This is a genomic window from Kitasatospora sp. NPDC022785 (genome assembly GCF_055561295.1).
Genome location: NZ_JBVHHB010000013.1, coordinates 115,344 through 217,334 on the forward strand (window position 1 = coordinate 115,344; position 101,991 = coordinate 217,334).

59 protein-coding genes and 2 pseudogenes (1 of these 61 cut by a window edge) are annotated in these 101,991 nt (G+C 74.8%); 37 read left to right on the plus strand and 24 right to left on the minus strand.

Annotation, left to right across the window (positions count from 1 at the left end):
* Positions 1-398: the 3' end of a cytochrome P450 gene (locus ACZ3YO_RS21680; RefSeq protein ID WP_465571609.1), read on the plus strand. The gene continues 2,734 nt to the left of window position 1, outside the view; only the last 398 of its 3,132 coding nucleotides appear in the window; its start codon lies beyond the left edge, outside the window; the stop codon is at positions 396-398.
* A 103-nt stretch (positions 399-501) separates the two neighbouring features.
* On the opposite strand, the gene ACZ3YO_RS21685 is transcribed toward ACZ3YO_RS21680, so the two are convergent.
* Positions 502-1,113, minus strand: a complete 612-nt coding sequence (locus tag ACZ3YO_RS21685) for a TetR/AcrR family transcriptional regulator (RefSeq protein ID WP_465571611.1) — start codon at positions 1,111-1,113, stop codon at positions 502-504.
* Complete coding sequence (locus tag ACZ3YO_RS21690) at positions 1,110-2,618, minus strand: MFS transporter (protein WP_465571614.1); 1,509 nt, start codon at positions 2,616-2,618, stop codon at positions 1,110-1,112. The genes ACZ3YO_RS21685 and ACZ3YO_RS21690 overlap by 4 nt, the downstream gene beginning before the upstream one ends.
* A gap of 408 nt (positions 2,619-3,026) precedes the next feature.
* Between ACZ3YO_RS21690 and ACZ3YO_RS21695 the strand changes: the two genes are divergently transcribed.
* Complete coding sequence (locus ACZ3YO_RS21695) at positions 3,027-3,893, plus strand: AfsR/SARP family transcriptional regulator (RefSeq protein ID WP_396321157.1); 867 nt, start codon at positions 3,027-3,029, stop codon at positions 3,891-3,893.
* Between the two features lie 64 nt (positions 3,894-3,957).
* Here the strand turns inward: ACZ3YO_RS21695 and ACZ3YO_RS21700 are convergent, their stop codons facing one another.
* The 8 genes from ACZ3YO_RS21700 to ACZ3YO_RS21735 form a co-directional block, all read right to left on the minus strand.
* Positions 3,958-4,482, minus strand: coding sequence for a MauE/DoxX family redox-associated membrane protein (locus tag ACZ3YO_RS21700; RefSeq protein ID WP_465571617.1), 525 nt, complete (start codon positions 4,480-4,482; stop codon positions 3,958-3,960).
* Positions 4,479-4,961: a signal peptidase I gene (gene lepB, locus ACZ3YO_RS21705; protein WP_465571620.1), complete on the minus strand. Its 483-nt coding sequence runs from the start codon at positions 4,959-4,961 to the stop codon at positions 4,479-4,481. The genes ACZ3YO_RS21700 and lepB overlap by 4 nt, the downstream gene beginning before the upstream one ends.
* Positions 4,958-6,889 (minus strand): ABC transporter ATP-binding protein, encoded by a 1,932-nt coding sequence (locus tag ACZ3YO_RS21710; protein ID WP_465571623.1) that lies wholly within the window; start codon positions 6,887-6,889, stop codon positions 4,958-4,960. The genes lepB and ACZ3YO_RS21710 overlap by 4 nt, the downstream gene beginning before the upstream one ends.
* A complete protein-coding gene (locus tag ACZ3YO_RS21715; protein ID WP_465571625.1) occupies positions 6,886-7,458 on the minus strand; it encodes a hypothetical protein in 573 nt (190 codons plus the stop codon). The genes ACZ3YO_RS21710 and ACZ3YO_RS21715 overlap by 4 nt, the downstream gene beginning before the upstream one ends.
* Positions 7,459-7,535: 77 nt before the next feature.
* A complete protein-coding gene (locus ACZ3YO_RS21720; protein WP_396321152.1) occupies positions 7,536-7,775 on the minus strand; it encodes a hypothetical protein in 240 nt (79 codons plus the stop codon).
* Positions 7,776-7,950: 175 nt separating this feature from the next.
* Complete coding sequence (locus ACZ3YO_RS21725; protein WP_465571628.1) at positions 7,951-10,098, minus strand: xanthine dehydrogenase family protein molybdopterin-binding subunit; 2,148 nt, start codon at positions 10,096-10,098, stop codon at positions 7,951-7,953.
* Between the two features lie 229 nt (positions 10,099-10,327).
* Positions 10,328-14,608 (minus strand): molybdopterin-dependent oxidoreductase, encoded by a 4,281-nt coding sequence (locus ACZ3YO_RS21730; protein ID WP_465571631.1) that lies wholly within the window; start codon positions 14,606-14,608, stop codon positions 10,328-10,330.
* Positions 14,609-14,887: 279 nt separating this feature from the next.
* Entirely contained in the window at positions 14,888-17,254 is a 2,367-nt protein-coding gene (locus ACZ3YO_RS21735; RefSeq protein ID WP_465571634.1) for a glycosyl hydrolase family 28-related protein, read from the minus strand.
* A gap of 485 nt (positions 17,255-17,739) precedes the next feature.
* Between ACZ3YO_RS21735 and ACZ3YO_RS21740 the strand changes: the two genes are divergently transcribed.
* From ACZ3YO_RS21740 to ACZ3YO_RS21845, 22 genes and pseudogenes are all read left to right on the plus strand, one after another.
* Complete coding sequence (locus ACZ3YO_RS21740; protein WP_465571637.1) at positions 17,740-18,819, plus strand: DUF3048 domain-containing protein; 1,080 nt, start codon at positions 17,740-17,742, stop codon at positions 18,817-18,819.
* Between the two features lie 493 nt (positions 18,820-19,312).
* The gene (locus ACZ3YO_RS21745; protein WP_396321149.1) at positions 19,313-20,050 is read left to right on the plus strand and encodes a Crp/Fnr family transcriptional regulator; all 738 of its coding nucleotides are present in this window, start codon (positions 19,313-19,315) and stop codon (positions 20,048-20,050) included.
* Between the two features lie 76 nt (positions 20,051-20,126).
* Entirely contained in the window at positions 20,127-20,987 is an 861-nt protein-coding gene (locus ACZ3YO_RS21750) for a nucleotidyl cyclase domain-containing protein (RefSeq protein WP_465571641.1), read from the plus strand.
* Positions 20,980-23,913: a hypothetical protein gene (locus ACZ3YO_RS21755; RefSeq protein ID WP_465571643.1), complete on the plus strand. Its 2,934-nt coding sequence runs from the start codon at positions 20,980-20,982 to the stop codon at positions 23,911-23,913. The genes ACZ3YO_RS21750 and ACZ3YO_RS21755 overlap by 8 nt, the downstream gene beginning before the upstream one ends.
* Positions 23,910-25,340 carry a hypothetical protein gene (locus tag ACZ3YO_RS21760; protein ID WP_465571646.1) on the plus strand — a complete coding sequence of 477 codons (1,431 nt, stop codon included), beginning with the start codon at positions 23,910-23,912 and terminating at the stop codon, positions 25,338-25,340. The genes ACZ3YO_RS21755 and ACZ3YO_RS21760 overlap by 4 nt, the downstream gene beginning before the upstream one ends.
* A gap of 6 nt (positions 25,341-25,346) precedes the next feature.
* Entirely contained in the window at positions 25,347-25,880 is a 534-nt protein-coding gene (locus ACZ3YO_RS21765) for a Pycsar system effector family protein (protein ID WP_465571649.1), read from the plus strand.
* 77 nt (positions 25,881-25,957) lie between these two features.
* Positions 25,958-28,306: a VWA domain-containing protein gene (locus ACZ3YO_RS21770; protein WP_465571651.1), complete on the plus strand. Its 2,349-nt coding sequence runs from the start codon at positions 25,958-25,960 to the stop codon at positions 28,304-28,306.
* Between the two features lie 145 nt (positions 28,307-28,451).
* Positions 28,452-32,009, plus strand: a complete 3,558-nt coding sequence (locus ACZ3YO_RS21775; RefSeq protein ID WP_465571653.1) for a tubulin-like doman-containing protein — start codon at positions 28,452-28,454, stop codon at positions 32,007-32,009.
* Positions 32,006-34,558, plus strand: coding sequence for a hypothetical protein (locus tag ACZ3YO_RS21780; protein WP_465571656.1), 2,553 nt, complete (start codon positions 32,006-32,008; stop codon positions 34,556-34,558). Before ACZ3YO_RS21775 ends, ACZ3YO_RS21780 begins: the two co-directional genes overlap by 4 nt.
* Positions 34,555-36,633 (plus strand): protein kinase family protein, encoded by a 2,079-nt coding sequence (locus tag ACZ3YO_RS21785; protein ID WP_465571659.1) that lies wholly within the window; start codon positions 34,555-34,557, stop codon positions 36,631-36,633. Before ACZ3YO_RS21780 ends, ACZ3YO_RS21785 begins: the two co-directional genes overlap by 4 nt.
* Positions 36,630-38,816, plus strand: a complete 2,187-nt coding sequence (locus tag ACZ3YO_RS21790) for a hypothetical protein (RefSeq protein WP_465571662.1) — start codon at positions 36,630-36,632, stop codon at positions 38,814-38,816. The genes ACZ3YO_RS21785 and ACZ3YO_RS21790 overlap by 4 nt, the downstream gene beginning before the upstream one ends.
* Positions 38,817-39,262: 446 nt before the next feature.
* Positions 39,263-40,879 (plus strand): annotated as a pseudogene (locus tag ACZ3YO_RS21795) (AMP-binding protein); the annotation flags it as partial.
* A gap of 87 nt (positions 40,880-40,966) precedes the next feature.
* A pseudogene (locus tag ACZ3YO_RS21800) lies at positions 40,967-41,290 on the plus strand (acyl-CoA thioesterase); the annotation flags it as partial.
* The gene (locus tag ACZ3YO_RS21805) at positions 41,287-43,848 is read left to right on the plus strand and encodes an oxidoreductase (RefSeq protein WP_465571665.1); all 2,562 of its coding nucleotides are present in this window, start codon (positions 41,287-41,289) and stop codon (positions 43,846-43,848) included. The pseudogene ACZ3YO_RS21800 and the gene ACZ3YO_RS21805, both read left to right, overlap by 4 nt.
* A gap of 11 nt (positions 43,849-43,859) precedes the next feature.
* Positions 43,860-44,873, plus strand: a complete 1,014-nt coding sequence (locus ACZ3YO_RS21810; RefSeq protein ID WP_465571667.1) for a carbon-nitrogen hydrolase family protein — start codon at positions 43,860-43,862, stop codon at positions 44,871-44,873.
* Positions 44,870-45,982, plus strand: coding sequence for a cupin domain-containing protein (locus ACZ3YO_RS21815; protein WP_465571670.1), 1,113 nt, complete (start codon positions 44,870-44,872; stop codon positions 45,980-45,982). Before ACZ3YO_RS21810 ends, ACZ3YO_RS21815 begins: the two co-directional genes overlap by 4 nt.
* Positions 45,983-45,992: 10 nt before the next feature.
* A complete protein-coding gene (locus ACZ3YO_RS21820) occupies positions 45,993-46,973 on the plus strand; it encodes a fumarylacetoacetate hydrolase family protein (RefSeq protein WP_465571672.1) in 981 nt (326 codons plus the stop codon).
* Complete coding sequence (locus ACZ3YO_RS21825; RefSeq protein ID WP_465571675.1) at positions 46,970-47,839, plus strand: maleate cis-trans isomerase family protein; 870 nt, start codon at positions 46,970-46,972, stop codon at positions 47,837-47,839. The genes ACZ3YO_RS21820 and ACZ3YO_RS21825 overlap by 4 nt, the downstream gene beginning before the upstream one ends.
* A gap of 69 nt (positions 47,840-47,908) precedes the next feature.
* Entirely contained in the window at positions 47,909-48,751 is an 843-nt protein-coding gene (locus ACZ3YO_RS21830) for a PaaX family transcriptional regulator (RefSeq protein ID WP_465571678.1), read from the plus strand.
* An 86-nt stretch (positions 48,752-48,837) separates the two neighbouring features.
* A complete protein-coding gene (locus ACZ3YO_RS21835) occupies positions 48,838-50,451 on the plus strand; it encodes an amidohydrolase (RefSeq protein WP_465571680.1) in 1,614 nt (537 codons plus the stop codon).
* A 309-nt stretch (positions 50,452-50,760) separates the two neighbouring features.
* Positions 50,761-54,657 (plus strand): amino acid adenylation domain-containing protein, encoded by a 3,897-nt coding sequence (locus ACZ3YO_RS21840; RefSeq protein ID WP_465571683.1) that lies wholly within the window; start codon positions 50,761-50,763, stop codon positions 54,655-54,657.
* 227 nt (positions 54,658-54,884) lie between these two features.
* Entirely contained in the window at positions 54,885-56,225 is a 1,341-nt protein-coding gene (locus tag ACZ3YO_RS21845) for a serine hydrolase domain-containing protein (RefSeq protein WP_465571686.1), read from the plus strand.
* 122 nt (positions 56,226-56,347) lie between these two features.
* Here ACZ3YO_RS21845 and ACZ3YO_RS21850 read toward each other — a convergent pair whose 3' ends face one another.
* Positions 56,348-57,025: a macro domain-containing protein gene (locus ACZ3YO_RS21850; protein ID WP_465571688.1), complete on the minus strand. Its 678-nt coding sequence runs from the start codon at positions 57,023-57,025 to the stop codon at positions 56,348-56,350.
* Positions 57,026-57,313: 288 nt separating this feature from the next.
* On the opposite strand from ACZ3YO_RS21850, the gene ACZ3YO_RS21855 reads away from it, so the two are divergent.
* Complete coding sequence (locus tag ACZ3YO_RS21855) at positions 57,314-58,930, plus strand: ADP-ribosyltransferase domain-containing protein (RefSeq protein WP_465571691.1); 1,617 nt, start codon at positions 57,314-57,316, stop codon at positions 58,928-58,930.
* On the opposite strand, the gene ACZ3YO_RS21860 is transcribed toward ACZ3YO_RS21855, so the two are convergent.
* Positions 58,912-60,156, minus strand: a complete 1,245-nt coding sequence (locus tag ACZ3YO_RS21860; RefSeq protein ID WP_465571694.1) for an RNA polymerase sigma factor — start codon at positions 60,154-60,156, stop codon at positions 58,912-58,914. The two genes, ACZ3YO_RS21855 and ACZ3YO_RS21860, sit on opposite strands and share 19 nt — an antisense overlap.
* Positions 60,153-60,524, minus strand: coding sequence for a YciI family protein (locus tag ACZ3YO_RS21865; protein WP_465571697.1), 372 nt, complete (start codon positions 60,522-60,524; stop codon positions 60,153-60,155). The genes ACZ3YO_RS21860 and ACZ3YO_RS21865 overlap by 4 nt, the downstream gene beginning before the upstream one ends.
* A 289-nt stretch (positions 60,525-60,813) precedes the next feature.
* Here ACZ3YO_RS21865 and ACZ3YO_RS21870 point away from each other — a divergent pair, with 289 nt between their 5' ends.
* Positions 60,814-62,307, plus strand: a complete 1,494-nt coding sequence (locus ACZ3YO_RS21870) for an MFS transporter (RefSeq protein ID WP_465571699.1) — start codon at positions 60,814-60,816, stop codon at positions 62,305-62,307.
* Positions 62,308-62,459: 152 nt separating this feature from the next.
* Here ACZ3YO_RS21870 and ACZ3YO_RS21875 read toward each other — a convergent pair whose 3' ends face one another.
* Positions 62,460-64,901, minus strand: coding sequence for a tetratricopeptide repeat protein (locus tag ACZ3YO_RS21875; RefSeq protein ID WP_465571702.1), 2,442 nt, complete (start codon positions 64,899-64,901; stop codon positions 62,460-62,462).
* Positions 64,902-65,148: 247 nt separating this feature from the next.
* The gene (locus tag ACZ3YO_RS21880) at positions 65,149-67,908 is read right to left on the minus strand and encodes an AfsR/SARP family transcriptional regulator (protein WP_465571705.1); all 2,760 of its coding nucleotides are present in this window, start codon (positions 67,906-67,908) and stop codon (positions 65,149-65,151) included.
* Positions 67,909-68,242: 334 nt separating this feature from the next.
* Between ACZ3YO_RS21880 and ACZ3YO_RS21885 the strand changes: the two genes are divergently transcribed.
* A complete protein-coding gene (locus ACZ3YO_RS21885) occupies positions 68,243-71,122 on the plus strand; it encodes an AfsR/SARP family transcriptional regulator (RefSeq protein WP_465571707.1) in 2,880 nt (959 codons plus the stop codon).
* Between the two features lie 28 nt (positions 71,123-71,150).
* On the opposite strand, the gene ACZ3YO_RS21890 is transcribed toward ACZ3YO_RS21885, so the two are convergent.
* The 3 genes from ACZ3YO_RS21890 to ACZ3YO_RS21900 all read right to left on the minus strand — a co-directional run bounded on the left by ACZ3YO_RS21890 (position 71,151) and on the right by ACZ3YO_RS21900 (position 73,081).
* Entirely contained in the window at positions 71,151-71,978 is an 828-nt protein-coding gene (locus ACZ3YO_RS21890; protein ID WP_465571710.1) for a sigma-70 family RNA polymerase sigma factor, read from the minus strand.
* A 134-nt stretch (positions 71,979-72,112) separates the two neighbouring features.
* Positions 72,113-72,463 (minus strand): hypothetical protein, encoded by a 351-nt coding sequence (locus ACZ3YO_RS21895; protein WP_465571713.1) that lies wholly within the window; start codon positions 72,461-72,463, stop codon positions 72,113-72,115.
* A gap of 213 nt (positions 72,464-72,676) precedes the next feature.
* Positions 72,677-73,081, minus strand: coding sequence for a hypothetical protein (locus ACZ3YO_RS21900; RefSeq protein ID WP_465550596.1), 405 nt, complete (start codon positions 73,079-73,081; stop codon positions 72,677-72,679).
* A gap of 255 nt (positions 73,082-73,336) precedes the next feature.
* On the opposite strand from ACZ3YO_RS21900, the gene ACZ3YO_RS21905 reads away from it, so the two are divergent.
* Positions 73,337-74,566, plus strand: coding sequence for a hypothetical protein (locus ACZ3YO_RS21905; protein WP_465571715.1), 1,230 nt, complete (start codon positions 73,337-73,339; stop codon positions 74,564-74,566).
* Positions 74,567-74,656: 90 nt separating this feature from the next.
* Here ACZ3YO_RS21905 and ACZ3YO_RS21910 read toward each other — a convergent pair whose 3' ends face one another.
* The 6 genes from ACZ3YO_RS21910 to eccCa form a co-directional block, all read right to left on the minus strand.
* On the minus strand, positions 74,657-76,000 hold the full coding sequence (locus ACZ3YO_RS21910) for a S8 family serine peptidase (RefSeq protein ID WP_465571717.1): 1,344 nt from the start codon (positions 75,998-76,000) through the stop codon (positions 74,657-74,659).
* Positions 76,001-76,005: 5 nt separating this feature from the next.
* A complete protein-coding gene (locus ACZ3YO_RS21915) occupies positions 76,006-79,380 on the minus strand; it encodes a right-handed parallel beta-helix repeat-containing protein (protein WP_465571720.1) in 3,375 nt (1,124 codons plus the stop codon).
* Positions 79,381-79,478: 98 nt separating this feature from the next.
* Positions 79,479-80,846 carry a hypothetical protein gene (locus ACZ3YO_RS21920; protein ID WP_465571722.1) on the minus strand — a complete coding sequence of 456 codons (1,368 nt, stop codon included), beginning with the start codon at positions 80,844-80,846 and terminating at the stop codon, positions 79,479-79,481.
* A gap of 127 nt (positions 80,847-80,973) precedes the next feature.
* Positions 80,974-81,417, minus strand: a complete 444-nt coding sequence (locus ACZ3YO_RS21925; RefSeq protein ID WP_465571725.1) for a hypothetical protein — start codon at positions 81,415-81,417, stop codon at positions 80,974-80,976.
* 11 nt (positions 81,418-81,428) lie between these two features.
* Positions 81,429-84,128 (minus strand): hypothetical protein, encoded by a 2,700-nt coding sequence (locus ACZ3YO_RS21930; RefSeq protein ID WP_465571728.1) that lies wholly within the window; start codon positions 84,126-84,128, stop codon positions 81,429-81,431.
* A 133-nt stretch (positions 84,129-84,261) separates the two neighbouring features.
* Positions 84,262-88,197, minus strand: a complete 3,936-nt coding sequence (gene eccCa / locus ACZ3YO_RS21935) for a type VII secretion protein EccCa (protein ID WP_465571754.1) — start codon at positions 88,195-88,197, stop codon at positions 84,262-84,264.
* Positions 88,198-88,396: 199 nt separating this feature from the next.
* Between eccCa and eccD the strand changes: the two genes are divergently transcribed.
* From eccD to ACZ3YO_RS21980, 9 genes are all read left to right on the plus strand, one after another.
* A complete protein-coding gene (gene eccD / locus ACZ3YO_RS21940; protein WP_465571731.1) occupies positions 88,397-89,782 on the plus strand; it encodes a type VII secretion integral membrane protein EccD in 1,386 nt (461 codons plus the stop codon).
* A gap of 47 nt (positions 89,783-89,829) precedes the next feature.
* Positions 89,830-91,281, plus strand: coding sequence for a type VII secretion protein EccB (gene eccB / locus ACZ3YO_RS21945; protein ID WP_465550580.1), 1,452 nt, complete (start codon positions 89,830-89,832; stop codon positions 91,279-91,281).
* Positions 91,282-91,336: 55 nt separating this feature from the next.
* Complete coding sequence (locus ACZ3YO_RS21950; RefSeq protein ID WP_465550578.1) at positions 91,337-91,684, plus strand: hypothetical protein; 348 nt, start codon at positions 91,337-91,339, stop codon at positions 91,682-91,684.
* A 31-nt stretch (positions 91,685-91,715) separates the two neighbouring features.
* Positions 91,716-92,006 carry a WXG100 family type VII secretion target gene (locus ACZ3YO_RS21955; protein ID WP_465550576.1) on the plus strand — a complete coding sequence of 97 codons (291 nt, stop codon included), beginning with the start codon at positions 91,716-91,718 and terminating at the stop codon, positions 92,004-92,006.
* A gap of 11 nt (positions 92,007-92,017) precedes the next feature.
* Positions 92,018-92,509, plus strand: coding sequence for a hypothetical protein (locus tag ACZ3YO_RS21960; protein ID WP_465550574.1), 492 nt, complete (start codon positions 92,018-92,020; stop codon positions 92,507-92,509).
* A gap of 79 nt (positions 92,510-92,588) precedes the next feature.
* Complete coding sequence (locus ACZ3YO_RS21965; RefSeq protein ID WP_465571737.1) at positions 92,589-94,739, plus strand: hypothetical protein; 2,151 nt, start codon at positions 92,589-92,591, stop codon at positions 94,737-94,739.
* 130 nt (positions 94,740-94,869) lie between these two features.
* The gene (locus ACZ3YO_RS21970) at positions 94,870-95,307 is read left to right on the plus strand and encodes a YbaB/EbfC family nucleoid-associated protein (protein WP_465550570.1); all 438 of its coding nucleotides are present in this window, start codon (positions 94,870-94,872) and stop codon (positions 95,305-95,307) included.
* Positions 95,300-95,596: a hypothetical protein gene (locus tag ACZ3YO_RS21975; RefSeq protein WP_465550568.1), complete on the plus strand. Its 297-nt coding sequence runs from the start codon at positions 95,300-95,302 to the stop codon at positions 95,594-95,596. The genes ACZ3YO_RS21970 and ACZ3YO_RS21975 overlap by 8 nt, the downstream gene beginning before the upstream one ends.
* Positions 95,597-95,701: 105 nt before the next feature.
* Positions 95,702-101,991: WXG100-like domain-containing protein (locus ACZ3YO_RS21980; RefSeq protein WP_465571740.1), on the plus strand; the 6,290-nt coding region annotated here is incomplete at its 3' end.

Consider the following 101,991-nt stretch of genomic DNA (forward strand, 5'->3'; position numbering starts at 1 on the left):
GCGCGCTGCTCACCGAGGGAGCCGACCTCGCCCCGGCGCTGCTGTACTTCGGTTGCGACGCCCCGGACGCCGACTACCTGCACCGGGACGAGCTGGAGGCGGCCGACCGGGCCGGCGCCGTCTCGATGCGGCCCGCCTTCAGCGAGCGGCCGGTCGACGGGCAGCGCTTCGTCCAGGACCGCATCGCGGCCGAGGCGGCGGAGGTGTGGGAGTTGCTCGCCGCCGACGCGGAGGTGTACGTGTGCGGCGACGGCGCCCGGATGGCCCCGGGCGTCAGGGCGGCGTTCCGGGAGCTGTACCGGCGCCGGACGCCGGGGGCCGATGAGCAGCAGGCCCGGGCCTGGCTCCAGCACCTGGTCGAGGCGGGGCGTTACGTCGAGGACGTCTACGCGGGCTGAGGCGCACCGGGCCGACGTCCACACGGGCTGACGTCCACGCGGGCGCGGCGGCCACCCGGGCGCCGCCGCGCCGAGGGCCGGCTCCTCCGGCCACCCGACGGTCTCAGTCGCCGTCGATGAGCCGCTGCAGCGCGGGGGCGTAGAGGTCCGCCAGCCGCGCGGGCGTCGCGCGGTTGCCCGCGCCCGGGCGGTGCAGGCTCAGTGTCGCTCCGAGGCCGAGCAGCAGGCCGGCGATCAGCTCGGCACGCAGCTCGGCGTCCGGTCCCGGCAGCGAGGCGGCGAGGCGGTCCGTCACCTGGTGGCGGAAGCGCTCGCGCAGCAACGTCCGCTCGTCCTCGTTGCCGAGCGAGAACACCACGCGCAACAGCGGGTCGCCGCGCAGTTCCCGGCGCAGCCGGACCATGGTCAGCACCAGGTGGCGGCCCAGCCCGGCAGGCTCGGCGGCGAGCAGCTCGTCCGCCGCGGGCCGGAAGTCGGCGACGGTGTTGAACAGTTGCTCCTTGCTGCCGAAGCGCTTCACGATCAGCGAAGGGCTGACGCCCGCGTCGGCCGCTATCCCCCGCATGGTGACGTCGGCGTAGGGGCGCAGCGTGAAGGCCCGGCGGGCGGCGCGCAGGATCGCGTCGCGCCCGGTCCCCTGCTCGGGGCCGGGGCCGGCGTCGGCCTCCGCGTCGGCGTTCGGCTCGGCCGCGCCGGTCTCGTCGGCGGTGGTCATGTGCTCTCCTGGGCCGGGGCCGCGCGGGTCGTCACCTCGACCGTACCGGGTGCGGCGGAGCCGGGGCGCGCCGTCCGGCCCGGGGGCAGGAAGAGCGTCGCGACCAGTGCGGCGGCGGCCATGGCGGCCGCGATCAGGAAGATCAGCAGATAGGCGTGCAGGGTGGGGGCGGTGTGCCCGTCGACGGTGAAGGTGACGTGGGCGAGCACGGCGGTGACCACCGCGCTGCAGCAGGCCTGCCCGACCGAGCGCATCAGCGTGTTCAGCCCGTTCGCCGCGCCGGTCTCGCCGACCGGCACGGCGCGCATCACCAGCGCGGGCAGCGCCGAGTACGCGATGGCGGTGCCGGAGGAGACGACCGTGGCGCCGGCCACGATCAGCCAGAGGCTGTGGCTGGTGAAGAAGCGCACCAGGTAGCCGACCACCATGACGGCCGCCGCGAGGGCGAGCGTCGTCCTCGGTCCGTACTTCGCGGAGGTCTTGGCGGAGACCGGGGACAGCGCCACCATCGCCAGGCCGCCCGGCAGCAGGCAGAGCCCGCCCACCACGATCGAGGCGCCGAGTCCGTAGCCGGTCGACCTGGGCTCCTGCACCATCTGGGCGGTGACGAGGGAGTTCGCGTAGAACGCGAAGCCGATGAGCATCGCGGCGACGTTGGTCAGCAGTACGGCGGGCCGGGCCGAGACCCTCAGGTCGACCATCGGCGAGGAGGTGCGGAGTTCGTAGCGGCCCCAGCCCAGCCCGAGCAGCACCGATCCGCCGAGCAGGCCGAGGGTGCGCGGCGAGGTCCAGCCCCAGCCGGCGCCCTGGGTGATCGCGAGCAGCAGGCCGACGAGCACGGCGCCGAGGCCGAGGGTGCCGAGGAGGTCGAAGCGCCCGCGTGAGCGCAGGGGCGACTCCGGGACGATCCGGAGCACCAGCGCGATGTCCGCCAGGCCGAGCGCCGCGGAGGCCCAGAACATGGTGTGCCAGTCGAAGTTCTCGACGACCAGCGCCGCCACGGGCAGGCCCACGGCGGCGCCGATGCCGAGGGTGGAGCTCATCAGGGCGATGGACGGCAGCACGCGCTCGGGCGGCAGTTCGTCGCGGATGATGCTGATTCCGAGCGGGATGACGGCGAGGGCCGCGCCCTGGAGCGCCCGGCCGGCGATCAGCACGCCGATCTGCGAGCTCACGGCGCACAGGACGGAGCCGGCGGTGAGCACGCCCAGCGAGGCGAGCAGCACGCGGCGCTTGCCGTACATGTCACCGACCCGGCCGAGCACGGGGGTGAAGACCGCGCCGGTCAGCAGGGTGACGGTGACCAGCCAGCCGGCCGCGCCCGGCGAGCTGCCGGTCAGGGCGGGCACGTGCGGGAGCAGCGGGACGACCAGGGTCTGCATGACGGCGACGACGACACCGCAGAAGGCGAGGACCGGCACGATCAAACGGGCCCGCGACGCCCGCGCGGACGGGGGAAGGGCCGGGGAGGGCTGGCCTGGCTCGGCCGTCACCGGGGTCGTCATGCTGCTCCAGACACTGCTCCGCCAAGGGGTGCACACGTGTTCACCCGCCCCAGGGTAAACGCTTGTGCACCCCCCTGTCCCACCCTTCGCCTCCCCCCGGCGGCGGGCCGCGGCGCGAGCGGCGGCGCGGGCGGACCTGGCCGCGCACAGGACGGGTGCGCCCGGCCCCGGCCGCCGGAGGAGTCCTCGCTCCCCCGGACCGTTCGACCCCGTCCAGGCCGCTCCCTCCGGCCGCGGGCCACCCGCCCGGACCACGGGCGCGGACCACCGGCGCGGGTTTTCGGCAGCGCGGTTCCCATAGCCGGGACGACGGCTTATGATCGCGCGCATCGCGACGAGCCGCCGACTCCCGTTCGACCAACGGGAGTTCGTTTGAGCTGCCCACAAGGTCCGTAGCTCGGGGGAAACATGCGCTACACGGTTCTTGGACCGCTGGAAGTCTTCGACCACGGCACCCAGGTGCCCATCGAACGGCCGCGCCGGCGTGCGGTGCTGACGTTCCTGCTGTTGAACGCGAACCACCAGGTCTGCATCGAGCAGTTGGTGGACGCGCTCTGGGGCGAGCGTCCGCCGCGCAGCGCCCGCGGCCAGGTGCACACCGCCGTCTCGGCCCTGCGCAAGCTCCTCCCCGGGGCTGCCGCCGGGGCCGGGGCGGGGGACGACGCCGGGCCGCTCGCCTCGCTGGCGGGCGGCTACCGCCTGTCGGTCGGGCGGCACGACCTCGATACCATGGACTTCTGCCGGGAGGTCGCGGAGGCGCGGCGGCTCACGGCGCTGGGCGAGCACACGCGGGCCGTCCGGCATTTACGGACCGGGCTCGGCCTGTGGCGCGGCGCCGCGCTCGTCGGGATCGATGCGCCGTTCGTGGAACCGTTCCGGGCCCATCTGGAGGAGGAACGTTTCGCCGCCTTTGAACTGCTGGCGGACATCGAACTCGGCGCGGGGCGGCACCACGAGCTGGTCCCCGAGCTGACGGCCCTGGTGGACCGCTACCCCGCCCGCGAGCGCCTCGTGGAGCAGCTGGTCCTCGCCCTGTACCGCAGCGGGCGGCAGACCGACGCGCTGGCCGTGGCCCGCCGGCTGCGGGCCCTGCTCGCGGACGAGTTCGGGCTGGACCCCGGGCCCGCCCTGGTGGAGCTGGAGCACGCCGTACTGCGCGGCGACCCGGCCCTGCTGGGCCCGCGCCGGCACACGCGCGCGGGCCTCCCCCGGCTCCGCCGGCTCTGCTGCCATCCGGCGCACACCCGTCCGTACCACCCGCGGACGGGCCGCTGACCGGCGCGGCCGCCCCCGCGGTCCACCCGCCGGGAAGGCCGACCCGTCCGGAACAGCAGGGCCGTCAGGAGCGCCGGGGCGCGGCGGGCCCCTGGAACAGGTAGGCGATGTCGTCCCACCGCACGACCAGGGCGCCCGCGGCCACGCCCACGGCGAGGGCGGCAACCGCCAGGGCGGGGGCCACGTCACCGCCGGGGGCCAGCGCCGCGGTGAGCGCGCCGGCGGCGAGCAGCGAGTTGCGCAGGACGAAGCCCCCGGCGCTGCCGCGGGCGGCGGGCTTCGCCGGGCCGAAGCACCGGCAGTCCGCCGCCCGCCCGGCCCGCAGGGTCGCGACGGTGAACCCGGTCAGCAGCACGAGCGTGGCCACCGCGCCGGCCTGTCGTACCGTCACGAGCAGCACCACGGTCGCCAGTTCGGCGGCGATCACGCCGACGGCGGTCGGCCGCCGCAGGGCGGCCGGCAGCCAGCGGAAGCCCGCCAGGTCGGCGGTGAACGCGGCCAGGGCCGCGCGGCTGCGCGCCTTGCCGGTCAGGGCGGCGCCGAAGACCACCACCAGCAGGGCGCGGGCGGCCAGTTGCAGCATCGTCATGCGGTCCTCCTCGAACCGTGGGTCGTACGGTGCCCCGATCGCTTCAGGGACTGCGCGGGCCGCCCGTCGCGGGACATCCGGCGTACGGCGACGCCCAGGGCGGTGCGGCTGGGGACGGTGCCGAAGGTCCGGGAGTCCAGGCTGCGCGGGCTGTCGCCGAGGACGGCGAGGTGCCCGGGCGGCACCGCGGGGCAGCCGTCCGCGGCCTGGTCCCCCGGCAGGCCGCTGACCCGCTTCACCAGCCAGGGCGTGTCCCCCGGGGCGCGCGGTCCGTCCGGGACGGGGATGACCACGACGTCGCCGCGGTGGAACACCGTGGTGCGGCGCACCAGCACCCGGTCGCCGTCCCGCAGGGTGGGCTCCATGCTGCCGCCGTGCACGACGACCAGCTCGAAGGAACGGCGCAGCAGCAGCACCACCGCGGCCCCGGCCAGTGCCCCGGCGGCGACGGCCGCCGCGGTCGGGGAGAGCGCGTTCACCGCACCGCCTCGGGCCGGTCCGCGTCGACGCGCGGCACGTCGTCCTGCACGTCGTCCTGCGCGGGCCGCCGGCCGGCCGGCCGGCGGCCCGCGGCGGGGCCGGCGGCGGGCGGACCGTCCGCGCGGTACCCCTCCGCCTGGGCGGCGAACATCTCCGCGTACCGGCCGTCGAGCGCCACCAGTTCGTCGTGGCTGCCGCGTTCCACGACCCGCCCCTCGAAGAGCACCACGATCATGTCGGCCTCGCGCAGCGCGGCGAGCCGGTGCGAGATCAGCAGGCTGGTGCGCCCGGTGCGGTGGCGGCGCAGCGCCTGGTGGACCTGCCGCTCGGCGAGCGCGTCGAGGCCGGAGCTGGGCTCGTCCAGGATGAGCAGCTCGCCGTCCTCGCGCATGAGCGACCGGGCGAGGGCGACGCGCTGCCACTGGCCGCCCGAGAGCGTGACACCGTCCTGCTCGTCCTCGTCGGTGAACGTGCGGCTGAGCAGGGTCCGGTAGCCGCGGGGCAGCCGCTCCAAGGTCCCGTCGATGCCGGCGCGGCCGGCCGCGGCGCGGATCCGGCCGAGGTCCTCGCGGTGTTCGGGGGCGCCCAGGCCGATGTTCTCGGCGGCGGTCAGGTCGTAGGTCATGAAGTCCTGGAAGGTCGCGCCGATCCGGCGCCGCAGCTCGTCGACCGGCATGGTGCGGATGTCGACGCCGTCCCAGAGGATGCGCCCGCGTTCGGGGTCGTAGAACCGGCAGAGCAGCTTGACCAGCGTGCTCTTGCCCGCGCCGTTCACTCCGGCGAGCCCGACGGCGCGGCCGTGCGGCAGGTGCAGACCGACGCCGCGCAGCGCCCAGGGGCCGTCGGGGGTGTAGCGGAACCACACGTCCTCGAAGGTGATGCCGTCCCGCAGCGGGGCCGGTACGACCGTGCCCTCCGTCAGGTCCACGGGCGAGCCGAGCAGCGCCAGGTAGTGCCCGAAGAGCCGCAACGCCTCCTCCGCGCGCCCGAGTTGCATCACGATGGACGACAGTGCGCCCTGGACGGCGGCGACCGCGGCGGTGAACAGGGTCATGTCGCCGAGGGTGATCCGGCCGACGAGCACCTGCCGCGCGACGACGACGGCCGCCGTGCCCGCGGCGGCCGCGGTGAGCAGGGCGAGCCCCGACTGGACGAGGACGCTGCGGCGCAGGGCGGCCAGGCCGGCGCCGGTCGTCTCGCGGAGCCCGTCGAGCGCGCGCCGGCGGAAGAGCGGCCCGGTGCCGAAGAGGCGGATCTCCTTGGCGGCCCGGGGGTCGATGAGCAGCGTCCGGTAGAAGTAGTACCGCCGGGTGGCGGGGACGATGGCGGCGGCGGTGTCGGCGAGGCCCCGGGAGGTCCGCACGTGGCCGACGACGGAGACCGCGACGCAGAGGACGAGGAGCGCGCCCATCGGCGGCCAGAACACCAGCACCGTGCCGAGGAACCCGGCGATCGTCGCGCCGCTGCGGACCGAGTCGAGCAGGAAGTCGAGGACGTCGTGCGGTGCGCCCTGGGCCGCGGTCTCGGCGAGCCGGATCCGGTCCTGGGTGGCCGGGTCCTCGAACGGGCGCAGCCCGCGGTAGGCGTTGACCCGTTCGTAGAGCCGGTCCTGCACCTCCAGGTTGACGGCCCGGCCGACCACGGCGCCGGTCAGCGCCGTGACGTGGTTGAACACGGCGATCGCCCCGGCGAGGACGGCGCCGGCCGCCGCGAGCCACGCCACCCGGGTGCCGTCGGCCGCGCCGGGGCCGCCCGCGCCGGCGAGGGCGTCGACGAGCAGCTTGGTGACGTAGGCCGTCACGGCGGGGAGCACCCCGGTGAGCAGGGCGAGCAGGAGCTGGAGCAGGATCCCCCCGGGCGAGGCCCGCCAGCCCAGCCGCAGAGCGGCGGCCGCGGTCCGTGCCCGCCCGGCGACCGCCGTGATCACACCGTTTCCCGGACCGGAGCCGGGCGGTCGGCCTGCGCGCGGTGGGCCGGCGCGGGCACGACGTCGGCCAGCTCGTGACCGGCGGCGGTGATGACGCCGTCCTTGAGCCGGAGCAGCGTCGGGAAGGCGCCGACCTGGCCGAAGGCGGCGGTGGCCGAGGACTTCTCGGCGACGACGGCCACCCGGCCGACGGCGCCGAGGGCGGCGGTCATCCGGCGGGTCTCCGGGCTCTCCGAATCGCCGACGACGAAGAACAGCGGGTCGTCGGCCCCGGTGGCGGCGCCGCCGGCCAGGGAGTCGATCAGCGTGCCGCAGGGCGTGCAGCCGACCATGACGAACCCGGCGAAGGCGTCACCGGAGGCCACGTCGGCCACGGTGAGCTCCTCCCCGAAGGTCGTGACGGCGCTGAACTCGCCGACGGCGGTGCCGACCGCCGGCAGGGCGTCGGGGGCACCCGTGCCGCCCTCCTCCAGCGTCCGCAGCCTGCGGATGACGGCGAAGGTGAGCACGAGGTTGGCCGCGGTGGCGATGCCGAGCACGACGGCGAGGGCGATGAGGGCGGTGAGCATGTCGGTTCCTCTCTGGGCCGTTCCGGGGGCGACAGAGGGCGGGGGCCGCCGGAACGGGGCCCCCGCCCATCCGGTCGTCAGCAGCCGTACGCGACCTTCTTGTTGTACTGGAGGCCGCCGGTGCCCTTGCAGGTGCCGGTGCAGTTGTAGTAGCCGTTACACATCGGCTGCCACCACCAGCCGCCCGAGCAGTAGCCGCTCCTCGAGGTACAGGCGACGACACCGCAGTAGTCCGGCGGCACACAGGCGCCGGCCTTCTTCTGCTTCAGCACCGCGCCCAGCATCCGGTCGCCGAGTGACGTGAGGGTCCTGGTCATGAGACCTCCTTGTGGGGTTCGACCCGTCCGTTCGGGTCGCCCCCCATGCTGTCCGGGCGCTCTCTCCATCGGCTCCTCATCGGCTCTGCGCCCGGCAGCGGCGGCGCACGGGTGCCCGGCCGGCTCGCCGGACCGGCGGTCCGGCGGTCCGGCGGTCCGGCGAGGGCCGGGCCGGTCAGCCGCTCGGCGTGCCCGTCGCCGCGCGGTGCTCGGCGATGGCCTGCCAGACCTTGTCGCGGAGGAAGGGCGCCTCGGTGAAGCGGATGCCGGTGGCGTCGCGCAGGGCGTTGGCGAAGGCGGGCGGGACCGGGTTGAAGGGGCTCTCGCTCATCGACTTGGCACCGAGCGGCCCGATGGCGTCCGAGGTCTCCGTGAAGTGGACCTCGGTGCGCGGCACGTCGGCGTAGGCCGGCAGCCGGTAGCGGCGGAAGGCGGCGGTGGTGACCTCGCCGCGTTCGTCCACGAGGACTCGTTCGAAGAGGGTCGCGCCGAGGGCCTGGACGACGCCGCCCTCGACCTGGCCGCGGCACTGCAGGGGGTTCATGACCTTGCCGGCGTCGGCGCCGTGGACGCTGCGCAGGATCCGGATCTCCCCGGTGCCGGGGTCGACGGCGATGCGGAACCACTGCGAGTTGAAGGCCACCGAGCGCGGGGAGCCGCCCCAGTGACCGTCGGCCGCGAGGTCGACACCCTTGCCGCGGGCCGCCTCGAAGACCTCCTTGAGGGAGACCTGCCGCCCGTCGCACTCGACCGCCTCGGCGGCGAGCCGCAGCAGGCTGCGCGGCGTGCGGGCGTATTCGGCGGTGAAGGAGAGGATCCGCTCGGCGAGCGCGTTGGCGGCCCTCATCACGGCCTTGCCGGCGACCACCGTGCCCGCCGAGCCGAAGGCCCCGGTGTCATGCCGGACGACGTCGGTGTCGGACTGCCGGATGGCGATGCGGTCCACCGTGGTGCCGAGCGCGCCGGCGGTGATCTGCTTGTGCACGGTGGTGGTGCCGTTGCCGAACTCGGCCGTGCCGACGGCGATGTCGTAGGTGCCGTCCTCCAGGAGCTTCACCGTCGCGTCGGCGAAGTGGCCGCCGGGCGGGCCGGTCGCGATGGCGGCCATCGCGAAGCCCTGGCCGACCAGCCAGCCCTCGGGTGCCTGTTCGGCGCTGCGGTCGTCGGCGATGGCGTTGCGCACCACCTGGAGGCACTGGTCGAGGCCGTAGCTGGCGATGTGCAGGTCCTCCTCCTCGCCGCAGGGGCCCTCCATGTGGTCGCCGGGACCGATGACGTTCTTCTCGCGCAGGACCAGCGGGTCGATGCCGAGGCGTCGGGCCGGCTCGTCCATCGCCGACTCCAGGGCGAAGGTCACCTGGCCGAGGCCGTAGCCGCGGAACGCCCCGGCGGGCACGCAGTTGGTGTAGACGGAGTAGGCGTTCACCTTCTTGTTCGGCGCCCGGTAGACGCCCATCGACTCGCCGACGCTGTGGAACATCACGGCCGGCCCGTGGTTGCCGTAGGCGCCGGTGTTGGCCACCACCCGGAACTGGAGCGCCGTCAGGGTGCCGTCCCTCCGGGCGCCGACCTTGACGGTGATCTTGAACGGGTGGCGGGTGGTCGCGCCGTGGAACTGCTCGGCGCGGGTGAACTCCAGCTTCACCGGACGGTGCAGCCTCAACGCGGCCAGCACGACGATGTCCTCGGTCAGCATCTCCTGCTTGCCGCCGAACCCGCCGCCGACCCGGCCCGCGACCACCCGGACCTTCTCCTGCGGCAGGTCGTAGAGCGCGCAGAGCGCACGCCGGGTCAGGAAGGGCACCTGGGTGGACGAGCGGACCGCGATCCGCTCCTCGCCGGTCGGCTCCCCGGCCTCGTCGAGCCGGTCCTCGAACCAGGCGACGCAGCCGTGCGTCTCCAGGCTGGCGTGCTGCACCCGCTGGGTCTGGAACGTCTCCTCGTAGACGACGTCGGCCTCGGCGAAACCCTGTTCGACGCTGCCCATCTCGCCGTGCACCTCGCCGCAGACGTTGTCCTCGGCACGGAAGATGCGCGACTCGGGACCCTTCGGGTGGATCACCGGCGCGCCGGGCAGCATCGCCAGCTCCGGGTCGACCACGTACGGGAGTTCCTCGTACTCGACGACGATCCGTCGGCAGCCCTCCTCGGCCGCCCCCTCGCTGTCGGCCACCACGGCCGCCACCCGCTGCCCGACGAAGCGGACCACGTCGTCCAGCACCCGGGTGTCGTCCGGGTCCTCGGCGGGGTGCTCGTGCCGGGCGGAGGAGTACAACTTGTCCGGCGCGTCGTGGTGGGTGAACACCGCGTGCACCCCGGGCACACCGGCGATTCAGCTGCGGACTGGACGATCGACCAAAGCGGAATGCCATCATCGGCTTGCATCTACCAGGATATTGCGCTTCGTAGCCTCGCATATGCAGGGAGCTGCGGGTGACTGCGAGCGCGGGCAGACCCGGGGAAACGGGCACGCGCCGCGTCCGGCCGGCACCGGGCCCCAGAGGCCGCCGCGGCGCGCGCCCGGCCGGATCACCCCCGGGCAAGGGGCGTCCTCAGTAGACGTCACGGACGTAGCGCTTGTCGGTGGCGAGCTGCCGGACGTGGGCGCCGGCTTCGTCGTCGTCCAGGCCGCCGTGCGCGGAGACGATGTCGCGCAGAGCCCGGTCGACGTCCTTGGCCATCCGGCCGGCGTCGCCGCAGACGTAGAGGTGGGCGCCGTTCTGCAGCCACTCCCACAGGCGGGGGCCGTGCTCGCGCATCCGGTCCTGCACGTAGACCTTGGCGCGCTGGTCGCGGGAGAAGGCGAGGTCGAGACGGTCCAGGTGGCCCGACGCCCGGAACGCCGCCAGTTCCTCGCGGTAGTAGAAGTCGGTCGCCTCGCGCTGCTCGCCGAAGAAGAGCCAGTTCGGGCCGGTGTGGCCGCGAGCCCGCCGCTCCTCCAGGAAGCCGATGAACGGTGCCACCCCGGTACCCGGGCCGATCATGATCATGGGGGTGGCGGGGTCGCCGGGCGGGCGGAAGTGCGGGGAGCGCTGGACGAAGACGGGCACCGGGCCGTCGTCGGCGGCGTCGGCGAGGAAGCTGGAGCAGACGCCGTTGCGGGCCCTGCCGAGGTCGTTGGCGTAACGGACGACGGACACCGTGAGACGGACCTCGCCGGGGTGCGCCAGCGGGCTGGACGATATCGAGTACAGCCTGGGCTGCAGACGCCTGAGGACGCCGGCCCACTCCCGCGCGGTGGCCCGGACGGGGAACGCGCCGACGACGTCGACGGCCTGCCGGCCCCAGCTCCACTTCGCCAGCTCGCCCTTGTTGTCCGCCCGCAGCAGCCGCCGCAGGCCGCCGTCGCCCGTGCGCTCGGCGACGAAGCGCAGCAGGTCGGGGGTGATCCTCGCGATCTCCAGCCTGGTCCGCAGGGCCTCGCCGAGCGGGATGTCCCCCGCGTCGGCGACCGGCACGGTGTCGGCGGGGTCGAGGCCGGTGACGGCGAGCCACTCCGCCACGAGCTCCGAGTCGTTGGCCGGCCAGACGCCGAGCGCGTCACCCGCCTCGTAGGCGAGGTCGCCGTGGTCGCCGCCGCGGGTGTCGAAGGCGTACTGCCGGACCTCCTTGGCCGAACCCGGGAGGCTGAGGAGCCGGTTGCCGATCAGCAGCGTGGCGAAGGGTGAGGTCCTGGAGTAGCCGGACCGCTCCGGCGCAGCCGGTGCGGCTCCGGGCCCGGCGGGCTCCGTCACCGCCGTGGCGGGCGCGGGCCGGGCCGCGGGCCCGGCCGGGGCGGATGTCGCCCGGGCGGGCTCCGACCGGCGCTCCGCCAGCGCCCCGAGGACTTCGTCGAGCCACTTCCCGGCGGCCTCGGCGTAGTCCGGTTCGCAGTCGGTGCGGGCGGCGAGCCGGGTGGCGCCCAGCTCGCCGAGGCGCTGGTCCAGGCGGCGGCCGTGGCCGCAGAAGTCGTCGTAGCTGGAGTCGCCGAGGGCCAGCACCGAGTAGCCGAGGTCGGCGGCGAGGGCCTCGCCCCCGGCGCAGAGGGCCGCCCAGAAGCCGGAGCCGTTGTCCGGTGCGTCGCCGTCGCCGAAGGTGCTGGTGACGAAAAGGACCGGGGCGCCGGCCGGCAGGGAGGCCGGGCTGACGTCGTCCATGCCGAGGAGCCTCGCCCGCCAGCCGGCCTCGGTGAGGCGGCCGACGGTCATGGCGGCGGCCTCCTCCGCGTTGCCGGTCTGCGAGGCCCACAGGACGAGGACCTCCCGCGCGGGCCCGTCGGCCGCCGGCGGCGGCTGATCGCCGGTACGCGGCGCGGGGGGCGGCAGCACGGCCGGCGACGGGGCGCCGGCGGTGGTGCGGGAGAACCTGCCAGCCAGCACGCCGTTGACCCACAGGGCCCGCTCCGGGTCGATGGGGGCCCGCGCGGGCAGGACCGGCACCGTGGCGCCCTGCGGCGGGGCCGCCTCCAGGCCGGCGAGGAAGCCGGCCAGGAAGTGCCGCTCGCCGGTGACGAAGGCCGGCGGGGCGAGGTCCGCGATGCCGAAGAGGCTGCTCAGCGCGGCGGTGCCCGCACCCTGCGGCGCGAGGGGTGCCGGGTGCGGCCGGGGCTCCCCCGGGGCGGGCCCGACGACGGCGGGCACGGGAGCGGCCGCCGTGCGTTCCGGCGCCGGCACCGATCTCAGCGAGACGGCGCAGACCTTGAACTCGGGCTGGAAGGAGAGCGGGTCCACGGCGTCGTTGGTGACGGCGTTGATGCTGAGGTACTCGCCGAAGAGGTCGTTCCAGTGGAACGGCGCGAAGCAGTTGCCCGGTCGTACCCGGTCGGTGACGACCGCCGGCAGCACGGCCCTGCCACGCCGGGACGCGATCTCCAGGTGCTCTCCCCCGGCGATGCCGAGCGCCTCGGCGTCCTGCGGGTGGACCTCGACGAAGGGCCCGGGGTCGAGCCTGTTGAGCTTGGCGACCTTCCCCGTCTTGGTCAGGGTGTGCCACTGGTGCTGCAGGCGGCCGGTGTTGAGGACGAACGGGAAGTCGTCGTCGGGCAGCTCGGCGGCCGGCAGGTGCGGGCGGGGGAAGAACGAGGCGCGGCCGCTCGCCGTGGGGAACGCCAGCCGGGGGCGGGCGCCGTCGGGCCGCTCCAGCAGGGTCTGGCTGACGCCGTCGTTGACGTACCGGACCGGGTTGCGGTCCGGCCCGTCCACGGAGGCGCTGGGCCACTGCACCGGGGTCTCCCGCAGCCGCTCGTAGGTCACGCCCCGCAGGTCGTAGCCGGTCTTCGGGTTCCACGCCCGCTTGATCTCCTCGAAGACCTCCTCGGCGCCGTCGTACGTGAAGCCCTCGGCGAAGCCCATCGCGCAGGCGACGCGGGCGATGATCTGCCAGTCCGGCAGGGCCTGGCCCACGGGGTCGGCGGCCGGCCGGGCGAGGGTGAGGTTGCGCTCGGAGTTGACCATCACGCCCTCGGCCTCGGCCCACATCGCGGCGGGCAGCACCACGTCGGCGTAGGCGTTGGTCTCGGTGTCGGCGAAGACGTCCTGGGTGATGACCAACTCGGCCGCCTCCAGGCCGGCGATGACGGTCTTCCGGTTGGCGACCGTCGCGGCCGGGTTGGTGCAGATGATCCAGCAGGCCTTGATCCCGCCCTCCGCCATCCGCGAGAACAGCTCGACGGTGCCCTGGCCGGCCTCCGCGCGCAGCGTGCCCGGGGCGAGGCCCCACAGCCCCTCGGTGAACTCGCGGTCGGCCGGCACCAGGACGGAGCGCTGGCCCGGCAGACCCGGGCCCATGTAGCCCATCTCGCGCCCGCCCATGGCGTTCGGCTGGCCGGTCAGCGAGAAGGGGCCGCTGCCGGGGCGGCAGATGGCACCGGTCGCCAGGTGCAGGTTGACCAGCGCGTTGGTGTTCCAGGTGCCGTGGGTGGACTGGTTGAGCCCCATCGTCCAGCAGCTCATCCACTCCCCGGCCTCGCCGATGAGCCGCGCCGCCTCCCGGATGTCGGCCTCCGGGATGCCGGTGATCCCGGCGACCGTCGCGGGTGTGTAGTCCGCGAGGAAGCCGGGCATCGCCTCCCAGCCCTCGGTGAACTCCTCGATGAAGGCCGGGTCGGTGTGCCCGTTCTCCACCAGCAGGTGCAGCAGGCCGTTGAGCAGCGCCAGGTCCGTTCCCGGCCTGATCTGCAGGTAGAGGTCGGCCTTGTCGGCGGTCGCGTTGCGGCGTGGGTCGACGACGACGAGCTTGGCGCCCGCCTTGACGCGGTCCATCAGGCGGAGGAAGAGGACCGGGTGGCAGTCCGCCATGTTGGCGCCGATGACGAAGAAGACGTCCGCGTGCTCGAAGTCCCGGTACGAGCCCGGCGGCCCGTCGGCGCCCAGTGACAGCTTGTAGCCGGTGCCCGCGCTGGCCATGCAGAGACGGGAGTTGGACTCGATCTGGTTGGTGCCCACGAAGCCCTTGGCCAGCTTGTTCGCCAGGTACTGCGCTTCGAGGCTCATCTGGCCGGACACGTAGAACGCCAGCGCGTCCGGGCCGTGCTCGTCCAGGATCTCCCGCAGCCGCCGCGCGGTCGCGGCGATCGCCTCGTCCACGTCCGTCGCGGCCGGCTCGGCGCCGCGCTCCGCCCGGACCAGCGCCGTGCCCAGCCGGCCGGCGGCGGCGAGCATGTCCGCGCTGGTGGCGCCCTTGGTGCAGAGCCGGCCGAGGTTGGCGGGGTGGCCCTTGTCGCCGGACGCCTTGACCACCGTGCGCCGCCCGGTGGCGGCGTCCGTCGTGACGTCGAGCAGCACCCCGCAGCCGACACCGCAGTACGAGCAGACGGTCTTCACGGTGCTGGTGGCCTTCGGGCCCGACGCCGTCACAGGGGCTCCCCCTCGGTAGGACTCCTCCTCGCCGCCCGCCGGACCGTGCGGTTCCTGCGGGCGACCGTGGGGGCATCCCCACCGTCAGCACCGTAGGAAGCCCGGGTTACCACCGCATCACGCCGACTGATCATCGATGGTTAACGCTGCCGCACGCCGGTCGCGGCCGGGTGTGAGCGAACCGGCCGCCGCGGGCCCGCCGACGGCCGCGGACCGAACTCCGCTACGAGCCCTCCGCCTCACCCGACGAGACCGGGCACTCCTCGATCGAGCAGTGCCTCATTCCAAGAGGTTCGCCCTTCTCATCCTGGCAAGAAGTGCGTTGAAGTCTGCCTTCAGGCCGGCCAGGTCCACCGCTTGCGAGTCCGCCTGGCTTTCCGCGCGCCGAGGAAGCGGTTCAATGACCCATGCATGTTCGGGAGCGTCCATGTCATAGATCGTCTGCCATTCCAGGTCCTTGTCGGGAGTCACGCCGCCGACGATCGGGTTCCACTTCGGTTCCTGGTCGCCGGAGTGATTGTCCAGCGGGTAGGCCTGGCCGCCGGGGTAGGCGGTCAACCGGTACAGGTGGCCGCGCCCGTTGGGATTCGCCGGCCTGATGACGTCCCCTATGCGGTAGTGCTTTTGCTGCGCCCAGGCGGCGTCTGCAGCGGCGGGCCGCCTTCCGCACAGCGCCTTCACCGCCCACCCGATATCGGGTTGACGCTTCCCCTTCTCCGCCGGGACCGGGGTGGCATTGAGCATCAGATCACCCGGGCTGTAGAAATCGACGCTGCTGCTGCCGTGCGGCACCGTGAAGGGAGATCCGGTGTAGACGACCCCGATCCGCCGCTCACCGAAGGCGTAGCTGCCGATCCAGGCATTGGGAAGCATCAGCCCGCCGGGAACCGGGCCGTTCTCGTACGAGTTCTGGTCGTACGTGGGGCAGGCCACCCCGGAGGTGAGAGATGTTCGAATCCTGCCCTTGATCTGCGGAGTACGCGAGTCCACCTGGGCACGGAAGAAGGGGGTCTGGCTTCCTGTGTTCGGCTTGTCATAGCCGTAGTCCTGAATGATCGTGGAGTCCGTATCACTTCCGAGGCAATTGAACGCCGAGACGTTGGGCCGGTACTCGCCCTCGCACAACCACAGCAGGCCGTTACGCTCCTCCAGCTCCGCGTCCGCCACCTTCGGGAATTCGGGGACACCCTTCCTCTCGGGGGGCAATCCATTCGACCCGAAAGTACGCCCGGCGCGAACTGCTCGATACACAAAGTTATTCCCCGGCGTCTGCCGCTCACCCACCTCGACATCGATCCCGTCGTCGGAGACCCAGTACTTGTGCACGTCGGAATGATTGTTCACAATGCGAAGGAAAGTAGATCCTTTCCCGAGCGGACTGAAACCCCAGAATACCGAGTCGGAGGTATTGTCTATATCCCCTCCGACGACAGCGATATTTCTGCCCTGGAAAACCGATGGCGCATCGATCTCACCGTAGCAGCCGACGTACACAGAGGCCCTCGGAGTACCCTCGCAGTTGAAGTTTCGACGTCGGTTCGCTGCCGTGTGGCACGAGACAAAGGTGGAACACAGGAACGAGTGGTCATAGATTCCGTCACGCCCGTTCGACGTGGCATCAACGTTCACAACCAGCATGGCACTGGCATTGACATTGTCCAGGCCGCCGATGTCCAGACCATTTCGACCGTTGCTGGTGAGGCGGCAGTCGCGTATCTGCACGAGGCCGACACTGACCACCGGTCTGACCTCGCTGGAGGATATCGCTATTCCGTTGCGCCGGAAACTCACAACACTCATTCTCTCGATGCACACGCCGGTCGCCATGACGCGTATGCCATCCATCTGTGGAGCCTGGTGGGTGGCGCCGGGATCCCCCTGGGCGGGGACCGAATGGAGGGCCAGCTGGCGAAGCACCGCATAGTCCGAACGACCGCGAGGGGGCGTCATGGCCAATCCGGGCTCGAAGCCCACCAAGGCAATTGCGCAATAAACGGTCTCCCCGCCGACCTCGCCGATGTGGGTGCTGGCGGAGAGGTTGAAATTTCCGGATTCGACGTCCGCAATGATTCGACTGGTTTCGTCATGATAAGCCAGGCCGGCCCCCTCCAGAATGCAACCGTTCGAGACGACGAGAGGCCTCTTGATCCGGTAATCCCCCGGAGGCAGGTAGACGACACTTCCGTCAGTACTGTCGAGGCGCATCGCGCAGTCCAGGGCGCTCTGAATCGCATCCGTGTCGTCGGCATTCTTGTCGGCAATGCCGTCCCCCACCGCTCCGAAGTCGAGCACATTCAGGCGCATGTCACAGCGGGGGCGTATTGTCACCGTCCCCGAGGAATCGCAGTCACCGATCCAGTTCGGAGCACTCACGCATTTGTCATTGACGTCCGCAGCGCGGACAAGCTTTCCCGCACTGTTGACGCCGACCGCGCCGGGCCTGCCGGGGCCGATGCGGCCGGTGAAAGCACCGCTGATTTGAACCCTGACGTTCCCGGTGGTCACCGAGTCCAGCGCCACCCCGAAGAACGGACTGGTGTGCAGGTTTCCCTTCTCAACGGCAGGGACGACGGCGCGTGATCCTGCAGTGCAGACCGCCTGGCCGGCCGCGACGGGCCGTGCGGCTCTCATGATTTCGATGTCCATCGAAACGCTCCTTCCGTCGAGGCTTCACCGGTCGGACCGGTCGGTGTCAGCACGGCCGAAGCGCGCGAGCATCGGGCAACGATTCGACATATTTCAGACGTGCACGAATCACACTGTTACCTGGAGGCCTCTTGCACTGTCCCTCTTTCCACGCTAGGCACGACCATCGGCTTGCGCACCTCGCCACGGGCGAGCAGGACCACGACGTGGTGGCGGGCGACCACCCGGCCGGCCCGCGCCGGCCGTTCCCGGCCCGCCCGGACGAGTTCCGCCGGCCGGCGACCACCCGCCACCGGCGGGCCCGGCGCAGGTGCGGGCGGAATCCGGAGGGCGGCCAGCACCGGCACACCGGCTTCCGGCCCCGCCGCCGCCAACCCGGTAAACGCTCCCGGTCAGAGCACTAGGCACGGAACCGGGCGCGTCGGCGGCCGCGTCTTCACAGGTGACCGAGTCCCTGATGACCGGGTGCACGGAGGTGAGCCCGGATGAAGACCTTCGAGCGTGCGGCGGCCCGGTGGAGATCCCTGACCGTCGGGCACCGGCTCGTCGCCCTCGGCGTCGGCGGCGGCGCCGTGCTCCTAGCGATCCTGCTGGCGGTCGTGCTCACCGTCGGCGGCGGGGGCGGCCCCGGGCACACGGCGGCCGGTCTACCGCCCGCCCCGTCGGCTTCCCCGCCGGCCGGCCCCTCCGGTCCCGGCGGCGCGAGTGCCGCGTCGCCGCTCACCGGGCTGCCGGGTGGAGCGGGCAGGATCATCGCCGTCAAGATCGACAATGCCGCCGCGGCCAGGCCCCAGACCGGCGTGAACGCGGCCGACGTGGTGTACGCGATCGAGGTCGAGGGCGGCCTCTCGCGGTTCCTGGCGGTCTACGACTCGAACCACCTGCCCGCCGGCGACCGGATCGGCCCGGTGCGCAGCGCCCGGGAGAGCGATCTGCCCATCCTGCAGCAGTACGGGCGGGTGGACTTCGCGTACTCCGGGGCGCAGACCGCGTTCCTGCCGGTGCTCGCCGCGGCGGACGTGTTCAACAGCTCGCCGGTGCAGGACAGTTCGTTCTTCCGCGGGCAGTGGAACGTGCCGCCGTTCAACCAGTACGTGGTGCCGTCCGGGATTCTCGGCCACTTCCCGGACGCGGCGGTGGCCCGCGACGTCGGCTTCCGCTTCGGCGACGCGCCGGCCGGCGGCGTCCCGGCCGCCTCGTTCACCGCGCGGATGCCGGCGGCCTCGTTCACCTTCACCTGGTCCGCCGCGGAGGGCAGGTACCTGGTGGCGGTCGACGGCAGGCCGGCCGCCACCACGGACGCCGGGCAGATGGGGGCGCCGACGATCGTGGTGCAGAAGGTCGCCGAGACCACGTCGCCCCGAGGGCTGGTCGACTCGTTCGGACACCTCGTGCCCTACGCGCCGACCGTCGGCGGCGGTGAGGCGGTCTTCCTGCGGGACGGCGCGGCGTACCGGGGCACCTGGTCGCGGTCCGACGCCTCCGCCGGCACGGAGTTCAGCTACGCGGGGCAGCCGATGACCTTCCACCCCGGACAGGTCTGGATCGTCCTCGAACCCGCGTGAGGTTCACCGGACCGCCCGGCCGGGTGCGGGCTCAGGCCGTTCGCCGGCGCCCCGCCGGTGACGCCGTGCCGGGGCCGGCCCGGGCAGCCGGCAGAGCACCGGTACCGTCCTCGCCCGTGGCCCGGCACGGCCTGACCTGGACCTCCCACGCCCCGGGGGCCGCCGCCGCCGTGCCCGGCCGGCCGCGGGCACCGGCGCCGGTGCCCGCGCGAAAAGGCGAACGGAGCGTGTACACCGAGCTGTTGCCAATCGATGTCCGAATTGTTTCAAAGTCTGCACAGATACCTCCCCGGCACCCGCCCCGACCTGCGGTTTCACCATCGTTCGCGGAGCGCGTCAGGCCCTCGCCGGAGTGCCTCACCAGCCTCCTGAGTCACACGCCCACCACCTTGACCCCGTTGTGAGAAATCTGGCCTGAATCCGCATCCGACGGGTCTACGATCTCCCAACGTCGGACCGGATCATGGCAGTTCACGATCATCGGGGGGGTGGCATGGGTCTGCTCGGCGGCGATCTGCCCTTCGCCCGTACCCTCACCGCCCACGACCATGAAGCACTCGTCTCGCTCGGAACCCCGAAGACCTTCGCGGCGGGGCAGCACCTGCTGTCCGAGGGGGACCGCTCCACCCACGTCCTGCTGGTCCTGGCCGGCTGGGCCATGGTCTTCGTGGCCACCGACCGCGGAGCCACGCGGCTGGTCCTCGGCCTGCGCGGACCGGGCGAACTCATCGGCGAACTGGCCGCGTTGGACCAGCGGCCGCGCAGCGCGACCGTCCAGGCGCTCGGGCCGGTCGAGGCGCTCGTGATACCCGGGGACGGCTTCCGGCGCTTCCTGGCCACGAGCCCGCGGGTCGGCAGCCAGGTGATGGCCCAGCTCGCCTCCCGGCTGCGGGACTCCGACCGGGAACGCTCGGCACTCGCCTCGCTCACCGTCGTCCAGCGCCTCGCCAGCCGGCTCGTCGAGCTCTCCACCACCGACGCCACCGCCGGGCCCGCCCGCACCCGTTCCGCCGAGGGCGGTTCGGCGTCCGTCGTCCACCTGGCACAGGACGACCTCGCCGCCACCGTCGGCGCCACCCGCGAGGCGGTGGCCAAAGCACTCAAGCTGCTCCGAGACCAGGGGCTGGTGCGGACCGGCACCCGGATGGTCGAGATCCTCGCCCCCGCCCCGCTCCTCCTGCTCGCGCAGGGGCCGCACGACCAACGGCCGGAGGCCAGACCGCGCCTCTGAGCGCAGAGAGCGGGGGATCGCCGGCGCATGTAAAGCGTCACAGACAACCCGGCGCCCGGCGCCGGATTCTGACGGTGTGCCGAAGACAAGCGTGGGGGTGAACGTGCACGACCAAGCAGTCGACGCGGTGTACGAGTTGGTGGTCAGCGTGGACGTCCGGAAGTCCGGCGCCTACAACGACGCGGGAAAGACCCGGATGCGGCGGCAGCTGTACGCCATCCTCGACGGGGCGTTCGCCGAGGCCGGGGTACCGGCCCGCGCCGTCCACCGCGAGGACCGGGGCGACGGCATCCTGGCGGCGGTGGGCCCCACCGTCCCGCCCGCCCGCATCCTCGGCGTCTGGGTCACCGAGGTGCACGAGCAGCTGCGCCGGGAGAACCCCGACCTGCGGATGCCGCTCGGGCTCCGCGTCGGCCTCCACGTCGGCCCGGTCACCCACGACGCCCAGGGCATCAGCGGCCACGCCGTCGACCTCGCCTGCCGGCTCACCGACTCGGCCGCCGCCCGCCTGCTGCTCGAACGCGACCGGGCCGACCTGGTCGTGGTCGTCTCCGACTCGCTCTACCGCGAGGTCGTCCGCCACGGCGGCCGCTTCGTCGACCCCGACGACTACGCGCCGGTCGACCTGCGGACCAAGGACGGCGCCACGCCCGCGTGGGTCCGGCTCCCCGGCCGGCCCCGGCCTGCGCAGGTGCCGGACGGCGGGGAGCGGGACGGCGGGGAGCGGGACGGCGGCGGGCAGGACGCGCCGGGCCGGCGGGAACCGGCGGAGTACACCCTGGTGGCCCCGCTCGTGCCGGAGGTGCGGGAACCACAGGACGTCCAGGAGATCCCGGAGCAGACGATCGTGCACGGCGACGTGTCGGTGCACCGCGACAACACCTACCAGGGGCCGGTGCACATCGGCCGCACCACCGGAGGGGCGCACCGTGGCTGAGCCGAGGAACGCCCCCGCCGCCCCGGCCGCGCGCCGGGCGGACGAGCCGCGCGACCGGGCCGACCGGCGCGCCGGCGAGGACCGCCCCCGGCGCGAACCGTCCGAAGGCGACGGCCCTGAGCGTGACCGGCCCGAGCGCGCGCGCCCGGCGTCCGGGCCCGGCGACCGGGACGGCCGCGAGCGGCCCCGGGCCGACCCGGGCCGGGCCGACGAGGAGCCCCCGGCCCCGGGCGGCGCCGAACCCGGGGCCACGGACGGGGAGCACCCCGCCGGCGGCCGGGCGGCCCAGGACCCGGAGGACCAGGAGCGCGCCGAACGCGAGCGCGCCGCCGGCCGGTTCCGCGAGCGCAGCCGCGACCGGCTGCTCGACGAGCAGGAGGAGGAGGGCGGGGCGGCGGTCGGCATGGGCGCGACCTCCCGCGCGCACCGCCAGGCCCGTGGCTCGTACCAGGTCGGCGGCGACCACAACCTGTTCGACCGCACGGTGTTCCACCAGGCCCACATCGGCGACGTCCACCTGCGGCTGGACAGCCGGCAGGCGGTCGGCGCGGTCAGCGGCCCGGTGCCCGAGTCGGAGCTGCGGCGGGTCCGCCGGATCTACCTGGAGCCGGAGGGTTACGTCGACCTGCAGCAGGCGCTGCGCCGGCAGCGGGTCCTGGTGCTCGCCGCGGCCCCCGGCGCCGGGCGGACCTGCACCGCGCTGGCTCTGCTCGACGAGCTGACGCAGGACCGGCCGCCGGCCGCGGACGGCCCGCAGGACGGCGTGCGGGCCGGCGGCCCCGCGGAACCACCGGCCCGGGTCTCCCGGGTCTCCCCGGAGACGGCCGTGCCGCAGCTGACCGTCACCGTCGAGGGGAACGGCGGGCAGCGGCACGGCTACCTGCTCGAACTCCCCTCCGGCCACGGCAACCCCGGCCTGCCGCCGGGCGAGCTGGAGCTGGACGCGCTCGCCGCCGCGCTCGCCGGTGTCGGCTCCTACGCGGTGCTGGTGGTGGCCGCCGGCCCCACGGCCACGCCCCTGCTGTCTGGGCGGTACGGCCGGATCTGCCCGCCGGCTCCGACCGAGCAGCTGCTGCGCGCCAGGCTGGCCGCGCATCTGGCCGGCCCGGACGCGGAGAGCACCGAAGCCGCCGGGGCCGCCGAGCCCGCCGGCGCCGGGGCCGCCGGAGCCAGGGCCGCGGCGGAGTCCGCGCCCGCCGGGGGTGCGGACGCGGACACCGGGCAGCCGGGCGACGCGCGCACCGACGGGCCGGGCGACGGGCCCGGTGACCCGTCCGGCTCCGGTCACGCGTCCGGTGACGCGTCCGGTTCCGGTGACGGGCCCGGTGACAGCGCCCGTGGGACCGGCGACGAGGCGGCCGCCCGGGCCGCCTGGGCGGCCGAGCTGGCCGACGACCCCGAGCTGCGGGCCGGCGTCGGGCTGGAGGACCTCCGCCCCGCCGAGGCCGAACTGCTCGCCGACCTGATCGCCGCCCACGTCTTCGGCAGGCTGACCCGCGAGGAACTCCTCGGCGGCTGCCGGAGCCTGGCCCCGCAGCAGGCCCAGGAGTGGTTCGCCGGCGCGGACCGCGAGATCGCCGGCGCGGCCGAGGAGACCGGCCGCTCGGCCGCCACCGTGCTGCACCCGACCGCCTCCCGGATCGCGCTGGCCGTCCTCAACGGCGCCGTGCACAGCACCGTGGCGGAGGCGGCCCACCTGCTCACCTGGGAGCTGGCGGTGGCCCGCGACCCCGGCAACACCCCGGCCCGGCCGTTGTTCTGCGACGATCCGGTCTCCGATCTCGCCTACCTCCGGGCCGAGTTGACCGAGGGCGAGGTGGAGACGGCGGGCATCAGCGCGCCCGCCCGGATCGTCCGCTACCGGGGCTCGGCCCTGCCCGCCGCCGTGCTCGCGGAGGTCTGGGACCGCCACCACCCGGCCCGCGAGCCGATGGTCCGGTGGATGCGGCTGCTGGCCGACGACCCTCGGCCCGAGATCTGGGTGCGCGCCGCCCTCGCCTCCGGAGAGCTCTGCGCCCGGGACTTCGCCAACGGCTACGAGAAGCTGGTCCGTCCGATGGCCACCGCCCGCACCACCCAGCGCCGGGCCTTCGCGGCCACCGTGCTCGACCAGACGGCCCGGCACGAGAGCCACCGGCCGGCCGTGCGGGCCCTCGTCCGCGACTGGACCAAGTCGGACTCCCCGCGCCTGCGCTGGACCGCCGCCCTGACCCTCGGCTTCGGCCACGCCGCCCCGGTGGAGGCCGCACTCGACGGACTGGCCCGGATCGGCACCGACGAGGAGGACGACCAGGCTCCGCTCGCCTCGCACAGCGTCGTCCGCCTGCTCTCCGGCCCGGACGACCGGGCGGTGCTGCGCCGGCTCGCCGACTGGACCGGCGACCAGCGGGTGCCCTACCAGGACCTCGGCCTGCTGACCGTCGTGCGGCTCGCGCTGACCACGGTCGGTGAGGTCTGGGACGGCGAGGCCTCGCCGGACCTCGGCGACTACCTGGACTGGCCGCTGCCGCTCGCCCTCGCCGTCACCCGCCCCGACCGGACCGGCCCACTGGCCGACCTGATGTGGACGGCGCTGCGCACACCGCGCTCCCACGAAGCCGCCACCGACTGCCTGGAGTTCTGGCTTCGCGGTGCCGTCGACGACGACGGCCCGGACACCCGGGCCGGGCTGGCCGCGCTGCTGCCGGCCCTGCTGAGCACCGACAGTGAACGACGGCTGCTGGACTGGCTGTTGCGCCGCATGATGAACGACCCGGACGATCCCCTGCCGAACACCCGGGGCCGCGAGCTCTGGCACCTCGCCACCGGCGGCCGCCCCGGCGGAGACCACGGCGGGGGCCGGGAGGGGCGGGGCGGGCGCCGCGGCCGCGACGGTGAGGACGGACGGTCCGCCGACGCTGTCGGGACATCGGAGGAGGAACGATGACGGACAACCCGCGGGCCGCCGCAAGGCCCGCAGGCCGGGGCAGGTCCGGCACGCCCGAGCAGCCGGCCGGTCCGCTGCTGAGGGAGTACCCGCGCCCGGACGCCGGCGCCCGCCACCCGAGCGCCGAGGTCGCCCTGGTGCTCTTCTATCGCAACGGCGGCCACAGCGTGGTCACCGCGATGGGCACCGAGCACTTCGGGCGGCCCCTGATGGCACGCCCGGTGACGGTCTGCGAGGTGGCCAGGGGCACCCATGTCACCCGGCTGACCCTTCAGGTCCCCGCGGCCGGCAGCGCCACCTTCTTCGAGGTGGAGGCGGACGTGCAGTGGTCGGTCACCGACTACCGCAAGGTGGTGGACGAGCAGGTCAAGAACGTGGCCGTGCGCCTGCGGGCACCGCTGGTGGAGCGCCTGCGCGGGATCTGCTCGAACTACCCCGTGTCGGCCGCCGCGGAGGCCGACCGCGCGGTCAAGTCCGCCTGCCGCAACGGGCAGTGGGACGACCTGGGATACGACCTCGGACTGCGGGCGGAGCTCTACGTGCGCTTCGCGGTGGACAAGAAGACCATCCAGCACGTCGACGCGGAACGGAACTTCGACCACGACGACCGCACGGCGGCACGCAGCCACGACCGCGCGCTGGCCGAGGAGCACCGGCGCACCGAGCTCCTGCAGATGCGCATGCGCAAGTTCCGGACGATGCTCGAGGGCGGCGAGTGGAGCCAGATCTGCTTCATGCTCGCCGACAACCAGGACGAGGCGCGCGCGTTCATGGAGATGCTGCGCCAGGAGTCCCGCGCCGACAAGCGTGAACTGCTCGACCACACCCTGCGACTGGTCGAGAAGGGGGTGATCCAGTCGGCCGAACTGGAGTCGCAGGTCCGGGAGTTGCTCGGGACCACCGCCTACCGCGTCGAGGGCAGCTTCGGCCGGCCACCGCTCCGGGAGCCGGCTCGGAGGGCCGAGCTGTCGCCGGGCGGGCGCCGGGGTCGCGGTCAGGACGACGAGGACGACACCCGGTGGGAGGACCGGCACCGGGAGGACCGTGGCGACGCCCGCGACGCCCGCAACGCCCGCGACGACCACGACGACCGCCGTCGGACCGGCCGCACCGCCGGCCGGAACGACGACCGGAGAGACGACCGGAGAGACCACGTGGGGAGCGACCGGCCCCCCTTCACCCCGCTGTGGGTGGATGCCGAGCCCGCCGCCCCGCACCGGACCCCCGCGGCCCGGACCGGCCGCCGGCCCAGCGAGGCCTTCGACGACTGGGAGTACCCCGGGTCCGACGCCGCCGGCGGAGACCGTCGTACCGAGGACCGCCGCCCGGACGGACGCCGCACCGACGAGCGCCACACCGACGGACGCCACACCGACGACGACCGGGAGCGCGACGACCGCCCGTGGTCCCCCGGCGAATGGAGCTGACGACCCGTGACCGACACCGACGCCGAGACCGGCCCGGCCCCGCACCCCGCCGCCGCCCCCTGCCCGGACGAGGCCCGCTTCGTCGCCGACCGCCTCCTGGCGGCGGCGCGCGAGGACATCGGCCGGGCCGACACCAAGTCCTCGATCCTGCTCACCGCCGCCCTCGGCCTGCCCGCCCTCCTGCTGGGCCGCAGCTGGGCCGCCGACCGGCCCGGACCGCTCGCCGCCGTACTGCTCGCGCTCGGCGGCGCGCTCTGGGCCGCCGGAGCCGTGGCGCTGGTACGGGCGATCCTGCCCCGGACCGGCACCCTGCGCGACCGCGACGGCGTCACCTTCTTCGGCGACCTCGTCGCCGCGGAGGGCCGGTCCGCACTCGCCGGCCGGGTGGCCGCGGCCGGCCGCGACCCGCTCGACTGGCTGCTGGTCCAGGCCGTCGACGTCAGCACCATCCTCGCCGCCAAGTACCGCTGGATCCGCTGGGGAGTCGCCTGCCTGGCGCCCGGCTCGGTCCTCGCCACCGCCGGGCTCCTGCTCGCCTGAGCGCCCGGCCCGCCCCCCTTCGGACGGCCCTCCACCGGGCGGCCGGCCGAACGCCCCCTGATCCAGAGGAGACGACGGTGCAACACCTGCCCTTCGCGCCCTTCCGCCGGCGCGGCACGACCGGCGCACGGGCCCGCGGGCCCCGGCGCGCCGCCGGCGGCCTCGGGCGGGCCGCAGCGCTCACCGCGGCGGCCCTGCTCACCGCCGGCCTGCCGCCCGGCCCGGCCGCGGCCGACGAGCCCGGCACCGGCACGGCCGCCCCGGCGGCCATCGGCCCGGTCAACTACGCGGTGGCCGTGGACGAGTCGGGCAGCCTCAAGGCCGCCGACCTCGACCGCGAGCGGGCCGCCGCCGTCCGCATCGCCCTCGGGGAGGTCCACCCCGCCTCGACCATCGGCGTGTTCGGCTTCGCCAGCGCGGACAACGACTCCCAGCACCCGGTGGACGAGGTCTGCCCGCCCACCGTCCTGGACGCCGCGGGCCGCGACCAGATCGGCGCGTGCATCGGCAAGCTGCACAGCCGCGCCCCGGGTGAGGGCCAGGGCACCGACTTCCCGAACGCCGTGCTGCAGGGGGTCAGCCGGCTCAGCACCGGGACCGACCCGGCCACGCCCCGGGTCCTGTTCGTCCTCACCGACGGCAAGCTCGACGTCAGCGACAGCCCGGCCTACGGGGATCCGGCCCACCGCGCCGCCGCCGGCGACGAGGCCCTGAGCCGCGCCCTCGCCGCGGCCAAGGCCGCCGGCATCCAGGTCTGGCCGCTCGGCTTCGGCTCCGACATCGACCGGGGCGCCCTGGACCGGATGGCGGCCGGCGGCTTCCAGGACGGCTGCGTCAACCTCCCCGACGCCAAGCCCCGCGCCTCGGTGGTGCCGGACTCCGCCACCGTCGGCAGCGCGCTGGAGACCGCCTTCGCCGCCGCGCACTGCCTGCGCACCACCCCCGGGGACAGCGGCCGCCCGCCGATCGACCTCCAGGTGCGGATCTCTCCGCTCACCACCGTGGGCAGCATCGTCGTCGACAAGGGCGACCCGGCGGTGACGGCCACCTACTTCGACCCCTCCGGCCGCGAGATCACCGGCACCACCACCGACCCGGTCTCGCAGTTCGAACTCTCCGGCCGCCGGCAGTCGGTCGAGTCGCTGCGCATCACGGACCCGCTGCCGGGCCAGTGGCGGATTCACCTGGACGCCCCCGAGGACCACCGGGCGCAGCTGGCCTCCGTCAGCGTCCTGTGGCGCGGTGCGCTGCGCAGCTCCATCACCATGGCCCCGCCCTCGCCGCGGGCCGGCGAGCAGGCGGTGGTGACGCTCAAGCTGCAGACCCGCAAGGGGTTCCAGATCACCGACCCGCAGGACCTGAAGGACCTGGGCGTCAGTGCCGGCCTGACCGGTGAGGGCTTCGCCCCCGTCCCGATCAGACTGGCCGACGACGGCGTCGCCCCGGACCCGAAGGGCGGCGACGCCACCTTCACCGGGACGGTCACCGTGCCCGCCGGCGCGACCGGCCGGATCAAGGCCTCCGGCACCCTCACCGCCCCCGGGCTGATCGCCGACGAGGACCGCTCGGCGGGCACCCTGGTCGCCCCGGCGGTGCCCCTGGTGACGGCCTCCCTCACGCTCGACGGCGGCGCCGACCGGCGCATCCACCCCGGGGACGAGGTCGCCGGCACCGTCGCCCTGCACAACGGGGACGGCGTCGCGCACACCCTGCGGCTGGCCGTCACGGACAGCTCCGAGGGCCTGCTGAAGCTGGAGCCGGGGCAGATCACCCTGGCGCCCGGGGAGTCCCGGCGGGTCGACGTCACGCTGACCGCCGGCGGGTCGAAGGCGTTCCGAGGGCTGCTCGACCGGGGCGATCTGCGGCTCGGCGGCAAGGTCACCGTGATCGACACCTCCGACCGGGACCGGGTCCTCGTCGACAGCCCGCTGTCGCTGACCGTCACCCCGCCGCCGACCTTCTGGGAGCGGTGGTGGTGGGCCTGCCTGATCACCGGCATCGTGCTGGTGGTCGCCGTGGTGCTGCGGCTGACCCTGCGCCGGCTGCGGTGGGCGCGGACCAGTCCGGCGGGGCTCTCGCTGCTCCTGCTCGACGCGGACGGCCGGAAGGTCGGCCAGCTCACCGCGACCGCCGGCACGGGCGGCTGGTACGAGTTCGACGTGGTCGGAGTGGGCGGCCCGAACCCCCGGATCGTGCGACGGCCCGGCGGCCCGTACCGGGTGCAGCGCAACCAGGACGGTGGGGCGGTGCTCGAAACCCGCCGGCAGGCGAGGTCCCGCCTCGACCCGGGCCACCCGGTGCCGCTGGCGGAGGGGCTGAGCCTGGACATCGCGCCGGGGCGGGGCGCGACGGCCGACCCGCGACGGCCGGCCGGCGGCGGGCGACCACCGGCCGCCGACCAGCCGCCGGTCTCCCCTTACCTGTGACCCTGCCCGACCGCCGGTGCCCCGGGGCGCCCGCCCGGCGCCCCGGCCCGCCCCGGACCGTCCCACTCCCTCCACCGTCCCAGCCACACCCGTCCCAGCCACACCCGAGCCGGCCGCCCCGCGCGGCCGGATGAAGGCGGACCTCATGAAGATCTTCCAGCCGATGCTCTTCGTCGGCCTGGGCGGCACCGGCGGCCTCGTCGGCGCCGAACTGGAGCGGCGACTGCGCGCCGAACTGTGCGGCCCCGACGGCACCGCCCTGGGCCACCTCGGCGACCTGGCGCCCTACCAGCTGCCGGACTGTCTGCAGTTCGTCTACGCCGACTTCAGCGAGGCGGACCTGGCCAGGCTGCCGCACGCCACCGTCGACCCGGCCCTGCGAGCCGCCTACAGCCGCACCTCGCGCGCCACCCACGACCTGCTGCCGAACTTCGACAGCTCGCCCGACGTCACCAAGATGCTCCGCGCCAGCCTCCCCGACGAGACCGCCGCCTGGCTGCCGCCGCGCAACAGCGAACCGCGCGTCACCCCGCTGAAGAACGGCGCCGGGCAGCTGCCCACGGTCGGTCGGGCCGGCCTGTTCGGCACCCTGCGCAACGGCCCGGACCCGGTGCTGGAGCCGCTGATGCAGGCCATCGACGCGCTCGCGCGCGCGGGCGGCGTGCTGAGCCAGCTCGGCGGCGGCCAGGTGTCCGGCTGCGACGTCTTCGTGGCCTTCTCGGTCGCGGGCGGCACCGGCGCCGGGATCTTCCTGGACTACCTCTACCTGATCAACCACGCCTTCCGGGAGAAGCGCTTCGACGGCGTCAAGATCTACCCGCTGGTGGTGATGCCGTCCGCGTTCCCGCCGGCGACCGGCGGCGGCCGCGAGGCGGAGCTGAACTCCGCCCGCGCCCTGGTGGACCTCTTCCGGCTGGTGGACGAGCAGAACGCGCCCGTCGAGGGCGCCGAACTCGGCGACCTCGACGAGGACCTGACGCTGCGGATCCGCTACCCGCACACCGCTCCGATCCGGCTGCGCACCGGCATCCTGCCGACCGCCTTCCTGTTCAACCGCACCGCCGGCATCCGCCAGGACGACCTGCGGCGCTCCATGGTGTCGCTGGTGATGTCGCTGATCGGCACCGAGCTCGGCGACGGCCGGCAGAGTTCCCGCGCCCGGGCCGACGACGACTACCAGACCTTCGCCGCGAGCTTCATCAACCGGGGGGTGCAGCGGGCGGCGATGGCGCCGTCCGGCATCGGCCGGCGGGGTGTCTCCACCAGCCTGGTCGCCTCGATGACCGCGCCCGTGGACGAGCTGGCCGCCCTGGTCTCGGGCCGGATCCTGCGCGCCTCGGTCGAGCAGCTGAGCGACCGTTCGCACCGCTCCGACCGGTCCGCGGAGGAGTTGGTCAAGCAGATGTTCGCCGACTCCGGCCTGGAGGACCTGCTGGAGCGGCCGACGCTCGAACTGCAGCCGCTCGCCCCGGAGCCGCGCGGCAGCTCGGCGATCGAGACCGCGCTGGCCGCCCGGCTGAGCGACATGCAGTCCGAACTCGCCAACCTGGCCCGCCAGGTGGCGCTGCGCACCGCCGACATGGCGAGGGACTTCGCGCCGCGCAGGGCGGTGGACAAGCTGCTGGCCACGGTGGACCCGTTCACGGTCGAGCGGATCGTCAAGGGCGTTCCGCAGGAGGCGAACGACCTGGCCCGGCTCGGCTTCCTCGGGATGCTCGACAACCGCACCCGGATGCCCGCACTGCCGCCGGGTACCCGCGACCAGCCGCCGTCCGTCCCGAGGATCAAGCGCCGGATCGGCGGGCTGGCCCAGCCGCGCTGGGGGGACGAGGACGTCCAGGCCGTACTGCGCGCCCAGGACGCCTGGTACCGCTGGCGCAGCCGGCAGCTCTGGCACGACGGCTGGAAGAACCAGCAGCAGCGCTGGGAGCCGACCGCCCGGGCCCTGGACGCCGAGGTGAGCCGCCTGGTCTCGGCCTTCCGCAAGCACTCCGACCAGGAGCCGAGGGCGTTCGCCGAGCAGTCCCGGGTGCTGTACGAGGACCGCACCGGCGTCTCCTACCTGCTGCCGCCGCAGCGGGACCTCAAGCACTTCTACGACGATCTGGTGACCCGGCTCGCCGCCCGCGAGGGCCTGACCAACACCGAGGACCAGGCCGCCCTGCTGCTGCGGCTGGTCGGCGGCGACGAGTGGCGCGCCGCGAACACGGCGAGCCGGCGCAGCCCCGACGGCGCGGTCGGCGGTGTCAAGGCGGTCGTGGAGGCGGGCGTCAAACGGCTCTTCGCCGAGAGCGGCGCGCAGTTGGAGGAGCGTCCGCTGCTGCCGTCCATGGGGGTGCTGCTGGCCGCGGCGGCGGGCAGCGCGGAGGAGGCCGAGCTGGTCAGCAAGGAGGCGCTGGACCAGTTCGGCCGCAAGCTGGCCGGCCTGCTGCCGGCCGGCTTCGTCCCGGAGGGCACCGGGCCGCTCAAGGCGCTGGTGACGTACCCGCGGGTCAAGAACGTCGACGAGGTCGAGGCGTTCCTGCGCAAGGAGCTGCGGCTGCCCAAGGACGCGCGGCCGGAGTTCCGCGGGGTCGACACGGAGTCGATCACGGTCGTGCTGTTCCGCAGCGAGATGAGCCTGACCGAGGTGCCCGAGGCCCGCAAGGTGCTGCGCCACTGGGCCAAGGTGAAGGACAACGAGCAGAGCGAGGACGTGCTGCGCTGGCGCCAGCGCCTCGGCCACCGGGACGACTGGCTGGTGTCCACCGAGGCGGACCGGCGCAACGTGCTGCACCGGCTGCTCTGCCTGCTGTGGAACGGCCAGGTGGACGTGCTGGAGGGGCCCGAGGACTCCCCTCAGCTGATCCGGCTGCGGCTGTTCCGCGAGCGCGGCACCGATGTGCCGGGTGTGCGGCTGCGGCTGGGCGAGCAGCAGAACGGCGTGTCCGGCTGGGCCGAGCTGCTGCGTGCCTACGAGCGCTGGACGGTGCTGGACGACGAGCGCACGGTCGGGGACTACTGCAGCCGGCTGATGAGCGCCCGCCCGGTCGGGCTGTCGCGTTCGGCCAGCCGGCCCGATCCGTTGTTCGTACGGCTGGTCGAGCAGGTCGCGCCGCAGCAGCTGCGCATGCTCAAGTCCCGCCGGGAGATCGGCGGGGAGCGGGTCGAGGGCTGGTTCCGCCCTCTGTGGCAGTTCTGGGCGGAGACCCTGCCGGGGGCGCTGAGGCTCGACTTCGGCGACCAGCGTGCCGTGCAGCCGAACCTCGGCAGGCTGCTGGAGGTGATCCAGCGCGGCGAGCTGTCGCCGCGGCCGGTCGAGGACGTCGACGACGACGGGCCCGCCCACCAGCCGCGGGCCGTGCGCGAGGAGGACGACTGGGGCACCGTCAGGCCGGCCGAGGGGGGCGCCTGGCCCGGCGCCGAGCGGGGCCGCGACGGCGGCGACGGGGGCAACGGCGGCGGCGAGCGCGACCGGCGCGCCGACCGGGCCCACGACGGCGGACCGGACCGCGGCTTTGACCGGCCCCACGAGGACGATCGGGGCGCCGACCCGGGCCGCGGGTCCGGGTGGGACCCCGGCCGCGACGGCGGCCACGAGCCGTCCCCGGAGTGGGCCGAGCCGCCGCTGCACAAACCGTCCGAGCCGCCGTACCGCCCGTCCTGGTGGGACGAGGACCCCGACGGGCCGACCACGGACCGCCGGGGCGGTGAGCCCGCGTGAGCACACCCCTGACCCAGTCCGCACCGGTCGTCCACCTCGACCTGCGCACGGACGAACTGGCCGGCACCGACCCGGCCGGCCTGCGGGCCGCCGTCTCAGCCCGCCTCGCCCGCCAGGGCCGGCCGCAACCGCACGACCAGCGGTTCCTGGTGGTCGACACCCCCGCCGGGCTGGCCGAGCACCGCACCCGGTACGAGCAGATCATGGGCTACCGCACTCCCGGCCGGGTGCACGTGCTCTGCCTGCTGGTGGGTGGCCTCTCGGCGAGTGCCTCCGAGGGCTACCCGGCCGAACGCCGGCTGGTGCGACCCGCCACCCTGCGCGGCCCCGAGGCCGGCCTGCTCTGGGCCGGCGACCTCCAGGCGGGCGACGGCCTCCAGGAGCCGGCCGCGCCCGACGACCCGCAGGCGCTGGCCGTCCTGGTCGACCTGCTCAGCATCCCCGAGGTGTACGACGAGACCCTGGACGTGCTGGGCGGCCTCCCCGAGGGGGTGGCCGCTCCGGGGCTGCGCGTCCTGGAACACGGCCTGTCCCCGGACGTCCGCAGCCAAGCGTGGAGCGAGGCGCTGCTGCGGTTCGCCGGCTCCCACACGGCCTCCCCCGCCGGACCGACGGCCCGTACGGGCGGGGACCTGCCGCCCGCCCTCTCCTCGCTGGTCACCGGCGCCACCACCGGCAGCCCCGGCCGGCGCGAGGAGGGCGGAGCCGCCGCCCGCGCCCACCACGCGGCCGTCGACGCCCTGGCCGACGCCGAGACCGAGCTCGTCACCTTCGGCAGCCCCGCCGGCCTGCTCACCGGCGCCGGCCGGGCCGAGCTGGAGTCGGCGCTCGGCCGCGCCCGGGAAGCGCTGGACCGCTACCGCGAGGTGGTCGGGCAGGTGCTGCGCAGCGATGGCGGGACGGCCGGCGTGCAGTCCGCCGCCGAGTCCTCGACCCGGCTCGCCCGGCTCGGGATGGCGGTGGCACCCGCCGGTACGAGCGGCGAGCGGATCGGTGACAGCCTGCGCAGCCTCGCCATGGGGCTGCTGCGCGAAGGGCTGCCGCTGCGCTCGGTGGCCCAGCGCTTCGCCCTGCTCTCCGAGCAGGTGCAGCCGCTGTCCAACGCACCGCTGCTGGCCGACCTCGACCGGCTGCGCGCGCCCGAACCGGGCGAGCGCACGCTGGACCCCGACCCGCCGGGCAACGGCGTGCTCGCCGTGACGGGGCTCCTCGGCGCCGCCGGCGGCCTCTGGACCTGGTCGGCCACGGCGGCCGCCCTCACCGTCCCCGTGCTGGTCGTGCTCGGCATGCTGCTGGTCGCCTTCCGCCTGCCCGGCGGCCCGGCCCGGCCGGCGGACGCCCGGCGGCTCGGTGCGGCCGCGCTCGCCGGCGCCGCCGTGGCCGCGGTGACCGCGCAGCTGGCCGGCCTTCCGGTCTGGTCGGCAGTGGCAGGCCTGCTGCTCGCGCTCGGGTGCTGGGCCTGGCTCCTGCTGAGGGCCTGGCACATGCACGCCCAGCGCTGGGGCCGCGAACGCGGCGTCACCCCGCTGCAGGACGAACTGAACGGCCTGGACGACCTGTTGGCCCGTGCCCTGCGCGAGTGCTGGGCCGTCGAGGAGCGGCGCTACTGCGCGGACGCCGCACTGTCCGTGGTCGGGGTGCTGCGGGCGACCGCCGAGGCCGCGGAGGACGAGGCGACGCGCGACCTCGCCTCCGACACGCCCGCAGCCACCGAGGAGGCCGCCGACGACTGGCTGAACGGGCCGGCCGAGGAGGGCGACGACGACCTGTCCTGGCAGGACGAGTACGACTGGACCAGTGTCCCGCCGCAGCCCGAGCGGTGGCCCGACGCCGGGCCGGACGAGCCCGCCGGCCTCGGGGAGGCCGGTCCGGGCCCCGACGGGGAGGGCGCCTCCGGCTCCGGTCCCGGTCCGGCTGCCCGCCCCGGCGCACCGCGCTGGCTGGAGCGCGGCGAGGCCAAGGGCGGCCCCGACCTCGTGCCGACCCTGGCCGCCGACCTCACCGACGCCACCCTGACCGCCCTGGAGCCGTACTGGGGCGCGGTCGAGCGCGGCTACGCCGGCGACGCCGCACAGGAGCGGATCGCCGAGCGGGTCCGCGAACTCCTCGGCGTGGCCCGCGAACACCTGCGGCACAACGACGTGCTGCCCGCCCCGCCGTTCACCGCGCCGCACCGCGTCCGCAGCGGGCCCGCCGGTCTGCTGGGCATCGACGCCCGACGGGTCGCCGACCCGGCCACCGTCGACCCGGACGGGCAGGGCGTGGTCCAGCTGAGCTCGGCCGAGCAGCTGGACCTGCTCAGCCGCAACCCCGCGGCCGTCGCCCTGATCCGGTTCGCCCCGGAGGCCGCCCGCGACGGCTCCGCCGCCGGTTCGGCCGCCGACCCGGTCGTCGGCACGGCCGCGGGCCACCAGGAGAGCCGGGACGTCCGGACCGCGGCCGGCCGGTACGCCGGGATGCTGCGGCTGACCGCGCTGCGGGCCGGCGTCGTCGCGACCGTGCGGCCGCGGCACGACGCGCCGTCCGACACCGAGGAGGAGCAGTGGTGAGCGCCCCCGGGCCGGGCCCGCAGAGCGGCGGCCCCGGCCGTGCCGAGCCCGTCGAACTGTCCTTCCTCGATCCCGACGGGAGGCGGTGCCACGCCTGGGCCCGGTTCGGCTCCGACGCCGGCCCGTCGGCCCGGGGCCTGCCCCGGACGCGCAACGCGCTGCTGAACGAGCGCGTGCGGTGCGTCCAGGTCCGGATCGCCGACCCCGACGCGCCCGGCGCCGCCGAGGCGGCCCGCGCCGCGCTCGACACCGAGGCGGCGGCCGCGCTGCGGCTCCACCACGCCCTCGGGAGCCCCGGCGCCGCCCGGCCGTTCCCCGTCGTGATCGGCTACGAGCTCGACGTGGCCGAGCCGTTCGTGCTCTACCGGCCCCCGCGCGGCCGGACCGCCGACAAGCTGCACGGCCTCCCCAGCACCCACCTGCGCATCATCGAACGGGACCTGGTCGACGCCGTCGGCCTGCTGGCGGAGCTCGGCCTGGTCCACCACGGCATCACCCCGGCCACCGTCCGCTGGGACGGCTCGGAGATCCAGCTCTGGGGCCTGGACGCGGTGACGCACACCGGGCGGCCCCGCGCGCCCCGCGGCCCCGCGCCCTACGCCCCGCCGGAGGTGCGCGGCGGGATCGGCCGCAGCGATCCCCGCGACGCCCTGTGGAGCGCCGCCCAGGTGATGTACCGCCTCGTCACCGGCCGGGCCGGCGACCCGGACCGGGCCCCGGCCGACCTGGCCGACCACCGGTCGCTCGCGCACACCATGGGCCCCCTGTTCGCCCCGCGGGCCTCCGACCGCCCCGCCCCGGCGGCCCTGCTCGGCCTGCTCGCCCCCGACCGGGCCCCCGCGGCCACCCGGCTGGCCGGCGACGGCCTCACCGCCCACCGGGCCGCGTTCGACCGGGCCCTCGCGCTCAAACGCTCCGCCGGCGCGGCGCCGCCCGGCGGAGCGGTCGGCCACGGCGTCGGCGGGCCGGAGCCGGAGCCGGCCAGGGACGCCGCGCCCGGCGAGGTGCTCTGCCCGTACTGCCTGGAGCTGATCCGCTTCGACCCGGCCGCCCTCTACACCCCCGACGCCGTCCAGGAGCTCCAGCCGTACGACCTGGGGGCGCAGCGCAGTCCGCGGCTGCTCGCCGACGAGCTGCGCGGCGCCTTCCAGCTCTGCCAGGGCAACGCCGGCGTGCCGCCGCACCACATCCCCGTTCCCTACCTGACCAACGGGCGCCCGCTGACGGTCGCCATGATCGGGCAGTCCAACACCGGCAAGAGCCACCTGCTCACCCAGATGATCGCCGAGATCGCCGACGACCGGCTGAAGCCGTACGGCGTCAGCTGGCAGTCCGTCAACCCGGAACAGCACGCCAGCTTCCTCAACAACCGGGTGGTGCCGCTGCGCGACGGGAGGGTGCTCGCCCACACCGCCGGGCTCGGGCACAGCGAGTCCGCCCGCTTCGTGGAGTCCCTGCTGATCACCGACGCGCGGGGGCGGATCCGACCGCTGGCCTTCTTCGACCTCGCCGGCGAGGACCTGCTGCGCACCGACGCCCTGCTGCGCTTCCTGCTCGGCATCGACGCCCTGGTCTTCGTCGTCGACCCCACGCTCGCCATGCCGCTCGCCCAGCTCGACGACCTCCGCACCGCGCTCGGCCAGCACGTCAACCGTGACGGCGACCCGGCATTCGCCACCGCCCTGGACCGCATCCCCCGGACCGGCCCCTACCTGACGGTCCCGTCCGCCGTCGTGGTCGCCAAGGCCGACCTGCTGCGATCCGAACCCCCCGTCGACCGCTGGCTCAGCGAACCGGGCCACACCCCGCTGAGCCGCCGACGGATCCACGAGGAGAGCCGCGACGTGTACGCACTGCTGGAGCGCCACGCCGGCAAGGCCTGGCTGCGCCCCTTCGACACCGCCCTGCACTGCACCCTGCACGTGGCCTCGGCGACCGGCGGGCGGCAGGAGGACAGCCGCTACCCCCGCGGCGTCCGGGCCCAGCGGGTGCTCGAACCCCTGCTCTCGCTGCTCGCGATGCACGGGATCGTCGAGCTGGCCGACGGCGGCCCCGGCGAGGAGGTGGACGCATGAGCACGCCCGGCACCGGCCCCCTCGACACCGTCGACCAGATCGCGTTCCGCTGGCAGGGCAACCAGGGCCGGCGGGGCTCCGGCACCGCCGCCGCGGCCTGGTCCTGCGCCAGGGAACGCGCCGAGGACCTCGCCCACGAGCTCGCCCCGATGCTCCGGGTCGACGACGCGCTGCGCCCCAGCATCGTCCGCACCGTCCTCCAGGGCGGCGAGGCCGCCCTCGTCCAGCGGTGGCCCACCGCCGACGCCGGCGGCCGGCCCAACACCGCCGCGCACGTCCTGCTCGGGCCGGTCAACCTCCTCGGCCCCAGGATCTGCCTGGGCCTGCGGGACTGGACGTGGAGCCGGCAGGAATTCGCCGAACAGGAGAGCGGCCGGTGCGATCCGGTGCCGCGGACCGCCCTGTGGGACGCCGCGAAACCGGCCTGGGCCGACACGCTGGCGCAGCTGCCCGACGTCCGTGAGGCGCTCACCGCCGCCACCGCCGCCCTGCTGCGCCGCCCAACGCACCGCCTCTCCCTGCGCAGCGACGCCCTGCCGGGCTGGCCGGGGGAGAACCGGTCCGGCGTCGTCATCGCCGGCCTGTACCAGGTCTTCGGCTACCAGTGGCTGGGCCGCGCGTGGACCTTCGCCACCTACGACATGACGGACCGTCACGACCTGATGGTCACCTGGGTGGCGGACTGGTCGACCGACTCGGGGCAGCAGCGGTCGCGCTACCGCATCGACCCGAGGCGCCCCGAGCCGGACCTCGCGCACGAGCTCGCGGGCCACCTGGTGGAGCGCTGCCTCGTCGCCACCGAGGAGGGCCGCCGGTCCGGGGGGCTGCCGGAGCTGACGCGGGAGCTGCCGGACGGCGCGGGGCTGCCGGCCGAGGCGCGGCTGCGGGAGCTCGCGGACGTGCTCGGCGTCCGGCCGCGGCGGCCCGGCGGCGGTTCCACGCCCGCCGCCCGGCCGGGCGAGCACCCGGTGCACACCGGCACCGGCCGGCCGGGGAGCCGGCGCACCGCCGGGCCCGGCGGCTGGGCCGGTGACCGGCCGAACGAGGGGCCCGACGGCTGGGTCGGCGGCCGGACCGGCGATCGGGCCGACGGCGCGCACACCGGGGGAGGCCGCTACGCGGGGCCCGACGACCCCGACGAGGCACCGGTGTACGAGACACCGATACCGGCCCCCGCCCCCTCGCCGTCCTCGCTGTCGCTGCTGCACGAGGACCTCCTGCGGATCGGCCCCGACCCGTCCGCAGCCGTGTGCGAGGACCTGAAGCGGCGGATCGCCACGCTGAGCGACCGGGACGTGCTCGACCTCCTCCGGGAGGAGGCCCTCCCCTTCCGGGCGGTCAACTGGCTGCTCAACGGCCTCAGCCGCCGCGAGGGGCGCAGCGCGGAACAGGAGTCCGAGCTCTGCGCCGAAGTCCTGCACCAGCGCCTCTACCTCTACCGTGCCGGACCGGACCGGACCGGCCACGCCAGTGCGGACGACGACAAACTCGCGGAGCGGGCCGCCTGGCTGTTCGGTTGGGCGGTGGCCCCCCACACCCGGGACCCGCGCCACACCACGGCACTCGGGGCGTGGCTGGGCGAGCTCGTCCGCCACGACACCGACCTGGAGGCCGGGCTGCTGCGCCGGCTGGTGCCACCCCCCGGGAAACAGGCCGACCCCGGCCTGCCGCCCGACCTGCCGCCCGAGCTCTGGCGTCAGCTGCTCCACGAGCTCTCGCCGGGCACTCCTGGCGCCGCAGGCACCGCGGGCCCGCCGGGGGCGAGGGCGGCGGCCGTGCGACCCAAGGCGGCCGCACCGCACGCGCTCCCCGCGTTCTCCGGCCCGCCCGCGGCGGAGCAGCCCGCCGAGCCGCCCCCGCCTTCGATGGGTGTTTCCTCGGCGGGTGCACCGTCGATGAGTGTGTCGGAGCAGCCGGTGGAACGGCGTCCGCCGCAGGCGGCGCAGACCCTCATGGCGCAGCCGCGTGCCGCCGAGGCGGCCGTCGCTCCTGGGCCGGGCACCCCCGCGTACCCACCGTTCGCGACCGCGGCGCCGCCCGAACGGCCTCCCGGGCCGCTGTACAACCAGCCGCACCACCACCAGGGCGACCAGCGCGACGACCTCAGGCGGATCGCGGTGGTCGCCGCCGCCCTGCTGACCCTCCTGGTGATCGCCCTGACCGTCCTGTTCTCCCGCCACTGATCCCCGGCGGCCGGACACCGGAGCCCGGCGTGCGGGACTCGCGCACGCCGGGCCGCCGGATCGGAAGGGGTCAGCGACCGGCTCGCCGTCCGGCGCCTCCACGCCGCGGCCGCCAAGGGTGGTGGCCGCTCAAGCGGGGCGCTGAGAAACCGTCCTCGTAGAGCCGCTGCGCCCAGTCGATCGTCGACGCCCGGGTCCTGGCCTGGCGCCTTGCCCTGGACCGTGACCCGGTGCCGGCATTCGCACGATCCCCCTCCGGTGATCTCGTTCCCTCGCCTTGGCATGCCAGGGTCATATTCAGCGGGTGTCGCGGCCCGGCCGGTCATCGCGAGGGCCGCCGCGCACGCGCGTTCGCCACCACCCGGGCGTATGTATCGCTCTCTTGACTGGCGTCACCAGAGCGCCATACTGGCCTCACTCCCCGCTCGCCGAAGAGGTGCCGCCACATGGAGCTCACACCCTCAGCGCATCTGGACACGTTCTGCCGCGACAGCCTTCCGCCGCTCGACCAGTGGCCGGAGTTTCTCTTCGAACTGCCCGAGCTGGCCTATCCGGACCGGCTCAACTGCGCGCACGCGCTGCTCGACGAGACGATCGAGCGCCTCGGCCCCGACCGGCCCTGCCTGCTCACCCCGACGGAGCAGTGGAGCTACGGCGAACTGCGCGAGCACGCCGACGCGGTGGCCCGGGTCCTGACCGAGGACCTGGGCCTTGCCACCGGCAACCGCGTGCTGCTTCGCGGCCCCAACACCCCCTGGCTGGTGGCGTGCTGGCTCGGCGTGCTGAAGGCCGGCCTGGTGGCGGTCACCACCATGCCGCTGCTGCGGGCGCCCGAGCTGACCGCGATGATCGAGATCAGCCTGCCGGTCGCGGCGCTGTGCGACCACCGCAACCTGGCCGAGCTGGAACGGGCCGCCACGCCCGGCCTCGCCGTCCTGGCCTACGGCGGCCCCGGACCGGACGACCTCACCGCCCGCTGCGCCGCCCGGCGCGGCCCCTTCACCGCCGTGCCCACCGCCGCCGACGACGTGGCGCTGATCGCCTTCACCTCCGGCACCACCGGCCGGCCCAAGGCCACCCTCCACTTCCACCGCGACGTCCTGGCCAACGCCGACACCTTCTCCCGGCACGTGCTGCGGCCCACCCCCGACGACCTCTTCGCCGGCACGCCGCCGCTCGCCTTCACCTTCGGCCTGGGCGGGCTGGTGGTCTTCCCGCTGCGGGCCGGGGCCGCCACGCTGCTGCTGGAACAGACCGGCCCGGAGGAGCTCGCCGAACAGGTCGCCCGGCACCGGGTGAGCGTGCTGTTCACCGCGCCGACCGCCTACCGGGCGATCCTCGCCGCCGGGCTGGCCGACCGGCTGGCCGGCGTGCGGCGCTGCGTCTCGGCCGGCGAGCACCTGCCGGCCTCCGTCTGGCAGGCCTTCCACGCGGCCACCGGACAGCGGCTGGTCGACGGGATAGGCGCCACCGAGCTGCTGCACGTGTTCATCTCCGCCGCCGACGGTGACATCCGCCCCGGCGCGACCGGGCGGCCCGTCCCGGGCTACCGGGCCGCCGTGCTCGACGCCGACGGCTCGCCGGTACCCGACGGCCGGCCGGGCCTGCTCGCCGTCAAGGGCCCCACCGGGTGCCGCTACCTGCGCGACGAGCGCCAGCGCGGCTACGTCCGCAACGGCTGGAACCTCACCGGCGACACCTACGTCCGCGACCCCGACGGGTACTTCTGGTACCAGGCGCGCACCGACGACATGATCGTCTCCGCCGGCTACAACATCGCCGGGCCCGAGGTCGAACAGGTGCTGGCCGGCCACCCGGACGTGCTGGACAGCGCGGTGGTCGGCGCACCCGACGAGCGGCGTGGCAGCGTCGTCAAGGCGTACGTGGTGCTGCGCGAGGGCGTGCCGGCCGGGCCGGAGACGGAGCGGGAGCTCCAGGAGCACGTCAAGCGGACGATCGCGCCGTACAAGTACCCGCGCGAGGTCGAGTTCGTCACCGAGCTGCCGCGCACCGCGACCGGCAAGCTGCACCGGGCCGAGCTGCGCCGCCGGGCCGCCGCGCGGCCCGCCAGCGTGGCGGTGGGGCGGCGGGTGGAGTGGTCGGACACCGACGCGGCCGGGCACTACCACTTCTCGGCGGTGCAGCGCTGGGTCGAGGCGGCCGAGGCGGTGCTGCTGCGCCGGCTCGGGCTGGCCGGGCTGTTCGGCCGGATCCCACGGGTGCACTTCGAGGCCGACTACCGCGAACGCCTCTGGTTCGGCGATCCGGTCCGCACCGAGCTGCGGGTCCTGCGGGTCGGCGGCTCCTCGCTGCACTACGCGTTCGAGGTGCACGGCCCGCAGGGCCTGGCCGCCGCCGGGCGGATGTCGGTGGTGCACGCCGCCGCGCAGGCCAAGGGCGCCGAACCCTGGCCCGCCGAGGTGCGCCGGGCGCTCGCCGAATCCGGTCCGCAGCAGCCGGAGGAGTACCGATGAGCGGCGCAGGGGTGCCGGCAGACGCCGGAGGGCTCCCGGTGGGCGACGGGGTGCGGCGGGTCGCGGTGATCGGCGCCGGGCCCGGTGGGCTCTACTTCGCCGCGCTGGCCAAGAAGTTGGCGCCACACCGGGAGATCACGGTGTGGGAGCGCGACGACCGCGACGACGCGTTCGGCTTCGGCGTGGTCTTCTCGGACGAGACGCTGGACGGCATCGCCCAGGCCGACCCGCAGGTCTTCGCCGCCCTGTCGGCCGAGTTCGCCCGCTGGAGCGACATCGACGTCCGGTACGCCGGGCAGGTGCGCACCTGCGGCGGGCACGGCTTCGCGGCGCTGGACCGCAACCGGCTGCGCGCGGTCCTGCAGGAGCGCTGCGCCGAGCTGGGGGTGGACGTGCGCTACCGCACGCCCGCGCCGCCGGTCGCCCGGCTGACCGCCGAGTACGACCTGGTGGTCGCCGCCGACGGGGTGCGCTCGGCGACCCGCGCGGCCTTCGCGGAGGCCTTCCGGCCCGAGCTCGACGAGCGGCACTGCCGCTACATCTGGCTCGCCACCGACAAGGTCTTCGAGGCCTTCACGTTCATCGTGGAGCAGCACGACTTCGGCGCCATGCAGGTGCACGCCTACCCGTACAGCGACCGGCGCTCGACCTTCATCGTGGAGATCGCCGAGGAGGCGTGGCACAAGGCCGGCTTCGACGCCCTGGCCGGGCGGGAGTCGAGGCGTGGGGAGAGCGACCTGGCGAGCGTGCGGCGGTGCGAGCAGCTGCTCGCCGGGCACCTGGACGGACACCGGCTGATCCCCAACGCCTCGCGCTGGATCCGCTTCACCACCGTGCGCAACGCGCGCTGGCACCACCGCAACGTGGTGCTGCTCGGGGACGCCGCGCACACCGCCCACTTCTCGATCGGCTCGGGCACCAAACTGGCCCTGGAGGACGCCCTCGCGCTGGCTGCCGCGCTGCACGAACAGCCGGTGCTGGAGCACGCGTTGACGGCCTACGAGGCCGGGCGACGGCCAGTGGTGGAGTCCGCGCAACGGGCCGCGCAGGCGAGCCTGGAGTGGTTCGAGACCGTCGGGCGGCACACCGGCCAGGGCGCCGGGCAGTTCGCCTTCAACCTGCTCACCCGCAGCCGCCGGGTCACCTACGCCAACCTGCGCGCCCGGGACGCCGCCTTCGTGGACTCCGTCGACGCGGACTTCGCCGACGCTGACCTCGCCGACGCTGACCTCGCCGACACGACGAACGGCGACGCGCCGGGCGGCAACGCGCCGGGCGGCGACACAACCTCCCCCGGCGGCGCGGGCGTTCCGCCGATGTTCCGGCCGCTGCGGCTGGGCGGGCTGCAGCTGCGCAACCGGATCGTGGTGCCGCCGCTGGCCACCTTCACCGCCGTGGACGGGCTGCCCAGCGGCTTCGACCGGGCCCAGCTCGCCGCCCAGGCCCTCGGCGGCGCCGGTCTGGTCTTCACCGGCATGACCGCGGTCAGTGCGCAGGGCCGGGCCACCGAACGCTGCCCGGGCCTGTGGTCGGACGCCCAGGAGGCGGCCTGGCATGCGCTGGTGCGCTCGGTCCGCGAGCTCGGCGACACCCCGCTGGGCATCCAGCTGACCCACGCCGGGCGGCGCGCGGCGAGCACCGTGCCCGGCCCGGACGGCATCGGGCACCCGCTCGCGGACGGCTGGCCGACGCTGGCCGCCTCTCCCCTGCCCTGGGAGCCGGCCGGCCCGCCCCCGCGCGAGGCCGGCGCGGCGGAACTCGCGGGCGTGGCCGCCGACTTCGCCGCCGCCGCGGCCCGCGCCGACCGGGCCGGATTCGACGTGCTGGGGCTGCAGTTCGGCCACGGTCACCTGGTCTCCGGGTTCCTCTCCCCGCTGACCAACCATCGCACCGACCGCTACGGCGGCCCGCTGGAGCACAGGCTGCGGCTCGCGCTGGAGGTGCTCGACGCGGTGCGGGCCGCCTGGCCGGCCGGAAAGCCGATCGTGGTGCGGATCTCGGCCGCCGACTGGGCGCCGGGCGGCACCACCGAGGCGGAGGCGGTGGCGATCTGCCGAGCGCTGGCCGCCGCCGGAGCGGACGCGCTGGACGTCTCCACCGGCGAGGTGGTCGCGCACCAGAGGGTGCCGTACGGGCGCGGCTACCAGGTGCCGTTCGCCGACCTGGTCCGCAACGCGACCGGGGTCCCGACCGTCGCGGTCGGCGCGATCTCCGGTCACGACGACGCCAACTCGGTGCTGCTGGCCGGCCGGGCCGACCTGGTCGCGGTCGGCCGAGCCCAGCTCTACGACCCGCTGTGGACGCTGCACGCCGCGGCCGAGCAGGGCTACACCGGCCCCGGGGCGCGCTGGCCGCAGCCCTGGCAGGCGGGCAGCCGCCGGCCGCCCGGGCCCGGCGCGGACCGGGTCGCACCGCGGCTGCGGCTGCTGCCCGAGGCGGCCGCGCCGGTGCACCTCCGCTGGCTGCCCGACCGTCCTGACGACCCGCCGCCGGAGCGGGCGCCGGCCCGACCGGCGGACCGGCCCGGCCGGAAGACCACCGAACCCGTACCGAACTGAGGGAGGACCGGATGCCCCACCTGCCCCGCTTCACCGCCGCCGCCGTCCAGGCCGCCCCCGTCTACCTCGACCCGGACGCCACCGTCGCCAAGGCCGTCGCCCTGATCGCCGAGGCCGCCGCGCACGGCGCCGCGCTGGTGGTCTTCCCCGAGGTCTTCGTGCCCGGTTACCCGTACTGGAACTGGACGATGAACCCGCTCCAGGGGTCCCCCTGGTTCGAACGCCTCTACCACGCCTCGGTCGACGTGCCCGGCCCGCAGGTGGACGCGCTGTGCGCCGCCGCCCGCCGGGCCGGCGTGGTCCTGGTGATCGGTGTCAACGAGCGCGGCCGGCACGGCGTCGGCACGCTGTACAACACGATGCTCACCATCGGCGCGGACGGCCGGCTGCTCGGCGTGCACCGCAAGCTGGTGCCGACCTGGGCCGAGAAGCTGACCTGGGCCCAGGGGGACGGCAGCTCACTGGTGGTGCACCGGACACCGGTCGGCCCGCTCGGCGTGCTCGCCTGCGGCGAGAACACCAACCCGCTGGCCCGCTTCACCCTGCTCGCCCAGGGCGAACTGGTGCACGCCGCGAGCTACATCGCGCTGCCGGTCGCGCCCGAGGACTACGACATGGCGGAGGCGATCGCGCTGCGCGCGGCCGCGCACTGCTTCGAGGGCAAGGTGTTCACCGTGGTCTCCTGCTCGACGATCTCGCCCGAGATCGTCGACCTGGTGGCCGGCGAGGACCAGCAAGTGCGCAAGCAGCTCGCCCGCCCGCGCGCCGCGCTCTCCGGCGTCTTCGGCCCGGACGGGCGCCCGGTCACCGAGCCGCTGGTCGACGAGGAGGGCATCGTCTACGCCGAGATCGACCTCGCCCGGTGCGTCCGGCCCAAGCAGATGCACGACATCGTCGGCCACTACAACCGGTTCGACGTCTTCCGCCTGCACGTCGACAACCACCCGCACCTGCCGGTGACGTTCCCCGACGGACACCGGCCCGACGCCCCGCAGGAGCCCGGCTCCCACCAGGAGGAAGCGTGAACGACTACGACGACACCCGGCTGGGCCGGGCCAGGGTCGGGGACAGCCCCGAACTCGCCGCCTACTACGAGGAGCTGGCCAAGCAGGAGGCGGGCGCGCTCTGGACGGTGGCCAACGAGATCGAGCCCTGGTACCCGCAGCCCAGGTCCGTACCGGTGCTCTGGCGCTACGCGGACCTGGCGCCGCTGGTCCGCAAGGCGCTGCCGCTGGTCCGGGCGGACGACGCCGGCCGGCGGGTGGTGATGCTGGTCAACCCCGGCCGGCGCGAGCTGAGCGCGGCCGTCGGACTGCTCTACACCGGCCTGCAGATCATGGGCCCCGGCGAGGCGATGACCGCGCACCGCCACCAGGCCGCCGCACTGCGCTTCGTCCACGAGGGCACCGGCGCCTGGACGATCGTGGACGGCCAGAAGCTCAAGGTCGGGCCGCGCGACTTCGCGATCACGCCGAACAACACCTGGCACGAGCACGGCAACGAGGACTCGGACGAACCGGTGATCTGGCAGGACGGGCTGGACATCCCGCTCGTCAACGCGCTCGACGCCGGCTTCTACGAAGTCCACCCCGAGCTGTACCAGCGGCCCGGCACGGTCGTGAACTCCTCGCTGCTCAGCTACGCCGGCACGCTGCTGCCGTACGGCGCCGAGAAGTGGAGCCGCCCGTACTCACCCCTGCTCGGCTGGCCCTGGGGGCCCAGCTACGAGGCCCTGTGCCGGCTGGCCCGGGCCGGCGAGGGGTCCCCGTACGACGGCGTGATCATGGAGTACGCCAACCCGGTCACCGGCGGTTCGGTGATGCCGACCATGAGCGCCCACCTGCAACTGCTGCGGCCGGGCCAGGCCACCCTCGCGCACCGGCACACCGGCTCGGTCGTCTACACGGCGGCCAAGGGCCGCGGCGTCTCGGTCATCGCCGGGCGACGCTTCGAGTGGCAGCAGGGCGACATCTTCGTGGTGCCGTCCTGGGCCTGGCACGAGCACGCGAACGCCGATCCCGGCGAGGACGCCTGCCTCTTCTCGTTCAACGACTTCCCGGTGATGCGCTCGCTCGGTATGTACCGCGAGGAGGCGCACCCGGACAACGGCGGCCACCAGCCCGTCCTTCCGTAAGGAGCTTTCGATGCACCTGCTCAGCTACCGCACCGGCGGCAGCGACACCCCGCGCCTCGGCGCTCGGACCGGCGACCGGGTGGCCGACCTCGCCGCCCTCGCCACCGCCGCCGGCGCCGAACTGCCCGACGACCTGGCCGCGCTGATCCGGGCCGGCGAGCCCGCCCTCGCCACCGCCCGCGCGCTGCTGGCCGGCGCGCCGGCCGGCGCGTCGCTGCCGCTGGCCGAGGTCACGCTCTGTGCGCCGCTGCGCCCCGGCAAGGTCGTCGGCGTCGGCCTCAACTACGTCGAGCACGTCGCGGAGTCGCACCGCTCGCTCGACACCGAACGCGAACTGCCCGACCGTCCGGTGCTGTTCGGCAAGCCGGCCACCGCCGTCACCGGCCCCGGGCAGCCGATCCTGCACAACGCCGACCTGACCAAGCAGCTCGACTGGGAGTGCGAACTGGCCGTGGTGATCGGCCGCACCGCCCGCCGGGTCACCGAGGCCGAGGCGCTGCGGCACGTCTTCGGCTACAGCATCGTCAACGACGTCAGCGCCCGCGACCAGCGCCGCTCCGGGCAGTGGTTCTTCTCCAAGGGACAGGACTCCTACTGCCCGTTCGGGCCGGTCGTGGTCACCGCCGACGAGATCCCCGACCCGCAGAACCTCGACCTCTCGCTCAAGGTCAACGGTGTGACCAAGCAGGACTCCAACACCCGCCACATGCTCTTCGGCGTCGCCCGGCTGATCGCCGACATCTCCTCCGGCATGACCCTGGAGCCCGGCGACGTGATCGCCACCGGCTCGCCGTCGGGCGTCGGCGCAGGTCTGGTGCCGCCGCAGTTCCTGCAGCCCGGCGACCTGGTGGAGGCCACCGTCGAGCGGATCGGCACGCTCGCCAACCCGGTCGTCGACGCCCGTGGTGACGAGGCCCGTGGTCACGACGCCCGCGGTCACGACGCCCGCACCGGCGGCTCCCGGCTCGACGACGAAGGGGCGGACGCATGACCACCTACCGGATCGGCCAGATCGTCCCGAGCTCCAACGTCACCATGGAGACCGAGGTCCCCGCCCTGCTGCGGGCCCGGGAGGCGGTCGCCCCCGAACGCTTCACCTTCCACTCCAGCCGGATGCGGATGACCAAGGTCACCCCCGAGCAACTGCGCGCGATGGACGCCGACTCGGACCGCTGCGCGCTCGAACTCTCCGACGCCCGGGTCGACGTGCTCGGCTACGCCTGCCTGGTTGCCGTCATGAGCACCGGGCCCGGCTACCACCGGGAGTCCGAGCAGCGGCTGCACCGGCGCACCGTCGAGAACGGCGCGCCGGCGCCGGTGGTGACCAGCGCCGGCGCCCTGGTGGCCGGGCTGCACGTGCTCGGGGCGAAGAAGGTCGCCCTGGTCGCGCCCTACCTCCGGCCGCTCGCCCGGACCGTGGTGGACTACCTGGCGCACGAGGGCATCACGGTGACCGACCACGCGGCCCTGGAGATCCCCGACAACCTGGAGGTCGCCGCCCACGACCCGGCCCGGCTGCCCGGGATCGCCGCACGCCTCGCGCACGCCGAGGCGGACGCCGTGGTGCTCTCCGCCTGTGTGCAGATGCCCTCGCTGGCGGCCGTCGAGGAGGCCGAGCAGCAGCTCGGCAAACCGGTGGTCTCGGCGGCGATCTGCACCGTCCACCAGTTGCTGCGCGCGCTCGGGTTGCCCGCCTTCGCACCGGGGGCGGGGTCGCTGCTCTCCGGCGCCTACGCCGAAAGCACGTCACCGGCCCACGGGGCGCCCGCCGCACCGCCGTCCCGCCCGCCCGCGACCGTCCCGCAGCCGCCCACCGCACCGCCGTCCGGACCACTCGGCTGCGCTCCGACAGTATGATCACGCCGGGCGGTCGGCAGGCGGGACCGCCCGGGACCGGCGCACACGCCGTACGGGAGGAGGGCCGCCATGCCGGAGAACGGGTCACGCCCCAGCTCCCTGATCCACACGATCTACGGCGAGTTCGTCCGCCGGCTCGGCGGCTGGATCTCGATAGCCGACCTGATCGCCCTGATGGCGGAGCTGGACGTCGACGCTCCGGCCGTCCGGTCGGCGATCTCGCGGCTGAAGAAGGCCGGCACACTGCTGCAGGAGCGGCGCGAGGGCACCGGCTACCGGCTGAGCCCGGCGATGGGCCCGGTCTTCGACGAGGGCGACCGCCGGATCTTCCACAGCCTCGGGCCAGCCGAACTCGCCGACGGCTGGGTGGTCGCGGTCTTCTCCGTGCCCGAGTCGGAGCGGGCCAGCCGCCACCAGCTGCGGTCCCGGCTGAGCTGGCTCGGCTTCGGCAACGCCGCCCCCGGGGTCTGGCTGGCACCCGCCCGGGTGCTGCCGGACGCCCGGCTGCTGCTGGAGCGCCTCGGGCTGAGCGCGTACGTCCACCTCTTCCTCTCCGAGTACGCCGGGTTCGCCGAACTGCGCTCGGCGGTCGGCTCCTGGTGGGACTTCCCGGCGATCGAGGAGCAGTACGCCGAGTTCACCGGGGCTTGGGGCCAGGTCGCCGCCGACCTGCGCCCGTCCCCTCGGATCGAGGCGGTCGAGGCGTTCCGCGCGTACGTCCCGATGCTCACCCAGTGGCGCCGTCTGCCCTACCTCGACCCGGGACTGCCGGAGCCGCTGCTGCCGGCGGAGTGGAACGCCGTCGCGGCCCGCGCGGTCTTCACCGAACTGCACGGCCTGCTCGCCGGGCCCAGCCTGCGGCACGTCGAGAAGCTCACCGGGCTCTCCCAGCCCCGACCGGAACCGACCTGACCCGACCGGAACCGACCTGGCCCGACCTGACCCGACCTGGCCCGACCCGTACCCCAGCCGACCGCCGTAACGCCGGAGGATCCGCCGTGACCGACCACGCCCCCGCCGACCTGCTGATCCGCTCCGGCGCCGTGCACACGCTCGTCCCCGGCGAGGCACCGCACCGGGCACTGGCCGTCACCGGCGAACGGATCACCGCGCTGTCCCCCGCGGCCGACGGCCTGGACCACCTGATCGGCCCGGGGACGGACGTGCTGGACCTGCCCGGCACGACCGTGCTGCCCGCCTTCGACGACACCCACACCCATCTGATCCTCGCCGCGCACAGCGTCCACGACGTCCCGGTGCACCGCGCCCGCGACCTCGACGGGTTCCTCGGCCTGATCCGTGAGCGGGCGGCGAACACGCCCCCCGGGCAGTGGATCCGCACCACGATCAACTGGCAGGAGGTCAACCTCGCCGAACAGCGCCTGCCCCGCACCGAGGAGTTGGACGCGGCCACCGACGAGCACCCGGTGCTGGTGCGACGCGGCGCCTACAACATGGTGCTCAACACCCCGGCACTGCGGCTGGCCGGCATCACCGCCGCCACCGAGGCCCCGCCCGGCGGCGTGATCGAGCGTGACGAGCGGGGCCGGCTGACCGGCCGGCTGGTCGACAAGGCGGTCGCACTGGCCGAACGGGTGCTGCCGCGCCCGGCACTCGCCGACCGGATCGAGGGCCTGCGGGCCGCGTCCGCCGACTACGCCGCGACCGGGATCGGCACGGTCCGCGACTGCCTCGTGCCGGTCGAGGACCTCGAGGTGCTGCGCGCGGCCCGGGAGGCCGGTGCCCTGAGCGTGCGGGTGCGGGCCCTGGTCTCCGGATTCGGCGCCCGCACGCCCGGGCAGGTGGACGAACTGCTCGACCGGATGGAACCCTGGCGCGCCGGGGGCGACGCCTGGCTGAGCGTCTGGGGCGTCAAGTTCGGCATCGACGGCGGCATCGAGGCGGGTGCGCTGGACGAGCCGTACGAAGGCCGCCCGTGCTACCACGGCACGCTGCTCTGGGACCGGCAGGAGCTGGTCGCGGCGGTCGGACGGGTGGTCGCGCGCGGCTGGCGGGTCGGCGTCCACGCCTGGGGTGACCGCGGGCTGCGCACGTTGCTGGACGTGTTCGAGCAGGTGATCAAGGACCACCCCGGCCTGGCCCCGGGCACGCTGGTGGTCGAGCACGGCGGGCTGGCCCGCCCGGACCAGCGCTCGCGCGCGATCGCGCTCGGCATCCCGGTCACGGTGCAGCACCCGCTGCTGCACGACGCGGCGACCGCCCAGATCCGGGCCTGGGGCGGCGAGCGGGTGCGCGGCATCTTCCCGCTGCGCGAATGGCTGGACGAGGGTGCGCTGCTCGCGGCCGGCTCCGACTTCCCGGTCGGGCCCTACGGCGCGATGGTCTCGGTCTGGGGCATGACCACCCGGCAGACCGTGGCCGGCGCGCAGGGCGTCGAGCACGCGATCACCCGGGCCGAGGCGATCGGGCTGCACACGGTCGACGCGGCCCGGCTGCTGGGCGAGAGCGGAGCACGCGGCAGCCTGCGGCCCGGGGCCCTGGCGGACCTGACCCTCTGGCCCGCCGACCCGTTCGACTGCCCGCCGGACGAGCTGGCGGGGCTGCGGCCGGTCCGCACGGTGCTCGGGGGCCGGACGGTACACCGGATCTGACGGGTGCCCGGGCGGCGGGGCCGGATCTGACGAGTGCCCGGGCGGCGGGAGCGGTCCTGGCGGGGGCCACCCACCCGGCCGGCGGCGCCGGCGTGCCCCGTGGAGTGCCCGGGACAGGTGGCCCTGGCCCGCGGCGCGCCACCCGGGACCTCCGGCCGCCCCGCGGGACCGGGCCCGACTGCGGCCGGGCCACGGCCGGGCGGGAAGGCGTCCCGTGCCCCAGGCGCCCGGGACGACGGGCGGCGCAGCGTGGATGTCACGCCCGCTCCACCGGGCGACGTCACCCGCAGCCACCCTGGGGATTCCACCATGTCCGCACAGCCCGTGCTCTCCACCGTCCACGACACCCGCCGCGCCGTCTGCCTGCCCGACCTGCTCCGGCAGCAGGTGGCCGCCCGGCCGGACGCCCCGGCCGTCACCGGCGGCGGCGAACGCCTCAGCTACCGGCAGCTCGGCGAGGCCGCCGACCGGCTGGGCGCCCACCTGCACCACCTCGGCGCAGCGCCCGACGACCGTGTCGGGCTGTTCGTCGAGCCCTCACCGGAGCTCCTGGTCGGAGCCTGGGGGATCCTCTGCGCGGGGGCCGCCTACCTGCCGCTCTCCCCGGAGTACCCCGAGGACCGCCTCCGCTACATGATCGAGGACAGCGGGACCGGGGTGATCGTCACCCAGGAGCACCTCCGGGACCGCCTCACCGAGCTGGCCCCGCGGGGCACGCTCGTCGTCACGCCGGGCGACGCCCGCGAGGACCGCGGCGGCCGGCACGCGCGGGGCACCCGGGACGCGCGCCCGTTCCCGCACCAGAGCCAGGGCCCGGGCGGGCCGCCACCCGGCCCCCGGCCGGAGTCGCTGGCGTACGTCATCTACACCTCGGGCAGCACCGGCCGGCCCAAGGGCGTGATGATCGAGCACCGGAGCATCGTGTCCCAGCTGCGCTGGCTGATCGCCCGCGGGCACCTGGGCGCCGACGCCACCGTGCTGCAGAAGACGCCGATGAGCTTCGACGCGGCGCAGTGGGAGGTCCTGGCGCCGGCGGCCGGCGCGCTGGTCGTCATGGGCGCTCCGGGGGTCTACCGCGACCCGGAGGCCCTGATCGCCACCGTCCGGGAGCACGGCGTGACCACGCTGCAGTGCGTGCCGACCCTGCTCCAGGCGCTGCTGGACACCGAGCGGCTGGGCACCTGCACCACGCTGCGGCAGGTGTACTCCGGTGGCGAGGTGCTGTCGCGCCGGCTCGCCCGGGCCCTCACCGAGGAGCTGCCGTGGGCGTCGCTGGTCAACCTGTACGGGCCGACCGAGTGCACGATCAACGCGACCGCGCACCGGGTCGACGCCGCCACGGTCGGCGAGGACGCCGGCTCGGTGCCGATCGGCGTGCCGGTCGACCGCACCCGGTGCTTCGTCCTCGACGAGGAGCTGGCGCCGGTGGAGCCCGGCGCGACCGGTGAGCTCTACGTCGGCGGCATCCAGCTCGCGCGCGGCTACCTGAACCGGCCCGACCTGACGGCGGAGCGCTTCGTCGCCTCCCCGCACCTGCCGGGCGAGCGCCTGTACCGCACCGGGGACCTCGCGCAGTGGAACCCGGACGGCACCCTCCAGTGCTCGGGCCGGGTGGACAACCAGGTCAAGCTGCGCGGCTACCGGGTCGAGCTGGACGAGATCGCGCTCGCCGTCGAGGAGCACACCTGGGTGCGGCGGGCCGCCGCCGTCGTCACCGACGACCCGCGCACGGGCCACCGGAACCTGGTGGCGTGCGTCGAGCTGAACCCCAAGGAGGCGGCCCTGATGGACCAGGGCAACCACGGCAGCCACCACCAGTCCAAGGCGAGCAAGCTCCAGGTGAAGGCACAGCTGTCGAACCCGGGCGTGCGGGACGCCGAGGAGCTGGCGGGCCGGCCGGTGGTCGAGCTGCCCGGCCGGCAGGAGACCGGCCGCCAGCGGCGGGAGACGTTCGCCCGCAAGACCTACCGCTCCTACGAGGGCGGTGCGGTCACCCGCGACGACCTGCTGGAGCTGCTCGCCCCGCCGGCGGCGGGCGGCGCGGCCGCGGCCGGCCGCCCGCCCCGGGAACCGGCGGAGCCGGGCCTGGCCGGGCTCGGCGCGATCCTGCGGTGGTTCGGCCAGTTCCACAGCGAGGAGCGGCTGCTGCCGAAGTACGCGTACGCCTCACCCGGCGCGCTGTACGCCACCCAGCTGTACCTGGAGACCGGCGGCGCCCACGGGCTCGACGCCGGCGTGTACTACTACCACCCCGTCGACCACACCCTGGTGCGGGTCGGCGACGGCACCGGGGGGCCGGGCCTGGTCGTCCACTTCCTCGGCAAGCGGCGCGCGATCGCACCGGTGTACCGCAACAACATCCAGGAGGTACTGGAGTTCGAGGCCGGCCACATGGTCGGCGTCTTCGAGGAGGTGCTGCCCGCGTACGGGCTGGCCATCCGGCCGGCCGGCCACGGCCCGTCCGTCCGGGAGAGGCTGGACGTGGCCGAGGAGGACGGCTACCTGGGCTCGTTCGAGATCCGCCCCGGCGGCGACCTCCTGCGGACCGACCGCACCGAGCTCTACGTGCAGGCCCACGCAGGGGGCGTCGAAGGCCTGGCGGCCGGTCAGTACCGTTACACGGACGGCGAGTTGGCCCGGATCTCGGACGACCTGGTGGAGTCCCGGCACGTGATCGCGATCAACCAGCAGGTGTACGAGCGGGCCGGTTTCGGCATCACCGCGGTCAGCCGGGCCGACGAGCCGTGGCTGGAGTACATCGGCCTCGGCACGACCCTGCACCGCCTGCAGCGCAAGGGCCTCGCCCTCGGCCTCGGGTTCATGTCCTCCGGCTACAGCTCGAAGACCGGGCACCCGCTGCCGGCCGCCCGGCGGATCGACGACATCCTGGCCGCCTGCGGGATCCCGTCCGGCCCCTCGTACTTCTTCCTCGGCGGCAAGGTGAGCGAGGAGCAGATCCGCAGCGAGGGCATGCGCGAGGACGCCGTCCACATGAAGGGTCCGGCCGAGATCATCAGGGACGAGCTGGCCACCTTCCTGCCCGACTACATGCTCCCCAACCGGGTGCTCGTCCTGGACGAGCTGCCGCTGACCGCCAACGGAAAGGTCGATGTGTCGACCCTCACCGCCAGTGAGCGGGTCAGGAACGCGGAGACCGGCGGCCCGTTCGTCCCGCCGTCGACGCCGACCGAGCGCCGGCTCGCCGAGGCCTGGGGGCGGGCGCTGGCGTACGAGAACGTCTCCGCGACGGACGAGTTCTTCGGCGCCGGCGGGAACTCGCTGATCGCCGTGGCGCTGGTCAACCGGCTCAACCGGGAGTTCGGCACCCGCCTGCCGCTGCAGGTGCTCTTCGAGAGCCCGAGGCTGGCGGACCTGGCCGGCCGGATCGACGACGACACCGGCCCCGCCTCCCGGCTGGTGCCGCTGCACCGTGGGGGCTCCGGCGACCCGGTGTTCTGCTGGCCGGGGCTCGGCGGCTACCCGATGAACCTGCGGCTGCTCGCCGGCACCGCGGGCCGGCCGTTCTACGGCATCCAGGCCCACGGCATCAACGCCGGGGAGACGCCGTACCCGACGGTCGGGGAGACGGCCGCCGCCGACGTGGCCGAGATCCGCCGGGTGCAGCCCGAGGGCCCCTACACCCTGTGGGGCTACTCCTTCGGCGCCCGCGTCGCCTTCGAGGCGGCCTGGCAGCTGGAGCAGGCCGGCGAGCGGGTGGCGGACGTGCTGCTGATCTGCCCGGGCAACCCCGAGGTCCGCCGGGCCGACGGCGAGCTGTACGGGCGCGAGGCCTCGTACCGCAACCCCGGCTACGTGACCATCCTGTACTCGGTCTTCGCGGGTTCGATCGGCGGGCCGGGGCTGGCGGCGTGCCTCGCCGAGGCCCGCGACGAGGACGGCTTCACCGCCTTCGTCCACCGCCTGCTGCCGGACCTGGACGAGGAGTGGATCCGCCGGATCACCCGGATCGTCGGGGAGACCTACGAATTCGAGTACAGCTTCCACGAGCTCGCGGAGCGGCGGCTGGACGCCCCGCTCAGCGTCTTCAAGGCCGCTGGCGACGACTACTCCTTCATCGAGGGGCAGTCCGGCTACTCCGCCGCACCGCCCACCGTCGTCGAACTGGCCGGTGACCACTACGGCGTGCTGAAGGAGCCCGGCATCACCGAACTGGTCACCGCCATCCGCGCCCGCCGGCTCGGCTGAGCAGCGGGGCGAGCGAGGGATCTACACGCGTCATCCTCCGGCCCGGGCCGCCTCCCCGGGCCGGAGGAGCGCCGTGTCCGGACGCGCACGGCCCGACGGGCCGGTCCGCCGGGATCCGATGTCCTGTCACCCGGACAGCTCGTCAGGCTCGTCGTGGTGGGCGTTTGCCGTTGACGATCTCACCAAGAGCTCGACACCAACGCGACCCTGGAACGAGGACAATCCTGATGACCCGATCGTTTCCCCACCGACGAAAGACGACGGCCTACCGCGGCTTGGCGGTGGCTGCGATAGCCGTCGCCGGGCTCCTCCCGGTGGGGGCGACACCCGCGAACGCGGCTGCGCCCGACAAGGTGACTGCGCACGACCACGACCACCGCCACGGCCACGGCCACCGGCACGGGCACGGCCACAGACACGGACACGGGCCCGGCCACGCCCGCGGGGAGAGCCACCGTGACGACTACCGCCGGTCCGCCGACGTCAGCTCCGACGAGGACTGCGCGCAGGAGGAGCTGAGCCCCGAACTCGCGGCCAAGCTCGACGCGGCCATCCAGCAGACGATGAGCCAGACGGGTGTTCCCGGGGTGACCGTCGGGCTGTGGGTGCCGGGGAAGGGCCAGTACGTCCGCTCCTTCGGCGTCGCCGACAAGAAGACCGGCGCCCCCATGTCCGAGGACCTCTTCATGCGGATCGGCAGCGTGACCAAGACCTTCACCGCCACCGCGGTGCTCGAACTGGTCGACGACGGGCTGGTCGGGCTCGACGACCCCATCTCGGCGTACGTGAGCGGCGTCCCGGACGGCGACCGGATCACCATCCGCGACCTTGCCGAGATGCGCAGCGGCCTGTTCCCGTACTCCGCGGACCCGGGCTTCGTCACCGCGCTGGAGTCGGACCCCACCAAGCCCTTCACCCCCGAGGAACTGCTCGCGTACGGCTACAAGCACCCCAACGTCGCCGCGCCGGGTGCGCAGTTCCTGTACAACAACAGCAACTACATCCTGCTCGGCCTGGTCGTCGAGAAGGTCACCGGGATCCCGCTGGCCGACTTCATCCACGACCGGGTGACGGAGCCCAGCGGCCTCGGCGACACCGTGTTCCCCGAAGGAGCCGAGTTCCCCTCGCCGCACGCGCACGGTTACACCAACCAGACCCCCACCGGCGCGACGGCGGACGCCACGGACTGGAACCCCAGCTGGGGCTGGGCGGCCGGTGCGATGATCTCCAACCTGGAGGACCTCAAGCACTGGGCCAAGGACCTCGCGACCGGCACGCTGCTCTCGCCCGAGACACAGGCGCAGCGCACCGAGTACCTGCCCACCGGTCTCCCCGGCGCGGGCTACGGGCTCGGCCTCTTCGACGTCCAGGGGTGGGTGGGGCACAACGGCTCACTGCCCGGGTACGAGAGCCTCGTCCTCTACATGCCCGAGCTGGACGCGACCCTCGTGGTGCTCCTCAACACCGACATCTTCTACCAGGGCCTCGAGCCGAGCACGCTCTTCGGACAGGCCATCGCCAAGATCGTGACGCCGGACAACGTCTACTTCATCCCGGCCACGAAGTAAGCCTCCGCCGAGGACCGCTCCGCACGGCGGAACCCGTGACCGGACCGCGCCCGATCGGCGGTCCGGTCACCGTGCGATCCGGCTCGCCGGCGCGGCGGGCGTCCCGAGGCCGGCGGCCCGGCTCAGCGACGGGAGGCGGGGCGCTTGGGCGGGGCGATGCGTATCCGCTGCTCGACGGGGGCGCCGTCGATGCCGTCGAGCTGCGCGGTGATCGTGCTGCGCAGGTCGTCGTCGTCCTCGAAGCTGAAGTCGTTGAAGAGCGTGTAGCCCGTCCACATCAGGTTGGCGCACACCCGTGCCGGGACCCGGCCGGTCCGGGCGCCCATGCCCACCAGCGCCACCGACGTGATGCTGCCCGGGGTCGCCCTGTTCTGCCGGTGGATCGCCTGGAACGCGGCGGCGCACGCCAGGGCCACGTTCAGCGTCTCGCTCACGTTCTGCGAGGAACTCTCCATCGTCGGCGTCGAGATCAGGAACCTCGGGCTGACCGCACCGGACGGGACGCAGACCGCGCTTCCCACCGGAAGGCTCCCCGCGAACCGGCTGCGGATGGCGCGCTGCACGCGCAGCTGGATGCCGGCGCCGAGGTGGCGCTTGATGACCGCGTCGACCCCGCCGTCCATCCGGCCGAGGGAGTTGGTGGGGCTGACCCAGGCGTCGACGTCCTCGTCGAGGATGGACCCGGTGCGGATCTCGATGCCGGGGGTGTCCGCGAACGCCGCCCGCCACGCCTCCACCACCGCCTTGTTGAGGTCGGTCAGCACCACTCGCAGCGGCGGCTGTACCTGGTCCACGGTCATGGTTCACTCCGTTCGAAGCAACTGCCCTTCACTGGTCACGACGCTATCGGGCCCCACTGACAGCGCGGCCGACGGCGGCGGCTCCGCCGGCCCCGCCCGCTCCCCGCGCCGAGGGCGCTGTCAGTGGGCCGACCTATCGTCAGGTCCGTCGAGGTCGGTCGACGGGAGGCCACGGCCACCGGCCGCCACTCCCCGGTCCCGCGCGCCAAATCACGGCTGCCGCACGGACATCGGCCCACCTCGTCGACCACCCCGTCAGCACGGTTCGACAGTTCGGAGCCCTCCGCCATGAGCGATGCCACCACCCCCGCCACGCCCGACCCGAACGACCCGCTGGCCCTCGCGGAGCTCTTCAAGGGCGGCGGCGAGCCCTGGCTCCCGCTGCTGAAGCCGGTCATCGAGGCGCAGCCGGACGCGGCCTCGTTCATCGGCGCGGGCCGCGGCCCGGAGGTCGTCCCCGTCCGCGAACTGACCTTCCAGGCGCTCAAGCCCAACGCGCCGCACCGGTGGAAGGTCGTGATCTTCGGTCAGAACCCGTACCCGCGGCCGGAGAGCGCCACCGGCATCGCCATGTTCGACAACACCTTCCACGACTGGAAGGACAGTCAGTTCGGCCGGGTCGTCAGCATCCGCTGCATCATCAAGGCGGCGGCGATGTGGAAGTACGGCGTCCCCAAGAAGACCCCGATCGCCGACATCCGTGCGCTCCTGAAGAAGGAGGACACCGTCCAGCCGCCGGAGTGGTTCCAGGCGATGCTCACGCAGGGTGTGCTGCTGTTGAACGCGGCACTCACCGCCAGTGCCGACGGGGCGATCGGGACGGACCGGCACACCGCGTTCTGGCGGCCGGTCGCCGAGCGGATCGTCGAGGAGATCCTCAGGGCCAAGCAGAACGCCGCCGAGGAGGACCGTGGCGTCGTCTTCGCGTGGTGGGGGGCGCACGCGCGCAACCTGAAGAAGGTCGTCCTCCGGCTGCAGGAGAAGTACCCCGAGGTCGAGGTCCGGCACATCGACCACCCCAATCCCGCGGCGCAGGGCGACGTCTTCTGCGACGGCGACCACTTCGCCATGGTGAACGCGGCCCTCGCCTCGCTGGGCAGCGACGCGATCGACTGGCTTCCGAGCAAGGGGTGGAACAAGGCCGGGGCGGAGGCCGGCGGGACGGACGGTGACGTCGCCGACCGCATGGGCGCGTTCATCGCGTCCACCATGGAGCTGCACCAGCTCTATCTCGACCGGCTCGCGAGCGTCAAGGACGAGGGCCTCGTCCTCCCCGCCATCACGGGCGTGTTCGACACGCCGCTCATGGACTTCCGCGAGGCCGTGGGCCCGGTCGCCGAGCTGCTGTCCGGGCTGGACCGCCACGTCGTGCGGTCGGACGAGTTCGGCAGGCGGCGGGCGGACGAAGCCGCCGGCGGCCTGTCCGCCGACGCGATCGCCGCCCTCTACCTCTACACCTGCGAGTCCGCGTTCTACCGGGAGATCAACGCCATCCTGCGCTCCCCGGACCGCACCAGGATCGTCCCCTACCTCCCGTATCTGCGGCTGCTGTTCTCGGCGGTGTCCCAACTGCCCGCGCGCACGGAGCCGTTGTGGCGCGGGGTGTCGCTGGACCTCCGGGCGCAGTACCCGCTCGGGCGGACGGTGACGTGGTGGGGCGTCTCCTCGTGCACGTCCGAGCTCGGCGTGGCCCGGGGGTTCCTCGGCAGCCGCGGCAAGCGGACGCTCTTCGAGGTGCAGCCCGCCCGGGCGGTGGGCATCCGCAGCTTCTCCGCGTTCACCGGCGAGGAGGAGTTCATCCTCCTGCCCGGCACCCAGCTCAAGGTGACGGACGTCAGGACGGAGCGCGGCGGCCTGTGCACCGTGAAGCTGACGGAGCTGGATGATCAGTCCCTGGTGTCCTGACCACGCCCCGGAGGGCCCCCGCCGGCCCTGGCCGCCCGGGCCTCGAGGTGGCGTTGCTCGGCGATGCTGGCGGTGGCCCTGGCGGCACGCCGGTAGTGCTCGTACGCCCCGGCCGTGTCGCCGGTCCGCTCCAGCAGATGGGCCCGGACGGACAGCAGCCGGTGGTGCCCGGCCATCCGTTCGTCGCCGTCCAAGGTGGACAGCAGGGCCAGCCCCGCCTGCGGGCCCTCGGTCTCGGCGAGCGCGATCGCCCGGTTGAGGGTGACCATCGGGTTGGGCGCGATCCGTTCCAGGATCAGGTAGAGGGCGTGCACCTGTGGCCAGTTGGTCTCCTCGGCGGTGGCCGCGGCGGCGTGCGTGGCGGCGATGGCGGCCTGCAGCTGGTAGGGCCCCAGCGCCGGGCCGGCCAGCGCCGCCTTGACCAGCCCGATGCCCTCGTCGACCAGTGCGCGGTCCCACCTCCCGCGGTCCTGCTCGTCCAGCGGCACGAGGTCACCGGCCGCCGTGGTCCGCGTCTCCCGGCGGGCGTGGGTCAGCAGCATCAGTGCGAGCAGTCCGGTCACCTCGCCGTCCTCCGGTAGCTGCGCGTGCACCGTCCGGGCCAGCCGGATCGCCTCGCGCGCGAGGTCGGCGCGGTGCAGCTCGCTGCCCGAGGAGGCGGTGTAGCCCTCGTTGAAGATCAGGTAGAGCACGTGCAGGACAACCCGAAGCCGCTCCTCCCGCTCCGCGCCGGCCGGCAGGCCGAACGAGCTGCCGGCGGCCTTGATGCGCTGCTTGGCCCGGCTGATCCTGGCCGCCATCGTGCCCTCCGGCACCAGGAACGCGCGGGCGATCTCGGCCGTGGTCAGGCCGCCGACCGCCCGCAGCGTCAGAGCCGTCTGGGAGGCCGCGGTCAGCGTGGGATGGCAGCACAGGAACAGCAGGACGAGCGTGTCGTCGGTGTCCGGCACGCCGTCGGGCAGCACCTCGGCGGCCGTCGCCGACTCCCGCTCGCGGCGCGCGTGGTCGCTGCGCATCTGGTCGATGAGCCGCCGGGACGCGACGGTCACCAGCCAGCCGCGCGGGTTGTCCGGCACTCCCTCGGCCGGCCACTGCACGGTGGCGGCGAGGACGGCCTCCTGCACGGCGTCCTCGCAGCCTTCGAACCGGCCGTACCGGCGTACCAAGGTGCCGAGGACCTGCGGCGTGAGCTCACGCAGCAGGTCCTCGAAGTCCGGTGCTGTCATGCCTCCAATTGTCCGTCGGCGAACATGACCTGCCGCACCTCGACACCCAGACCCTCGATCGCGGCGTCCGGAATCTGCGCCGCCAGCTCGACCGCCCGCGCCTTGTCCTCGCAGTCGACCAGGTAGAAGCCTCCCAGGTACTCCTTGGACTCCAGGAACGGACCGTCGGTCACCACCGGCTGGCCGTTGCGCACGGACACCACGACGGCCTGGGACGGGTGGACCAGCGCCTGCGTGGTGATCAGCTCGCCGGACGCCTTCAGCGCCTCGATGAACCCACCGTGACCGGCGCCGATCGCCGCCTTCTCCTGGTCGGTCAGCGCGTCCAGCACCGCCGGGTTGATGTGCATGCTGATCAGGAACTGCATCTCGTACCCCTCATGGTTCGCGGGCCCCGGGCGGGCCCTCCGACCGGTTGGTCGGAGCCGGCGCCGCCGTCTTGACACCCCCGCCGGAACTTTCGCACGAGTCTTTCCCGCCGCACCGACCGACCCGCTGGGGCGCCACCTCCGGCGACGCTCGACCGCGGGGGACGGGCCGCCGGGGGCGACGGCCGGCCGTGGCAGGCGCGGGAGATTCCGTCCGTCACCGATGTCAAGAAGCTCCCGGCCGCTCCGACCAACCGGCGAATCGTCGGGAGAACAGGGAGTTTCGGATATGCGGGTCAACCGGGCGTGGCTGGGACTGGTCGTCCTCATGCTGCCCACACTGCTGGTCGCGATGGACACGACGGCGTTGCTGCTCGCGCTCCCCCAACTGAGCGCCGACCTGGGTGCCACCAACGTCCAGCAGCTGTGGATCAGTGACGGCTACGGGCTCATGGTGGCCGGCCTGGTCATCACCATGGGCACGCTCGGCGACCGGATCGGCCGCCGCCGGTTGCTGATGACCGGCGGCGCGGCGTTCGCGGTGCTGTCGGTCGTGGCGGCCTTCGCGACCGGCCCGCTGATGCTGATCGTCGCGCGTGCGCTGCTGGGCGTCGCCGGCGCGACCCTGGCGCCGTCCACCCTGGCCCTGATCATCACCATGTTCCGCGACGAACGGCAGCGCGGGCGGGCCATCGCGATCTGGGCGACCTGCCAGTTCACCGGCGGCGCGCTCGGGCCCGTCCTCGCCGGAGTCCTGCTCCAGCACTTCTGGTGGGGGTCGGTGTTCCTGGCCGCCGTGCCGGCGATGGCGTTGCTGCTGCTCGCCGGGCCGGTCCTGCTGCCCGAGTTCCGCGGCGACCGGGCGGGGCGGCTGGACCCGGTCAGCGTCGGGCTGTCGCTCGTGGCGGTGCTCCTGATGGTCTACGGCATCAAACAGCTGACCGTCGGGAGCACGCCGGTCGTGCCGGCGGCGGCCCTCGTCGTCGGCGCGGCGGCCGGATTCCTGTTCGTCCGCCGGCAACTGCGGATGGAGACGCCCCTGCTGGACCTGCGGCTGTTCCGCAACCGCCCGTTCACCGCCGTGATCGTCGCCCTGGTCTTCGCCGGCGTGGCCATGGCCGGTACCGGCCTGCTGGTGACCCAGTACCTACAGAGCGTGCTGGGCTTCTCGCCGGTGGCGTCGGCGCTGCTGTTCGCACCGATGGGCCTGGGCGTGGCGGCCGGCACGACGGCCGCGCCGGCACTGGCCCGGCGGATGCGGCAGACGACCGCCATCGCCGGCGGGCTGGCGGGATCGGCGCTGGGCAGCCTGTTGCTCGTCCGCGTCGACGGTGCGGGCGCCCTGCCGCTGGTGATGACCGGGATCACCGTCCTGGCGCTGGGCACCGGCCCGCTGTTCGCGCTGGGCACCGGGCTGGTCGTCGGGTCCGTGCCGCCGGAGCGCGCCGGCTCGGCGGCGTCGATGTCGGAGACCGGCAACTACTTCGGCGGCTCGCTCGGCTTCGCACTGCTCGGCGCGACGGCCGCGGCGGTCTACCGCAGCCGGACGGACGGCGCGTCCGACTCGCTGGCCGGCGCGGTCGCCGCCGGCCGGAGCCTCCCCGCCGGCCAGGGCGCGGAACTGCTCCACACCGCGCGGGAGGCGTTCACCGCCGGCCTGCACGTCACCGGCGTCGTCGCCGCGGTCATCTTCGCCGGGCTGGCCGCCCTGACCCTGGTCATGCGCCCGGCCGCCCGCTCCACCCCGGCCGCGCTCCCCGACTACGAGGCGACTCGCTCGTAGGGCTTGTCCGACTGTTCGCGGCGCGGCGGGAACTGTCGGACGAGCCCTACGGCTTGTCTCCTGCCGGGCCGGTCTCGTGGCTGGGGTACCACCGCCGGGAACCCTCTCCGCGAGCGCGTCCGGCGTGGCGGCACCGGCAGCTCCGGCCTGGGCTACGAGGCCGTCGTGGCGCCCGGGCGGGCGCTGTGGCGGCCGTGGGGCCGGCCGCTTTCGGAGCTGAGGTCGGTCAGCGCCTCGGTGAGGATCTCGCGGGCCTCGTCCGCGCGGCCCTGCTCGATCAGCGCGGTGCCCAGCTCGGTGAGGGTCTTGGTCATCGAGTCGGGGCGCCCGACCGCCTCGAAGTGCACCAGGGCCTGACGGTACGCCTTCTCCGCGGCGGGCCAGCGCTTCAACGCCGCGCGGTCGAGGCCGAGTTCGTGGGCCGCGAAGGCGGCCATCAGGTGCGGCAGCGGGGACGACCAGAGCTCCACCAGCTCCAGGGCCCCGGCCAGGGCGAGCCGGCGGGACTCCACCGCCTCCTCGACCCGGCCGGACTCGCGCAGGCAGTTGGCCGCGCCGCGCAGGGTGACCAGCCCGCCCAGCCGGGCGGACCGGCCGGGCACGGCGGCGAAGACCTCGGCGGCCTGGCGGTAGGTGTCGAGGGCCTCCTGGTGCCGGACGAGGAACCGCAGCGATCCGCCGAGGTAGATCAGCGCCCAGCCCTCCTGCTCGCGGTCGCCGATCTGCCGGGCCGACTCCAGTGCCTCGCCGGCGAGTTCGGCCCCCCGCCGGTACTGGTGGAGGCAGGTGGAGTAGGTCCAGGCCAGGTAGTTCAGGTGGACGGTCTCGGCGAGCCGGTCACCGCACGCGCGGGCGGCGTCGACGGAGAGCTGGAAGACCTCGGCCCAGATGTCCCAGCTGATGAGGCGGTCCGAGAACCAGTGCATCGCCTCGGCGGTGTCGATGACCTCCCGGTGGCGGCCGGCGGCGAAGGCCTGACGCAGGGCGGCCAGCCACTCCGGGCTCTCCTCCTCCAGCCAGCGGGCGGCCTCGGCGAGCGCCCCCGTGGCGGCCGGGTCCGGTTCGCCGCCGCCGGAGTCGTCGTCGGCGCCGTTCTCGGCGGCCTCCGGGTCGAACAGCAGGCCGGCCTCGGCGGCGCGGCGCAGCAGCCAGGCGCCCGCCCGGCCGCGGACGGCTTCGAGGCCCTCCGGGGTCTCCTCGGCGGCGAGCAGCTCGCCCGCGTAGAGGCGCACGAGGTCGTGCAGGCGGTAACGCTCCGGGGTGGAGAGCTGGACCAGCCCGGCATCGGTGAGCTGCTCCAGGTGGCGCTCGGTACGCGGGACGGACAGCTCCGCGTAGGCGGCGACCACGGCGGCGGTGACGTCGTACCCGGCGGTCAGCGCGCAGCGGCGCAGGACCAGCCGGGTCTCGGCGGGCAGCCTGCGGTAGGAGAGGGCGAAGGCCGGGCGGACTGCGAGGTCCCCGGTCTCCAGAACGTCCAACCGGTACTCCTCTGCGGCGAGTTGGCGCACGAGGTGGCTGACGGTCTGCTGTGGGCGGGCGACCAGGCGCTGGCCGGCGATCCGCAGGGCGAGCGGCAGGTACCCGCAGAGGCGGGCGAGTTCGGCGGTGGCCTCGGGCTCGGCGGCGATCCGGTCGGGGCCGGCGATGCGGCCCAGCAGGACCGCGGCCTCGGCCGCGGTGAGGGCGTCGAGCCTCAGGCGGTGGACGGACTCGAGCCCGGGCAGGGTATGGCGGCTGGTGACGACGGTCAGGGCCGGCCCGGAGCCGGGCAGCAGCGGCCGCACCTGGCTCTCGTCGGCCGCGTTGTCCAGCAGCAGGACGAGCCGGCGCTCGCGGACCAGCGCGCGGTAGAGGCCGGCCCGCTCCTCCGTGCCGGCGGGCACCGCGCCGTCGGCGACGCCGAGGGCGCGCAGGATCTGGCCGAGGGCGTCGCGGGCGGCAAGGGGCTCGGGGGCCATGCCGCGCAGATCGAGGGAGAGCTGTCCGTCGGGGAAGAGGTGGGCCAGGGTGTGGGCGGTGTGCAGGGCGAAGGCGGTCTTGCCGAGGCCGGGCTGACCGCTGATCAGGACGACCCGGGGGTGGGCGGGCCGGTCCTCCGGGGCCGGTTCGCCGGTGCCGGCCAGTGCCGTGATCAGCGCGAGGGCGTCCTCGCGGGCGGTGAAGTCGGCGATGTCGCGGGGCAGGGCCAGGGCGTACGTCCCGGCGGCCTGGGCGGCGGCGCTCTCCTCGGGGGCGGGCGCAGCGGCGGCGGGTGTGCCGGCGGGCGCGGCGGCAGGAGCGGGAACGGCCGGAGCGGGAGCGGCCGCGCCGGTGGCCCGGGTGCCGCGGGGGCGGCCGGCCCGGGCGGCCTGTTCGAGCGCGGCGGCCCGGCGCTGGTCGAGTCGCAGTGCCTCGGCCAGGGCCCGCACGGTGCGCCGCTGCGGCCCCCGGGTGCGGCCGCGTTCCATGTCCCCCACGGCGCGCAGGCTGATCCCGCTCACCGCGGCCAGCTCCTCCTGCGTCAGCCCCGCCCGCACCCGGTACCGGGCCAGCAGCACGCAGAACTGGTCGGCCTCGCCGGTGTCCGTCACCGTGCTGCCCGGATCAGCCATGTTCCGCCCCCGCTACTGCCACTACTTCTGCCCCTACTCGTACCGCGTCGGCCGTATGAGGCAGAAGTATGCCCGGTCCACCCCGGTCCTCCGCCATCGGCCCAGCTCAGCGCGGTCTTCCCGCACCCGGTGAGGCGGCCGGCCGGGGCTCGGGGCGGCACTTTCGCCCGCTGGATCTGCCGGTAGTTCTGCTCATGGCGGCAGTTCGGGGAGCATCCTGCGGACCACGGCGGACCACGCCGGGCGGTCAGCGGTCTCCGGCCAGGAGGAGCTCGGCCTGCCGCCGCTCCACCGTGGCCTCGGTGGTGCGGCCGACCGCCTGGAGGAGGTCGGCGAGCAGGGCGTGGGAGCGGTGCTGGAGGGCCGCGTCGCCGACCGTGCGCCCGAGCGCGACGGCCAGTTGGGCCGCGACCAGGGCGAGGCCCGGGCGGCCGAGCGCGTCCAGGGCCCGGGCCCGGCTCTGCGTGGCCAGCACGACGTCCACGCCGCCGGGGCGGGCGGTGGCGGCCTGCAGCGCCTCGTCGGCGTGGGCGAGGGCCGGGCCGGGCGCGCCCGCCAGCACCAGGGCGTCGGCGAGGTCGCTGAGGGACCGGGCCAGCAGGTGGCCGGCGCCCGGCATCCGGGCACCGGCCACCAGGGCGGTCAGCAGCGGCAGCGCCTGGTCGTACCGGCCCGCCCGGACCAGGGCGTCGGCGACCCGGGCCCGGCAGCGGTGGCGCAGCAGCGGGTCGTCGGCCCGGTCGGCCGTGGTGACCGCCCGGTCCAGGTGTTCGGCGGCGCCGCGGAACACCCGCCGGTCGACCAGCAGGACGGCGAGGTCGGTGCAGAGCCGGGCCTCGGCGGCCGGGTCGGCGCAGGCACGGGCGGCCCGCAGGCCGGCCTCGACGGTGGTCCGCCAGTGGGTGCGGTCGAAGTCGGTGCGCTCGTAGAGGCGCCCGGCCCGGTGGGCGAGCTGCCAGGCCTCGACGGTGCGGCCGTGCTCCTCGGCGCAGAGCACCACCGCGCGCACGGCACCTTCCTCCCGCCGGAACCAGGCCTCGGCCCGCCCCGCACCGGCCGGGCCGGGCGCGTCGGCCGCGGTCTCCGCCAGGTAGTGGCCGATCAGCCGGTCCAGGGCGGCGAGCCGCTCGTCGCAGGTGAGGTCGGCGGCCAGCCGGGCGCCGTAGCGGCGGACCAGCTCGCGCCGGGTGTAGCGGCCGGGTGTCGTCTCCTCCAGGAGGTGGGTCGCGTCGAGCCGGGCCAGCAGCGTCCGGGCGGCGGCGGGTGGCAGGTCGGCGAGCGCGGCCGCGGTGCCGGTCCCGATCACCCGGCCGGGGTGCAGGCCGAGCAGGGTGAACAGCCGGGCCGCGGCGGGCGTCAGCGTGCGGTACGTCAGGTCGAGGGCCGCGGTGATGCCGAGCGGGCCGCCCGTCCCGGCGAGCGCGGCGTGGCCGGCCTCGTCGTCGGAGAGTTCCGCGGCGAGGTCGCCCAGGGTCCAGCCGGGCCGGGCGGACAGCCGGGCGGCCGCCAGGCGCAGGGCCAGCGGCAGGCGGTCGCACCGTTCGGCGAGTTCGACGGCGGCCTGCGGCTCGGCGGCCACCCGCGCCGCGCCCAGGCTCCGGGCGAGCAGGTCGCCGGCCTCGGCGGGGGTCAGCACGTCCAGCGGCACCGGGATGCCGCCCTCCCTGAGCAGGAGGTGCCGCAGCCGGCTGCGGCTGGTGACGACCGTGACGGGCCCGGCGGGTGCGGCTCCCCCGGCGAGCGGCAGGCCGGGGTCGGGCGGCGGGTCCGGCAGCAGCGGGGCGAGCTGCTCGTACGAGCGCGCGTCGTCCAGGACGAGCAGCATCCGGCGGCCCGTCAGCAGGTCGCGGTAGCGGCGGGCGCGGTCGTCGGGCGAGTCGGGCAGCTCGTCCTCCGGGACTCCGAGGGCGGTCAGCAGGACGCCCAGCACCTCGGCGGGGTCGCGTGGTCCGTCCTTGGCGAAGCCGCGCAGGTCGACGTGGAGCCGGCCGTCGGGGAAGCGGTCGGCGGAGCGGTGTGCCCAGTAGTGGACCAGGCCGGTCTTGCCGACCCCGGCGGGCCCGGTGACCAGGATCGGGCGGCCGGCGGGACCGGTGGCGACCGCCTCGTCCAGCCGGTCGAGTTCGGCCGTCCGGCCGACGAAGCGCCGGTCGGCGGGCGGCGGCGCGGCCGGTGCCGGCCCCGCGGGTGCCGCGGGGCCGGGCCGGGGCGCGGGGGCCGCGGACGGCGGGCCGGCGTCCGCCCGCCGGCCGAGCCGCTCGCCGGCCAGGCGCAGCTCGGGGCCCGGTGCGCCCGGCAGTGCGGCCACCGTCCGGTCGTACCGGGCGATGGCTTCGTCGTGGCGGCCGGCCTGGCCGAGGCAGGTGATCAGCCGGGCGGCCAGCCCCTGTCGGGAGGGGTGGGCCGCCGCGGCTTCGGTGAGTTCCGCGACGAGTTCGCCGCCCCGGCCCGCCCGGCAGAAGCCGTCGGCGAGCCGGTCGAGGGCGCGCAGCCGCAGGTCGTCCAGGTGCGGGGCGGTCCGTTCCCGGAGCAGGGTGGAGCCGCAGTCGGTGAGCGCGGCGCCGTGCCAGAGGTCGACGGCGGCGCGCAGGAGCGGGAGTGCCGGGTCCTCGTCCGGGAGCGTGCCGGGGCCGGCGGGGCCCGGTCCGGCGGGGTCGGGGCGGCCGGGCAGGTGCAGGCCGGCCCGGTCACAGAGCCGCTGGAAGCGCAGCGCGTCGACGCGGTCGGGGTCGCCGGTGAGGACGTAGCCGGTGCCGCGGGTGCCGAGGGCGAGTGAGTCGTCGTCAAGTACGCGGCGCAGGGCGGCGATGTGCCCCTGGAGGGCGGCGCGGGCGGTGGGCGGTGCGGTGGCGTCCCAGACCAGTTCGATCAGTTCGTCGGTGGCGACGAGCTGGTCGAAGCGGATGGCGAGCGCGCTGAGCAGGGCGCGGCGCTTGGGGGCCGAGGGTGTGACCGGCGCCCCGTCGTCACGCCGGAGGGCAACCGGTCCGAGCAGGTCGATCCGCATGCGGCCGCTCCCCCTCCCGCGCCGGGCGGGCATTCCTCCCGGCGGCGCTTCTCCGAGCCGTCCGAAGCCGCTCGATTCGCTGATGATCCGGTCGGTCGGGTCGGTCCGACCGGCGGCGGCCGGACGGGCCCGGGCAACGACGAGGGCGTCCGATCCGGCCGGTCCGTCCGAAGGATAGGCCCGGGCCGGCCGGTGGCCCACGCCGGGTCCGCCGCCGGCCGGTCGCCCGTCGCCCGTCGCCGTCCGTGGCGCGGCCGACACCTGCGGGCACTACACTGCACCACCCGGGACGGTCCCGGGCCTGGTCGGGGTGGTCTGAGGGTGAGGGGTACGGGTGCGGATTCGGCTCCTCGGCCCGGTGGAACTGCGCGCCGGGGCAACCGACTTCGCGGCTCTTCCGGGGGCGCAGCGGCGGGCGGTCCTGGCGCTGCTGGCCCTGCGGCTGGGGCGGGTGGTCGCCGTCGACACCTTCTGCGAACTGCTCTGGGGCGAGTGGCCGCCGGCCAGCGCCCGGGCGGCGCTCCAGGGGCACGTGGCCGCGTTGCGCAAAGCACTCGCCGGGACTCCGTTCGTGCTGCACACCCGAGCACCCGGCTATCTGCTCACCGGGCCGGCCGACGAGGTGGACGCGCTGCGGTTCGAGGCGCTGACCGGCCGGGCCGACCGGCACGCCGGCCGCCACGAAGGCAGCGCGGACTCCTACGGCTGCGACGGCTGTGACGACTCCGGCGGCTGCGCCGCGGACGACGCGGCGATCGCGCTGCTGGAGCAGGCGCTGCGGCTCTGGCGCGGCGGCGCACTGGCCGACCTGCCCGACACCGCACCGCGCCGCGCTCTGGTGGAGCAGCTGGACCAGGCCCACACCCGGGCCCTGATCGCCTGGGCCGGGCTGCGCCTGCGCCAGGGCAGCGGCGCGGCGGCCGTGCCCGTCCTGGAACAGAGCGTCCGGGCCGACGGGCTGCGCGAGGAGGTGGTGGCGCTGCTGGTCCGGTGCCTGCACCAGAGCGGGCGGCAGGCGGACGCGCTCACCGCGTACCACCGCGCCCGCGTGAGGCTCGACGGCGAGCTCGGCATCCGGCCCGGCCCGGCCCTCCAGGCGGCCCTCGCCGAGGTGCTGGCCGGTGGCGGGGCCACGCCGCCTTCGCCGCCCCGGGCCCGTCCGGCCGACCCCGCGCCGACGGCGCCGGCGCCGGCCGCCCACCCCGCGCCGCGCCAACTCCCGCGCCCGCCGGCGGACTTCGCCGGCCGGGAGACCGAACGGCAGTGGCTGGACCGGATGTGCGGGCCGGACCGCGGCGACGACGGTCCGGCACTGGTGGTCGGCCCGGCCGGGGTCGGCAAGAGCGCCACCGTCCTCGCCTGGGCACACCGCGCGGCCGGGGACTTCCCGGACGGCCTGCTCTTCGCCGACCTGCGCGGCTTCGACCCGGACGGCCCGGCGGACCCGGCGGAGCTGCTCGGCCGGTTCCTGCTCGCGCTGGGCGTGCCGGCCTCCGAGATCCCCGCGGACGGGGCCGGGCGGACCGCCCGCTACCGCGACCGGACGCGCGGGCGGCGGCTGCTGGTGGTCCTGGACAACGCCCTCGACGCCGAGCAGGTCGCCGAGCTGCTGCCCGGCGCGGGGTGCGCGGCCGTCGTCACCAGCCGGGGATCACTGGAGGGCCTGCTGGTCGCCGAGGGGGCCGCCCTGCTGCGCCTGGCCCCGCTGCCGGAGGCCGACGCCCTGCTGCTGCTGGAGCACGGCCTGACGCCCGCGCGGGTGCGGGCCGAGCCGGCGGCCGCCGCGCGGCTGGCCGGGCTCTGCGACGGGCTGCCGCTGGCACTGCGGACCGCGGTCGCCAGGCTGGCCGCCCGGCCGGACTGGACGATCGCCGAGCTGGCCGACGAACTCGCCGACGAGCGCACCCGCCTGGGCGCGCTGGAGGCCGACGGGGTGGCCGGTGTCGGCGAGGCGCTGGAGCAGACGTACCGTCACCTCTCGCTCGACGCCACGCTGCTGTTCGCCCTCCTCGCGACCCACCCGGGCCGGGATGTGGACGCCCTCGCGAGCGCGGCACTGCTCGGCACCGACCCGGCCGCCGCCCGCGCCACCCTGGGCGAGCTGGTCGCGCACCATGTGCTCACCGAGACCGCGCCCGGACGGTACGGCCGCCCCGACCTGGTCCGCCTGTTCGGCGTCCAGCTGCTCGCCGAACAGGCGGAGGGGTTCCGCCGGATCGGCACCGAGCGGCTGCTGGACTACTACCTGGAGGCCGTCTGGCACTGCGGCGAGCAGGTGGAACCGGGGCAGGACAGCCTCGGCGAGCGCGTCCACCCGCCGGTCGCACTGCCGCCGGTGACCGGCACCCGCGGCGCGCTCGACTGGTTCGCGGCCGAGGAGCCGGCGATCCGCGCCCTGGTCATCTCGACCGCCGGCACCGACCCCGGGCGGGCCTGGCGGCTGGCGGCGGCCGCCTGCCCGCTCTACTACGGCTCCAGCCGGTTCACCGACTGGCTGGACTGCCTGCGCGCGGGCGAACGGGCCGCCGAAGCCTGCGACGACCGGGTCGGCATCGCCCTGCTGCGCGGGGCGGTGGCCAACGCCCTGCTCGGCCTGGAACGCCGCCAGGAGGCGGCCGAGGTCGCCCGCACGGCCGTGGCGGGCACGTCCCCCGCGGACGGCGCCGCACACCTGCGGGCACTCGCCACCCTGGCGCTGGCCACCGCCCTGCGGGGGGGCACCGCCGAGGCCACCCGGCTGGCCGCCACGGCGTTGGCGCTCGCCGAGGAGAGCGGCGACGCCCGGCGCCTCTCCTACGCGCTCGGCTACCAGGCCGGGGTCAGCCTGCTGGCCGGCGACCGGGAGGGGGCGCTGCGCCAGGCCCGTGAGGCCAGGGGCCTGCTGCCCGGCCTCCCGGCCTCCACGATCCAGCTCTGGTCGATGCTGACGGAGGCGCAGGCACTGCAGGCGCTCGGCCGGCACGAGGCCGGCGAGCTGGCCTGGCACCGCCTGCTGGCCACCTGCGAGGAGGCGGGCATGCTGCACCTGCAGGCCCTCGCCGAACAGTCCTACGCCACCTTCCTGGCGGCCCGCGGCCGCGAGCCGGAGGCCGTCGGCCGGATGCGCTCGGCGCTCGGCCGCTTCCGCTCCTGCGGCCATCTGGCCGGCGCGACCAGCGAACGGGCCACCGTCATCGAAGAGGCGCTGAACGCGCGGACCGACCGGCGAATCTGACGGCTGGTCAGCCGGTCGGCCCCGGCCGTCAGGCGCCCGCCCCGCGGCGCACGGGGGCCGCCGTCGCGGTGCGGGCCTCCTTCGGGCCGTACCCGTGTTCCGCCGCCAGGACCGGGCGCAGGGCGCGGATCGCATAGAAGTTGCGGGACTTGACCGTGCCCGGCGGCACGCCGAGCCGGGTGGCGGCGTCCGCCACCGACCGGTCGTTCAGGTGCAGCTCGACCAGCACGTCGCGGTGGTGCTGCTGGAGCCGCCGGAGCGCCGAGTCGACGTCCCGGGCGACGACCACCTGGTCGTACGGGTCCTCGGTGACCGGGCGGTCCGTCGACTCCTCGCCGAGCACCTCGCGGGCGCGGGCGGCGGCCATCCGGTAGTGGTCGATGGCGATCCGCCGGGCGACGGTGAACAGCCAGGGCCGGCTCTGCTCGGGCCCGGCCGCCAGCGCCTCGGGGTTCTGCCAGGCACGCAGCAGAGTCTCCTGCAGGATGTCCTCGGCCTTGCCGCGATCGCCGCCGGTCACCCGCAGCAGCGCCCGCAGCAGGTAGCCGCCGTGCAGGCGGTGGATCTCGGCGAGGGTGTCCGGGTCGAGGGTCGGACGGGCCTTGCGCGCGGCGGCCGCGGCGGACTTGGCGGCGGACCGGGCCGCGGCGGCGGCCTTGGCGTCCGCAGCGGCCGACGGCTCGGCGGGCCGGCAGGCTCCCGCCGCCACGGCGGACCGCAGGATGCCGGACTGGGGAGGGGGGCCCGGCTGTGACGGGATGACCGGGTGGGTGACGGGGTGCTTCTGGGTGACCAGGTGCTGCTGGGCGACCGGCTGTGACGGGGTGGCCGGCTGTGACGGGGTGACGGGCGGCATGGGGAAGCGCTACCTCTCGGGTCGGGCAAGGGCAGGGCAGAGACCGACCGGAATCCCCCCGGTGGTCGGACACCAGGCTGCCGGGGGCCGCCAAGAGTGCACCAACATTCCGCCAACGCGCGCCCCGCGCCCGCTCAGCCCCTGGTGAGCGCGCCGACCAGCTCCTGGACCCCGTCCTCACCCCGGTGCTCGATCAGCACGGCCACCCACTCGGCGAGCCGTTCCCGGTCGGCCACCGACCAGGCCGCCGCGGACGGGTGCTCGTCGACGACCAGCACCGTCGCGAGCCGCAGCAGCGCGGGCAAGGGAGCCAGACGCGGCCGCCCCGCCGGCAGCGCGCGCACGGCGATCCGCCGGGCGACGGCGATCACCTCGTGCGCCGGCGCCTCGGGTACCGCCAACGCGGGCGGCCCGGGCAGGCTCTCCACCCGCTCGCCCACCAGGGCCGCGACGAGGTCGCCCGGTCTCCGTCCGTCCGCCGCCATCGTTCTCCCTCCCCCGTCCCGCACCGGGACGCATGCCGACTCTCCTCGGTGGTGCCGGCCACTGGCCGTACACCCCGGGGAAACGGTATCGATTGGCCGCCGGATCCAGCAGCGGATTTCCGGCGGCCGGCCGCACAGCCGGCAACCTCACAGCAGCCGGACGGACGGGCGCTCGCCGCCCTGCCGCCCGCCCGGCCTGCTTCCGGGGCCGTCCTAGAACGTCGTCCAGTCGTCGTTGTCGGGGGTGTTGAGGGTCTTGATGCGCTCGCCGTCGGGGAGGTCGAAGCTGTCGGTGCCGATCTTGAACTTGCTGCCGTCGGCCTTGCGGCCGTAGATCACGACCGTCTCACTACCCCGGCCGCTCAGCGACACACCGACGCAGCGCCCGGACTCGGCGACCGCGGTGGACATGTTGCCCCGCTTCGGGAACACCGCGTAGGAGGCGTAGTTTCCGTACGAACACAGCACGAAGTTCTTCCCGGCGGGGATGGCCGGCTGCTTCGGCTCCGTCGGGTCCAGGTCCCCGGCGTGCGCGGAGGTGGCGCCGGTGAGACCGATCAGACCGGTGGCCATGAGCAGGCCGACGGTACGGACGGCGCGGGTCGTGGTGGTACGCATCTGGTCCTCCGAGCGCTACGGGAGCGCCGCATGCGCCCGATCCGCTCAACGGGCCCGCCGTCCGAAGCGGTTCACCGCCGCCTCCGGCACCCGGCCGCGGCCGACGGGAGCAGCCGGCGGGGGCGTCCGGCCCGGGCCGGCGGGGGCGTCCGACGGGGGCGTCCGGCCCGGGCCGCCGGGTGAACCGGGACGGGCGGACAGCCGTATTCCTGACTGGACGGGCCGACACGGCGGACACCCCGGGAGGGACACGGCATGACGTTCGCGGACGACAGCCCCGGCCGGGAACGACGCCCCGGCCCGGAGGACCATCCGGACTACACGCCTGCCGACTGGCCCGTCCCCGTGCCGGTGGTCGCCCGGCGGCCGCTCGACACGCTGGGAACCCAGCTGATCCCGCCCGCCGAACGGTCGTTGTTCGCCCGTGCCGCGGCCGCCGGGGAACCGCCCGCTCCGGCGGACCCTCCCCCGACCGGCCCGGCCCCGGCCGCCCCCGTACCGGCCCCGGCCGCGAGCCCCGCACCGGCCCCGGCCCCGGCCCCGGCCGGACCTGCGTCGCCGCCGGCACCACCCACCGCGTTCGCCGGATTCGCGCCCGCGGCGGGACCGCAGCCGCCGGCACCGCAGCGGCCGCGCATGCTGCGGCTGCCTTTCGCGGGCGGCGCGGAGGCACGACGGCTTCTGGTCGACCGGATCCGCACCCCGCTGCTCGGCTGCCACCGGATCGCCGTCCTCGGCCGGCCGGTCGAGGACCGCTGGACCGGTGCCCCGGTGACGCTGGGTGCCCTGCTCTCCCGTCACCGCTCGGACCGGGTGGTCGTCCTCGGCCTGGAGGACCGGGGCCCCCGCCGGAGTGCCGTCGGTCCGCCGGAGGGCGTACCGGCGAGCCTGTGGGCCGTGGGCGACGTGTTCGCGGCGGTGCCCGGGCCGGACGGTCTCACCCGTCCGGCCGACCGGCTCGAAGTGCTGACGACGCGTCCCGGCCCGTGGGCCCCCGCCCTCGACGCGGACCGCTACCGGCACGCGGTGGGGCTGCTGGGCACCCACTACCCACTGGTCCTCAGTGACGCCACGGCCGCGGCGGACGACGTCCGGCAGGCCGCCGTCGAGCTCGCCAACCAGTTGGTGATCTGCGCGAGCACCTCGGCGGCCGACGCGGCGGCCGTGTCCACCCTGCTGGAGGGCCTGGTCGCGCAGGGGCACGGCGCACTCGTCCGCGGCGGCACCGTCGTCTTCACACCGTGCCCGCCCTCGGCGGCGGGGGCCGATCGCCCGGTACCGGCCCGCGAGCTGGTCGCACACTTCGGCACCCGCTGCCGGGGCGTCGTCGTTCCCCCCGACCGCAGGCCCGCGTCGGCCGGGACGGCGATGCTGGAACTGGCCGCTCTGGTCGGCGACGCGCTGGCCGCGACCGTCCCGTGGGCGGCTGCCAGGCCGTACGCCGCTGCGGCCACCACCGCGGGCCTGCCGGTGGCCGGGCACTGACCCACCGCTGCGCACGCTCCACCCGCTCCGCCGCCTCCTCGCGACGCACGCGCCGCAAGCCCACGCGTTCGGAGGACCGCTCCGCACGCCCTACCCGGTCCCGGCTCCCTGCTCGGGCCTCGGTGGCTGCCAACCGCGGGCCCGGCCGCGCGGGCCGACGACCGCGCCCACCGCGACCAGGCCGATCACACCCATGGCGCCCAGCGCCACGACGACCGCCTGGTGGGGGGCGGCGGAGTCCGGCCGGCCGGGCGGCATGGCCACGGCGGCCGGACCGGCGGTGACGGCGGCGGCGGTGGGAGGCGACGGCTGTTCCTGCGGGAGGAGGGCGGTGACGGCCGCCACCGGGTCGACCGTGCCGTGGCCGACCTCCGGGTCGGGTGCCGGGCCGGCCGTCCGGTAGGCGGTCGCCTTCAGCCGCTGTGCCAGCTGGTCCGCGGTCAGGCCGGGGCGGTAGCCGAGCACCAGGGCTGCGGTGCCGGCCACGAACGCCGTCGCGTAGCTGGACCCGGTGCCCGTGTAGTAGCCGCCCGGGTTCGGGCCGACGCTCATCACCGCGTCGCCGGGGGCCGCCAGATCCACCCGGCCGCCGACCACTGCCCCGTCGCCCTCCGGGAGCGCACCGCCGGGTGCGAGGTCGCGGACGGCCAGCACCTCGGGATAGGCGGCCGGGTAGACCGGTTGCGGCTTCGCCGCGTCTCCCTGGTTGGGGGGCGGCGCGTCCGGGGCCACCGGGGCGAGGACCAGCGCGCCCCGGCTCCGGGCCTGCCGCACCGCCGCCGCGAGCGCGTCACTGCCCGCCGGGACGGTCACGCCCACGTCGATGACGCGCGCGCCCCGCTCGACCGCGGCCGTGATCCCCTGGGCGAGGAGATCGGCGGTGGTGGCTCCGGTGTCGTCGGTGACGGCCACCGCGAGAATCCGGGCGTGCGGGGCCAGGCCGGCGAATCCGGTGCCGTCGCGCCGGGCCGCGGCGATCAGGCCGGTCAGGAAGGTCCCGTGCCCGACGCAGTCGGCGGCCGGGTCACCGGCCCCGGGCAGCTTGGCCGCGTAGCCGATCCGCCCGGCGAGCGTGCCGGCCCCGTCGGACACCCCGGAACCGAGCACCGCGACGGTGACGCCGTCGCCCTGGCTCAGTGGCCATACCCGGTCGGGCCGCAGGAAGGTCTGCGGCCAGGGGGTGAGCTGGGTGCCCTTGGCCGAGGCCGGCAGGCAGCCGGCCGGGCGCCCGGACGGGTCGCGGCGCAGCTGGCCGACGCCCGGTAGCGCGTCGGCCGGTGCGCCCGCCGCTGTCGGTGCTCCCGCCGCCGGCGCACCCGACGACCCGGGTGACCCCGGTGCCGCCGACGGTCCGTGCGTGTCGGCCAGTGCCGTACCCGCCGTCAGCAGGCCGCAGGCCGGCAGCAGCAGGGCCCCGGCCAGCACTGCGGCCACCGGCCTCACAGGAAGCTGCCGATCCGCTCGGCCGGGATGTCCTGCGGCAGCAGCAGGCTCAGTTCGGCCAGGTCGGCGATGTCCAGCCGGGCCAGTCGGCCGGCCTGGCGGGTGATCATCGACTCCAGGACCTGCCGGGCGAAGCGTCCGTTCCCGAAGCTCCGGTCGCGCGGGACGGACGCGAACCGGACGCCGAGCGCCGCCAGGGTCTCCGGGGTGCAGCGGTAGCCGCCGGCCTCGGCCTGGAGCCGCACGATGGTGAGCAGTTCCTCGTCGCTGTAGTGGTCGAAGGTGATCTCCCGGGAGAAGCGCGACGCCAGACCGGGATTGGAGGCCAGGAAGCCCTGCATCTCCTCCTGGTAGCCGGCCACGATCACGACGACCTCGTCGCGGTGGTCCTCCATCAGCTTCATCAGGGTGTCCACCGCCTCCTGGCCGAAGTCCCCGCCGGCGCCGTGGCGCGGCGTCAGGGTGTAGGCCTCGTCGATGAAGAGCACGCCGCCGCGGGCGCGTTCGAAGGCGTCCCGGGTCAACTGCGCGGTGTGGCCGATGTAGCGGCCGACCAGGTCGGCGCGGGCGGTCTCGATCAGCTGGCCGCTCGGCAGCACGCCGAGTTCGGCGAGCAGCTCGCCGTAGAGCCGGGCGACGGTGGTCTTTCCGGTGCCGGGCGGGCCGGAGAAGACCAGGTGGTGGCTGATGACGGCGGCCGGCAGCCCGGCCTCGACCCGGCGCCGGGTCTGCCGGGTGAGGTTGACGAGGTCCTCCACCTGTTCCTTCGCGGCAGCGAGCCCGACCATCGCGCGCAGCCGGTCGAGCAGGCCGGGCTCCTCGGGCTGCTGGGTGCCCGCGGTGGCGCGGGCGGCCGCGGCGGCGGCGTGCTCGTCGACGTCGGACGGGACGAGCAGGGCGAGGTCGGCGTTGTTGATGCTCTCCAGCTCGGCGAGCCGGGAGGCCTGGCGGTCGACCATCTCCTCGAACACCTTGCGGGCCGCCCGGCCGTTGCCGAAGTCGGCGCCCCTGGGCATCCGTTCGAAGTTCTGGGCGAGGGCCTCGCGGGTGCCGTCGGCGAGTTCGTAGCCGTGGCCGGCCGCCGCGCGTTCGACGATGGTGGTGAGTTCGTCGACGCTGTAGTTCGCGAACCCGACGGTCCGGCTGAACCGGGAGGCGAGGCCCGGGTTGGAGGCGAGGAACGCGCGGATCTCGGCCTCGTAGCCCGCCACGATCACCACCAGGTCGTCGCGGTGGTCCTCCATCAGTTTGACCAGGGTGTCGATCGCCTCGCGGCCGAAGTCGGGGCCCGTCCCGCCGGAGCCCGCCGACAGGGTGTAGGCCTCGTCGATGAAGAGCACCCCGCCGAGGGCCTCCTTCACCACCTCGGTGGTCTTGAGTGCCGTACCGCCGATGATCGAGGCGACCAGGTCGGCCCGGGCCACCTCGACCAGGTGGCCGCTGCGCAGCACGCCGAGCTCCGCCAGGATGGCGCCGTAGAGCCGGGCCACGGTGGTCTTGCCGGTGCCGGGCGGGCCGGCGAAGACCAGGTGCCGGCTCATCGGCAGGGCCGGCAGCCCGGCCTGTTCGCGGCGTTTGGCCAGCTTGTTCAGGTTGACCAGGGTGGCGACCTGCTCCTTGACGCCCTCCAGGCCGACCAGCGTCCGCAGGACCGCCTGCGGGCCCTGCGGGCCGGCGTCCGGCCCGGCCGGGGCCGCGCCCCCGGAGGCCTCGCCCTCGCCTTCGGGGGCGTCGGCCGTACCGGCCGCTCCCGCCGCGGCGGTGGCGGTGCCGTGGGCGTCCGCCGTGCGGTTGTCGCGGCTGTCCAGGTTCTCGACCGACAGCCGTTCGCTGGACTCGCTCTGGCGCAGGCCGGCGCCCTGGTTCTCGGCGACCACGCAGTCGGTGAGCCGGACCGGCTCGGTGGTCTCCGAGCGGATGCCGTCCACCGTGTTGCCGGTCAGCCGGCACCCCGTCAGGGTGGCCCGGGAGCCGGGCAGCAGGTGGAGGCCGTGCCGGCGGTTGGCCCGCAGCCGTGACCTGGTCGCGGTCAGCTCGCCGCCGCGCTCGACGCTCACGCCGTCGTACTCGTTGTCGGCCGTCTCGACCTCGCGCAGGGTGGCGATGCCGTCGGCGCCGACCGAGATCCCGCTCGCCCGGCTGCCGCGCACGGCGCCGCCGCCGAGGTAGGTGTTGGCGCCGTCGGCGATCCGGACGCCGGACTTGCCCGCGTCGAGCACGGTCGCCTCCTCCAGCCGGCCGCGCCCGTCCCGCACCACCTCGACACCGTGTCCGGACGCGCCGGAGACGATGATCCGGCGCAGCAGCGGGTTGGCGCCCTCGCGGACGACGACGCCGTTGCCGGCCGCGTCGCGCACCTCCAGGCGGTCGAACTCGGCGGCGCTCTCCTCGCTCAGCTCCACGCCGTCGGCCTCGCCGTCGCGCACCACGGCCCGGACCAGGGTGGGTCCGGAGGACTCCCCGACGAAGATGCCCGCCTGGGCGGCGGAGGTGACCTCGAAGTCCTCGAAGGTGCCCCGGGAGCGGCCGGCGACGTGCAGGCCGTGGCCCTGGGTGCGGACCGCCCGGCAGCGGCGAAGCAGCGGGTCGGTGCCGTTGGCGAGGACGAACCCGTGACCGCGCACGGCGGTGACGGTGCACTCCTCCAGCACCACCCGGGCGGTGGAACCGAGGAAGACGCCCTGTGCGCTGTCCCGGACCTCCGTCCGCACCAGCCGTGTGGTGCTCTGCTCCTCCAGTGCCACGGCGGGCTTGTCGGTGGCGGAGATCTCGCAGTCCTCGATGACCCCGCGGGCTTCGCCGTTGGCGCAGACGCCGTTGCCGCGGGCGTCGCGCAGCACGCAGCGCCGCACGACGGGGTTGGACCGCTCGCCGATCACCAGGGCGGAGGTGCCCAGGTGCTCGATCACGCTGTCCTCGACGACGCTGGTGCCGTCGGAGGTCTCCACCAGGCCGGCGCCGGCCGGGTTGGTCACCCGGCAGCCGCGCATCGCCAGCGAACCCTGCCGGCGGGTCAGCACGGCCGTCCAGGAGTTGCCGATCACCTCGCAGTCCTGGAGGGCGAGCTGGCCCTGTGGCACGTCCACGGCGGGCAGGTCGTCGTCCTGCCCCTGGATCACCAGTCCGGTCAGCTGGACCGCCTCGGCGAGGACCTGGACCACCGAGCCGCGCCGCGGGCTGATCCGCACACTCCCCCGGACGTCCTCGGCCGCGATGGTCACCATCTTGGTGACCACCAGGTTCTCGTCGTAGCGGCCGGGGCGCACCGAGATCACCGCCCCGCTTCGGGCGACCTGGAGGGCTTCACCGATCGTGCGGTAGGAGCCGGCCTCCCGCTGCTCCGCGCAGACCGTCAGCACCGGGCGCGACATGCCAGGGGTTCCCTTCGTCGGGGTGGTTCACCGGCTGGGTCCGCCGAAGCGGGGCACCGGGATGGGTGGGTGCGGCAGACCGGGTGGCCGGCGCCGGCTCAGGAGGTGCAGGTGGCCTTGACCGCGGAGGCCGCGTGGTGGGCGTTGTTCTTGGTGGGGCCGACGAAGTCCTCGCCGCGGGTGTGCAGCGTGACGGTGAGCGAGCCCTGGTAGGCGTACGCCGTCTGGTCCACCCAACGGCCGCGGTTGGCGGTCTGGTTGATGACGAAGGAGCCGGACGTGCTGCCGCTCTTCACGGTGTAGAGCGTCGCCTTGCCGCCGACCTTCTTCAGGTCGCTGTCGCCCGGGATGTAGACGGACAGGGTGCAGCTCTTGACGTTGCCGAGGTTGAACGTCCACACCACGGAGTTGCTGTCGTCCTTGTTGGCGTCGCCGGACATCGGCACCGAGACGTACGTGCCGTTGCAGTCGTCGCTGCTCCAGCCGCCGGAGTACTTCTTCCAGCCGATGTCGCCCTGGTCCCACCAGCCGATCGGGGTGTAGTTGGTGCCGCTGGCGCTGCAGTACGGGCCGGCCACCGCGACCAGGGGGGCGGGAGCGGGGGCCTTGGAGGCGGCGGGCGGCGGGACCGGCTGCTGCGCGGCGGGCGGGGCCGCCCCCTGGGCGGGCGGCGGCGGGGCGGCGCCCGCGCTGCCGCCCGAAGCGGCGCCTCCGGAGGCACTGCCCCCGCCCCCGCCACCCGCGCCACCGGCCGCGGGGGGCGGCGCCGCGGTGCCGGCTGCGGTCGGGGCCCCGCCGGATCGGGGCGAGGCCTTGCCGGGGGCCGGGGTACCGCCGGCGGGCGCGGCGGGGCCGGTAGCGGGCGCCGGCTGGCCGGCGGCCGGGTCGGGCGCGGGCGAGCCGCTCTCCCCGGCGGGCGCGGGCGTGCCGGGGGTGGCGTCGGGCGGGACCGAGGCGCCCGTGACGGCACCGTGCTGGTCGAACCCGGGGACGAAGCCGCTGCCGCCGTCGCCGTTCTCCGGGCCGTAGCCGGGCGGGGCGTCCGCCCGGGCCGGCCCGTGGTTCGGCTCGGACCCGCCGAGCCGGGTGGCCATCACCGACCCGCCGACCAGCACCAGCCCCACGGCGACGGCGGCCGCGATCATCGGCCGGGAGACCCGGCCCGGCTTCGGGCCGGCCGCTTCGGCCTCCCCCGCGGTATCGGGGTCGGAGGGGGAGGCGACGGCGATCGCCGTGGCCGCGCCGCCGGCGGGCGGCGCGGCCACGGAGGCGGCCCCGGAGGCGCCCGCGCCGGGCACCGGGGGCACCGGCGTGGTGGCACCGAGCGTGGTGCTGTTGCCGGCGGTGCTGGTGGCGCCGGCGGCGGTGCGACTGGTGGTGCCCGGGCCGGGCGGGGCGGCGGCCGGCTTCTCCCCGTCCGGCGCGGGGGTCTCCTCCTCGGCCTCGGCCGCCACGGCCCAGTTCACCGCGGGGAGCTGAAACCCGGGCGTCGCCCGCTCCCCTGCACCGCGATTCTGCTCGCCCACCGTCATCCCCTGCGCTCGGCTCGACAACACTCCTGTGGGGAGGTACGGGCGGCGTGGCCGTGGAGGTTCAGCCCTGCTGCCCGACGGTCCACACGGCGGCGTCCGCCGGCTCCGGCGGGGTCAGCAGGAACGCCACCGCCCGCTCCAGCACCTCCGGCAGCGGAATGGCCGGCGGCTCGTCGACCCGGGACAGGACGTGCCGCAGAAGGCCCGGTTCGGGCGCCAGACCGTACTCGTCGAGGTAGTACGTCACCGTGTCGGTCCAGATCCACTGCCCGTCGGTGCGGTAGCCCATCGGCACCACGCCCCGGCGCTCCTGGTCCACCACGTCGTCCATCAGCATCGGGGTCAGCAGCACGGGCGTCCCCGCGCTCAGGTAGCGGGCGACGGCCTCACGCTCGGCGCCCGCCGCGAGCCGGGGGTGCCCCGGCTCGAAGCCCGGGCCCGTCACCGGATCCACGTGGTCGAACACCGCCGCGAGCTCGAAGCCCGCCCGCACCGTCTCGGACATCCCTGCACTCCTCACGACTCGCCGGTCCTCCCTTCCTCCGACGGCCCGCCGGTGGCCGGAGGTTCACCGGCCGGTCCGCCGACGCCGCCCAGGTCGATGCGGAAGCGGTCGGGGGCGGCCGGGCGGATCCGGTCGGCGGGCGCGACGGCGTCCCGCCGGCCGAGCCAGGTACGCAGGCGCTCCGGGGCAGGGCGGATGGCACCGACCTCGTGGAGCAGCACCCGCGCGGGGCGCCCCGCGTCGGCGTCCGACGGCTCGACGGCCACCACCTCGAAGCTGCTCCCCGGTGCGAACACCACGGTCGGCTGCTCGCCCGGCTCGCCGAAGGCCGAGGTACGGCGTCCGCCGACGGACCAGATGGCGAACTCGATCCCGACGTCCGCGCCGAGCTCGGCGCCCGCGGTGGCGATCCCGCTGACCGGGGCCGGCTCGGTGAGGACCGTGCCGGGGACGTAGGCGGCCAGGTCGGTGCGGCCGGCCGGGGCGGAGGCCAGCACGCCGCCGTAGTGGCTGGGCAGCCGGCGCAGGCCGGCGGCCAGGCAGCGCAGGTACGCGGCGGGCGGGCCCGGCGTCCCCGCCCGCGCCGCCGCGGTGAGTTCGGCCCGGCCGGCCGGCACGCCCGCGTCGGTGTGGTGCAGCAGGACGGCGACCAGCTCGGGCCGGGAGTCGTCGTCGTCCGTGACCGAGCGCAGCCCGGGCAGCCTGGTCGTCGCGTCGTCGGTGCGGCTGGCCCAGCGCTGGTAGGCGGGCCCGAGAGCGGCGACCAGCGCCGCCCGGTCCTCGGCCGGGGTCGCGGGCCCGGTCTCGTCGGGCAGGGGCGTGGCGTGCAGGGGCGTGGGGGGCTCGGGGAGGAGCGCGGCCGCCACGTTCGCGCCGGGCTCGGGTGCCCCGGCGGCCTCTGCCGCCGACTGCGGGTCGGGGCCGGGCTGCGGGTAGGGCTCGGGGGCGGGCTGCGGGTCGGGGGTCGGTTCGGGCTCGGGGAGGGTCTCGTGAGCGGCCCCCGGCACCGGCTCGGCACCCGCGGTGAGGCTGTCGGCGCCCGGCTCCGGCGGTCCCGCGGCCGTCGGCGCGGCGGCGGTCGTCGTAGCAGCTCCCGATGTCGTGGCAGCGGTCGTCGTAGCCGCTCCGGACGTCGTGGCCACGGCGACCGGCCCGGGCGGGACGGCGGGCACACCAGGCGCGGCGGGCGGCTGCACCGGCTCCGGCCGGAGTGGCAGGACGGCGGTCGCGTCGTCGGCCCCGGCCGGCGGCTCGGACACCCGCCCGGTCACCGGACCCGGCACGAACGGCGGCGCGGCCGGCGCCGAAGGCCCGGCGGGCGCAGCGGGGACAGCGGGCGCAGCGGGCCCGGGCCCGGAGACCGGGACGAGCACCGGCGCCACCGGCCCGACCACGCCCTCCGGGCCAAGCCAGTCGAGTCCGTGGATCCGCGCGCAGAACCGCCCGACCGCGTCCGAGGCGACGTCCGGCATGCCCGCCACCGCGAGCGCGAGCCGGGGCGGCCCGACGGGTGCCGGGCCCGGCGGCACCGCCCCGAACGGAGTCGCACCGAACGCCGTACCGGCCGGTGCCACGGCGAATGCCGCACCGAGCGGGGGAAGCCCGGCGAGCACGCCGCCGAGCTGCGCCCAGGCGTCCTCGGTCACCGGCCGGCCGGCGTCGCCGATGAGCAGGACGGGCTGCCGGGGGTCGGGGCGGCGCAGCCGGGGGCCGCGGTCCACCGTCCCCTCCGGGTGCAGCCAGAGGCCGGCCGCGACGGGCTCCAGCTCCCAGCCGGGGAAGGCCGGATAGCGCACCGGACCGTCGTCCTGGGGGGCGCCAGGCCGGGTGCGCCGGCCGACGGCGGTCACCGTCCGGCCGACCGGGCAGGCGGACAGTTCGGTGAGGTACGGCTCCCAGCCCGGCGTGCCGTCGGCGGCCAGGTGCACGGTGCGGTGGCCGGTGGCGTCGGCGATCGGGAGGCCGACGGCCGCCCGCACCTCGCGGCCGAGCGAGGAGGCCAGCACCGCGGCGAGTTCGATCAGGTCGACCGGCGCTGCCCAGGGGAGGCTGAGCAGAGGCCGGTCCGCGCCGACGGTGTCGAGCAGGAGGGCGGTGGCGTTCGCCAGTTGGACGGCGGTGGGCAGTCGCCCGTCGGGCTCGCCGACCACGAGCAGGAGGGTGCCGCCCGCGGCGGCAGCCCGGTCGAGTACGGGCGGGCGGGTGTCCGGGGCGGCGGCGGTCACCCAGAAGCCGCCTCCGGGCAGCGGAGTGATCGTCGCGGCGGCCGGCCAGCGTTCGCCGAGTGCCTCGGCCGGCCCGCCTCCGGGCCGGCACCGCCACCAGCAGCCGCCCGGCGCCACGAGGGTGCCGTCCTCCTCGACGGAGACCACCGCGTCCGGCGCGACGACCGTCAGCCCCGTCCGCCCGGCGAGCCGTTCGGCGGGGCGGCGGCCGTCCGGCCCGGTCGCGGCCAGTCCGGAGGCGGCCAGCACCAGGGTGTCGGCGCCGCGGGCGGCGGCGGTCCGGGCCAGTTCGTCCAGGGACCCGAGCAGGACGGGTGCGGCGTCGGCCGCCGCGGCGAGCAGCAGCAGGGCGCCGGGCTCGGCCCGTACCGGATCCAGGGCCGCCGCCAGTCCGGCCGCCTCCGCGTCGGGCGGGGCGATGACGAGGTGCGGGCCCACCGCGCGGAGCGTGGACCGCTCGGCGGTGCCGGATGCCGGCGGGGTCATGGGCCGGCCCCCTTTCTGGTGGTTGCGGCCGGTCGGCTGCTTGCGGCCGGTCGGGGCGGGGCGGCGCGCCCGGGCCCCGACGGCCCGGTCGTCGGATGCCGGCCGGGCCGCCGGGAGGACGCGCCTGCCGGGACTACGGCCCGGACGGGTCCAGCGGTTCACCCTCCGCCGCGGCCAGCCGGCCGGTCTGCACCTGCACGGTGCGCCGGCGGGTGATGTAGAGGCCGCGGCCGGCGGGGAACTGGCGGGGCTTGAGGTTCCCGAACAGGTAGCCCTCCGAGGGCGGGCAGGAGAGCAGCAGCGAGGGCGAGTTGACCTCCTGGAGCTTGCGCAGCAGCGGGTCGCCGAGGGCGCGTCCGATGCCGTTGGCGCCGCGGGCGACCACCAGGTGCAGGCCGATCTCCGAGCCCTGGGCGAGGTCGTCGAGCAGCGCCGCGAACGGGTGGGCGCCCGATCCGGTGCCGACCAGGTCGTAGTCGTCGACCAGGATGAACAGCTCCGGCCCCTCCCACCAGTCGCGCAGCTTCAGCCGCGCGGGCGTGATGTCGGCGGAGGGGATGCGGTTCTTCATCGCCCGGGAGGCGCCGTCGACGATCTGGCGGAGCATGTCCACCGCGACGGCGTAGCCCAGCCGGTACTCCTCCGGCACGCTGTCGTACAGCTCGCGGCGGTAGTCGACCAGCATGATCCGCGCCTCGGAGGGCGTGTACGCGGTGGTGATGGCGTTGATCATGAGCCTGAGCAGGTTGGTCTTGCCCGACTCGCTGTCGCCGACCACCAGCAGGTGCGGGCTCTCCTCGAAGTCGTGCCAGAGCGGCGCGAGCTCGGTGTCCTCCAGGCCGATCGGCACCCGCAGCCGGCCCGTGGGGGCAGGCAGCAGGCCGGCGTCGAGGGTGAGCGGCAGCATCCGCACCTCGGGGGCGCGCGGGCCGGTCCAGTGCGCGGCGACGGCGTCGACCAGGTCGGCGACGCCCTCGCCGAGGTCGTCGGCGCGGCCGGCGCCGTCGATCCGGGGCAGCGCGGTGAGGAAGTGCAGTTGCTCGTCGGTGAGGCCGCGGCCGGGCACCTTGGGGACCTTAGCCGCCGCGCGCATGTTGATGACCGAGTCGACGGAATCGCCCAGCCGCAGTTCGAACCTGGTCTGCAGCTGGTCGCGCAGGCCGCCGGCGATCTCGCCCCAGCGAGTGGTCGCCACCACCAGGTGGACGCCGTAGTTGATGCCGCGCTGGGAGATCAGGGTGAGCGGCTGGACGAGGTCGTTGAACTCCTGACGCAGCGTGTTCCAGCCGTCGACCACCAGGAAGACGTCCCCGTGCGGGTCGTCGGGCAGCTCCCCGGCGGCCTTGCGGCGGCGGAAGGAGGTGACCGAGTCGATGCCCAGCTCGGCGAAGTACTTCTCCCGCCGGGTGATGATGCTGTTGATCTCGGCGACGGTGCGCAGCACCCGCTCGCCGTCGTGCCGGCCGGTGACCCCGCCGACGTGCGGCAGGCCACGCAGGGCGGAGAGCGTGCCACCGCCGAAGTCCAGGCAGTAGAACTGCGCCTCGCGCGGGGTGTGGGTGAGCGCGAGACCGGTGATCAGGGTCCGCAGCAGGGTGCTCTTTCCGCTCTGCGGGGCACCGGCGATGCCGACGTGGCCGCCGGCACCGGCGAGGTCGGCGGTGAGCAGGTCGCGCAGCTGCTGGAACGGGCGGTCGATGACGCCGACCGGGATGCCGAGCGCGCCGTGGCCCCGCGCGTCGGCGGTGGTCAGGCCGCGCTCGGGGTGCGGGACGAGCGGCGGGAGCAGCTCGTCCAGGGTGGGCGGCGCGCCCAGCGGCGGCAGCCAGACCCGGTGGGCGGGCGGGCCGGCGTCGCGCAGCCGGTCGGCCGCGATCTCCAGCAGCGTGCCGGCGGCCTCCTCCTGCACCGGCTCCTCGACGGCCTGCGGCCGTTGGCGCGGCGTCAGGTACTCGGTCCCGTACGCGACCACCTGGCCGGCCAGGGCGGCCTGCTGGGCGGCGCGGCGCTTGGGCCGGTAGGGGCCGGAGACGTACGCGGCCTTGAACCGGGTCAGGGTGGAGATGTCGCTGCGCAGGAAGCCGTTGCCGGGCTGGGGCGGGAGCTGGTAGGCGTCGGGCACACCGAGGACGCCCCGGCTCTCCATCGCGGAGAACGTGCGCAGGCCGATCCGGTAGGACAGGTGAGACTCCAGCGCGCTCATCCGGCCCTCGTCCAGCCGCTGCGAGGCCAGCAGCAGATGCACGCCGAGTGAGCGGCCGAGCCGCCCGATCATCACGAACAGCTCCATGAAGTCCCGGTGGGCGGCGAGCAGTTCACTGAACTCGTCGACCACCAGGAAGAGCGTGGGCAGCGGCCGGAGCGGCATCCCTGCGGCTCGCGCGGTCTCGTACTCCAGCAGCGAGGCATGACCGGACTCCCGCAGCACCTCCTGGCGGCGGACGAGTTCGCCGTGCAGGGCGTCGCGCATCCGGTCCACCAGGGCCGCCTCGTCGGCGAGGTTGGTGATCACCGCAGAGGTGTGCGGCAGGGTGTCCAGGCCGAGGAAGGTCGCGCCGCCCTTGAAGTCCACCAGGACGAAGTTGAGCACCTCGGAGGAGTGCGTCATCGCCAGGGCCACCACCAGGGTGCGGAGCAGCTCGGACTTGCCGGAGCCGGTGGCACCGATCAGCATGCCGTGCGGGCCCATGCCGCCCTGTGCGGACTCCTTGAGGTCGAGGTCCACCGGGCGGCCGTCCGGGCCCAGCCCGAGCGGCACCCGCAGCCGCTTGGGGATGCCGCGCTGCGCCCAGAGCGCGTCCACGTCCAAGGCGTGCAGGTCGGGGATGCCGAGCAGGGCGGTCAGGTCGAAGTCGGTGGCCAGCGGCTCGGAGACGTCCACGGTGTCGGCGATCCGGTAGCGCGCCAGCAGCGCGGCGAGCCTCGTCGCGGCGGGCAGGCCGAGCGCGTCGGGGCGGCCGAGGTCGGTGTCGACGTCCTTGCGGTTGCGGTCCGCGCCGACCATGGCCAGCCGGCCGCCTTCGATCCGCAGCCGCAGCGTGGTCCGGGCCGCCCGCCATTCCAGGTCGCCGGTGAGGTCGATCAGCACGGTGTTGCGGTAGCCGGCGAGCGCGGCGCGGCTGCCGGAGTGGGCGCCCGGGCCGTCGAGCACCAGGACGGTGAACGGCTCGTCGCGGTTCGGCACGGCGTCCGGCTCCCAGCCGGGTCGGCCGGTGAACTCCTCGCCGAGCAAGTGCTCCAGCTCGACCAGGCTGCCGGCCACCAGCCGGACCGGGCCGGAGCCGTCGCTGTCGGTCGGGTGCAGCGCGTGCGGCAGCCACTTGGCCCACTCCCACTCCGTGCGGCTCCCCGGCCCGGCGACGACCGCCGTCCGCAGCTCGTCCGGCCCGTGCACCACGGCGAGTTGGGCGAGCACCGCGCGGACCAGGGCGCGCGCGGCGTCGGGGTCGTCGGCCTGCAGCAGCAGCCGGGCGAAGCCGCGCAGGTGGATCGCCATCGGCTGCTCGGCGACCGTCCCGTAGGCGTGGATGAAGCGGCGCAGCGCGTGCGCGCAGAGCGGTTCTAGGTCCTCCACGGGCTTGGTCGACAGCGGCGCCAGCGGCGTCGCCAGGCGCTGGGAGCCGAGGCCGATCCGGACGTCGCTGAAGTCGGGGTGCGTGGAACGCCGCTCCCAGAGCCGCGTGGTGCCCACCAGCGACCAGAGCTCGTCCGGTGCCGGGTGCCGCCAGGCCAGTGCCCGGCGCTGACCGTCGATCGAGCGCCGCACCTGGCGGCGGATCTGGGACAGATAGCGCAGGTAGTCGCGCCGTTCGGCGCGCAGCAGCTGCTTGCGGTCGCTGGAGCCGCGGATCAGCTGGGTGACCAGCATGCCGACCGCGGAAAGCCCCATCATGCCGACGGCCACGTAGCCGAGCACTCCGCCGCCCTCGCTGCCGCCTGGGTGCAGGAACATGAAGACCATCGACAGCGAGCCGAGCGCCATCGGCATCATGCTGATCACGCTCGCCATGCCGCTCTGCTTCTCCGGCAGACTCGGCGGCTCCTGCAACTGCACCTCGCCGTCGGGCATCTCGGGCCCCGGACGCCGGGGCGTCCGCTTGACCAGAACCACACTCACCTCGGGGCTCTCCTCACTGCCGCTGCCGTCCCTCCTGGCTGACGGACCGCGGACCGCCACGGGTTCAGCAGACCTCTGAACGCTCGGGGCCGCACCACCCGTTCGACAGGACGAGAGTCATCGCGAACGGACCGCGGACCTGAGGAGTGGCGTGAGCAGCAGTGTGGTGGCAGGACTGTGCCGATTGAGGTTCCACGTGCCGGGGGCAGTCCTCGATCTCGCCGTTCCGGCCGACGTGCCGCTCGCCGACCTGATGCCGGCCGTCCTCGGCCACGCGGGCCCCGACCTGGCCGAGGAGGGTCTGGACCACGGCGGCTGGGTGCTCCAGCGGCTCGGCGAGGAGCCGCTGGACGAGGAGCAGAGCGCCGAATCCCTCCACCTGCGCGACGGTGACGCACTCCACCTGCGGCCCCGTCACGACGCGCTGCCGCCAGTGCACTTCGACGACCTGGTCGACGGCGTGGCCACCGGGATGAACGAGCGCGGCGACGGCTGGCGCCCCGACCTCACCCGGCGGCTGGCCCTGGCCGTGGCGCTGCTGGCGCTGGCCGGCGGCTGGGTGCTGCTTGCCCTGCCCGGTCCGGGCGGGCCGCGGATGGCCGCGTCCGCCGCCACTGCGCTCCTGCTGCTGCTCGGAGCGGGCAGCGCCTCCCGGGCAATGGCCGACGCGGGCGCGGGCGCCGCGCTGGGGGCGGCCGCAGTACCGTACCTGGCGCTGGCGGCGCTGCTACTGCCCGGCGGCCCGGGCGGGCATGACCTGCTCGGTGCCCGGATCCTGGCCGCGTCCTCGGCAGCGGCCGGCGCGGCGGTGCTGGCACTGGCCGCGGTCGGCGGCGCCGCGCCGCTGTTCTTGGGGCTGATGCTGGTCGGCGGGTTCGGCGTGTCGGCCGGCGTGCTGGTCCTGGCCGGCCTGACGCCCGAGCAGCTCGCCGCAGTGCTCGCGGTGGTGGCGGTCCTGGTCGGCTCGTTCGTCCCGTCCCTGGCCTTCCGGCTGTCCGGCCTGCGGCTGCCGATGCTGCCGCGCAACGCGGAGGAGCTGCAGGAGAACATCGAGCCCTTCCCGGCCGCCGCCGTCCTGCCGCGCAGCCTGGTCGCCGACGACTACCTGATGGCCCTCCACTCCGCGTTCGGGGTGCTCTGCGCCGTCTGCCTGACCTCGCTCGCCCTCACCCCGGGCTGGGCCGCCCCCACCCAGGCCGCCGTACTCAGCCTGCTCCTGCTGCTGCACGGCCGGGCGATCGGCAGCATCCGCCAGCGCCTGGCCGTCCTGCTTCCCGGCGTGTACGGCGCCGCCGTCCTGCTCGCCCGGCAGGCCGCCGACGTCTCGCCGACCGCCCGCCTGGGCGCCCTGCTGGGCACCCTGTTGGCCCTCTCGGCCGCCCTGCTGGTCGTCGCCTGGACCGTCCCGGGCCGTCGCCTCCTCCCCTACTGGGGCCGACTGGCGGACGTCCTGCACACCCTCACGGCGCTGGCCCTGCTGCCGCTCGCGCTGATCGCGTCCGGCGCCTACCACGCGGTGCGGGCCATGAGCGGCTGAGCTCCACCCGTACACGTACCGGGTCCGAGAACCTAAGGAGAGTACCCATGCAGTCCCGACGCGACCAGGTACAGGCCCACATGTTCGTCATGAGCAGGCTGGCGTCCGGCATGCTCCGGGCCGAGCCCGACGCTCCCGACACACCCACCGGCCGCACCACCCGGGGAGCCCTCGGCGGCCTCGTGATCGGCGTCCTGCTCGGGTTGGGGGTCGCCGTCTACGGCGCGGTGAAACCGGGCGGGGACGGCACGTGGGCCAAGCCCGGGACGCTCGTCGTGGTCCGGGAGAGCGGCGCGCGCTACCTCTACCTGGAGGGCGCGCTGCACCCCGTCACCAACCAGGCGAGTGCCAGGCTCCTGGCCGGGGAGCAACTGACGGTCCGGGAGGTCCCCGAGGCCGCGGTGCGCAGCGCCGAACGCGGCCCGGCCGTGGGTCTGACCGGTGCACCGGACGCGCTGCCCGGGCCGGACCGGCTGGCCCGGGACGGCTGGCTGGCCTGCGGCACCCGGCAGGCCGCCGTCCCGCCGGCCACCGCCGCCACGCCCCAGCTGGTCCTCACCGTGGCCCCGGCCCGGCAGGGCACCGCCCTGGGCGCCGACCAGGCCGTCCTGGTCAGCACCCCCGACGGCGCCGTGCACCTGCTCTGGCAGGGCCGCCGGCTCCGGGTCGACCGGCAGAACGGGGCCCTGCAGTCCCTCACCCGGACCACCGTCACCGCCACCCCCTACCCGGTGACCGAGGCGCTGCTCGGCACCCTCCCGGCCGGACCGGACCTCGCCGCTCCGGACATCCCCGGGCGGGGCGGACCAGGACCCGCCCTGTCCGCGCGGCCCACCCGGGTCGGGCAGCTCTTCACCGACCCCTCCGGCGGCCACCACGTCCTGACGGCGGCGGGCCTCACCCCGCTGACCCCGCTTCAGTACGACCTGCTCCGCGCCGACCGGCGGACCCAGCGCGAGGCCTATGCCAGCGAGGCCGATGCGCCGGCCTCGATCGGCGCCGACGACCTCGCTGCCCACACCGCCCCCGGGCCCGGCCTGCCCGGCGGGCTGCCCACCGAGCGGCCGGTGCTGGTGGAACCGGGCCGCGGCCAGGCGGTCTGCGCGGTCGTCCGCCCGGGCACCGGCGTCTCCCCGGTCACCGACGTCTCCCTGCTGGACGCCGGTTCCCTCGGCGGCCGGCTGCCGGAGAGCCAGCCCGGGGTCGCCCCGGGCTGCGCGGCCGCCGACCGGATCGCGGTACGACCCGGTTCCGGTGCGCTGGTCCGGGCGCTTTCCGGCGCCGACACCGGCTCGTCGGAATACCTGGTGACGGACAACGGCGTGAAGTACCCACTGCCGGCCGCCGGCCGCCAGCAGCTCGGATACGGCGGAGCACCGGCCCAACCCCTCCCGCAGGCCCTTCTGGCGCTGTTGCCCACCGGGCCGGTTCTGGACCCGGCCGCGCTGACCCGACAGGTCGTCGGACCGCAGCCCGGAACGAGCGGCTGCCCGGGCTGAACCGAGGCACTTCGCAGGCCCGTTGACACAGATAACCCGCTAGAGAGGAACTCCGATGAGCACTCCCGCGCCCGGCACACTCAGTGTGCAGGACCAGGCGATCATGACCGCGCTGCAAAGTCTGGAGGGACAGATCTCCGCGATGATCACCTCGGGCCAGACGGTCGAGCGGATCAACATGGAGATCGCCGCCAACTACGTCTCCGGCGCCAGCACGAAGTTCCAGGCGAACGTCAACGACTGGGTCGACCGCTACAAGAAGGTCATGCAGGCCTTCGACCACCTCACCTCGAACCTGGGGCGGGCCCGCGAGGTCCTGAACAAGGCCGAGGAGGACGCCCACGTGGCAGGCGGCAACTGGGGCGCCTCCGACGGCGTCTACAACGCCCTCAACCAGCACTGACCGGTTCCAGACCCGCAGAGAGGAAGAGTTCATGCCCGGCCCCTCCGACATCCAGCTCAGGCACGAGTCCATCGACGAGGCGTTCCAGGAGCTGCTGAACGCCGCCAAGACCATGCAGGACAACCTGGGGAACCTCGTCTCCCAGCTCAGGGTCCTGGACACCACCTCCGGTCAGTACCACGAGGCCTTCAGGACGTTCTTCGACGTGGTGGACGCCAATTCCCAGCAGATGCACGACGACATCCACAAGGGCGCGATGGCCCTCGAAGAGATGAACCAGACCATGCGGTACGCCGACCGGGCCGCCGCCGCGGGCTTCTGAGCGGAGTACTCATGGCCAAGGAGTTCCGGACCGACGACGACAGCATCACCACGCTCGAGGGACAGGTCCGCGACTGGTCGGCCTGGGTCAACGGCAGCGCGTCGCCGTTCCCGCCACCGCCCAAGGACTGGCCGCACCAGAACCTGATCAAGATGCTCCAGAACTTCGCCGCCGGTGGCGAGGGAGCCGGGATCGACGGCGGCGCCGACGGATACATCAAACTGCTGGGTGCGGCCGGCCTTTCGGCCAACACCGACATGCAGAAGGGCTTCCAGGCCTACACCGCGGCGATCAACGCGCAGCTGCAGGCCATCGGCACCTCGCTGGACAACATCGTGGTCGGCCTGGAGATGGCCAAGGTGAAGTTCCACGACGCCGGGGAGCACACGCTCACCGTCGCCGAGATGTTCGCGATCCTCAGCCCGCCGCAGCCGCCAGGGCCGCCGCAGGTGGGTCCGCCCGGGCCGCCGCAGGTGGCCCCGCCCGGGCCGAAGCCCGCATGAGGCCGCCCGGGGCCCGGCCCACCGCCGGGCCCCGGGTCGTACCGAGTTCTGTCCATCGTCCCGTGGGAGTGTGAGTCGAGTGTCCGAGCAAGCCACCCCGAGTCATCCGTGGGAGGACGCGCTCAAGTCGTTCGGGGACACGCTCGGCGTGACCCGGGACAGCGTCGCGGACCTCGCCGTCGCCGACGACTGGATCAAGGGCGATATCTACTGCAGCACGGATTCGCCGTCGAGCGCCCATGACGTCAACCTCAGTCTCATGCCCCCGGACAACTCGTACGTCGTCTACGTGGCCTTCAACGCGAACTGGAAGGGCAACGGCGACGGCAAGCCCGGGTTCGACGATCCCAGCAACAAGTGGGACCAGTTCTGCGGTCGGGCCGACCTCGTGCTGAAGCCGCTCGTGGCCGGCGGCCAGAACGCCGCCACCAGCGTCGGCAGTATCGAGGCGGGGCTCTACCTGGCCACCAACCTGGACGCGTTCATCACCGAGATGCGGAGCAGCGTCCACAAGTGGGCGGACACCCTGGACGTTCCGGACAGCGACTTCCAGGGGAGTGCCGCTGGGCAGCTGAAGTCCTATCTGACCAGCATCGAGGAGGCCCTGCTCCGTCTCGAAGTGTCGATGACGGTGCACGGCCAGCCGTCCGTCCCGCTCGTGAAGGCCATGCTCGCCCTGAAGAAGGGGTACCAGGACCTCCTCACCGCCCGCCAGACCTGGGGCAACCACAAGATATACCCCTTCGGACCCGTGGCGTCGCCCGTGAGCTGCCTCAGGGGCGGCCTCATGAAGCTCGCAAACCCCACCATCGCGACGGTCTCGGGCGACAAGAAGAACTTCCAGGTCACGGCCAGCGGGCTCGACGTCAAATCGGAGGCCTTCCGGCACGCCGTGGAACAGACCGCCAAGCAGATCTGGATCTCGTGGGTGGAGAAGGATCTCGACGTACCGGCGGCCGCCGTCACGAGGGCGCTGACCGATGCCTTCCACGACGTCGCCACGGCCGTGAACGTCAAGATCACGACGCAGACGCCCTCCCCGGGCGCCATGACCCCACCTCCGGGAACGGGCGGCGGCGACGGATCCGGGGGGAAGGACGGCACCGACGGCGGCAAGGACGGCGGGGACGGGGGCGGTGACAAGAAGCAGGACCTCACCGCCCCGCCGCCGCCGAACCACACCAGCACCCCGCCACCGCCACCGCCGCCGAAGAACGTGCCGCTCACCCCGACCCCCGTCCCCGGAGGCACCGCCGGAACGAAGCTCCCGCTGCTCGACTCCAACGGCAAGCAGCTGCTCGGCCCCGACGGCAAACCGCTGACCGCTCCCCCCGGCTCGACGATCAACAGCAAGGGCCAGGTGATCGGCCCGGACGGCAAACCGGTACTCGGCCCGGACGGCAAACCGCTCGTCGTCCCCAAGGGCACCGTGTTCGGCCCGCCCCCGATCACCGTCCCCGCCGGCAACGGCCCCTTCACGGTGCCGAAGGGGTCCACGATCAACGGCGACGGCATGGTCATCGGCCCGGACGGCAAGCCCGTCCGGGACGCCCGGGGCAATCCGGTGTACGCCGGGAACAAGTCCTCGATCGACAAGGACGGCCGGATCGTCGACGCCAACGGCACGCCGATCAGCAGTCAGGACCAGCTGCTCGCCGACGAGGAGCACGTCCTGAACCAGATCCTCTCGCCGGGCGGGACGGGCGGCGGGACCGGCCTCATCCCAGGACCGTCGGTGGGCGGTATCCGCTGGCCCGATCCCGTCGGCACCGGGCTCACCGACGACTGGCCTGGCACGGTCGGCGTCAGGACCGGGTCCGGTGGGCTCCCCGGCCTGTCGTCGGCGTCGAAGGACGGCGCCACCAGCGTGCCGCTGACGGTGTCCGGCAGCTACTACAACGGCAACGCCCTGACCCACGGCGGCATGGTCAACTCCCCCAAGGACCAAGCCGCCCTGATGGCCGCCGAGAAGGCTGCCCTCGCACAGCGCGCCGTGGCCGGTCAGCGGACCGCCGCGGCGGCCCTCGCCGAGGAGGAGGCCCAGCTGATGGGCCGGTCCATCTCGACCACCGGCGGAACCGGCATGCCGCCGATGATGCCGCCAGGAGGTGGGGCGGGCGCCGGCGGACCGCAGAACGGCCAGGAGCGGCAGCGCACCACCTGGCTGGCCGAGGAGGAGGAGGTCTGGGGCACCGAGAGCGGTGCCGTCGACGGGGTGATCGGACGCTGAACGCGCCCCGGTGCCCCGGCCGTTCCTCCCCAGGGAAACCCTGAATCCCACGGAAGTCCTGAAACGACGCGCGCCCGGCCCGACCCGCGGGACCGGGCACGCGTGCCCCACGTGACCGAGAGGTGTGTCGATGGCGGTCTCCCCGTTCGCCGAACAGATCGAGCAGGCCATGGCGACGCTGCGCGAGCAGCAGGCCGAGCTGGCCGAAACCACGAAGGAGCTCCAGGAAACCACCGTCTCGGTGACCTCGAAGGACCGGCTGGTCACCGCCGTCCTCGGGGCTCAGGGCCAGGTCGTGTCGCTCACGTTCCACACGACCGCCTACCGCTCGATGGCCCCGGCCCAGCTGGCCGACGTCCTGACCGACGTGCTGAACCGGGCCCGGGCCGACATGGGCGCCAAGGTGCTGGAGTCGATGCGCTCCTTCGAGGGCCTCGGCGAGATGCTGCGCACCTCGATGACCGGCGGCACCGAGCTCGACGAGCTGCTGGCACCGCTCCAGGCCATGCGCCCGGGCCTCCCGACGGATCCGCACCGCCACACCCGCCAGGAGGAGTTCCGTGGCTGAGTTCACCGCGCTCGCGGACTTGAAGACGGCCTTCGACAAGTTCGGCTCGATGACGGCGCTGCTCGGCACGCTGGAGGTCCACGTCGACCAGATCAGCAAGTACAACAGGGATTCGGGCGGCCACGACGAGATCGGCAACCACTACCACGCGACCGTCGACGGGCCGACCAAGAACCTCACCGACCTGCTCGCCCAGGTCCGCGCGGCCGTGAAGAAGGTCACCACCTCCGGCACGGAGAGCAGCGACCTGTTCACCAAGACCGACGACGACCTGACCGGCATCGCCTGACGCCGGACCCCGGCGGGCCCGGCAAGGGCCCGCTCGACGGGCCCCGGCCGCCCCCGGGGCCGCTCCCCCCCGATCCGCCACCCGCCACCAGGAGCACGTCCCGCCATGTCGATCATCATCCCGGAAGGCCTCGCCAGACTCTTCCACGGCCTGACCGGCATGGCGTGGCCGGAGGCCGACGAGGACAAGCTGCGCGCGGCCGGCGACGACTACCTGGCCGTGGCCCGGGACATGCCGCAACTGGCGGACTACGTCCGGCTGATGGTCGGCGTCTGCGACCAGAAGTTCTCCGGCGAGGCGGCCGACGCGTTCAAACAGACGACCGGGCAGCTGGTCGGCTACGGCGGCGGCGACAACTACCTCGAACTGGCCGGCAAGCAGGCCGCTGACCTCGGCAAGACAGCACACGAAACGGCCAATCAGGTCGAGTACGCCAAGTGGATGACCATCGCCCAGCTGGTCCAGCTGGCGGCCGAGATCGCCTGGGCGATCGCCGCGTCGCCGTTCACCGGCGGTGCCTCGCTCGGCACGATCGTGGCGGCGCGGCTCGTCGCGGAGGGGGCCATCCGCAAGATCCTCGCCTGGCTGCTGGACCGGATCGCGATGCACACCTTCATCAGCATCATGGGTGGCATCGTGATGGACGGGATCATCCAGAGGATCCAGATCAACAAGGGTCACAAGGACACGTGGGACAACGAGGCCACCCTCCAGGCAGTGAGGTTCGGCGCGCTCAACGGCCTGATCGGCGGGCCGCTCGCCCTGCTCGGCAGCGGGCTGGGCCGGCTCTTCCGGAACACGGTCGGCAAGAGCCTCGGCAAGTCGGGCGGCCGGGAGCTCGGCAACGGCCTCGCGCACGTCTCGAACGGGCTGGCCAAGGACGGTCTCGCGATCGCCCGCAAGGACGGCCTCAACGCCCTGGGTCGGGACGCCGCGCGGACCGCCGGGAACAGCGCGACGCGCACCGCGGAGGCGGCCGGCGGGAACGCCGCCCGGGCGGCCGAGCACGCGGCCGCGAACGAGGCCGCCCGCGGGGCGGGCGGTGCCGCCGGCCGCGCCGCGGGCAGCGGCGCGGAGCGCGCCGCCCGCGAGGTGTCGTCCGCGCTGGAGAGCGCGGCGTCGCACGGGGCCGGCGCCGGCGAGAAGTGGCTCGGCAAGGACGCGGCGAGGGCGTTCGGCGACGAACTGGGCCGGACCATCGGCAAGTACGCCGACGAGTTCGGCAACGGCTTCGCAGGTGGCCTGCGCGAACTCCGCGCGGACGCCGTCGGCCGGTTCTCGCGTGACATGGGCGCGGTGTTCGAGAAGCACCTCGGTGGCCTGCTCGGCAAGGAGGAGGCCAGGGCACTCGGCCGGGACTTCGGCCGCGCCATGGCGGAGGGCGGCGGCCAGGGCGCGGCCGGGCACGAGGCCCTGGGCAAGGCGCTGGGGGAGGCGCTCGGATCCTCCGGGCTGCACGGCGGTGCCGTCAACGAACTCGTCCGGCAGGTGCCCGGTCTGATGGGCCGCGCGGGCGGGGACACGATGGTGTTCAAGCTGGGCTACGCCCTCGGCGGCTACCTGCACGGCGGTACGCAGAACCTGCTCACCGAGGGGTTCTACAACCTCAGCTTCGGCCCCGACCACACCTTCTCGGTGACCTGGGAGACCTTCGCCTCCGGAGTCGGCATGGGCTTCCTCGGCCACATGGGACGCCTGGCGGGCCAACCGCTGGGCGAGCGGTACAAGACCTGGGTGCACGAACGGCTCGCCGACCCGGCCGGAATGAACGCCGACAGCAAGCACTACGGGCCGCTCCACCCCCTGACCCTGGCCTCCGTGGCGGCCAACCTCACCGGCATCTCCTCGCCGCTCCCGGTGCCGCGGCCGCAGCACGCGCCCGCAGCGGCGCCCTCGGCCCACCCCCACGGCGAGGGGACCGGCCGGCCCGCCACCGTCGGCGGCGACAAGCCGTCCGGGGCTCCCCGGGCCGACTCCCGGTCCGCCCCCGGCACAGCCCCGGCGGCGGCGTCGGTGCGCACCACCGGAGGCACCGACACGCAGGAACGGTCCTCCACAACCCCTGCGTCGGACGCATCGTCGCACGCCTCCTCGTCGTCGCCGAAACCGGGTGACCACGGAGCCCCCGAGGCACCCCGCAAGGTGTCGACGGTCGCCTCCGAGCGGCAACCGCAGCAGCCCGCGGCGCCCGGGAACCAGACCACTGTCGGGCGGGACACCACCGCCCCGACGGTCACCGCAGCGGGCACCACCACGTCAACGGCCGAGCACCGGCCGTCCACGACCCCGGCCGAGCCGCACGGGCCGGCCACCCGCCCCGACAACCCGGCCGGCTCGCCCGTCCCGACGGCACACGGCCCGGCGGACGGCGCCGGGGAGGTCCCGGCCCCGGCCACGGTACCGACCTCCGATTCGAGGACCGGTCACGATCCCGATGCTCCCGCCGAGCAACCCGGCGCCCCGACGGCCGACGACGCGGCGCCGAGCGGCCACCAGGACCAGCCGGGCCATCAGCCCGCGCCGACGCAGCCCCACGCGTCCGATCCACCCACCGGTGCGCCGGACGACCCGCACCCCCCGCTGCCCACGCACACGCCGACGCCCACGCACACCGCGTCCGGCCACGCCTACCACTACACCCCTGCACCCGAGCACGGTGGTGCCCGTCCGGACGATCCGCGCCACGACGAGTGGCGGCAGGCCCAGCGCGACCTCCAGAACGCCTACGACGCCAAGCTGGCCGACGCGGCCGAGAACCCACCGCCGGACCCAGCCACCGGCCATCCCCGGGACCAGCAGGCCGAGGAACTCCTGCGCCGCACCTTCGCCGAAGGATCCCTCCACTTCCCCGAGGCGGCCGGCCCCGGCCTGCCCGTCGCCGTCCAGCAGCGCGCCCGCAACCTGATGTACGAGCAGCTGGCCGCCCGCCCGGCGTCCCGCGAACAGATCCTCGCCGACCTCGACGGGGTGGCGCGGGTCGCCGCCGTCCGCGAGGCGGCGGTGCGGGTGGCGATGCAGCGCTTCGAGCGGACGGTGACGGAATGGAGCGCCCCGCCACACGCGCTGGAGGACGGCGTCGCCCGTGAGCCCGGGACCGGGCCCGCCGACCTGCCGCCCGCCACCCTGCACCTCATCCGCACCGAGATGTCGGGTCGGTTCCGCGAACGGGCCGATGAAGCCGTCGCCCAGCTCTACACCAGGGCCGAGGACCTCACCGATGCCCGCAATACCCAGGCCCAGCAGGCCCTGGACCGGCTGACCGGCCGGCTCGGCGCCGACCTGGACCTGCGTGCCGACTACGAGCGCGCCCTCGACCGGGCCACACACCTGACGACCGAGGCGGAGGCCTCCTGGTTCGACCGGGCCGACCCCGCCGAGCGCGAGCTGCTGGCGTCGCTCGGTGTGACCGGGCGACCCGAGCTCTCCGCCGAGAGCCTCACCCTGATCGGGGACTCGCTGCGCGACCGGCTGTCCGAGGACTTCGAGGACTTCGCCGGTTCGACGCACTCCGCCACGGCCGCGTTCCGCGAGCGGCGCGAGGCCGTGGACCTCTTCGAGCGGGCGCTGACCGACCACGCCGCACGCCTGCCCCGCGAGTTCGCGATCCAGGCGGCCCGCGAGGCGGCGATCCGCCAGGGTGTGGACGCCGCGCTGAACGCCGTCTCGACCTGGCCCGAGGGCGGTGGCCGCGCCCGGTTGGACACCGGACTGGCCGAAGCCCTCGGTGTCACCGAGCAGCACGTCCAGCAGGCGCGCGGCGCCGTCACCCGTGACCTGGCGGCCGCACTGGACCGGCGGGTCACCGAGCACTTCGACCTGTCCCGCCGCACGGTCGACCTCAGCGACCTCACCGACACCGCGCGGCTGCACGACCGGCTCTCCTACGAGGCCGCCCGCGCCGCGGTGCTCAAGGACGCGGCCGGCACGGCCCGGCACGCCACCTGGCGCAACGGCACCCTGTCCGACCACGGGGCCGACCGGGTCCGGGAGGGCCATGCCGACCGCGTCACCAAGGCCTTCGACGAGGTTTTCACCGGGCCCGCCGACCTGACCGGTCCCGGAGCGGCCGCGAAGGCCGACCGGTGGCGCGAGGAACAGCGACTCCTCACGGAGGAGTTGGACGAGCGGGTGGCCTTCGAGGCGGACATCCTGCCCGCCCTGCGCGATGCCGCCGACGGCTACGAGGACCTCGCGGCCGCGCACTCGCTCGGCGAGGAGCTGATCGCCTCCTTCAAGCGCGAGTACGGGGCCGATTTCTTCGACAGGTACCGGGAACTGTGGGGCCCGAGGAACCTGGACCCGGCCCACTGGCGCGCCCACGAGCGGGCCCACGAGGACACCTTCGCGCACGAGGAGCGCGGGCCAGGACGAGCCGACGCCACCGAACGGGACACCGTCACGGAGCCGACCGGAAGCACGGAGCACACCGACCACAGCGCGCTCACCCGGCCGACGCCCGACGAGACCCCCGCCGGTGCCACCGACCTCGTCTCCTCGATCGAATCCGTTCTGAGCAGTCCCGCCCCGGCCGCCGCTCGCACCTCCGGGCACCCCGATCTGTGGATCCCGCACCCCAGCATGCCGCGGGAGGCCCGTCTCCGGGTCGAGGAGTCACTCGCCCGTTTCCCGGCCGACGAGAACCACTTCGTCGTCGCCATGGAGATTGGCCCAAGCGGACCGCCGCACACGGCGCCGGAGCTCGCCGAGCGGCTGTACCGGGAGCACCGGGCCGACCGCTGGGACGGCGTCACGCCGATCCGCTTCGTCGCCTGCCGGCTCGCCACCGACCACGCGAAGTACGTCCAGGAGGTCGTCGACATCCTGGCAGCCAAGTACGGCCTGTCCACCGACGCCCTCGCCGCCACCGGCAAGGTCGTGTTCGCCCCGAACGGCGCCACGCACCGCGGCGCTCTCATCGTGGCCGATCAGGTCGGCGTCGACGCCTCCGGCCGGATCAGGGTGGTCGCCGGCCCCGGCCACTGGCAGGAGTTCAGCTCCCACCTGCCGTCGACGGACAAGCAGCCCGCGCCGCTTGCGGCCGACTACCAGGTGGTGTCCGCCGACCAGGTCCACGCGCCGATCGACGGCGCGGTGAGCTTCGGTGAGAACGAGAACCACGCCGCACGCACCCGAGCGGTCTCGCACGGCCTCCGACCGGAGACCGTGAAGTTCCTGTTCGACGACGGTGCGCAACCGCACGCCCTGGAGCACGAGCTCGGTCGGGTCCCCGACTGGGTCGACCGACGCGAACTCGGCAAGTGGCTGGTCGGCTTCGAGTACCCGAAGCGCGCCCGCATGCTGCTGCAACTCAACCGCATGGTCCACGACGGCACAGGAGCCAACGGCGACACCCTGCTCTATCTGGGCGGAGACGCCGACATCGAGACGCCGTTGTTCACCACCGGCGCCAACAACCTCACCTTCGTCTCCCTCAATCCGGAGGCGCTCAACGGCGACCTTCAGCACGACGAGAAGATCCGGACGACCAACCTGGAAACCCTAGAGAAGGACATGCGCCGCGCTCTCGGGCCGTACGTCGGCGACGGCCACAGCATCGACGGCCCACAGCGGGACGGGAACCGGGGCAGTGTGTTCACCGTCCGCTCCGCGGACGACGAGGCAAAACTGACGGTCACCATCCGATCCGAGACCTACGACGAATTCGTCCAGGCCGTACCGGACCGCCGGTTCGCCGTCGTCATGGACAAGGACTCCTGGCTGCCGGGCTGGAAGAACGGCGACCGCAGAGCCGTCGCAGCAGCCGTTGCGAGCCTGCTCACCCCGGACGGCCACTGGCTCGGCGGGACGCACGGGCCGGGGTTGGACGCCACCACGCCCGTGCCGGGAGGTGCCTTCCGCGACCAGGCACTCTTCGCCGATCCGGGCGATTCGATGACGGTCGGTGACTGGAGCGGCTCGCAGTTCGCCCACCTCCGCCGGCTCGGACCGCCGGAGGCCGGCATCGCCGAGCCGCAGAACGCACCGGACCAGGCGTTCGAGGAGCTCTGGGACAGCACCCGGGCGCTCACCGACGAACACCTCTCCGGTCAGGCGCCCATCGACCTCGGACGCTACCGGGGCATGATCGAGGTCCTGGAGCTCACGCTCCCGTACCACTCCACCGTCACGGAGATCGACGGTCAGGGACCGGAGGCCGTCTGGCGGCTCGTTGACGGCCTGACCGAGCGGCTCGTCGACCCGATCACAGGCGCCGGCGACGGGAGGATCGGCGCCGCCGACCTGCGCCACGACCTGTGGAAGGTCCTCAGCGGGGACGAAGAGCTGCCATTCAGCTGGGATCTGCCGCAGGCCCGTCCGTTGTCGGAGTTCGGGAGTGGACAGCCGGGTGTGTGGATCCGGGATCCCTCGGTCGACGGGAACGCGCAGTCGCGGAT

Coding starts and splice junctions, on each gene's coding strand:
- ACZ3YO_RS21685 (WP_465571611.1), bottom strand. CDS start 1,113: ATGACCACCGCCGACGAGACCGGCGCGGCCGAGCCGAACGCCGACGCG.
- ACZ3YO_RS21690 (WP_465571614.1), bottom strand. CDS start 2,618: ATGACGACCCCGGTGACGGCCGAGCCAGGCCAGCCCTCCCCGGCCCTT.
- ACZ3YO_RS21695 (WP_396321157.1), top strand. CDS start 3,027: ATGCGCTACACGGTTCTTGGACCGCTGGAAGTCTTCGACCACGGCACC.
- ACZ3YO_RS21700 (WP_465571617.1), bottom strand. CDS start 4,482: ATGACGATGCTGCAACTGGCCGCCCGCGCCCTGCTGGTGGTGGTCTTC.
- ACZ3YO_RS21715 (WP_465571625.1), bottom strand. CDS start 7,458: ATGCTCACCGCCCTCATCGCCCTCGCCGTCGTGCTCGGCATCGCCACC.
- ACZ3YO_RS21720 (WP_396321152.1), bottom strand. CDS start 7,775: ATGACCAGGACCCTCACGTCACTCGGCGACCGGATGCTGGGCGCGGTG.
- ACZ3YO_RS21735 (WP_465571634.1), bottom strand. CDS start 17,254: ATGGACATCGAAATCATGAGAGCCGCACGGCCCGTCGCGGCCGGCCAG.
- ACZ3YO_RS21740 (WP_465571637.1), top strand. CDS start 17,740: ATGAAGACCTTCGAGCGTGCGGCGGCCCGGTGGAGATCCCTGACCGTC.
- ACZ3YO_RS21745 (WP_396321149.1), top strand. CDS start 19,313: ATGGGTCTGCTCGGCGGCGATCTGCCCTTCGCCCGTACCCTCACCGCC.
- ACZ3YO_RS21760 (WP_465571646.1), top strand. CDS start 23,910: ATGACGGACAACCCGCGGGCCGCCGCAAGGCCCGCAGGCCGGGGCAGG.
- ACZ3YO_RS21775 (WP_465571653.1), top strand. CDS start 28,452: ATGAAGATCTTCCAGCCGATGCTCTTCGTCGGCCTGGGCGGCACCGGC.
- ACZ3YO_RS21790 (WP_465571662.1), top strand. CDS start 36,630: ATGAGCACGCCCGGCACCGGCCCCCTCGACACCGTCGACCAGATCGCG.
- ACZ3YO_RS21805 (WP_465571665.1), top strand. CDS start 41,287: ATGAGCGGCGCAGGGGTGCCGGCAGACGCCGGAGGGCTCCCGGTGGGC.
- ACZ3YO_RS21810 (WP_465571667.1), top strand. CDS start 43,860: ATGCCCCACCTGCCCCGCTTCACCGCCGCCGCCGTCCAGGCCGCCCCC.
- ACZ3YO_RS21820 (WP_465571672.1), top strand. CDS start 45,993: ATGCACCTGCTCAGCTACCGCACCGGCGGCAGCGACACCCCGCGCCTC.
- ACZ3YO_RS21825 (WP_465571675.1), top strand. CDS start 46,970: ATGACCACCTACCGGATCGGCCAGATCGTCCCGAGCTCCAACGTCACC.
- ACZ3YO_RS21830 (WP_465571678.1), top strand. CDS start 47,909: ATGCCGGAGAACGGGTCACGCCCCAGCTCCCTGATCCACACGATCTAC.
- ACZ3YO_RS21840 (WP_465571683.1), top strand. CDS start 50,761: ATGTCCGCACAGCCCGTGCTCTCCACCGTCCACGACACCCGCCGCGCC.
- ACZ3YO_RS21845 (WP_465571686.1), top strand. CDS start 54,885: ATGACCCGATCGTTTCCCCACCGACGAAAGACGACGGCCTACCGCGGC.
- ACZ3YO_RS21850 (WP_465571688.1), bottom strand. CDS start 57,025: ATGACCGTGGACCAGGTACAGCCGCCGCTGCGAGTGGTGCTGACCGAC.
- ACZ3YO_RS21855 (WP_465571691.1), top strand. CDS start 57,314: ATGAGCGATGCCACCACCCCCGCCACGCCCGACCCGAACGACCCGCTG.
- ACZ3YO_RS21860 (WP_465571694.1), bottom strand. CDS start 60,156: ATGACAGCACCGGACTTCGAGGACCTGCTGCGTGAGCTCACGCCGCAG.
- ACZ3YO_RS21865 (WP_465571697.1), bottom strand. CDS start 60,524: ATGCAGTTCCTGATCAGCATGCACATCAACCCGGCGGTGCTGGACGCG.
- ACZ3YO_RS21870 (WP_465571699.1), top strand. CDS start 60,814: ATGCGGGTCAACCGGGCGTGGCTGGGACTGGTCGTCCTCATGCTGCCC.
- ACZ3YO_RS21875 (WP_465571702.1), bottom strand. CDS start 64,901: ATGGCTGATCCGGGCAGCACGGTGACGGACACCGGCGAGGCCGACCAG.
- ACZ3YO_RS21880 (WP_465571705.1), bottom strand. CDS start 67,908: ATGCGGATCGACCTGCTCGGACCGGTTGCCCTCCGGCGTGACGACGGG.
- ACZ3YO_RS21890 (WP_465571710.1), bottom strand. CDS start 71,978: ATGCCGCCCGTCACCCCGTCACAGCCGGCCACCCCGTCACAGCCGGTC.
- ACZ3YO_RS21895 (WP_465571713.1), bottom strand. CDS start 72,463: ATGGCGGCGGACGGACGGAGACCGGGCGACCTCGTCGCGGCCCTGGTG.
- ACZ3YO_RS21900 (WP_465550596.1), bottom strand. CDS start 73,081: ATGCGTACCACCACGACCCGCGCCGTCCGTACCGTCGGCCTGCTCATG.
- ACZ3YO_RS21905 (WP_465571715.1), top strand. CDS start 73,337: ATGACGTTCGCGGACGACAGCCCCGGCCGGGAACGACGCCCCGGCCCG.
- ACZ3YO_RS21915 (WP_465571720.1), bottom strand. CDS start 79,380: ATGTCGCGCCCGGTGCTGACGGTCTGCGCGGAGCAGCGGGAGGCCGGC.
- ACZ3YO_RS21925 (WP_465571725.1), bottom strand. CDS start 81,417: ATGTCCGAGACGGTGCGGGCGGGCTTCGAGCTCGCGGCGGTGTTCGAC.
- ACZ3YO_RS21930 (WP_465571728.1), bottom strand. CDS start 84,128: ATGACCCCGCCGGCATCCGGCACCGCCGAGCGGTCCACGCTCCGCGCG.
- eccCa (WP_465571754.1), bottom strand. CDS start 88,197: ATGCCCGACGGCGAGGTGCAGTTGCAGGAGCCGCCGAGTCTGCCGGAG.
- eccB (WP_465550580.1), top strand. CDS start 89,830: ATGCAGTCCCGACGCGACCAGGTACAGGCCCACATGTTCGTCATGAGC.
- ACZ3YO_RS21950 (WP_465550578.1), top strand. CDS start 91,337: ATGAGCACTCCCGCGCCCGGCACACTCAGTGTGCAGGACCAGGCGATC.
- ACZ3YO_RS21955 (WP_465550576.1), top strand. CDS start 91,716: ATGCCCGGCCCCTCCGACATCCAGCTCAGGCACGAGTCCATCGACGAG.
- ACZ3YO_RS21960 (WP_465550574.1), top strand. CDS start 92,018: ATGGCCAAGGAGTTCCGGACCGACGACGACAGCATCACCACGCTCGAG.
- ACZ3YO_RS21970 (WP_465550570.1), top strand. CDS start 94,870: ATGGCGGTCTCCCCGTTCGCCGAACAGATCGAGCAGGCCATGGCGACG.